The following is a 115,343-nucleotide window of genomic DNA, read 5'->3' as shown; positions in this document are numbered from 1 at the left end:
GAAAATTAATATGAGCAAAGCGCCAAATCAAAATTATAACGGTGTCGGCATCACAGCTTCACAGGATAACAATAACTATATCTGGGTGAAGTATGAATACAGTAGCGGAAAGATCATCGGTATGACCAAAGAGACCGGAGGTACGGAGCCTGTTACGATTGGGCAACTGTCTGCCGCTCAGCTCACGAGTATTTTTGGTGAAAAGAAAGAGTTGTATTTACGCCTGAAAAAAATAGGCAACAGCTATTCCGGTTATGTCAGTGCTGATGGCAAAGAGTATATTTCACTTGGCAGTACAACTGCCAACTATGCCAATCCGAAGTTCGGGTTACTTGCGTCCAACGGAAGTCAGAATCTCACAGATCCATTTATTGCCGATTTTGATTATGTCAGAATCAACAGTGATGTAGCTTTGGCAGTCAAGAAGATTGGGAAAAATACTAAATTGAAGGTAGCTGAGACGGAATTTGCCTCCATTACTCCGATAATCACGCCAGTAAGCAGTAATGATGTAGACGGCGGATTATGCTACACCAATACAAGCAAGGGTGAAGCCATCTCCTATAAGGTAAATGTGGAGAAAGAAGGCATGTACAAAGTTACATCACGAATTCGCTCTAGCCAATCGGATGTCGCCCAAATGTCCTTTGGTATCTATGATGGCGACAAGCTACTGGGGACCTTCGACCTTACCACAACTAAAGGGGTATGGAAAACCTTCAGAATTCCTGATGTTCAGCTGTCGGCAGGCGAGCATACCCTTAGAATTGTATTTGAGAGTGCTGGCATTGACCTGAACTGGTTAACCTTCCAGTTGAAGCAGGACAATGTTGACACTTCAGCGTTAGGTGCGGAAATTGAGGCTGCTCAAAACATCGATATGAATGCATATACTGCTTATAAAAAGCTCAAATTTAACGCTGTATTGGAAGAGGTTAAGGCAGTACTTGCCGAGCCGGTCAATGACGAGGTTGTAGCAGAAGCCATAGCTTCCTTGAAAGCGGCTATAACAGATTTGAGCATATCATCTATGCCAATCCATATTGCTCCGATAGAAACGCTGAAAGTAGAGAACGGTATTAGAATCTATCCTTATAATGCACCATGGATTTATGCAACGAATACCCAGTTCAGATTCGAAAGTGGTACGGACGCCATGAGTTATGTCAATTCTAATGACCTTGTTTATTTCGGTCAGGTTGACTTGACTAATCTTGTGGAAGTAAGAGTGCAGTATGCCCGTGAAGGCGGATCGTCTCCATCTTTTAAATTCTATACAGAGGCTGACAATACGGGTAAACCAGTTAAAAGAGCTACTACACAAGGAAGAGCATACGCTGATGCCTACAGCGGCGGAGGTTCTTTTGAACTTGGTAATGAATTTGCAAGCATTAGTTTTGCTCAGAAAGCAGGCGCTGCTTGGGGAAATTATGGAATAGCAAGCACCAAACAAACGCCTGGAAATTCTTACATTGATCATTATTTGACAGCGGAGACCTTCCTAGACAGAACTAAAGTGACTGGAAAACAAAATGTGTATATGATTTTTAACGGACTAAATGCGAATTTACAATATGTTGAACTCATTTATGCTGATCCGATTGAAGTCACCTTCGATCAGAATTATCTGGACTCACCGGCTCCTGCCAAAGTAACCGCATTTAAAGGTGAAGCATTAAGCACCTTACCTCGGGTACCGGAACGTGAAGGCTACATTTTTACTGGCTGGTTTGATAATAAAGAAGGGACCGGTAATGCATTAACCGTAGAAACGGTAATGAACATAAGCGCGGTGTATTATGCCAAATGGACAGAAGATACCCATGCTAAAGAAATTATATCGATTGCTCAGCCGCAACTGCTGAGTGTGCTGTTCGGAACTGCTGCAGGAGAATTAAATCTACCAGCTACAGTGGAAGCTACATTGGGCAACAAAAGGGTAATTCACTTGCCTGTACAATGGGATAGTAAAGATTTCAACGGTGGAAAAGCGGGGAGTTATACGCTGGCAGGTAGCTTTGAGCTTCCTGAGGGTGTGTTGAATAGTACCCATCAAACTGTTTCTATTACAGTGGTTGTACTGCCAGAAGGCGCTAAACCTATCCAGATTACTAAAGTTGAGAAGCTGGAGGGCAAGAATGTTGAATTTGGCACCGCTTTTGATAAGTTGGAATTGCCGTCTTCAGTTACAGTAACGCTTGATACGTATGAGCAGGAGGAACTTGTTGTTAAATGGAGCCCTGCTGGTTATAACGGCAATGTGGAAGGATCATACGTACTGAACGGTACTATGATATTAGAAGAAGGAATGATCAACCCTAATGATCTGAAAGCTTCCATCACCATTCAGGTAATGCCGGAAGTGATTCGTGTCGCTGAGATTGTCACAGTGCAGGATTTGGAAAGTAAGAGCGTTCCATTCGGCACTCCATTTAATGGATTGAAGCTGCCATCATCGGTCATAGCTACCTTGAACAACGGTGAGACAAAGGCGATATCCATCGATTGGAATAGTGAAGGTTATAATGGCGATAAGCAAGGAGCTTATATCCTGAAAGGAGCGCTAGTACCTGTGGAAGGTATCAGCAATCCAAAGGACCTGAAGGTATCGATTACGATCGAAGTACTGCCGGAGGTCATTACGATACCGGAAATCACGGCAGTGCAAGCACTAGCAAGTAAAAGTGTTGCTTATGGTACCAGCTTTGACGTGCTGGAGCTTCCAGCTTCAGTATCAGTAACCCTGAATACCGGGATGACTAAGGTCGTTTCTGTTCAGTGGAACAAGGAAGGCTATAACGGTAATACGGAAGGAATGTACACCATCAAGGGGGATCTGATCTTGCCGGAGGGTATAACTAATCCACTTGGCCTGAAGGTACAGTTCTCTGTGATCGTTAAGCCTTACAGCGGTGGAGGTGATGGTCAACCAAGTACACCAACACCGGCTACCCCAGCGGTACCTTCAGTACCATCGATTCCTGGAGAAGTCGTAAAACCTGGAGAACAGCCTCAGCCTCCAACAACAGATGGAAAAACGAAGACACCGGAGCTAATCAGACAAGAGCTTAAGAATAAGTTTAAAGATGCTACTCTAATTCCTAGCTGGGCAGAATCTGCGATTGCAGCGCTGGTGGAGAGAAATATTATCAGCGGACGAACAGACGGAAGCTTTGATCCAAGTGGGAAGGTAAACCGTGCAGAGTTTGTTGCCATGGTAGTAAAAAGCTTCAACTTCAGCATGGGCGAGAATCAAAAGCAGTTTACTGACGTTCTGAAAGATGCTTGGTATAAAAACTATGTTGAGATTGGGACTTCTAATCAACTGATCAATGGTATCGGTAATGGCATGTTTGCTCCTAACAGCAGCATTAGCCGTCAGGACCTGTGTGTAATTCTATTCAATGCACTGAAGAAATTGCCGCAAGTGACTAACCATGACTTCCCAGATGATGCTTCTATTGCGGGTTATGCTAAAGAAGCGGTGTATGCCTTCAAAGATCTTGCTATTGTAAATGGAGGCAGCAGTGGAGAAATGGATCCGACAGCTTCGGCCACAAGAGCTGAAGCAGCTGTGATCATTAACAATGTACTGGATTACTATGCTAGCGTAACAAGCTCTAAAGTGAAATAAACAAAACAAGGGTATCCCGGCGCCGATTTTCAATCGGTTAGGGATACCCTTATTTTGTTATATCGCAGCTTTACTAAAGCGGCCGATGCAGCGTCCCCAGCAATTCCCCCATCTTTACCTTCGTGTTGACCTCAAGCTTGGGTCTTGGGGTAAAAGTACCGCTCTCCATAAGCAGTACTACAGTGGAGCCGAACTCGAAATAGGCTAGATCATCGCCGATTTGCCACTCGGTAGCGTTAGCATCCGTATACCCGATGCTGCTGACGTTCATCGCGCCTACCTTTACTACTGCGGTTTCTCCGTAGTCTCCGGCGATATACGTAATAAGACGTTCATTGCGATTCAGTACGCCCTTCATATGTCGCATGCCGAAATCGTTGACAGGATAGGCTCGTCCACGAATATGATCACTCTCAACCTTATGTCCAGTAAGGGGAGAGTGAATCCGGTGATAATCCGTAGGACTTAGATAAAGGACGAAGAAAAAACCTCTCTTGTATAGTTCCAGATGCGGAGAATGATTAAGTAGATCCTCGATCTTATAATCCTGCCCTTTTACATTCATAATCGTACCAGAGGAAATGTCACCCATAGCAGTAATCATTGCATCTACGGGACTCACTAAAGCGTCAGCATCGGTTGCAATAGGCCGCATGCCAGGCTTCAGCCGGCGGCTGAAAAACTCATTAAGAGTGTGATATTCTCCAGGATTCTTCTCCGCTTGAGCGGAGGGGATTTGATAAGTCTTAATAAATACCGGGATTAGAAAACGGCTGAGTCTACTATGAGAAAAAGACCCCATTAACCGTGAAAGCCATCGGTGCGAGGATAGCTCGGTCATTAGCCGCAGCAATTGTTTTACCATGCCCATCTCCCTTCCATAATACAGCAGTACGGTCGTATGTGGCCGCCATCTGCTCTGCATTATATTGACATAGAATAGGAGACAAATCAATAACTGTTATATATGAGGCTGTTCTTTTCTAGTAAAAAACGTGCGTATCCCATAGGTCTTCGGTAACTCTCCTTCCAAATCTCCGTAAGGCCGGCTTTATGAAATCCATAGCGTTGATCGCGGCCATTGCACTCTATGAAGAAGATGCGACCATCCTTAGTAATGCCAATATCCAGTCCGATATCGGCCAGACCTGGAAGGTCTTGTTCGAGACAACGAGCTATAACAAGGCTAAGTGTTTCGACAGCCATACGGATATGGGCCGCTATTGCTCTAGAGAAGGCTTTTTCCAGCGCAAAGGAAGAGCTTAACGCTTCTCCTCCACGGGCTATATTAGAGACAAACCCCCCAGGGGGTGCAAGTTTAGCAAAGAGACCCGTGACCTGCCAATCGCCTCCCCAGCCACGTTGAACGGTGACACGTAAATCAAAGGGACGTCCTCCAATCTCAGCAAGGGGAATACGCTCCTGCACGAGATAAGGGACAGAGGCAAGGCGTGCTCGGAGCATTTTTGGCAGTGCCCCCTGATATACGGGAGTGCTTATCCAGCGATGCATTGAGGGTGATAGATAATTTAAGCTCCAGCGCTGAGACCCTTTACGAACCAGTCGCATGACACCATTCCCAATGCTTCCACGGCAAGGTTTAAGAATAAGATCGGGGTAACGATTCATCATTTGTTTGAGTCCAGATCCTCCAGTTGTTGCTGGTAAAACCTCGCGCAGCTCTTCATGCTGCTCAAGCAGTTCATGGATCTCATCCTTGCCGTATCGATTGCAAGTATTGTACACCAAAGGATGGTGCCGCAGCAGACGTTGCATTCCTGGGCTATTCTGACTGTATATGGCCCGGTTATGGATGACAGTGGGCGTAGGGACTACTACGCTTTTATATCCATGAGATCCCTTTATATAGGCGGCACTGAAGCCTGAGTCTGTATCGATGTCCGCGAGCTTCAGGAAGCAGGGGACCAAGCCGTATGCAGCGGCCGCCTCTTCATAGTTGGATAGAGACTCCTGTCCTGTTTTTAGCCGGGGAACGCCCCGGTGCATATCGGCATTTAGTAGTATTCCAACGAGCTTATGCCCCATGTTTGTTCCTCCTGTTTCTACGGTCACGTGATTCCCGCTTTTACTACTCTTGTCATTGTATGTTTGTACCCGCGTGTCAGGGTGGACGAATGCGCGGCGGCAGAAGCCTTTTTTTAATATAAGAAAATATAATTTTCAGCAGAATCTTATTATGGGCTTATCGCAAAAGGGTGTCATCAGCCCATACCGCTGCATATGATGCCTAGGAGAAACAACAGATGGAAGGAGGAGACTGCTTGTGAGGGGTTCCAAAAAAAAGCAGCCGCGCAGTCCACAAAAACGACTCTACTATGTAGATAATCCCAATATAAAGGAACTGAACATGCTGGAAGGCAAAAGCAGTTCTAAGGATTCGGGGAGCAGCAATGACGGAGTCAGTAAAGCAGAGCTCGCTGATGTTCAGGTAAGTGGAGGGGCAATAGCTGAATTCATTCAAGAGGAATCAATTTCCGTACCAGTTCTGCAACCAGAGCCTGAGCCTATAGTGGAAGAGCAGCTTCAGAAACAGGCGGATAATCTTCCTGAGACGATTTGGTTCGCTCCTGAAAAAGAGCGGTTCCAGCCCGTTTATACAGATGATCTATCGGATGCAGCAGTGACTGGGGTGAAAATCGCTCCACGCACTATTGATGGTTCAAAGCTGAAGTTTGGCATTATCGGTACACCATGGCTGCAAGATTACGCTGTTCAAAGTATCAATATCGCGGACAAGGCAGTTACTTCTTCGAAAATTGCGCCTGAATCCATTGTGGGTGAGCATTTAGCTGAAGGAAGCGTAAGTGGCGGTAAACTGCTGGATCATTCCATCAGTGGAGAGAAGCTGAAGAACGGCAGTATTAGTCCAGAGAAGCTGGCTGATCGGATTATCGGCGGCGGTCAAATTGCAGATAAATCCATTGAGAGCCGTCATTTAAGCGATCTGATTATTACGGCGGATCTACTGGAAGATGGCGCGGTTACTGGTGAAAAAATAGGAAGTAGCAGTATCACAGGCCGCCATGTGGCAAACGGGAGTGTTGACCGTTCTAAGCTGGCTGATGCAGCAGTATCTGGCGATAAAATAGCTGATGGCGAAATCAGCAGCTCCAAGCTGGCTGATGCTGTTATTGAGGGCCGCCATCTTAGCGATGCATTGATAACCGCCAGACATTTAGCTCCCGGAGCGATCGGACCAGAGCAGCTTGCCAACAAGCTTATTGGCAAGGAACAGCTCCAGTCGGGTGTTATCGAAGGTGCGCATGTAGCGGATGGTGCAATTGGTTCCAAGCAGCTAGGTACAGAAGTGGTGAGAAGCATCCACTTAAGTGCAGAAAGTGTACACGGCTCCCATATCGGGGATGGAGAAATATCGAGTCGCCATTTGGCTGACCGAAGCATTTCTTTCTTGAAACTGTCGGAGGGTGCGGTAGGTACTGCACAGCTGATTGAGCAAGCGGTCACCGCATCGAAGATTGCTGATCAAAGCATACTCGCACATAAGCTAGCAGATGAAGCTGTAACCACCAGACATATTGCCAAATCCGCTATACGCGGACCGCAAATTGCTATGCAAGCTGTTTCCTCTAATCATCTGGAACGTGAGGCTGTGAATCACTCCCATATAGCTTCGGAGGCGATAGGCTCGGAGCAGCTTATGGATGAAGCTATTCATACGGATCATTTATCCTCCGGTGCTGTTACTGGAGAGAAGCTAGCTTCAGAGTCTGTGGGTGCGGAGCATCTTCGTCCACAGAGCGTTACTTCTGCCAAGTTAGCGGATGGAGGAGTGAGCTCGGCTAAACTGGCAGCAGGATCGGTCATCGGCAGCACGATTGCTCGTGAAGTGGTGAGTGGGGAGCATATTGCTTTTTGTGCAGTGGAGGAGAAACATCTAGCAGATGCCAGCGTGAGCGGTCGTGCCTTGCAGGATGCTGTGGTGGATAAAGATCATCTTGCCACTGGAGCTGTGGAACGCAGACATCTCGGCGAAAATAGTGTGACTGCTGCTGCGATTCAGTCCGGTTCGGTTTCAGGAGATAAGCTGGCTTCTGCTGCGGTAAGAGAGGTTCATTTGGCAGCTGGAGCAGTGCAGCCACATCATCTGGCAGATCATGTGGTAACGTCGTTAAAGCTGTCTCCCGAAAGTGTATCGACGGATAAGATTAGTGATTTATCGGTCACATCGGCTAAGCTTGCCGATGGAAGTGTGGATTCCAGTAAATTAGCAGTCGCGGCAGTGCAGGCAGAGCATTTATCTGTGAATGCAGTTCATTCAAAATCCATCAGTGATAGTGCGGTTCAGAGCAGACATATGAATCCGGGAAGCATCGGCGGAGCACATATCCGGCCGTTGTCCATCGGAAATGGTCATATCATTCCTAATTCCATCTCTTCGATTCAAATGCAGGAGGGCAGCATTAGTGGCTCCAAGCTGGCCAAAGGGGCTGTGGATTCCCAGCATCTTTCACCGGGGAGTGTAGACGGCAGCCATCTATGCATGGATACGATTGAAGGACGTCATATCGGGCATGGTGAGATCAGGCTGGCTCATCTAGCCGAAGATGCACGCAGCTCTGACTTGTTGCCAGAGGGCAGTATTACCGGGGAGAAGCTGGCAGAAGAATCCGTAGATTCTATTCATCTTGTACGAGGAAGTGTAGACGGAAGTCATCTGAGTCAGGGTGCAGTAGAAGGTCGTCACATCCAGCATGGTGAGATCACACTGGCTCATTTGGCAGAAGAAACTTTTAGCTCTGAGCTACTGCCTGACGGTAGTATTACCGGCAAGAAGCTCGCTGAGGAATCCGTAGGTTCTATTCATCTCGTGGCTGGAAGCGTAAAGGGCAGTCATCTGAGCTCGGATATAGTGAAAGGACGTCATATTGGGCACAGTGAAATCACCTTAGCTCATCTAGCCAAAGATGCACGTAGTGCAGACTTGCTCCCAGATGGCAGTATTACTAGAGAAAAGCTGGCGGACGAATCTGTGAATTCAAGTCATTTAATACCTGGAAGTGTGAATGGCAGTCATCTGGGTCCAGATACAATAGAAGGACGTCATATCGGGTACAGTGAGATTACGCTGGCTCATCTAGCCAAAGATGCGCGTAGCGCAGACTTGCTTCCAGACGGTAGCATTACCAGAGAAAAACTGGCGGACGAATCTGTGAATTCAAATCACCTAATACCTGGAAGTGTGGATGGCAGTCATCTGAGTCCGGACGCAGTGGAAGGCCGTCATATCCGAAATGGTGAAATCACCTTAGCTCATTTGGCAAAAGAAACACGCAGCTCTGAATTATTACCAGACGGCAGTATCACCAGTGAGAAGCTGGCCGTAGAATCCGTAGATTCAAATCATCTAGTACCAAGAAGTGTAGATGGCAGTCATTTGAGTCCGGGTGCAGTAGAAGGCCGCCATATCCGAATTGGTGAGATTACGCTGGCTCATTTGGCAGAAGAAACGCGCAGCTCTGAATTTCTGCCGGACGGTAGCATTACCGGTGAGAAGCTGGCAGAAGGATCGGTAAGTTCTATTCATCTAGCACCAGAAAGTGTAGGGAGTAGTCATCTGAGTCCAGATTCAGTGGAAGGCCGCCATATCGGTTACGCTGAAATCACCTTAGCTCATTTGGCAGCAGAAACTCGAAGCGCGGACTTGTTACCAGAAGGCAGTATTACCGGTGAAAAGCTGGCTGAAGAATCTGTAGATTCTATTCATCTGGCACCAGAAAGTGTAGAGAGTAGTCATCTAAGTCCGGGAGCAGTAGAAGGTCATCATATTGGAAATGGTGAAATCACACTAGCTCATCTGGCAGCAGAAACCCGAAGCGCGGACTTGTTACCTACAGGTAGTATTACTGGCGAGAAGCTGGCAGAAGGATCGGTAAGTTCTATTCACCTAGTACCTGGAAGTGTAGGAAGTAGTCATCTAAGTCCGGGAGCAGTAGAAGGTCATCATATTGGAAATGGTGAAATCACACTAGCTCATCTGTCGGATGAGATTCGTGTTTCAGATCTGTTACCGGATGGTAGCCTTACTGGTGAGAAGCTGGCAATTCATTCTGTAGATTCTATTCATCTGGTACCTGGAAGTGTAGGAAGTGGCCAACTGAGTCCGGGAGCAGTAGAAGGTCATCATATTGGAAACGGTGAAATCACTCTAGCTCATCTAGCGTTAGAGACACGTAGCTCCGAGCTGCTGCCAGACGGCAGCATTACCGGGAAGAAGCTGGAGGGCGGAACGATCAATGCCTTTCATTTGGCTCCAGGCAGTGTGTATGGCGGGCATTTGGCGGGCGATACGATTGATAGCCGCCATATCCGCTCAGGAAGCATTACCCTGAATCATCTGGCAGAAGAAGTGTGTAGTGCGGATCTGTTACCGGATGGCAGTATTACAGGAGAGAAACTGGAAGGTGGATCTATCCATTCTTTCCATCTTGCCCCAGGTAGTGTCTATGGTGGTCATTTGGTTGGGGATTCGGTGGATAGTCGTCACATTCGATCTGACAGCATCACCCTGAAACATCTGACAGAAGAGGTGCGTAGCGCCGATCTGTTGCCGGAAGGTAGTATTACTGAAGAGAAACTGGCCGAAGGTTCTGTGAATTCTTTACATTTACAACCGTGGAGTGTGTACGGAGAGCATCTTGCTGACCAGATTGTGGCAGATCGACATTTGCAGCCGGGTATCATCAAATTAGAGCATCTTGCGGATGAAACACGCAGTGCAGCGCTGCTTCCTGATGCGAGCATCAACGGAGCTAAGCTGATGGCAGGCAGCATTGATTCCACTCATCTGGCTGATGGTGCGGTAGGGTCGGCAGAGCTTCAGGATGAAGCGGTTGTGGCTTCCAAAATTTCTTCTTTTGCCATTCAAGCTCGTCATCTGGAGGAAGAAAGCGTTCAGGATTATCATATTGCTCCCGGTGCAGTAAATGGTGCCCATTTGGCAGTGAATTCTGTAAATGCTGAACATCTATCCTTCAGCCCGATTCAGACTGCAGGGAAGCGGGAGGCGCTTCAGCAGTTTGGGATGACAGCCTTTATGTTCAATGGGGATGCTGAGACAGTGGAGGTGACCGTATCGTTCGATGAGAACTTTGGTCATACGGGTTATGTGCTTGTCGCTATGACCAATCAACCTTACTTCTATGCTTCTTTAAAGAGCAGAGCCAATGGAGATGCAGTTATTCAAGTGGTGCGCTTGCGCGAAACTCCGCATTTCTACGGGGTCATCTCTTGGATTGCTATCGGCGCTCCGTTAGCCAAACCGGCAGTGGATGATCGTGTGTTTGATTGAAATTCAAATAGCCTCTCTTAAAAAACAGAGCAGCAATTCTCCTTATTGGAGATCGCTGCTCTGTTTTTAGGTCGTTAGCTACATGTACGGCCAAGTCCTAGTACCCGCTACGCGGCGTTTAGAGTTAATTGTGTCCGATAGCATATTTTGTATAAGCAAATGTGTCTCAGCTGAAGTTTGGCGGTGAGTACATTTGTCCTGTTTTCCACACGACAGGAGACAAAGGCCGTTACTCTGTTCGGCAAAGTACATAAACTGTGATGTAACCCTCAGCCTGACGAATAGGCTCTGTAAGGAAGGTGGATGAGCATGAAGCCCAAACGTACTTCTGCCCGCCGCACGGGACGGCGGGTCTCTCGGATCAAGCGGCGGACTTCTCGCCCAGTGCGGCAAGTCGCTGCAGTCCCTACTGTTAACCATCCAAATCCCTATGTTTCGGTTATTATTCCGGCCATGAATGAAGCGAAGACCATCGCGGGAGCGATAGCCGGAGCTAGAGGAGTCCATCCGCGCTGCGAGGTTATTGTAGTCGTCAACGGATCAGCCGATCAAACGGCAGAAATTGCCCTTTCGCTTGGTGCGCATGTTATTTCCTATGAGTTACCGCTTGGACACGACGCTGGCCGCAGTGTCGGAGCAGAGGCAGCTAAGGGAGAGGTTCTCTTGTTTACAGATGGGGATTTAGTGATTCCTGTCTCGGGGCTACGTCCTTTCGTCACGGCTGTTAGCGGTGGCGCAGACATAGCGCTTAATGATTATTCCGGACCGGTACGGAGCCTTTCGCCCCATCCGGTGGTGCTATCCAAACATGCACTTAATATTTTGCTTGGCCGTCCGGATCTAAAAGGATGTTCGATGACGGCGGTTCCGCATGCAATCAGCCGAAGAGCGTTTGAAATCTTAGGGAGTCAGTTATTATCTCGTCCCCCTCTGGCACATGCTCAGGCAGTTCTGAGTGGTTTACGTGTGGTGGCTGCTCACAAAGTACATGTAGGCAAACTGAATGCGGTCAGACGTAAGGAGGATGGCACAGATCCTTTGCAGCAGTTGATTACAGCAGATCATATGGAGGCTGTATCCCTCTTGCTTGAACACCGGGGAAACAGGGCGGGGTTTAGCGACGGAACCCGGCGCAGAGAGATGGTGAGATGATGGTTGCTCTGTTACAAGTATCTGGTAGCTCTACCGTTCGACGAGGAACAGCAACTCGTACGGTAAAGAAACGTTCAGCATCTAGTCAGGCCAAAACAAAACTGGCACCCCGCCAAAGGGGAGCGAATCGTTCGGTAAAAAGAGGCACCTCTACCGCTCGGCCACCGATTCTGTCCCGGCAATCAAAGGTAGGTCGCGAGGTATTGAATTTACCGTGCTTACGTGGGACCTTGTCAGTTATTATCTCCGCGCGTAACGAGGAGCAGACCTTGGGACATCTGCTGCAACAGGTAACGCGGCTGGGACCTACTGAAATTATCGTCGTGCTTAACGGTTGCAGCGATAGCAGCTTTCCCATTTCCAGACAACATCGTCAAGCTATAGTTGTGCATTGCCCGGAGTCCGTTGGACATGATGTAGGGCGGGCTATTGGTGCGAAGCTGAGTCGAGGAGATATTCTACTCTTCCTGGACGGAGATATGGTTATTCCTGCAGCTCAGCTCGGATTATTCACAGCTGCTGTAGATGGTGGAATTGACGTGGCTCTTAATGATTTGGATCCACTGATGCCTTCTTTTGGATTATGCGATGATGTTACTCGCAGCAAGCTGTTTCTGAATTATGCTCTTGGACGGTACGATCTCGGAGTTAGCTCTATGACGGCTGTCCCGCACGCGCTTTCCCGGAGAGCATTTGAGACCATAGGCTACCGTGAATTAATAGTTCCTCCTAAAGCCCAAGCTCGTTCTGTATTAGAGAAGCTAAGGGTGGAGAAAGTTGGAACGGTGAATGTGATTAAGCATAACCGGCTGCGTCAAGCGAATATAGGTGCTGGAAATGCTGTGGAGAAACTGATCATAGGGGATCACGCAGAGGCTCTCCTTGAGGTGCTTTCCCGTCAAGATGATGGGGGCCTACTTAATAGCGAAACGCAGCGCGAATACCGCAGACAAGTAGCTGCTTGGAGGAACCGGATATGACGATGACTAGTATTATTATTCCGACCTACAACGCGTTGCCTCTGCTGCGGTCCTGTGTGGAATCGATACGTGCTTATACTCCACTGCCTTACGAGATCATCGTTGTAGATAATGCTTCATCAGATGGAACGGATGCCTATTGCCGTGCGAATCGTATAACGTTTATTTCATTGCCTGAGAATCGAGGTTTTCCATCCGCCTGCAATTTAGGTCTACTTCTAGCATCAGGGGATGAATTGTTACTGCTGAATAATGATGTGGTAGTTTCTCATGGATGGTTAACTAATCTGAAGAGATCGCTATATAGTGCTCCTGAAGTTGGTATTGTTGGGCCAGTGACAAACTATGCGAGTGGACGTCAACAGGTGAAGACTGATTATGAAAGTCTGTTAGATTTTCATAAGGCTGCAGAGATAACTAACCGTTCCAATCCTCAAAAATGGTTGGAGACTAAACGTTTGGTAGGATTATGTTTTTTATTCAAAAGAGAGCTACTTACTTCCGTAGGTCTGCTGGATGAGAGATATTCACCTGGACATTACGAGGATGATGACTTTTGCTATCGCGCCAGGCTAAAGGGGTACCGACTGCTTATCGCAGGAGATTGTCTGGTACACCATGAAGGAAGTGCGAGCTTCAAGCAGGTATACCACACCGGGCTACAGGAGCTGGTGGAACGAAATCGTAAGCTCTTTATGAACAAATGGAATGTGGATCCAACGAGTTTCATATAAAGTGCAGATCCGAAAGCAAAGGACTTAGATAAAGAGGAGGAAAGTAAGTGAAGGGAGTCATACTGGCGGGCGGAACAGGATCCAGACTGTGGCCGCTGACCCGGCTTATGAACAAACATTTGCTTCCGGTCGGCAAATATCCTATGGTCTGTTACGGCATAGATCGGCTTCGCCGGGGAGGGATTACCGACATTCTTCTGGTCATCAGCAAGCAATCTGCGGGTCTGTATACGGATTTTTTAGGCAGCGGTGCAGCATTTGGTGTATCTCTGACTTATAAGATTCAGGAAGCTGCTGGAGGCATTGCAGAGGCTCTCGATTTAGCAGAAGGATTCATTTTCCCTGGGGAACGGTTTGTCGTATTGCTTGGTGATAATCTATTTATGGATGATCTGACGCCTTACGTGGAGAGCTATCTCCGGCAGCCTGAAGGTACAGCCAAGGTATTGCTGAAGCCGGTGGACGACGCACGTAGATACGGTGTTCCCGTGTTCGATAGTCAAGATGCTGCATGGATCGCTTATATCGAAGAAAAACCCGAGCATCCCAAGAACAAATTTTGCGTAACAGGTATTTATATGTACGATGAAGCTGTATTTGACATCATCCGTCAAGTATCCCCTTCCAAGAGGGGGGAACTGGAGATTACCGATGTAAATAATATATATGCTGCTAACCGCAGGCTCAGCTATGATGTTCTCAAGGATTGGTGGAGCGATGCGGGGACGTTCCAGTCTCTGCGGGAGGCGGGAGAGAAGCTGAAGGATGCACTGCCATAAGTGGCAGCGGTAACGTGGAGTGGCCGGCCTTGGGTCGGGCACTCTTTTTTTTATAAAATACAAGAAAGTGTATCTTTCACCATACGAAGCACCCGATCTCATGCTTGCGTAGAGATATTATCTTCATCAACCCGGTTCTGTTTGCGGTATTTGAGCGGTGAGGTTCCGGTCATGGTTTTAAATACTCTTCCAAAATGGGTAAGGTTACCAAATCCTGCACGCTCAGCGATTTCCGAAACGGTTAATTTGGAGTCCTGCAGCAGAGAGCGGGCTTCTTTCAGGCGGGTATTATTTACATATTCGCTGAAAGTAAAACCGGTTGTATCCTTGAACGTTCGGCTTAAATGGGAGGTGCTTATGGAGAACCTGTCCGATATGTATTCCAGAGACAGAGGCTCAGCGAAGTTACCGTTGATGAAATGGATGATTTGGGAAATTTTCTTATGGGTCCGGTTCGTTACTACAAAATGCTCGTTTTGATCCGGAAGCTTTTTTCGTTGGATGAAGATCAGCAGCTCCATCAACAGGATTTTCCGATAGTAGTCGAAGCCTGGAGGTCTCTTGGTGTCTTCATGAATCAATTTGCTGAAAAGATTCTCGACAAAGTTCTGGTCGTAGCCGCTTAACTTGATCGCATTTGATCTGGAGTGAAAGCAGGAGAAGAGGTCGAATGGAAGAGGACTGTCCGCAAAAAAGTCGCGAAGGAACTCTCTTTTAAACAATAAAGTAACTCTTTCGTACATCATACCGTTTACATTAATCAGTCTGTGCAGGTCATTAGCGTTAATGAACACTAGAACCCCGCTGACGATTTGAAAGGTTCGGTCTTCTATAAAATAGTACAGTTCTCCAGACACTAAGTAGAGAATTTCATAAGCATCGTGATAATGATTTGAAGGCATACTTGAAACATTTTTTTTCTCTCGGCTAATGTGAAAGGGATCAGACTTGTAGAAGTTGATTTCCAGGGGTGTCATCTCCAATCCGGCGGGAATGATCCTCGCACTCGTAGAAACATGATCCAAATCTGAATCAATCGTATCACGTTCATTGACCTGTTGAACAGGCTAGAAATTAAATAGCGGTAAAAGTAGAAAATCATTAACAATAACAAAATATGCAGAGATTGAATAGAAATGAATGCGCTATATTTACATATAAATTGTATTTAAGGAGGGGAAAAGAAAATCAGGGTCCGCTGCAAGTGAAAGTTAAAGCGCTTAAACTATTATTTGCGAAAAGAGGGAACGAGAGTGCAAAAGAAGGGTCATTTGAAAAGAAGGCTGCACCAATCCATTTCTTTGTTGCTCGTGCTTTTACTGCTGCCATACCAGATTGCAAATGCTGCACCTGCACCAGATGCTGTCGGTTCAGATTCAATACCCGGTGTAAAGACGATTGCCGAATGGGTGTTTGATGAGGCCGCTGAAAATGTGGGGGTAATCTCGGCTACATACGGCATCTATGAGACAGCGTCTACTTTTCGCAATGTAGGCGGTGTGTTCGAGGATGTGGATGTAAGCAAGAAAGCGATCAGCTATCAGGGCTGGGACAATGGAAACGGGAAAAAGTATTGGCTTGCTGCCGTGTCTACAACCGGATTTGAGAATATTACCTTATCCTCTGAGCAAAATTCATCCGGGTCAGGTCCGCGTGATTTTAAAGTGCAGACAAGTGTAGACCGACAAACGTGGGAGGATGTGCCGAATACGAATCTTAAAATGGCTGTCTCCAGTTTTGATTGCCCGGGCGATATCTGCAGACTGGTGAATACTCCCCTTCCGAACAGCAATGATCGGGAAATATTATATATTCGCTGGATCGTCAGCTCCGATAGCAACACTAGAGGGAATGATGAGGGCATAGGGGGTTCAGGTTCCAGTAGAATCCGAAATATCAAGGTGTCCGGCGAGCCGATCCCGGGGAAAGAACCTGTCATTCCTACTGTAGATCTTGTCCAGCAACCTGCAGACGGTTCTGGAAATGTGTCTCCCGAAGCTCCCGTTGAAATCAAATTCAACAAGGCCATTGCCCTTGATCCGGGCTATGCAGTCCGATTTGCCGATGAGAACGATCAACCGGTTGATGGGGTTACACTTGAAGTCTTAAACAGAGATACTTTGCGGATAAACCATCCTCCGTTGACTTATGGGAAGTCTTACACGGTAACTGTACCCAAGGAGCTTATCAAGGGGGCAGATCTTGTGCCGCTGGTTCGGGAAGTTTCCTGGAATTTTGGCGTTCAGGATTCGCCTCTTGCTCCAAAATCCATCAATATGACGTTTAACGGAGATCCAAAGACGAGCATTGCTTTGGCCTGGTACACGGATGCAATGACGGATACCGTGGTACAGGTTATAGAAGCCTCAAAGGTTATGGGGAACATTTTCCCGGAGAACGGGGCTTTGACCTATCAGGGAGAGGCCGAAGAAATTGAGACCTTTATGAGTAAAAGCGATAGAAGCACGAACCATAAAACGAAATTTATTAGTCATAAAGTCATTGCAGACCAGCTTCAACCGGGAACAGCTTACAAGTTTCGGGCAGGTAACGGCAAATCAGGTGATTGGAGCTCTATCGGCTCGTTCACTACGGATGCTGCCGGCAACCAGCCTTTCCGTTTTATCGCCGGTTCCGATTCACAGGCTTCCAGCAAGTCTGACTTTGAGCCTTGGGGTGATACCTTCCGGAAAGCAGTTGATTATATAGGCGACCCTAAATTCCTGATCAGCGCCGGAGATCTGGTGGATAACGGTGATTTGGAGGAGCAGTGGCAATGGATGCTCGGAGCAGCCCAGAATCAATTACTGCAAGTGCCATATGTGCCTGTACTTGGCGGTCATGAGGTCATGGATTATGACGGAGACGAGACGACACCGAATAACAACTTCTACAACCATTTCAACTTGCCGAAACAGGTTGTTGCGGACACCCATGAAGGCTCTGTGTATTCTTTTGAATACGGTGATGCACTCTATCTTGTCTTCAATTCGCAGTACTCGGGGGCACTTGCAGAGAATGGGAAAGATGTGGAATGGGCGGATGACCAATTCTGGGACCAAGTGGCCTGGATGAAGAGTACGGTCGCCCGCAGCGACAAGAAGTGGAAGTTTGTTACTTTTCACAAAAGCCCCTATGCAGCAGGCGACAACTCTGCACAATGGGAAGACGATCGCGTCCAGTTTTACAAGAAATACCTGATTCCCGCCTTTGACGAGATGGGCATTGATATGGTGTTCGAGGCCCATGATCATATGTATATGAGATCCTTCCAAATGTACAATGATGAAGTTATTCCCAAGGAGAAGCTGACATTTGATGGAGAGGGCAATGCGCTCAACCCCAAAGGCACGGTCTATCTCATGTCTAATGCATTCGGAAATAAATTCTATTATAAGAACAATCAATATGAACTGGATGAGAATGGAGAACCCCGCGAGATTCGGGACGAAAACGGGAATCCGGTTCCTTATGATGATTACTTTGCAGCTATCGACGAACAGCCGGAGAAGAAGATGTTTACGGATGTTTCCATCACTGACCGGGTGCTTTCCTTTACAGCGTATACCGCAGCCGTAGCGGATGAGAATCAGCCGGACACCGTTGGCGACGGACTAAAAGCATATGACAAGTATGCGATCAAGCGAACGGACACCAAGCCGGACCCGGCGGAAGCAGTAAAGGTGAAATTGAACGGCAGCAAGGCGGTTCTGACCTGGAGTGCACCTTCCGCAAGTACAGAACCAGTAAGAGGATTCCGGATTTATGAGAAGAATGACAAGGTGAAGACACACTGGAGTATATATGTGCCGGTAGCGGAAGGTCAAACGGAATACACCTACACGGTAGATGATATCAATCCTGCAAAAAAATATGAATTTATCGTCAAAACGGTCGGCACAAGAATTAATTCAGATCCGGTTGAAGTCAGAACAATCGAAGGTCCAAGCGAGTCGGAGCCGCCTTCAGCACCTTCTGATTTAAAAGGAGCTGCGGTTTCTCCTTACCAAATCAACCTGAAATGGACGGCTTCGGCCGGTAACATTCAGGCAGCAGGCTACAACGTATACCGCAACGGCAGCAAAGTCGGCACGACGAAGGAAATCTCCTACGGCGATACCGGGTTAACTCCGGATACGGCCTATAGTTATACTGTGAAGGCCTATAATGCAGAAGAGATGGAATCGCTGGCGAGTAATACCGTTCAAGTAACGACCAAACCTTCATCCACTGGAGCGGGTGTCCATAAGGCATTTCCGCAGCATACGTCTTATGTGGCCGGCTCCATTAAGCCGAATCACTTGACTCAGGCCCAACTGGACGCTACGGTGGGCAGATTATATACCGAGTGGAAAACGAAATATCTGAAACAAAATCCATATCAGTCAGACCAATATTACGTATGGTATAGCGATGGTGACTGGTTTGAGAATAACGAGATTACAGTTTCGGAAGCACATGGCTACGGAATGCTGATTACCGCTTTGCTCGCGGGTCATGATCCGGAGGCTAAGAAGTATTTTGACGGGATGTATCGCTATTTCAGAGCACATCCAAGTGAAATCAATCCCGATTTAATGGCATGGCAGCAAGCGGATACCGGCACCGAAATTATTGATATCAATGGTGTGGATTCGGCAACCGACGGCGATATGGATATTGCTTACGCTCTTCTGCTTGCCGACAGCCAATGGGGCAGCAGCGGGGAAATTAACTACTTGTCCCAGGCCAAAAAGGTAATCAACGCCATTATGAAAAGCGATGTCAACCATTCCGAGTGGACATTGAAATTGGCGGATTGGGTCAGTGACAATGATTCCACGTTCGGCAATGCTACACGTCCTTCCGATTTTATGCTGCAGCATCTGAAAGATTTTAAAAATGTATCCGGAGACCCCAATTGGGATCGTGTTACCGATAAGACGTACAACATCATTAATAGTCTGTATGAAAATTACAGCCCCAAAGCCGGTTTGTTGCCGGATTTTGTATTCAAGGATGATACGGATGGGCAATACAAACCGGTAAGCCAGAAGATATGGGATACCCCGGATGGATACTTCCTGGAATCGGAAAATGACGGGGATTACAACTACAACTCTTCCCGTATTCCCTGGCGGATCAGTACGGATTATCTCCTGACAGGTGATAACCGGGCTAAAGAGCAGCTCAGCACGCTGAACCGCTGGATTCGGGCCAAGGCGGATAATGATCCGGCCAAGATCCTTGCGGGATATAAGCTGGACGGCACGGAAGCAATCAATGATTATGCAGACACATCCTTCTCCGCACCGATGATGGTCAGCGCCATGATTGATTCATCCAATCAGGAGTGGCTGAATAGATTATGGGATTATAATGCGGCTGTTTCCACCGAAGACGATTTATATTTTGGCAATAATTTGCGTCTGCTCAGCATGATTGTGGCATCCGGCAACTGGTGGACACCAACCATCGTTGATACTGAGGCTCCCATGGAACCAACAATAGAGAGAGCGGAAGCGGTATCCAGCTCTGCTATTGATTTAAAATGGACACCTTCCACGGATAATTTGGGAGTAACGGGATACAGGATTTACCGCAATGACGTTGAAATCAAGACACTGGAGGCAACAGAATACAGAGATAGCGGTTTATCTGCGGATACCCAGTACAAATACTATATTATAGCTGTTGATGCAGCAAGAAATACGTCCAAGATAAGCAATGTGAGAATCGTATCTACATTAAAGGCCAGCGGGGACGGTGGCTCGGGCAGCGGCGGAGGTGGTAACCCGACTCCAACGCCAACGCCGGCAGCTCTGAAGCCAAGTGAAGGTCCGTCGACAACACCGGCACCCACACCGGAACTGCAGCCCAAGAAACCTGTTTTCAGTGATATCGGCAGCCATTTGTGGGCCAAAGAGGCTATTGAAGCTCTGGCGGCTAAAGGAATCGTTCAGGGAACGTCGAGAACTTTCTTTGAACCGGGCGCCAAGATGAAAAGAGCGGACTTTATATTGCTTCTGGTCAGAGCGTTTGATTTAAAGGCTGGTTTTGAAGTGAGCTTCGCGGATGCCGATCAGGACGCATACTATTATGAAGCGCTGGGAATCGCCAAACAATTGGGCATTGCCAGCGGAGTCGGCGGCAACAGGTTCAATCCGGGAGCAGAGATTTCCCGGCAGGATATGATGGTATTTATCGTAAGAGCATTGCAGAAGTCAGGAAAATTAGCAGAAGCCGGTTCCATCTCCGACTTTGGCAAATTTGCGGATGCCTCTAAAGTGGCTGATTATGCCGTGAAGGCAGCAGCCGTACTGGTCAGGGAGGGCATTGTCCTTGGTGACGGGAAATTGCTCCATCCAACGGGAGCTGCAACCCGCGCCGAAACGGCGGTTCTTTTTTACAGAATCATTAATAAATATTATTAATCCAAAAGACCAACAGCCCGTTCCAATGGACCGGGCTGTTGGTCTTTTATTTTCCATATAGACGGCCTGTTTCAATCTTCTAAAGTATCCTGTGTCCGCCAATCCGCTTGTATAGAGCCCTAACTTGCCTTTATATCCTCGGCACCGTCCCGGCTTCTGCCGCATATGCTGTAGCAGGGCGTTTGAGCAAAGGAGACATGAAGGTGCAGAATAAAATAACCAAAGTCCTGCAGCACATGGCCCATACACACGAACAGATGGCGCGGATACTAGATGCTGAGCGCCACGTGGCTGTCCGTATGTCGCAAATTGTCCACGATCTGCCAGATGCAGATCCCGGTTTTGACGGTATCAGCGGGATGATCGAAAGCTCAACTCAAGTAAACAAGAATATTATTGCTTACTTGAACGCACTTGCAGATCTGGAAGAAGCGATGGCTGAAGGGGTAGGCAGAGTAATTAAGGAATTGAACGGCCAAGAAGAAGAGTAACGCTATAGGAGCAGGAGGCGGATGATGAGCAGAGAAAAGGCTTATCTGCAAATGCTGGAGTCGACCGCCACTATCCAGTGGAACATTGCAATGATTCTGGAAGCTAAGGCGGTTGAAGCTGAAAAGGTAAAACAGTGGGCACAACATCATATCCACGCTAGAGCTTTCGAATCTCATGAAGAGCAGCTAAAGGAATCTCTCTCCATTCACGAAGTTATCGTGGAGATGGTCGAAGGGCTGACTAAATTGGAGAATGGACTCTACAGCAATTTAAAAGCAGTGCTGGGCAGTGGGGAAGATGATGGTGGCGGGGAAGGTTTTGGAGACATGTCAGGTGATGGGTTCAGTTTTGGAGAAGACAGCAAATGAGCGGGGACCGTCTCTCTGAACATGCCGTCAAGCTGGAGATGATCCGCTCCATTTCGCGCAGTCAGGCTGCTTTGGCGGCCATCTTGGAGAGCATCGCCGAATTGACGGGGCAATCTGAGCTGACGGCCCGCAAATTGAGCGACAATATCAGAATCTTAAGTGGGTATCAGAGCGCGATGTGCCGGATGATGTCCGGGATTTCACTGCATCAACCGAAACGGGGAATTCCTGCTGCGCCATGGCTGAGCAAGGCATACGCCGTAGGAACCTCCAGAGATCATGGAGCACAGGAGGAATAGAGGCATGAAGAAAAAGAGCCTTAGAACATTACGTTCAGGCAGAACCCGCAGACGCACACTACTGCTCTCGCGGAAAACGAAAATGCGTAGAGGTCTAGCCCGCAAACCCCGCAGAGGACTTTCTCGGAAAATCGTTCGTTATGGAAAGACGAAGAAGGGTCTTTTGGTACGAAAGAAAAGAAGACTTCGCCGCAAGCTTGTTCGAAAGGTGAGGGTTATACAAGCACCAGTTCATGTAGTGCCGGTTATCGAGGCTCCACCTGCTCCACAGGTCATTCCGCTCCCCACGGATCTTGGCGTTTCGCCGGAAACGCCGCCGGCAGACGCCTTTCAGCAGGGCTACACCGAAGCATACAACGTGGGGTTCGATGCCGGTTTCGCCAAGGGCTTCGAGGACGGGCATAAGCTGGAGTTTAACTGAGCAGCGGCAGGTAAGTTAAGAGGAAGGGACCCGGAGATCTAATCTATGACGCGTTATTCTGATCTTTCGTGTCCCTCAGCTTAGAGGGATTGCATCCTCTCTGGAATCATCCTACTATCGGAATTTGTCTCCGAATATGATAGACTTCTAAAACGAGAATCTATTCAGAGGTTTTCAGATGTCGATAAGAAAGAGGGGATAGCAGGATGCAAGTAGGAAATGGAATTAGAAAAGCTAGACAGGATGAGATCGAAGAGATCATGGAATTGATCTCAAAATGTGTACAAGTTATGCAGGCCGCTGGAAGCGACCAGTGGGATGAGAGCTATCCGAATAAAGAGATTATCGAACTGGATATCGCACAGGGTACCTTATATGTATGTGAAGAAGATCAAACTATCGCGGGTATTCTTGTACTGGATGAGAATGCTTCTGAGGAATATAAGAAGATCGAGTGGAAGCAAAATCAAGGGCCACATCTGATTATGCATCGTTTAGCAGTTCATCCACATATTCAGGGAAAAGGGATTGCAACTAGACTAATTGCTTTTGCGGAGGATTACGCAGCGCGTAATGGTTACACAAGTATTCGGCTGGATACTTATGCGAAGAATACTAGAGCATTGGAAATCTATCCTCGCCTTGGTTATGACCATAGAGGTGAAGTGGGTTTTCCGAACCGTACGGCGAACTTTCCAGTATTCGAGAAGGTGCTGAGGGTTTGAGATGGTGAATTGATATAAAAGTGGTGTAAGGATACGAGATCACTCTACTGATCCTGCCACTGAAGTGTTAGCAGGAATGCAATCTAATGGATAACTAGGAAAATCAAATTATCTATGAACTGTTATTAATTTCGTGCTGAATATGTAAGAGATCATTACTTTCCAGAATAAAGATTGCGTGAGTGACATGTAAGAGGCCTCTGAAATAGAGGTTTTTTTGTGTTTTAATTTGAAAAATAAGCAATATATGATATTTCTAACTGGATTAATATGTAATTAATTGTAAGGTTGTATTTGATCGAATATACGAGTATTTTGATATGCAAGGTGAAATGTTAGACGATGTTGCATTCCCGCAAATCCTTGACGGAAAAAGTACGTTAGTTAAATTATTATTGGGTTTTTACAGACTTGAGAGATCATATTAGTTGTAATGAAATAAATATATTAGAAATAGACGTCGAAGCACTTCGTGGGAAAATTAGCTATGTCTCCCAAGATATAAATTTATTTAATATGAGATTATATCGCCATAGTTTGTTAAACAGCTGGAACCCTTGGATTTTAAAAGGAGTGATTTGTAATTGAACCGTTCGGTTAAGTTAATGGTTATTGCATGTGCGATTTTATGGTTGGGCGGTTGTGGAGGTTTTGCGAGTAAACAAGAGAATGTGTTTAATAATGAGAACAGATTATTGGAGGTTGGGGACAGTTTTACATTTTCAAATAAAAAGGGGGAAATCAACGAGGAACACGCTATTATTCAATACAGTGGATTTTCTGGGGTGTATACGGTCTGGCGAATGAATTCCCAAGAAGATATTTCATTGAAAATAAAAATACAGGGTAATAACAAACGCGGAAAATTTAAGTTAATTCAGACTACAGCAGATCAGCAATTAACCACTATTTGGAGTGGGGAAAAGGATGAAGAAGTTATTCTAAATATTCCTAAAGGTAGTAGTGCTATTAAATGGGTTGGACAAAAGGCAGCCGGAGAGTTAAATATACAATTGGATACCGAAGATGGACTGGAGGTTGAACCTCAAGCTGATTTGTTTAATGGGGAGCTATTTGAGGGTGGACTCTTTGGAGAAGAATAATTGTGTTATGAAAAGTGACGTATTAAGGTGAAGTATGATCATTTCACAAAAATAAATTTGTATTTATGTTATATATATTGACATTAGAGTTGTCTTTCAATTACTATTGGATTATTCAACGTACAAATGAATAGTCCTTTTTTTCGTATATCCTTAATAATTGGTTTAAGGGTCTCTACCGGAAACCGTAAATTTCTGGCTACGAAAATATGCTACGGCATATTTTTGTGGCCTTTTTGTGTTACACCGTGAAACGGCAAACGAATGAACAATGAGGGGGATAAGGACAATGGGGAACATTCTGATCAAAAATGCTGAGATCATTACAATGAACAGACAGGAGGAAATTATTGTCGGGGATGTTCGAATTAAGGATGATATCATCGTAGAAATCGGCATTGGTCTGATCCCGCAGGGAGACGAAAAGGTCATCGATGCCACGAACCGTACGTTAATTCCCGGTTTTGTTCAGACGCATATTCATTTATGCCAGACGTTATTCCGTGGGAAGGGAGATGATCTGGAGCTTATGGACTGGCTGCGTAAACGGATTTGGCCGTTAGAGGCAGCGCATGATGAGGAATCCCTTTATTATTCGGCGATGCTCGGTATAGGAGAACTGATTTCCAGCGGAACCACTACGATTGTTGATATGGAGACTGTTCACCATACGGACTATGCTTTTCAGGCCATTGCTAAAAGTGGAATACGTGCTTTGTCCGGTAAGGTAATGATGGATCAAAAAGGAGGAGATGTGCCTGAAGCACTGCAGGAGGATACCGCTTCTTCTTTACAGGAAAGTGTGGATTTGCTTGAAAAATGGAATGGCTATGGCCATGGACGGATTCAATATGCGTTCTCTCCGCGTTTTGTAATATCCTGCACCGAACCCTTGTTAACCGAGGTACGAGATCTCTCCGCAAGGTATGATGTGAAGGTGCACACCCATGCTTCTGAGAATTTAGGGGAGATTGAGATTGTGCAGGCGATGACTGGGATGCGTAACATCGTCTACCTGGATCATCTAGGATTAGCTAATGAGCGCTTAATACTGGCGCACTGTGTATGGCTGGATGCCGAGGAGCGGCGCATATTGCGGGATCGTGGAGTTCATGTAAGTCATTGCCCTGGCTCAAATCTGAAACTAGCCTCCGGAATTGCTGATACACCGGGGATGCTCCATGAGCAGGTGTCACTAAGTCTGGGTGCTGACGGTGCACCGTGCAATAATAATCTGGATATGTTTAATGAAATGCGGCTCGCGGCAATTATTCAGAAGCCTCAACATGGACCTACGACAATGGATGCCCGCAGTGTATTTCGTATGGCAACTATAGGTGGGGCAAAAGCGGTAGGGATGGAGGATAAGATCGGCAGTATCGAGGTGGGTAAAAAAGCAGACCTAGTGCTTCTGAATCTCTTCAATTTCCATACCTTCCCCTCCTACGACGTAGATCCCATCTCTAGAATTGTATATTCTGCTGCCCGGGCTGATGTGGAAACTACGATTATCGACGGGGAGATCGTGATGGAAAGAGGTCTGCTGAAGACTGTAGATAAGGAAGTTGTGTTAAATGAAGCGAACCGTTCTATTAAAAGATTGCTTAAGTCTACTTCAATCGTCTGAAGATTGATCAACTCATAGTTAACAGGGATATTCCAATGCCGAAAGGGCAGCGGGGCATCTCTTTTTTTTTGAGTGGAAGATAATTCTACCATTTTGATAAAAAAAGTAAGTATTGTTATACTAGAACAACCTGATATTTTACAAATTACTAGAATAGATTTGATATTTCGAACAAATGAACATGTAAGAGGGGATTATAAGTGAAAAAGCAAGGGCCGGATCGTGCCCATTTTTTTATCGTTGTTATATTGTTATGGTTAAAGCTGTTGCTTCTGAGAGTGTTGTTCTTTGATAGAATTGCTTGGGAATGGATTGCAGCGGATGTAGCGCCAGTCCTTTTGATTATGGGGATTTTAACGGTGATTACGCCTTCTAGGGTGAGAACAACCCTCTATTGGATATTTAACGGCTTTTTATCGCTGTTGCTGTTCGCAGCCGCTGTATATTTTAATCACTTTGGTTCTGTTCCAACCTATCTGGCCTTATCTGAAATCAATCAGGTATTTCAAGTGAAGGCAAGCGTAGAATCTACCATAAAGAGTATTGATTACTTATTCTTCGCGGATTTTGTCCTCTTCGCTATCTATGGTTTGATTCGCAGATGGAAACAAGGAAAGACCTACCCGCGTGAACGCTTTAGTTCCCGGAAGACAGGATTCGTGCATGTGGTGGTGATTCTGGTATCCATTATTGGAGGTTTTTCTTTATCGGCATATTCTGTCCACTCTGCACGGGGGATTACAAATGAGCTTGTGCAGGCAGAAACTGCCGGATTTCTAAATTATGAAGTCGTTGCAGCGATTAAGATTAATGAAGATAACAATCTCATTGGAACGGGTGATATTAAGGATACGATTGCGAAGGTTGACGCGCTGCAATCTTCCTATCCATATAGTGACAAGCCAGCGGGTACGACTCCTGATTATTTTGGCTCACAAAAGGGTAAAAATGTAATTGTGCTGCAATTGGAAGCTTTTCAGAATTTCCCGCTGCATCAATCCCTGGATGGTCAGGAACTGACGCCAGTCATGAATAAGCTAGCGGATGAGGGCTTTTATTTCCCGCATGTCTATCAGCAGATTGGACCAGGGAATACGTCTGACGCTGAATTCATGAGCAATACGTCTATTTATCCGATGGGTACTTTGGCCATGTCTACCGGATTCGGGGACAGAGAACTGCCAAGCTTACCGCGACTGCTAAGGGATAAAGGGTATGAGGCGTACACCTTTCATGTGAATAAAGTAGGCTTTTGGAATCGGAATGAGTTATACCCGGCGCTTGGGTTTAACGGCTATTATGACAAGGATTATTTTACGAATGATCATTTTAATGCGTTTGGTGCTTCCGATGAACAGCTGTATATGACGGGTGTCGAGAAATTGGCAGAGCTGAAGAAGAAAGGAACCCCTTTCTACGCACAGATGGTGACCGCATCCAGTCATCATCCGTTCAAAGTTCCAGATTCTTTTAAGAAAATCACTGTACCTGATGACATGAAAGACACGATGTTAGGTGACTATTTGACGGCTATTAACTATACTGATTATGCCATAGGTACTTTAATAGAAGGTTTGAAGGAAAATGGAATGTGGGATAACACGGTTCTGGTCATGTATGGCGACCACTTTGGCCTACAGCCTCAGGATGTTCCACCAGAGCAAGTGGAAAGTGCACTTGGTATTCCATACGATTCCCGGATCAGCCGCTTTAATATTCCACTCATTGTGCGTGTACCGGGAATGGAGCAAGGGAAGGTAGTAGAGCGTACGGGAGGACAACTGGATATCCTTCCTACGATAGCTAATTTAATGGGCGTTTCACTACAACAAGAAGGTTATACAGCCTTTGGTCATGACCTGCTCAACATTGATCGTAATGTGTTAGGGATGAGGTATTATTTGCCTTCCGGTTCCTTCTTTAATGATGACATTCTCTATGTCCCTGGAAAAGGATTTGCAGATGGTGAAGCTGTGTCGCTGGATACGCTCAAGCCGGTAACGGACTTCTCGAAATATCAGAGCGATTATGAGTATGTATTAAAGCTAATGAATTTGTCCGACGAATATGTGAAGCTGTTACCACAGAGATAGGGGGAATCATGAAAAAGTTCTGGAAACCGGAGTATCTCGTAAGCCTTGCCGGCTGCGGTGTCATTATTTATCTGCTATTCGTAGGACCTTTTATTGGGGTTGCTGATAATGGAGATTTCCTGCGTATGATGAATACCATCGGTCTGAACTACTATGATACTGCAGCATCGTATACCGACCAGTTTTTTAATTTTAGCCATTCTCGTTTTGCGTATGAGAATTTGTTTAGGGGCTTCTATCCTTCTTCACAGATTTTGATTGTGCTTGTACCGAGGTTGATCGGCGGGCTCATCCATGGCAGCTTTTTTGATGTTAGATTGCTTGGTGCAGTCTACGGTCTTCTTTTACTGGTGGCGACCTGGCTGCTGGTGAAGTACAATGCTCGCGGCTCTTATGTTACTGGCCTGCTGCTAGGTGCAGCTATATTATTTGTATTTTTTGATATTGGGTATTTGGCATACTTTAACTCCTTATTCGGAGAACCGGTGTCGATGGTGTTTATGCTGTTGACCTTTGCGCTGGGGTTAAGATTAACAAGCCAAGAAAAGCCTACGACTAAGGGGTTAACCTTATTTTTTATTGCGATTCTCTTTTTGGTCACCTCCAAAATTCAGAATGCGCCGATTGGAATTGCCTTTGCGCTGATCTTCCTGCGGTTTATGACACTTGATAGTGAGCGAAAATGGAGAAAGCTCGCCTTACGCTTTTCGATTGCCATATTTCTGGTATCCATCGTTATGTACGTGACGGCGCCGAAAGAGCTGAAGCATATTAACCTGTATCAGACCGTGTTTTTTGGGATATTAAATGAATCACCGGATGTGAAGGGAGATTTGCAGGATCTCGGATTGCCGGAGCGGTTGGAGGTTCTTGCGGGCACGAATTATTTTCAGACCGATACAGTAATCAAACAGGATGATCCTTCGCTGGTACCGGATTTCTACGACCGGGTATCCCATAAGGATGTATTGTTCTTCTACTTAAAACATCCAGGACGGTTAATAGATAATATGGAATATGCTGCGAGTAACAGTATGGCGATTCGTCCTTATTACCTAGGGAACTATGAGAAGAGTGAAAATAAGGCAGCAGGTGCATTATCGTACGCTTATAGCGGGTGGAGCGAATTCAAGAACAAGCATATTCCGCATACGCTCGGATTTCTCACTATATTCTATCTGGTGTATTTTGCCGGGGCGTTGTTCCAATATTTCCGTAGCCGGGATGTTCGGGGAAGAGTTGCTGGTGAACTGCTGATGTTATTGGGACTGATAGGGATTTTCTCTTTCTTGGTTCCGATTCTTGGGGACGGAAGGGCGGACATCGGTAAGCATTTATTCTTGTTTAATGTGTGCTTCGATATGATGGTTGTAGTCATGTTCGGATGGATTGTACACAAGGTAGTGGGAATGGTAAGACGTTAATAGAAGGAACAACTCAAACAGCAAGTTTCCGATTATGGAGACTTGCTGTTTTTATTCATCCTCCAATAGCTCGCGTAACATGCCCTGCCGGTCATTCATAAATGCTTTGGTCACGGTGTAGTGCTCTGTTTCTTCTAAGGCGACGGACCGAATGCCCTCACCTTCTAGGAGAAAAATCTCAGCTCCCGGATAGGACATCAGAATGGGAGAATGGGTCGCGATAATAAACTGTGAATCCTGCCCGACTAGCTCATGCATACGCACCAGCAGAGACATTTGCCGCAGAGGAGACAGAGCCGCTTCAGGTTCATCGAGGATATAAAGACCACGCCCTCCAAAACGATGAACGAACGCTGCGAAAAAAGACTCTCCGTGAGACTGCTCATGCAGAGACTTGCCTCCATAGGAGTTCTTGATTGGTGGACCAAAACTAGGCTGTTCATCTAATTCATCATTGTAGGAAGCCACATTATAATAGCTCTCCGCGCGTAGAAAAAAACCATCCTTTGGACGTCTAACCCCTCTAGCAATTCTAAAATACTCATAGAGACTCGAATGCGAGGAACGAGTGTTAAAAGAGAAGTTAAGTGTTCCGCCTTCAGGGTTAAAGCCCCACGCAGCAGCAATTCCCTCTAGCAAGGTAGATTTCCCTGTGCCATTCTCCCCGACAAGAAAGGTTACTGGCTTTTGAAAAATAAGCCGATCCAGTGTTCTTACGGCCGGCAGATGAAATGGATAGGTTTGGAATGATGGAACCTGATCACGAAGCAGTTCTGCATGGCGCAAGTACAACGTGGTGTTATTCATAGTCTCCCCCTTGTGAATGCCATAGATAATCATTTCCGCTCAGATCTGACGAGATGTAAGTCTCAAGCTAGACCTTTGTAGTACGTGTTCAAAAAGTACGGTCTTCAGCACCGAGAAGATTGAAAGAAGATAGAAACTGAGGAGTGGAGCGTAGTGGAAGCTACGTGAGCACCGGAAGTTTCGCCTGAATTCAATATTCGATGTCGAGTAATCTTCTTGGGATACTTTGTGATCAAAAGCGGACTTTTTAAACAGCCTCTTATAGTATACCAGCATCCTGTGAGTGGATGAAATCATCTAAGGTTCGGGCAAGCCGGGCAAAAGACAGGGGACATCTGCCAATTTAGTTCTAGTAAAGACAGATGTCCATGAGGCGGGTGCTGACTCCGCATATAGTTATACTGTCTTGAGAATACGACGGGGCAGGGTGAAGGCCGTGAAAGCGAGAAAGAGAAAAAAACACAAGCATCCGCGAGAATATCGCGACGGTTATCACGAAGGATATCGTCTTGGCATGTGTGAGGCTGTGCAGCGTCTGAATACTCCAGGGGTCGAAGCCTGCCGACCATTTAAGTTAATGTATGTTCCTCAGGGATTTCAGGCGATCGACACTGGCGTAACGGAGGCGCTGCAGCAGCTTGTAAGTGAGCTTGTAATAAGTACTCCTGAAACGATGCTGGAAACCGCGGCACGGGAAATGCCTGGGGCAGTGCTAGTGATGAATGGGCTTCATGTATTCCCGGAAAATCATTTAGAACAGATTTCGGAGATAAGAAAGCTAGGCATCAAAGCCGCCATTTGGTTTGTGGATGATCCTTATTTTACAGAGGACACTTCAGTCATTTGCAGGCATTATGATCACGTATTTACACATGAGCTGGGTTGTGTAGAGTTCTATCAATCCCTTGGGGTGTCATCGGTTCATTATTTGCCACTATGTGTCAATCCAAAGATGTTCTACCCACGGCGTACCGGCCCGCAATACCAGTATGACATTGTATTTATTGGTAATGCATTTCGTAATCGGACAGAGCTGTTCGACGAACTGGCACCTTATCTTAAGGGGAAGAAAGTGCTTATCGCTGGGGGATTCTGGGAACGCCTCGCAACCTATGATCAACTTACACCTTTTATCAGCAATGGCTTTATCCCGCCTGAGGAGACAGCGAATTACTACAGTGGTGCAAAAATAGTCATTAATATTCACCGCCCGTGGGAAGAGGGTCAGGATAACCGGAATAGCTACCGCCTTCCTTCTCGTTCTATTAATCCGCGCACCTATGAGATCAGCGCCTGCGGTACTATGCAGCTTACGGATGTTCGTGAGGATTTGGGCAATTATTATCGGCCTGGTTATGATCTGGATACTTTTGGCTCCGCTAAGGAACTGCAGCAGAAGATTGAGTACTATCTGAAGCATGAAAAAGAGCGGCGAATCTATGCTTTACGGGGATTACAGACTACCATGCGAAACCATACATTCACTGCTCGTTTGCCTCATTTGCTGAATGTGATTGCTTCACGTGTATGAAATCTATAAAGGGATAAAGGAGCGAGGATTATGAACAATAATGAATTTATTATGCCTACACCCCCATTACCTCTGACACCTCCGGAGGAAGAAAAGCTGCGTGGTCGTCTGAGTGGTTTCAAGGGTGGTTATGATGAAGGCTATTTACGGGGGCGCCTTGCGATCCTGAATGGTCGGCCAGAAGAAGTATTTCCTGTACGGAATATTCATGTCATGTATGTCGCTTCTGGCAAAGGCTACCCTTACTCTCCTTTAGATGATGCGGTTCTTTGCGCATTACAAAAATTAACAGCTCAAGTCACAATTACGGATGTGCGTCAAAATCTAGTAGAGCTGGCTGCAGCGCAAAGACCGGATCTGGTATTGGTGCTAGACGGTATGGATTTACCTCTTGAACAAATTGATGCTATTCGTGCAAGTGGCATCCGGACCGCTATTTGGCTTACAGATGATCCTTATTATACTGACTTTACGATCAAGATTGTGGCACACTACGATTTTGTATTCACCCTTGAACGTAATTGTATTGATTTCTATCGGGGACTTGGTTGCCCAGAGGTCCATTATCTCCCCTTTGCTGCTCACCTGGAGCATTACCGTCCTACTACAACACGTTCGCCAGTGAATCGGGAAGTTAGCTTTATTGGCTCCGCCTATTGGAACCGGGTAAACTTCTTCCGTGAGATTCTTCCTGATTTGATGAACTATAACACGGTGATTAACGGAATCTGGTGGGATCGTCTGCCTGAGGCTCCGCTCTACGGTGACCGTATTGAAATTGGTAAATGGATGTCCCCGCAAGAGACGTCAGTAGCTTACAGCGGCTCTAAAATCGTCATTAACCTCCACCGCTCACACATTGATGAAGTAGTTAATAACAATACGCTTTCGATTCCTGCTGTTTCTCCTAATCCGCGTACTTTTGAAATTGCAGCAACGGGCACGTTGCAATTAGTAGATGCCAGAGATGATATGGGATCTTTCTACAAGCCTGGTGAAGAAATTGAGACCTTTGCGAGCCCTCAGGAAATGATGGATAAGATCCGTTATTACTTAACCCATGAGGAGGAACGCCGGGCAATCGCGCTGCGGGCTTTTGAACGGACGCTCAAGGATCACACTTACGCAAAACGTATTCACCAGATGCTAACAGTAATCTACGGCTAGACTTAGGCCTAAACTGGATATAGAAATGTGCGCTTAGCAGGGGACAGGTGTCGTGCCGGCATCTGTTTTTCCTCGATATACTGTAGAACCGGACCTCAGCGTATGCCTGTAACCTGATGAAAAGAAGCTGATGCTTTCGAAGTGAGTTTTACTGCGAAGTAAGAAACGTGAGCAACGCTTCGTAAAACTTTTAGGGAGGTGAATGGCTGCTCCAGGCCCTCGTTAGGGAGCGCCGAAACGCCATGGCTGATAAAGCTACAATCGTCCTCTTTTCACATGTATCTAATACACGCAGTATTACCGGAGCGGAGAAGCTGTTGTTGTTCTTCGCTCAGGAGCTTTCTCCGTACTTTAATTGTATTCTCGTTGCACCACAGGACGGCAAGCTGACTGCTCAGGCTAGAAGCTTCGGGATAAGTGTACAGTTGCTCTCGATTCCACTTTTATATGGAATGTACACTCCTTATGCAGGGCTCGAGGCAGATGCTCGTAAATTCCAGGAAAGCAGGGAGTATCACGAGTTAACAGACTGGCTGACCTCTCTGCGCCCGGCGTTTATTATTACAAGTACCTGTGTCCATGCTTTGCCAGCAATGGCTGCCAAGTCACTGGGCATTCCGGTGGTATGGAAAATATCAGAGACGATAACAGACAATGAATATACACCCATTAGTGTAGGGCTGATTCATCGGAATAGTGATGAGATTCTGGCTATTTCACAGACGGCAGCAGCTTGCTTTCCAGAGGAAGTGAGAGCGGAGAAAGTAATTCAGCTTCCCCCTTCTTGGAATGACAAAGAGATGATGATTGAGGCTTGGAGCAAGCTTCGGGGCGAACGACGGCGAGAGCTAAAGATTAAACCGCAGGAGCAGCTGGTCGGTTATATTTCTTCCTTTATTAATAAGGAAAAAGGATTGGAACATTTTGTGAAAATGGCTGTGCTTGTGTACGCGGTCCATCCTAGTGCGAAATTTGTTGTCATAGGTTCAGCTGGTGACAAAAGCTACTATGATCGCTGTGTCCGTAAGGTAAAACTTGAGGGTCTGTATACCCGATTTAAATTTGTTGGTTATGCCGAATGCCTTCCATCTGCTTATTGCGCTATGGATGTGCTGGTTGTTCCCAGCTTGATCCGCGAAGGCTTCGGAATGACCGCTTTGGAAGGAATGGCGTTTGGAAAGCCCGTGGTTGCTTACGATTCCGGAGGCTTGCGGGAAATCCTGCACGCAGCAGGCTGCGGCGATAATCTCGTGCCCGCGTCGGACATTTCCGCGCTGGCCGAAAGAGTCAACGTCATGCTGGCGCAGCCGGGACTGGCGATAACCATAGGTGCCCAAGCGCGGGAGCGCGTCGACGCCGTTTATGGTCCGGCGGCTTATCGGAGCCGCCTGCAGGGTCTTGCGGAGATGTGGAGCCTCCGCTACTGCAGCGCACCACCGGTGCGCGAGGCCGACAGCGTGGTGGAACCACCCGCTGTCCTGCCTGAATTGCCCGCTGCGTCGCCGGCTTTGCCGCGAAGCAAGGCCCTGCCGAGCCGCGTCGCCCGCAAGCGACGCGGCAAAGCCCGGGCGCGCCGCCGAAGCGGGCGCCCGTTGGTTTTGCGCCGCGTTGCTCGCAAGCGGCGTAAGGGTTCTGCCCGGCGGCGGAGCACCGCCGGGGGCAAGCGCCGCCGGGCCCGCCGGGGTGGGCGGCGGCGCGCAGCGTAAATGCCTCGATTGCCGCGGAGGTGGCTGGCGGAGCGAAAAGCGGGGCATTTAAGCCATCGATTGCCGCGAATTCGGCCAGATGAGCGAAAAGCGGGGCATTTATACCCTCGAATGCCCGAATTCGGCCAGATGAGCGAAAAGCGGGGCATTTATACCCTCGAATGCCCGAATTCGGCCAGATGAGCGAAAGAGAGGCAAAAATGCCCTCGAATGCCGCGAATTCGGCCAGATGGGCGAAAAGAGAAGCAAAAATGCCCTCGAATGCCGCGAATTCGGCCAGATGAGCGAAAAGGAAGGCAAAAATGCCCTCGAATGCCGAGAATTCGGCCAGATGGGCGAAAAGGAAGGCAAAAATGCCCTCGAATGCCGCGAATCCAGCCAGATGAGCGAAAAGGAAGGCAAAAATGACCCATAATGCTGCGAATCCAGCCCGTTAATTGCCCCATCCCTTTAACCGCTCAGTCCACCCGACTGAGTCAAGTCAGACCATCATCAAACAGGCAGGGGAGTGAACTCATGAAGATCATGACGATTTTAGGCACGAGGCCTGAAATCATCCGCCTCAGTGTTATCATTCCGCTTCTCGACGAACATGCTGAGCGGCACATCCTGGTGCATACCGGCCAGAACTTCACCGCCAGTCTCAGCGGCATTTTCTTTGCAGAGCTGGGACTGCGGGCACCGGATTATGTGCTGCAGGATAAGCAAGCAGGACTCGGCGGCCAGCTTGCCGCCATGTTCGGAGGGCTAGAGAGCATTTTACAGAAAGAACAGCCAGACCGTGTCTTGCTTCTGGGGGATACGAATAGCGCGTTATGCGCGATTTTGGCGGAACGAATGGGTATTCCGGTGGTGCATATGGAGGCAGGCAACCGCTGCTATGACCTAAAAGTGCCCGAAGAGAAAAACCGCCGTGTCATAGATGCCGTTTCGACCATTAATATGCCATATACACAGCAGAGCAAAAGACATCTAATCAGCGAAGGCTTCCCAAGCAGACGTATTGTGTTAACAGGAAATCCGATTCATGAGGTCATGACTCATTTTGGAGCAAAAATCCAGGCCAGCAGCATTCTGGAGCAGCTGAATCTTACCTCAGGGCAGTATTTCCTAGTCACAGCACATCGTGCAGAGAATGTAGATGATCCAGAGTCCCTTGTACAAATTATGTCAGGTCTTAACGCAGTGGCTGAGCATTTTGGAATTCGTTTAATATGCAGCATTCATCCTCGCACTCGCTCCAAACTAACCGAGCAATTTTCTCTTCCAATGAATCCTCTCGTTGAATTTCATGAGCCCTTCGGATTTTTTGATTTTGTTTATTTGGAACAGCATGCCTTATGTGCCATTACCGATAGTGGGACTGTACAGGAGGAATGCTGCTTGATGAAAGTACCAACCGTTACGATTCGCAGAACAACGGAGCGTCCAGAAACGGTGGATTGCGGAAGTAATGTGGTATCAGGTGTAGACCAGAAAAGTATTCTACGTAGCGTCAAGCTGATGACGGCACTTCGTCGGGATTGGGAAGCTCCGGAAGGGTACTTGACTCCGGATGTTTCGGTAAAGGTAGTTAAATTTTTGCTTGGAGGGAACCTGCATGTTCAATAATAAACGGATTGTGGTCACAGGCGGCACCGGTTCCTGGGGGCATGAGCTGATTAGGCAACTTCTGCCGCAAAATCCTAAGGAAATCATCGTATTCTCCCGCAGTGAGTCCGCTCAGGTGGCGATGAGCCGGGAGTTCGAGGATCAACGTCTCAGCTTTATCATTGGCGATATCCGTGACAAGGATGCGCTGATCGCCGCCTGCCGCGGCGTTGATTATATCTTCCATTTGGCGGCGCTCAAACATGTTCCGGTCTGTGAAGATCAGCCCTATGAAGCGCTCAAAACCAATGTTGTAGGCACTCAGAATGTGATCGAAGCAGCCATTGTGAATGGTGTTGAGAAAGCCATCTACATTTCTACGGATAAGGCTGCAAACCCGTCGAACTTCTATGGAATGACCAAAGCGATTGGGGAAAAATTGTTCGTCTATGCCAATCTAATTGGCTCAAACACCCGCTTTGTAACCGTACGTGGAGGGAATGTGCTCGGAACGAACGGCAGCGTAGTACATTTGTTCATGAAGCAGATCAAGGACAAGGGACAGGTACGTATTACCGATATGAAAATGACCCGCTTCTTTTTTACCCTGCGCGATGCGATTACGTTGTTATTTAAAGCTTCTGAGGTTAGCTTAGGTGGAGAAATCTTTGTCATGACGATGCCTACCTGCCGGATTATCGACCTGGCTGAGGTATTAATCGAGGCCTCAGGAGAGCCGAATGTAAGTATTATTGAGACCGGAATTCGTCCGGGGGAGAAAATACACGAGATTCTAATGAGCGATTTCGAAAGCTTAACAACCGTTGTCTACGATGAACAGTATCTAGTGATCCTCCCTACACTGAACATGCCAGAGTTAAAGGCACATTATAGCGCTTATCCTCATGTCTCTTTTAATAGCTTCAGCTCCGAGACGAATCTAATGGATCAGGAAGAGATCAAAAGCATCTTGATTCGAGGAGGGTTCCTGCAATGAAGCTGCTTATCCTTGGTGGAAACGGTATGGCGGGGCATATGCTGGCGGATTATTTCCGCCGCCAGGGCAAGCATCACGTCTTCCATACAACCCGGGATAAGAGCGATCTTGGCGGGCTGTATGTAGATGCGAACGATATAGCCGGAGTAGAGAAGCTGGTCCATATCGTCTCCCCTCATTGCATCATTAATGCGATGGGGGTACTCAATCAATTCGCAGAACGTGACAAAATTGGCGCTTACCACGTGAATGGCTTTCTTCCTCATCACTTGTGGCGGATGGCGGAAGTTGTGCATGCAAGACTTATTCATATCAGTACCGACTGCGTGTTTGAAGGAACACGCGGGGGGTACACAGAAGAGGATGTTCCTGATGGAACTTCTGCTTATGCGATTTCGAAAAGTCTTGGTGAGGTGCGGCAACCTGGACATCTTACGATCCGCACTTCGATTATTGGTCCGGAAATCCGCCCGGACGGCATTGGTTTGATGGATTGGTTTCTGGCACAGCGTGGTCAAGTGTCAGGATACCGCAGGGTGATGTGGAACGGAGTCACTACACTCCAATTAGCTAAGACAATGGATAAGCTGCTGGACTCCACGGTATCGGGGCTGATCCATTTAGCGCATCCGAAGCCGGTGAGTAAGTATGAGCTGCTTCAGCATATTCAGGCTGCTTTTCATAAAGAGGATGTGGAAATCATCCCTGAGGATGAACATGTTCAAGATCGAACATTAGTGAATACAAGAACGGATGTTAATTTGCCGTTGCCTTCGTACCCATTGATGCTGCAAGAGCTGGCTGACTGGATGAAACAGTCAGAGATGTCCCCATGAAAGGTCAAAAACTACTGATTACGGGGGCTGCCGGATTCACCGGTCGACATGCCGTTCATTTGTTCTTGGCAGGAGGTGCTGAGGTTACCGCTGTGGTGCGTCCGCCATCGACAGCGGGTGCCCTGGCTTCCGCCTTGTTTCCAGAAGGAGTGAAGGTTTATTACTGTGATTTAAGCAATCGGAAGGCCGTAGCTGAGATGATCAAGGAAACTACGCCGGAGGCTGTTCTTCATTTGGCAGGAAACAACTCGGTGCCCGAGTCTTGGCGTAACCCTTTGCTCTTTATGGAGACGAATGTGATGGCTACGTTGTATTTGCTCGAAGCCATGCGAAGTCTACCTGCCAGTCGAATTCTTGTAGCAGGCTCACGGCTTAAATTCAAACCGGGTGTGGTGGCAGGACCCCCACACCCATATAGCCTTAGCAAAACAATAGAAGAGCTGGTGTCTCTGGCTTGGGGGACGCTGTTTAAACAGCCTGTTCTGCTGGCTGAGCCCTGTAACCTAATCGGTCCCGGTCCTTCTACTGGTTTCTGCTCTTTATTGGCACAGCATATTGTTCGTAGTGAAGTACATGCAGGCGAAGGAATACCTCCCTTTAAACTTTCATCTCGTTATGCATTACGTGATTTTTTGGATGTACGCGATGCTGTAAGAGCTTATGATTTTATATTGCGCGAAGGTACTAATGGAACCATATATCAAATTGACTCAGGGACACAGCGGCAACTTGGGGATATTGCGGAGCAGCTGATAAGCCGCTCCAGTGCTTCAATTCCGATGGACTGGGGACCAGCGCAAGCTGCGCTCTCTATTCCGGTTAACGGAGTGGCAGGGGATAAACTATTAACTTCAGATGCCTTTGCAACACCTGAAGAAAATGTATCTTCACTGGGCTGGAAGCCGGGAATTGAGTTTAGTCAGTCCTTAACAGATATTCTGGACTATTGCCGCGTGAACTGGGAAGGACGGATGTTATGAGACCGAAAGTATCGGTAGTGATTCCTTTTTATAACTGCCCTTATATAGAACATGCCTTGCAAAGTGTGCTTTCACAGTCTTGGGAGCCTTACGAGATCATCGTCGTCGATGACGGCTCGACAGTTCATGCAGATCTGATTAGACCGTATTTTCCGCGAATTCATTATTTGGGAAAAAGTAACGGAGGGACTGCCTCCGCACTGAATCACGGCATTTTGCATGCAACCGGAGACTATGTGGCCTGGCTCAGCTCAGATGACTTATTCTATCGAGATAAAATCAATAATCAGGTGCTGTTCATGGAGCAGAACAACCTGTTCATCTCCTATACCAACTTCAATTTTATTAATGCTCAATCTCAACTACTTCAGATGAACGCATCGCTATTGTTTCCTAGTCATCTCGATTATTTACGTTGTTTTTTACAGGGGAACCCTATTAATGGCTGCACGGTCATGTTCAAACGAGAGGTGTTTGGAGCAATTGGGTTTTTTAATGAATCACTTCCCTATACACATGACTATGATTTATGGTATCGCGCGATTCTGAACGGGTATGCACCTGTGATGCTGAATCAGTCACTCACCGCTTACCGTAATCATGAAGGGATGGGGACGCTTAAGTATTATGATGTCATTATGGCAGAAGCAGCTGCAACCAACGCTCGCTACAAGGGTCCGCTCCAACACTTGATCTCTTCTATGGGGGGGTAAGAAGGTTATGTACCGGGAAATTGAAGTGAATGACTTTCTACCAATCTTATTGGAGCAGTTGAAATTCTGTGAGAGTATACTGGATATCGGCAGCGGCACCGGTACCCTGCTTGAACGGTATGAAGCCGCAGTTGTCCTGGGACTAGAAATTCACAGACCTTACCTGCTGCATCGTGAATATAAATCACCTCACATCATTCCAGTGCATGGGGATGCTAGTCATATGGATAAATTATTTCTTCCTAAGACGTTCTCGGCAGTCACTTTTATCGATTCCATAGAACATTTTGAAAGGAAGGAAGGACAGAGATTACTCGGGATGGCCGAGAGAATCGCCTATAATCGTGTAGTCGTGTTTACACCTCGGGGTTTTTTTCCGCAGGAGGGAACGGACCATTATCACTTGCAAGGAGAACATTATCAAAAGCATCGGAGCGGATGGGAGCCGGAGGACTTTATGGAGCTGGGGTATGCTGTAACTGTACTTAAAGGCTTTCATCATGCTCAAAATCCATCGTTTCGTGAGGCGTATGGTGAAGGCCATGCTCCGGTAGATGCTTTATTAGCTTGTAAAACAGTATAAAGAGCGAGCTTCAGGTGAAGGAGGTGAGCGCATGAGTGAAGAACCTAAAGTGTCGGTGATCATTCCTTTTTATAACTGTCCATATGTGGATCTCGCCATCCAAAGCGTCTTGGAACAAAGTTATTCGAACATAGAGATCATTGTAATCGATGATGGATCTACGCTTTGGATGGAGAAGCTTGAGCCCTTCAGAGATAAGATTAGTTATATACGAAAAAGCAATGGAGGAACCGCCTCCGCACTAAACAAAGGGATAGAAGTGGCTACTGGAACTTATTTTGCTTGGCTAAGTGCTGACGATCTATTTCATCCGAATAAAATCAAACACCAGATGCAAATGCTCAAGAGCACAGGGACTTTGTTTAATTATACTGCCTATTATTATATAAACGAGCAGGGTGAGCGGATTTCCGAGACGATAAGTATGATTTTTAACAGCAGGGCCCATTTTATTGAGACTATGATGTTGGGCTGCCCGGTAAATGGAAGTACTGTTCTTCTCCATATGGGGATCTTCTGTGCAGTTGGGAAATTTAATGAGAAATTGTTGTATACACAAGATTATGATCTATGGTTGCGTATTTTGCCGTATTATTCATGGTCTTATATAGAGGAACCGCTGCTTGATTACCGAGTTCATAATGAAATGGGCTCAGTGATTCACAAAGAGGAGCAGAAAAAGGAGATTGAGCAGGTACAAGCAAGACATCGCCGGGTTCTATCACGCTTGTTGCAAAAGGAGAGAGGGAAATGAAATTAATATTTCCTGTTCTAACTCTAACTAGAGGCGGGGCGCAGCGTATGCTCACGGAGCTGGCTAATCGTCTGACAGAAATGGGTCATGAAGTGACGATCCTCTTACCCAGCGATGGTGTCGTAGAATACGAGATGAAATGTAAACTGATCTATGCAAAAGAAGGAGAACTGGCAGCAAGCGATTTTCCTGCAGGAGATGTGATTATCTCCAACTTCTATACCACAGTCGAGGTATCACAGCAGGCAAGTGAAGAGGGGAAAGGTATTCATGTTCGATTGGCGCTTTGTTATGAGCCTACCTTTTTACCTGACAATAGCCGTTCTTTTTCATCGTATAATATTGCACCTAACCTACTCGTTCTATCACACTGGCAACAAGGAATTGTCCAGATGAACCATGGGATTAAAGGGAGAATCGTGCCGATCGGAGTAGGTCCTGTTTTTAAAAATACGAAAATCCGTGATCGTAATAAAAGGCTGGTAATTTCCGCGATTATGCGAAAACCAGAGGGCGGATTCTCAGCTCACCGTGAGCAGGATTATTTACTTCAGCAATTAAACAAGGTTAAAGCCTACCATCCAGAGGTCGAAATATATTTAATTTCTCCTCCAGGAGAACAAGCGGAATCTACAACGCTACAAGCCCTAGTGAACGACGAACGTTACCAAATAAGAACTCCAGCGAATGATACAGAACTTTGTTTCCACTATAGTGAGAGCGATATTTTTGTAAGTTCGAGCACGTATGATACAGGTTCGTTACCAGGGATCGAGGCCATGCGTTGTGGTGCAGCACTCGTTACGGTTTACGCCGGCGGGAATAAGGAATATTGTACACATGGTCATAACTGCTTAATGTCCTACCGATTTGAGAATCGGCTTGCAGATGACATTATAACCTTAATCAGAGACCCGTCTTTACGGCAACGATTGGCTCGTAAGGGGGAAGAGGTTTCACAGGAGTTCACTTGGGAAAAAAGTACACGAATATTTCAAAATATGTTATTTGAGATTGTATCAAGAAATCCATCTTAGTATGTCCCAAAATTATAAAGAACCTTCAAATCCACATAAAGTGGTTTGAAGGTTCTTTTGCAGTTAAAAGATGGCAAAGGAGTTCATCATTTCACGAAAAGACTGCGCATATTTTTCCGTACCGTAACGTGAAACCATATAAATTCTTCCTTGCTGACGGAGTGCATTTCGCAGTGATATATTGTTCATTAGCTCTAGCCCTTCATTGACGGCCGTTTGTATGTTGCCAAGAGGATAAAATTTACCTGAAATATTATGCACAATAAAAGATCTAACGCCGTCGGAATCCGTGCTAAGCACGGGACAAGTACAGCAAATGGCTTCCGCAACGGCATATCCAAATCCCTCTGTAACAGAAGTGGATAACAGGAACCCTCCAGAATTAGCTATGGAGGAATAATAAATCGGCATCACATGGTTAGGGATGTTGGTAAAGGTACTTAGACGGTCGTTCAGACCTAACCTATGCAATTCTTCTTGGAAGAGCTGCTTTTGATCCTCTGTGGCTAATTCAGGATCATGAAACATCCATAGATGAAGGTTTGGTTTGTGAAGGCGAATTTGATGGGCAATTTTCAAATATTCCCGCCAATTTTTGTTGCTTTCCAGACGCCCGACCCAAGCGATGACCGGATCAGCCGGAGGATCGGCAGGGATATGCTGAAAGGACTGAACATCAACAATATTGGGAATGACATACCGATGTAGCCATGGACAGATTTCAATAAACAGCTCCAGTAAATGATCCGTTGGTGGGATTAAGACTGCGTTACAGTAGGAGCGGAAATAAGGGATAGCGTCTTTGATTAGATCTTCCGCATGACTCCGTTTTCCAAGTCCTTGAGATTCGTATATCAAAATACCGCCATAACCGAGCTCGCGCAGACGCTTAAGCAATAAATAATCGGATGTAACAATAATGGCATCATAGTTATGTGTCTCAAGAACTTCTTTAATCTCCTCATCTAAAGAGGAAATGAAGACCGGAAAGTTAGCCTTATTCTGGCTTCCTGAACCAGGCATTAGATATAAAACATGACATTCGATCCCATTCCGCTGGAGACTCTCGCACCGCAGCTTATTTAAAGTTTCCACCCCGCCACTCGGTATATAAAACGTGAATAAAACTTTCATGCACGTGCCTCCTGACTTTTGCGGAGCAATACCGACTTCGTTGAAATACGGCTTACTGTTTATAAGATACGCCGATGTGCTTTCGCAGGTGACGGTAAACAGACATAGTTCCAAATCCTTTCAGGATAGCTTGTTCTTCGGAAGGTCATGCTAACGACTGTTACGCTGCACACATACAACAATAGAGATGGAGGATGAATTCATGATGCGATCCAAGATCAGCATGTCAGTCTCAGCCGCATTACTTCTAGGCTTGGTGAGTATTACAGGGTGTGGGACGAACACGGCAGAAAAGACTAATGTGCAAACTAATAGTGTCCGTGGGGTAAATGACGGACGTATCGGTGTAAACTCCGTACGCGGAGGAACAATGGGTACGCATAATATTACTAAAATGGAGGTCAGTCAGGAGCTTGCTGATCGTATTGCTGCTATGCCTGAAGTTCGTACAGCGAACGTAATGCTTGCAGGTAAAAATGCGTATGTCGCCGTAACGTTACATGATACAACTACTGGTCTTCGGGCCAAAGGTACTACATCGTATCGAGCCAAATCATCTACAGTTCCACACAATTATGGACCGACTGGAGTAATGTCGGGAAGAGTGAAAATAGGGCGCGATGGAATGAATGATACAGGGGCCGTAACGAATGGAACGAACGGAGCTCTGAAAGGCACTGTGAATACCGTCCCTGGTACAACAAGCACTGGAACTGCAACACTTGGCATGGGTACTCACAGAAATGGAACAACCGGAATGGGAAGTCTGGGAACAGGTACAGGTACTGGGACAACGGGGACCAGAACCCATACTTATAATAATGGACCTCTGCTGAATAGCAACGGTTCGAAACGTGATGTCAATATGGGAATGGGCATTGGTAATGGAATGGGCATGGGAACTAGAAATTCTACCGGAACCGGAACCGGATCAGGGATGACAGATGGTTTGGGGACTGGAATGGGTATTCGCAGTATCACTCCAAACTACACCAATAGTACTCATGGTACGAATTATAGAAGTAATTCAACTCACATGAACGGTACTCATTCGACTCACATGAACAATACAAATAACACGATGAATATGAAAGAAACAGATACGGTTACTAAAGAAATTAAAGCGAAAATCGCTGCTGAAGTTAAAAAACATGATGCAACAATTAAGGATGTATATGTATCAGCAAACCCAGACTTTGTAGAGCGTGTTAACGTTTATGCAGAAGAGGCCCGTGCGGGTCATCCGATCAAGGGCTTTGTGGATGAATTCCGAACGATGGTTGAGCGAATTTTTCCAACGCGTAATTATTAATCAATAGTTCGATTTTATAAACAAAAAAAGCAACAGTCCTCTCCTTTGTGGCGAGAATTGTTGCTTTTTTATTATATAGCCACCTTATTAAATGGTAATTGGGCGACCGCCAATCCATACGCCTCGCAAATTCAATTCAGCGTCAAGACGCAGGATATCACCGCGTTTTCCGGCTTCCAAGGTACCGATGGAACGCTCCATTCCAATGGATATCGCCGGAGTAAGGCTTGCAGCATGGGAGGCCTCTTCTAGGGTGAGCCCTACTTCCTGTATGAGATAACGGAAGCCACGAATCATGGTAAGTGTACTACCCGCCAAAGCGGCAGGGTTATCTTTAAGTGTTGCGATGCCATCTTGAACTAGCACAGGTAAATCACCGATCGTATATTCACCATCACTTAGACCTGTTGCAGACATGGCGTCTGTAATCAATAACAAATTGTTATCTTTTTTTAGATTAGCCACTAGAGAAATCGCTGCAGGATGAACATGTATGCCATCGGCGATGATCTCCGCACGTATGCGTTTATCGAATAGTACAGAACCAGCAGCTCCAGGCTTGCGGTGATGTAGTGGTGTCATTGCATTAAACATATGCACGGCTTGATTTAATCCGGCATCTGCCGCAGCTATAACCTCTTCAAAGGAAGCATCGGTGTGACCAAGAGCCGCGGTAATACCATGCTTACGTAGCCAGAGGATAGCTTCTAGTGCACCTTCACGTTCCGGAGCCAATGTGACTTGCCGGATCAGGCCTGGATAATCATCCTCCCATTGTTCCAGCCACTCAATATTAGCCAGAACAATATGCTCAGGATTCTGAGCTCCAGACCATTTCGGGCTGATGAACGGTCCTTCCAAATGCATGCCCACGATTTGTGTGTATGGCATCTCAGTGGCGCGATATGCGTTTATTTCAGCAAAGACTTGGTCAATGGCTGGCTTAGAAGCAGTCATAGTTGTAGCCAGCATGGTAGTTGTTCCCTGGGAGCTGTGAAATTTAGTGATGGTATTTAAAGATTCAGCATCACTATACATAAAGTCGTGGCCAGCTCCACCATGTACATGCACATCCACAAATCCAGGGATAAGCAGGTCTTCCGAAGCTTGACCACTAGCAGGCCAGTGAGCGTAAATCTCTGGAAGCCATGCTGCCTCGCCGGCATAATGAATCTGCTCACCAGATACTGCAATTACGCCATGCTTAATTAATCCTTGGGGGGTTAGCACCTTACCAAACAGTAATTTTCCTAGCGCTTCGTTTATTTCAGCCATTTTCCTGCTCCTTCATCTACAAGGACAATTACATTCGGATGGCTTTGCAGTAAAGATGCAGGGCACTGGGTAGTAATCGGACCTTCAACGGCATTCCGGATGGCTTCAGCTTTGCCGGCACCACGTACTAACAATAGAATCTGGCGAGCTTTCAGAATGTCGCCGATGCCCATAGTGACTGCTTGCCGTGGTACATCGTCCAAAGAGTCGAAGAATCTGGCATTTGCTTCCAGTGTGTCTTCAAGCAAATCAACGACATGTGTTTTGCTGCTCAGATTAGCATCTGGTTCATTGAAACCAATATGCCCGTTGCTTCCAATCCCAAGGATCTGCAAGTCAACCGGTCCGTTCTCTTCCAGCATTTTGTCGTATGCGCGGCACTCCGCTTCCATATCTGCAGCATTGCCGTTAGGGATATGTGTCTGCCCTGGGTCAATATCAATATGATTGAATAATTGCTCGTTCATGAAACTGCGATAGCTTTGCGGATGATCAACAGGAAGTCCGACATACTCATCAAGATTGAAGGAAGAAGCTTTCGAGAAGCTTACAAGTCCTTTTTGGTGCATTTCAACCAATTTGGCATAAACACCAACTGGGGAACTCCCGGTCGCTAGACCGAGCACCGCTTTTGGATTGCTTTGAAGCAGGCTGGCAATTAGATTCGCACCCGTTTGTACAAAATCTTCATCACTGTTGAACTTAAGAATATTCATTAAGATTGACCTCCTCGTTTGTTTCGGTAATGTTGGACATTCAAATAAGATTGCTCCAGTCTAGGAATAAAATCCCCAAAACGGGTGCTGACCATTCCAGTAAACAAAATATCAATGATGTGTAGCTGGGCAATTCGTGAGGCCATATCTCCTCGGCGCATTCCTTTTTCCAGAGAAGAGGAGAACAGTGGAATATCAGCCAGAGTTGCCAAGGGGCTGCTGCCGTAAGAGGTTAAAGCGATTGTGCTTGCTCCGCTGGCTTTGGCACAAGTTAAAGCATCAATGGTCTCTGGGGTTTCCCCGGAATACGATACTGCGAATACGACATCGCCTTCAGAGAGCGAAGAGGCAGATGTAATCTGCATATGGGAATCGGCGAAAGCGGTGCAATTCACGCCAATGCGGATCAGCTTCTGATAGAAATCCTGTGCAACAATGGAGGAAGTTGCCATGCCGTAAAGATCCACTCGCCTTGCTTGGCACAATAAATTAACGGCTGCTTGTAATCGTTCCAGATCTAGGAGTGAAGTCGTATCCCGAATGGAGGTCAGGTGGTTCGTTTGCATCGCTTCCACAATAACGGAAAGCGGATTACCTGCAACGATATCTTGATAAGAAGAACCGCCATCCTGAGGCGCTGCATCGCTATGAGCAATTTCAGCTGCCAGCTTTACTTTGAAATCTGGGAAGCCTTTAAAATGCAGAACCTTACAAAAACGTGTGATAGTAGCAGGACTAATACCGCATTGCTCTGCGAGTTCTGTGATGCCCATATGAACGATTTCACCTGGCGAAGACAGGATCCGTTCCGCCAGCTTGCGCTCCATTTGGGATAGCTTGGACTTTTCATGCTCAAGTGCATATAAAATTGGGGACATCCATTCACCTCGACTTATAATGTAGCTTTTTAAAATTATTTTTAAAATTATTTATTAAAATAAGAAAATTATTTTCATATTCAGAATAAAACAAAATCTAACCGGATGCAAGGGGTAAAAATGAATACAATAAGGATAATATGCGAGAATTATTAGTCTCTCTTCTATTTAAATAAAAACGGCCCACTCACAGAAGACTGCGAGGTGGACCGTTTTTGAACAATAACTGAATCGAGCTATACCGTAGAACGTTCAATAATGCGATACTCAAGCTTACGGTGTACAGGATGACTATCATTATTTTGGATCTGATTATAGATGATCCGAAAAGCTGTAACACCCATTTCAGGTAACTGGTTATCTATGGTGGTGAGACCTAAAGTTCGTCCGATCGGCTGGTCGTCAAATCCGATGACCGCCAGATCTTCAGGAATACGGATTCCGTTCTTCCACGCTTCGATGATCAGACCGGCTGCCACATGATCGCCTGATATAATCAGGGCATTGGGTCGCTTCTTCATTTTCAGCAGTTGGTGCAATACACGACCGCCATCCTCTTCATTCATACAGTCATACATCATCCATTCTTCATGAAAAGGCTGTCCGGTAGCGGCTAGAAAGTCACTAAAGGCAATTTGCCGGATGGAACTACTGCTGCCGTGCTGCCTGCCTTCACAGTAACCGATCTGTTGGTACCCCTTGTCACTCAAGTACTGCAGGCCGGAACGAAAAGCAGAATAATGCTCAATATACACGGAAGAGAAGCGGCATTCGCCTCTATCTTGGCAGATGACTATCGGGCCATATGCTGTATATTCTTCAATGACTTCTGAGCTCATTCTCGTAGATACAATTACCACGCCGTCAATTTCTTTGTTGCGCAGCATCTCCAGTACCTTGAGCTCTTCTTCATGACGATAATTGGTCTGGCACAGAATGAGTCGGTAATGCGCTAGCAGCGCTTCTTGGGCTAAGCCTCCAATAATTACAGAGAAATAAAAAAGGTTGATGTTAGGGATAATAACCGCAATGGCTTGGGTACGGCCGGTAATTAGATGTACGGCGTTCATATTACGCGTGTAGTTTAATTTTTCAATGGTATTTAGGACAATGGTTCTTTTGGCTTCACTTACATAAGGATGATTATTGAGTACTCGCGAGACCGTTGTCACGGAAACACCAGCCATACGGGCGATTTCTTTTATATTAGCCATTCGAGAACAACAGCCTCCCTTTGATGCTTTTGTGTTGTATATAGTCTTTTTATTCTATTATATCGTCCGTAAATTACATCGCAAATAAAAAGCTTGCTATGGAATCCATTTCATAAATTAGACTGTAGTTGCAAGAGATTACCGGACTAAACCGGCGTAACCTAACGGGCGTGACGGACCGGTATCATCTAGTTTCATTTCTAATATAAAGGCCATAGGATCGGCTTCATTTAAAATCTACAAAAAACGGTTATCATCGTTAAAGATGACAACCGTTTTTCTTTGTAGCTATACAGTTTGTGACGCTTTTGGTGCTCTATTGCGCAGTATCTCCCACACAATAAATGCAAGGACAAGCAGCTGAGGCACTAAAGTTTCCCAAGTTGGATACATCCCCAGCCAGCTAATAGAAGGTAACCCATCCTGTACATGTGCGGGTAGTTTCCCTGCGACTTGAAGGGAGTGAATGCTCTCTCCAAGAAAGCGGAATACTAAATAGTAAATAAGAAGTGTAGCTGTACGGAAGAAGGCGGCAATCGGCAATTTCGCACTTAAGGCAATAATTGCGTAACCTACAATTCCTAGAATCACTAGAGCACTACCGATCCCTAGCAGCAATTGAGACAATTTAATGGAAGGGGCCATCCCTACATAAAAAATGGTGGTTTCTGCTCCTTCACGTAAAATCGCAAGCGCTGCTACGGAGGACAAAGACCAAAGATTGCCCTTTGCTAATGCTCCATCCACTTGCCGTCCAACATAGTTATTCCAATTTGCGGTATTTGATTTACTATGCAGCCAGCGTCCAATGGTAAGCATCATAATGACGGCTACAAGACCTGTGATGCCTTCAATCATCTCGCGTGCTCCACCAGAAGCTGCGCGGGAAATGGTATAGGTGAGTATAACGGCTAATGCGATACTTGCTACAAGTCCTACAGCTGCGCCAGACCAAATCCATTTCTGTGCTTTTGTGTTGCCATCACGCTTCAGGTAGGCAAGAAGGGCAGACAATACGAGGATCGCTTCCAGTCCTTCACGCAGAAGAATTAGCGCAGCATCCCAAGCGTTATAGGTTGTCTCACCAGCCAAAGGAGTCAGCTCAGTGACCATATTATCCATGATCTTTAAGGCTTGATCTAGCTTAGGTGGATTAGAGAGCAGGTAGCCAGTGACTGCTGCACTTTCGTTCTCAATATTGGTATAGACCGCTGGAGATGCAATCTGTACTTGTCCTTCAGCAGAAGGCCAATCTACGATGAATTGCTCCATGATATTAGCTGCTTCTGCGCTGTTTCCTGCTTTGGCAGTGGAAGAAGCTTTGTTGAGATGGCTGATCAATCCTTCAATAGATGCTGGTTTACCGGAAGTATCTCCAGCATCTATTGCTTTGCCTTCACTGTAATCGGCAAGCAGCTGATACAAGGCTTCGGCTTCTGATTTCGCCGACTCCTCGCGGAGCGGTTCTGCCTGCAGCGCGATGCGCAGCAGGCTAATCTTCGTCTCCAGCAAGCTGTAGACGGCGGAATTATCGGCCCGGATGTTGCGCTCTGCCGGCTTCCATCCGCTGACGATGTCGCGGTACGCTGCCGCTGCCGCGTTCCAGTCGGCGCTGCGCACCGCATCCCGCGTGCGCTCCGCTGCGGGCAACAGTTTCGCCGCCGTCTCTTGGCCGGCGGCTCCGGTGTCACCGCCGTCCGTGCCGGTGGCGGCGGTGACATACGCGTCCACGCTTCTTGCGAGCGTGGACAGTGCCGTTTTGGCGGGCGCACCATCGCCCGCCGCAAGGGCCGCCGCCGCGTCTGCAAGCGCGGCGTCAACGGCGGCAGCCGGACCGGCAAGTGCCGGGTCCGGCGTGTTCGCGTTCGCGGTGCGCCACAGCGCTGCGAACGCTTCTACATCGGCGGCGGCCGCGTCCCAGCGGCTCTGGCCGGCTTCGACGAGCGCGCTGCCGACAGGCGGCAGCAGCTCGTCGACCGGGCCATCACCCTCCGCCCCCGCCGGGTTAGATAGCATCAGTATACATATGATGCTAAACAGAATCAGTCCGGCTGCCTTCGATAGCAGCCGTTTATTAAGAGAGTACATCGGGATAATCCCCTTTCAATAATGGACAGGAAAATTTGATTGGAAAAAGGGCTGACTTAGCCTAAAAGTGCTTCCCCGATGTAGCCGCCTTTACGAATACCTGGGAAGCAGGCAAATACCGCACTGCCTGTATGAGTCATATATTCGTTTAGCCGATCACTCTTGGAGAGACGCTGCTGGATCGCAACAAATTGCTTCATTAAATCCCGTTGAAAACTAATGAATAATAATCCTGCATCGAGCTGACCCGTTGCGGCATCTAATCCGCTGGAAATGGAGTAGGAGCGGCGCAGCATTTTAACTGTGCCGTCACCATGTGCTAAGGCAGAGTGTGAATCCGGCGGGATAATAGGCTTCCCGGAAGCATCAGCGGCTTTAAGATTCAGATCATCGAATTCATCCTTTGCACCGATAGGCGCTCCGTTATGACGATAACGGCCGAAGGTGGCTTCTTGATCGCTTAGAGAGGAACGGTCCCAGACCTCAATTCGAAAACGTACACGGCGAACTGCCATATAAGTGCCGCCGCTCAACCATGAAGGACCGTCACTGCTATTGTTCCAGACCACTTCGTTCATTACTGCTTCATTCGTAGTATCAGGATTACCCGTACCATCTTTGAAACCCAGAAGATTACGAGGCGTCGTCCCTTTAGGATCAGCTGTACCTGTGCGCTGGAAGCCTTCCTGTGTCCAACGGAGTACGGCTGTGCCACGGGCAATACGTGCCAGATTTCGGATGGCATGGAAGGCCACCTGCAGATCATCAGCACATGCTTGGACACAAATATCTCCACCACACCACTTAGGATCCAGGCTGTCTCCCGTAAATGCTGGAAGGTCGGCTAATAGGGTTGGACGCTTGGAAGATAAACCGAATCTGTTGTCAAAAAAAGAAGGGCCGACACCAAAGGTAAGCGTACAGCGTGAAGGGTTTAAACCATCCACTTCACCTGTATCGGAGGGTGGGAGATTAGGGTTGTCATTGACGTCGCCAATGAGGCTGCCAGTAGTAAGAGAAGCTGCGGCAGTTGTCCATGCTTGCATTAGCTTTTTTACATCGGATAGCTTCGTTGTGGTCAGATCAAAGGCTGCGAAGTAAATGAAATTCTGCGCAGGGGTTAGAATGCCGGCCTGATGACTCCCGTAAAAAGGAATGGAATCAGCATCGGAGGCTACTGTTGGCTCAGCTACGGCATTGCGCGCAGCCATAATTCCACCAACACCTCCACCCCCTAATAATAGACCAAGGCTAGTGGCGCCAGTAAGCCGCAGCATATCGCGGCGGCTTAGTTTTTTATCTAATATAAGATTGCTCTTGGTTTCTTCATTTATAGGGGCACCCTCTGCATTTGCTGGTAAACCGGTAGATCTATTTTGCTTATTCATGATGATCACACTCCTAGAATAGTTCCCATGTTGGACAATGGCTCAGCCAAGGCATCCAAATTCTGACTCAACTTACGGACATCTTCTTCCTTCAGCTCTTCATAGGAAACATATCCATCTCCAGATTTGAAAGGAGCAAGCTCAGCTTGCAAAGCTGCAAACCGTTCACCAATCGTTTTTTCCAGCTCAGCATCTTTTTTCGCCAGTTCTGGCTTTAACAGCTCGTATATCTTTTGGGCACCTTCAACATTAGCGACGAAATCATACAGATCTGTGTGGGAGTAACGTTCTTCCTCACCTGTTACTTTAGAAGAAGAAACTTCATTTAGCAGTTCTACAGCACCAGTAACGAGCAGATTGGCGTCGATTTCTACGGTCTCTACTTTTGCACGTAGAAGCTGGGCATCTTTCAATAATTGGTCAGCAACTTCGGTCATATCTTTGGTTGTGTTATCCTGCCAGAGTGCCTTTTCAAGCTTATGGAAGCCGCGCCATTCAGCAGCATCTACGTCATTCTCGCGGGCATCAATATTCGGATCCAAATCACCAAGTGCTTCTGCAATCGGCTCAATTCGCTCATAATACATGCGGGCTGGCGCATAAAGTGCCTTTGCATCCTCAATTTTTGCTTCTTTAACTGCGTTCGTGAAATTTTCTGTTTGCTTTACAAATTCATCACATTGCTCGATGACGTATGTACGATATTGTTCAACCGCTGATGTAAAGTCGGCAGTAGTTGCTGTAGTGGTATCAGATGTATTTGTTACCTTGGTACTGTTAGCAGCATTTGCAGAGTTATTATTGCTAGTGTTGCTATTACTGTTATTGTTGTTACTGGCACACCCGGTAAATAGTATGGAGGCTGCAAGTAGACCTGCAGGCACGGCATATGTGAATTTCATTGAATGAAGCACCCCTTTTTTATATGTGAATGATAATCGTTATCATTTATGCTGGACTTATCATAAGTCCGTATACATTTACTGTCAATATAAAAATGTGATGTATTTCATAGTTATATTTTGCACGACAAAAAAAATCCCGGGACTGGGAGTTGAGTTTGTAGAAATATATCTAATTATATACGGGAATTAGCAAGTAACATTTCGTTTGATTTGATCATTTATTTGCACGTACGAAGTAGCTATCGGACACGTCATCTGGGTCTGCAAGCATCAGAAGGAAATGACGAATACACTGTAGGAGCGGCAGTTCACGACCAACAACACAAAACAGCGATTCTCCAATAATGGATGAATCGCTGCTCTGTGCTGCGAACAATTTTTATAATTAACCAGAACGTCTCATTTATAGGAAAAAGCTACTTATTCGACAGCGCCATTCTGTGTCGTCTTTATTTTATTGTTCATTATGGGATTCATGTTCCGTAGAGGGTTGATTTTTGAATACTTCTGCGGCTTCCTCAGCAGAAAATTCCGGTTCGAATTTACCGACTAGTGGCAATTTGTTTAATTTCGTAGTTTGTACCTCTGCCTTAGTAGGTTGATTATTTTTCGAGTTGCTCATACTTACACCTCCTTTTAATAAGAAACAACAAGTTGTAGTTTGCCCTGTAAGGAGATGATTCTATCCAAGAGAATTTCAAGTTTTGCGGCTGAATGTCCTACTAAAGCGGTGTAATAAGCTTCGGATGGTTAAGCCCATTTTGTAGTTATGACAGCACCATTAACTTCATCAATACATAATATGTTTTGACTGTATCCCTTTACCTTGTTATACCAAACAAACCCAGGGCAAGGAGGGGTGACACCATTGAAGGGGAACGAACACCACAGCAAATTTCTGTTGACTCATCGTGAGCGCGAAGTTTTTGAGCTTCTCGTGCAGGACAAAACGACTCGTGATATCGCTGGTTTATTATTTATCAGCGAAAAAACAGTTCGGAACCACATCTCCAATGTAATGCAAAAACTAAACGTTAAAGGCCGTTCACAAGCGGTTGTCGAGCTGATCAAGCTTGGGGAGCTGAAAATATAGCTGGCCATGTCTTCGGAAGTGACGCGTTTAAGCCTTCTCCACCTCTAGGGGTGAGGGAAGGTTTTTTGTTGTCGTTCTTGAATAATGATATTTCCTTAAGCCAATTATATCCTGCGGAAAGACTTTGCTATTTTGAAGATTTAGATTGCGGAATATTAAATTTGACTACAGTTTATGGATTGACGGATATTGGGAATGGTTGTAAAATCATCTTAAAGTTAAAACCTTTAAACTTTTGAAATCATTTTGATACTTTCGATAAAGGTGAAACTGACATTCAATGTTCGATTCTCAGTCAGGATGTAGTTTTGGCGAGAAGAGTTAGTCCTTTTTTATTTCCTTAAAAGTTATAACGTTTAAACTATTGAACTTGGAGGCATAGAAGCTTAGATGAACATTCATGATGTAGCCAAAAAGTCGGGGCTCTCTGTAGTGACCGTATCCAGAGTTATTAACAATTCACCTTCTGTGCGTGAAGGCAATAGGCGGAAAGTGCTGAGTGCTATGGAGGAGTTAAATTATCAGCCCAATTCAGCGGCGCGGAGTCTCGTGCGTGGTAAGACGGGAGTCATCGGTATGTCGATTACCAACTTTAACGACTCCTTCTATGACCGCGTGATTCGCGTGGTGAACCGGAAGCTGGCAGAACAAGGTTATTTCTTGGCCCTGTCGATAGCCGAGAATGAGGATGAAGGCGTTAACTTCCTGTTTCAGAAGGACCGCGTTGACGGGATTATCCTGTTATCTCCGCTTGAGGAAAAAGAATATGTGGAGGAGCTGAAAAGAAAAAATATTCCGTTTGTCTTGCTGGATAACCAGCTCCAGCATGAGGATGTTCCCAGTGTTGTCGTCGATAACTATCAAGGGGGGTATGAAGCTACCAAGCACTTGATTGGTCTTGGACACACCCAGATTGCCTACATCGGTGGCCCTTCGGTGTTCCTGAGTGTAGCGGAGCGCAAGCGGGGTTATGTACAGGCGCTGGATGAATCGGGGCTAACGCCCTTCGGCACGGAATATTGCGGATTTACAGTAAGTAGCGGTTATGAGGTGGCAAAGAGATGGATTCGTGAAGATAAGCTGCCGACAGCCATTTTTTCCGGAGACGATTTTATTGCACTCGGTGTTGTTCAAGCCCTGCGTGAGGAAGGAATTCTGGTACCTCAGGATATTTCAGTGGTTGGCTTTGATGATCAGCAGTTCGTAGGTGAATTTTATCCCCGATTGACGACAGTCAGACAACCTGAGGCGCAAATGGGCAGCATTGGTGTTGATTTGCTGATGAAATTAATCAATGGGGAGGTGATGCCTGCTGGTGTAACGAAGCTCGCTCCTCAGCTTCTCGTGCGTGAATCCACCGCATCTGTAAGGTTAACCTAAATATTAGGAGTGAAACGAACTGTGAAGTACTTTTTGGGAGTCGATGCAGGGGGCAGCAAAACTTATGCAATGATTGCAAATGAACAGGGATCGGTCATTGGTGCAGGCAGGGGAGGGAACGGGAATCATCAAAATAATCGTGAGCAGGCGGAGAACAGTTTGCAACAGGCTGTATCGGAAGCGATTCTGGCGTCAGGACTGACAAAGGATCAGTTGGAGTATTCCTGGTTTGGCCTGGCTGGAGCGGATAGAGAATCCGATTTTCAAATTTTACGACCCATCATCAGCAGACTTGGCCTTCCCCGAACTGAGATTTCCTGCGATACCTGGATTGCCCTGCGATCAGGTACAGAGAGTCATTATGGGATCGTGCTGATCTGCGGCTCGGGAGTGAACTGCGCCGGTAAAAATCCGCGAGGCGTTACATATCAATGTGGTGGATTTGGCTATCGGTTCGGTGATTACGGCGGCGGCTATGATCTAAGTATTGAGGTATTCCGTAGCGTTCTTCGGGCAGATGATGGAAGAGAGAAAGAGACTGTCTTAAGCGAACGCTTAATTCATTTGCTGGGCTATTCCAGTGTTTCGGAGTTAAGGGAGGATTACCTGGATCATTCGAGAGACTTGCCTCCCCAGATTGCTGAGCTGCTGTTTCAAGCGGCAGATGAAGGAGACCAGGTTGCCACCCTACTGCTGACCAAGCAAGGGGATGAGCTCGGTTTGGCAGCGGTCTCGACAATCCGCCATTTGGCTATGGAGGAGGATTCCTTTGACATCGTACTTGCAGGCAGCTTATTGACCAAGGGGGATCGCTCAGGCATCATCCGGCGGGCCATTGAACAGAGTGTGAAGCATTCGGCTCCAAATGGCACTTTAAAGATTCTAACCCGGGAACCGGTTGTAGGCGCGGTCGTTCTGGCAATGGAAAGCAGCGGTATGCGTGTGAATCAGGAGGTTCTTGATCGTCTATCACTGGGTAAGGAGGGGCTATTATTATGAAGGAGACTTTGAAGCTCGTTGTCATCGGAGCGGGTTCATCATATACGCCTGAGCTTATTGAAGGCATCATCATGCATCATAAAGAGCTTCCCATCCGCGAAGTATGGCTGGTGGATATTGAGGCGGGAAGGGAGAAGCTGCATACGATTGCGGAACTAAGCAAGCGTATGATTGCTGAGTCCGGACTGCCAATTACCGTGGACCAGACGCTTGAGCGGAGGGAGGCCATCGCCGGAGCAGACTTTATCTGCACTCAAATCCGGGTAGGTATGCTGGAAGCGCGAAAGTGGGATGAATTAATTCCGCTTCAATACGATGTCATCGGTCAGGAGACGACGGGTCCTGGAGGGATGATGAAAGGTCTACGGACCATTCCGGTCATTCTGGATATTTGCAAGGACATTGAGGAGCTAGCTCCGGATGCCTGGTTGCTGAATTTTACGAATCCGGCTGGTATGGTGACTGAAGCTGTTCACAAATATTCATCGGTAAAAAGCGTAGGCCTGTGCAACTCGCCGATCGGTTTTCAAAAGTGGCTCTCTGAGTTTTTCGGACTTCCTATGGAGAAGATCTACGCTGAGTTTGTCGGCATCAACCATCTGCACTGGGTATCCGATATCGTAATTGACGGTAAAAGCAAGCTACAGGAGCTCATTGATTACCCCCAGAACTACAAGGCGAGCAATGTGCCGTTTGATTCCTGGGACCACCGGTTTCTGAATGCTTTGAAAGCCATCCCTTCTTATTACCTTAGCTATTACTACATGACGGACGCGATGCTTGCGGAACAGAAGGAAGCAGCAGCAACGACCGGATCGCGCGCTGAGGTAGTGAAGAAGGTGGAGGAAGAGCTGTTTGAGCTGTACCGGAACGTAGAGCTTAAGGAGAAGCCAAAGCAACTGGAGCAGCGTGGTGGAGCCTATTACTCGGAGGCGGCAGTGCTGCTGATGCGCTCCATTTATAATGATTCCCGCGATATCCAGACGTTGAATGTGAGGAATAACGGAATGATTGACTTCTTGCCGGACGATGCCTCCATTGAGGTGAACTGTGTGGTAACCAAACAAGGTCCGCTGCCGATTCCGCTGCGCAAAATTCCGCAGCCCGTCAAAGGCCTGCTGGCCGCGGTCAAGCAATACGAGAGCCTCACCATCGAGGCGGCTGTGCACGGAGACCGGGATATGGCCCTGCAGGCTACGGTTCATCATCCGCTCGTGCCCTCGGTCACTGTAGCTGAACAGCTGCTGGATGAAATGCTGGAGAAGAACAAAGCGTTTTTGCCGTTGTTTCACTAGAATCGTCCAGAGGAGGAAAAGCGGATGAACACGGCCGAGAAACCAAGTAGATGGAAGAAATTCACCAGCCAATTGGATTTGCAGTCCATGGTTTGGCCGGGAATTATCTTTGTATTCATTTTTAGCTACATTCCGATGTATGGCGTGGTCATGGCGTTCCAGCAATACGATATTTTTGGCGGCATGATGAAGAGCCCCTGGGTTGGATTTATGCATTTCAGAATGTTCTTCGAGGCACCGGAGTTCTGGAATGTGATGCGAAATACCATTGTGATTAGCTTGCTTAAATTGATTATCTCTTTTCCGGCACCGATTCTTCTTGCACTGATGCTGAATGAGATCGGTAATATGGGCTTTAAACGCGTTATCCAGACCGTCAGCTATTTACCTTATTTCCTGTCTTGGGTTATTGTATCCGGTTTTGTATTTTCGCTATTATCTGTTGATAACGGAACGGTGAACTATGTGCTGGAGCGATTCAATCTGGTAGGGGAGCCAGTTAACTTTCTGGCATTACCCAAATACTTCTGGTCTATTCTAGTAAGTGTAAATGTGTGGAAGGAGGTCGGATTTGGGAGCATTGTCTATCTGGCCGCGATTGCAGGCATTGATCCGACTTTATATGAAGCCGCTTCCATAGACGGAGCAAGCCGATTTAAGCAAATTCACTTGATTACACTCCCCAGCATTACCCCCATTATCATCATCTTTATGATTCTTGCCATCGGCAGTCTGCTTAGTGCAGGCTTCGAGGACATTTTGCTGCTGGCAACCAATCCAATCCTGCGACCCTACTCCGATGTTATCGACACCTATGTGTACCGTGTTGGGATATTAAATGCCAGATTCTCTTATGCGACAGCGGTAGGGCTTTTCAAAGCGGTGATCAGTGTCATTCTGCTGGTGATGGCCAACAAAATAGCCCGCCGGGCAGATGTTAGTCTCTGGTAGGTACTACTACTCATAGCGAATGCTTCCGATGCAAGTTTTATTGGAATGTATCGACTGTAAGTAATGCTCCATAAACCTTTTAGGAGAGGTGAACAATGAGACTAAGCCTAGGCGACAAAATCATGCAGCGGAGTATTTATATCCTTTTGACGCTGCTGGCGCTACTTATGCTGTACCCATTTTGGAACGCGCTGGTCATTTCCTTTAATCTAGGGAGCGATACGGCGCTCGGCGGTGTAACCTTGTTGCCGAGAGCATTTACCCTGGAAAATTATTATATTGTGTTTCAGGATCATCGCCTGCTGAATTCTTTTCTGATCACCATTCTTAGAACGCTCTGCGGCACGGCGTTGTCCGTCTTCTTCACGGCCCTGTTAGCTTACGGAATGTCCAAGAAAACATTGCTTTTTCGAAAACAATATATGGTGTTCTTCATGATTACGATGTTCTTCAGTGGAGGGCTCATTCCTAGTTATTTACTGGTTCGCTCTTTGGGTATGCTGGACACCTTTTGGGTTCTGATAATCCCCGGTATCATCAGCGTCTGGAACATGATTGTCATCCGCACCTTCTTCAACGCTTTGCCGGAGGGGCTTGAGGAATCGGCCAAAATCGACGGTTGCAGTAACTACGGCATTTTCTTCCGAATCGTTATTCCCGTCTCCGGTCCGGTGCTGGCCACGATTGCTTTATTTACTGCGGTCGGTTACTGGAACGACTGGTTTACGGGAGCGATCTATATTACGAAGGACGAACTGCTTCCTATACAGACCCTGCTGCGGCAGGTTATGAACTCCAACATTATGACCCAAATTGGCTCATCGAATGCCATCGCGCTGGATCATATGAACCGAAATCGGACGATTACTACGAAGTCACTGACCATGGCTACGATGATGATCGCTACTATTCCGATTATCCTGACGTACCCTTTTCTCCAAAAGTACTTTGTGAAGGGCGTAATGATCGGTTCATTGAAAGAATAGCAGTGTCCATATTATGTAGAAAGAAGGGAAAAGAATGGGCAATCGTATGAAATGGGTATCGCTTCTGCTGACTTCGCTGGTGCTTCTTCTCGCTGCCTGTAGCGGAGGGGGGAATTCTAACACTTCACCAAACACAAGCGAGAAAAATTTGAATACCGAGGTCGCCACTGATGACGGCAGCGGGATCAAGCCTGTCACCTTCAGCTTCTATGGAAACTATGACTGGCTTACGACATCACCATGGGGGGATAATGAGGCGACAAAATGGATTCAGGAGAACCGTAAGGTTACAGTTGAACCGATTCAATCGGGAGGTGCGGCCGGAGAAAAACTCAACACGATGATCGTCGGCGGAGATTTACCGGATGTCATTTTTACTGACCGGGGATCCTCAGTGGAACGGCTGGTGCAGGCAGGGCAACTTGTTGCGCTGGATGATTACTATGACAAGTATCCGAACTTCAAGAAATATGTGAAGGAATCCACCCTGAATTTGCTCCGTTCAGATGACGGGAAAATCTATCAAATCCCGAACTGGTATACCTCCGGGCAATTCGGCAACGGCGGATGGATGGTGAATAAAGATATTTATAATGAGCTCGGCAGACCGGTGCTGGAGACCTTTGATGATTTGTATCAATATTTACGCTTGGTGCAAGAGAAGTATCCCGATGTTGTACCTCTGGAGGTTGGCGAGAAGGGGGCAGGTCTGGAGATTATGTATGGCGGTTTTAAGAAGCATTCTACCAGTAAGTTCATTTCACTCATGGGATACCCGGAAGGCGACAAGCTGTCATCTATCTTGGATGATCCCGCTTACGAGGAGATGGTGCTGTATATCAATAAGCTGTATCGTGAACGGCTGATTACGCAGGATGCACTGCAGCAAACCCAGGATGCGGTCAAAGAAAAGGTAAATACCAGCCGGGTAGCGGTCATGGTCGAATCCAATATCACTACGTATGGAGCCGAGGGACATCGTGCACTGACTGCGAACAATCCGGACAGCGGTTATGAAATTATTTGGCCGATTCATAAAGCCGGACTAGACAAAACGCAAGTGTTTGTAAGCGGTTTCGAGACGCTGGGTTGGAACGTCAGTGTCATTACGAAAAAGGCCAAGGATCCGGAGGCCATCTTCGCTTATTTTGACTGGATTACGGGTCCGGAGGGACAGAAGGTGCTTTTCTTCGGTCCTAAAGGCTTGTACTGGGATGAGGAGGACGCAGACGGAGCACCAATTCCGAACGAGAAATACAAGACGACTCCTGCTAACGAGCGTACCGAAACAATGAGAAAATTCGAGGACTTTAACTGGGCGGGAAATACGACCTTTATTGATACGGCGAAAATGAGCTTAGAGGCACTGCTTTCCGCGAACCAGAAATCATGGGAGACAGTGGCGCAGTCCACGGTGACCTGGAAAACCGCGCTGGACATTACGGAATTTGTGAATACCGATCCGCTTCCGGATACGGAGATTGGCATCATCGCACAGAATATCGGGGATATTTATACCCTTGCTTACGCACAAATGGTTCAGGCGAAGTCGGATGAAGAGGTATTGTCGGCACTGGAGACAGCCAGAAAGAACACTCAAAAAGCGGGGCTGGATAAGCTGCTTGAGTTCAGAACCGAAAAATGGCAGGAGAATGTCAAGAAAATCAACGCGACGAAATAAGACTTTTATGAAATCTTATACTTGTGGAGGCGATATTATGGCATTTGCGCTGAGATCGAGATGCATAGCAATGTTAAGCTTCGTATTGGTTTCTTCGATAGCAGGTGGTTCCGTGCCGGCTAAGGCCGATGAGGAGAGTAATCCCCCTTTTGAAACGGAAGTTATTGTACGGACCGTAAACCAGTTTAAGAACACTGCGGATGTCCATAATTTCATCCAGCTGTCCACAAGCTACGGTGTCGATGTCATCAGCATGAACGTGAAGCAGGATGAAGATGATGAGGTTCCGTCTGGAAGTGTATTTTATCAGAGTGATATCGCTCCGATCGCGCAAGGCTACGAGAATTTCGATGCTCTGCAGGCTGTCATTACAGCAGCCCATGCTGCAGGAATCAAGGTTCATGCCTGGATTCCCCAGTTCCATGATCAGCAAGCCTTCCTTGCTCACGATGAATGGCAGATGCAAGCGCTGGTTAACGGGGTTCAGATTCCATTCACAGGTTCTAACGGCAACGAATACTTCGTCAATCCGATTCACCACGAAGTGCAGCTGTATGAGCGTTCCATCATTCAGGAAGTGATCGAGAATTATGCTGTTGACGGTGTTGTGCTAGACTGGATCCGCTTCGACAATTACAACATGGACGTCAGTGATTACACGGTTGCGAAGTATCAGGCACAGTTCGGGTATTCCCCGCTCAGCATTGACTTCGATACGGATTCGCCTCAGCGGGAACAGTGGAATGAATGGAGAACAGAACAAATTGGACAGTATGTAGGCGATATCCGTGAGGATATTTCTGAATCCACAAATCCGGATGTGCAGTTCGGTGTGTATATTTTGCCGCCGGAATTTACAGAGGTTGGACAGAATGTAGCCAAATTCAAGGATGATATCGACTTTGTCGCACCGATGGCGTACTTTGATGACTGGGAGTTCAATAGTGATTGGGTATACAGCACTTCCTACGGCATCCTGAAGGATACGAGCGACCGGATCAGTGGCAGTGATGTGGAGATTGTAGCCACACTGGATAATGACTGGACTGATGATCAATATCAGGAGATTTACAAGGGAATCCGCGAGAATTATCCGGACGTGAAGCGCCTGTCGTTCTTTGCCTACGGGGCCTGGCCAGAAGATGAATTGGCCAATATCAAGGAACGTGAAACCTGGCCGACGCCAGGCTGGACGCCTCCGGCAGAACAAGACTATCCGGCTCAATTACCAGCTGGATGGAAGGCTCGAAATATCGGTTCCATGCCGGGGAACGTTACCTACAATTCATCCAATAAGCAATTTACACTCAATAGCAGCTCTACGGATATTTGGGGAAATGGAGATCAACTGAATTATATATACCAATCCGCGAGCGGCAATGCGGAGATTATTGTTAAAGTGCAGTCCACTAGCCGATTGGACGGCTGGGCCAAGGCCGGCATTATGATTCGGGAGTCGTTGGGTCATAATTCGAAGCACGCAGATATGATGCTTACCCCCGAGAATGGGGCAACCTTCCAGTATCGTGCAGAGACCGCGGGCAATATGGTCGACCATACTGCGGCTGCCTCGGCTCCAAGATGGCTAAAGCTGACCAGAAGCGGAAATACCTTCAAAGGGGCTATTTCGGCGAACGGGAATAACTGGCAAACAGTTGGAACTGTTCAAATCCCGATGAATGACAAGGTGTATATTGGCATAGCGCTCAGCAATCCGGGGGATGATTCGAGGAATAAGGCCGTATTTGGAAATGTGAAAATTACGGATTAAGTCTAATGCAATAGCTTGGGGAGCTGAAAATATAGCTGGCCATGTCTTCAGAAGTGACGCGTTTAAGCCTTCTTCACCTTTAGGGGTGTGAAGGTTTTTTGTTGTTTATGCATATTTGCTAAAAGAACATTCAATTGATAATCATTCTCAATAGATATATAATTAATCCAAAGTAAGGGGAAGTAGGGATGAGCATGAAGCGTAGCGATGGTCTGATTGAAGCAGAAACGATTGATGCCCATAAGACGCTTAGATGCGAAGGGTTTAATATTACTTACCAGTTGGACGGAAGCCACTTTGAGATAAAACCACCGGTCGAGCTAGGGGAGGGCAGCTGCCGGAGCCTGCTTACTCAGCGTTATCTTCAGATGACGGATTTTGATCTCCAATTTAATCGGGATATCGAAGCGAAGGGCGAGTTTAGAACACCTCGTACGGAGCTGATATTCTGTATGGGACATGGAATTGAATGGGGGACCTCGCTGAAGCAGGACTACTTTGCCATAGATACAGGAGAAAGTGTGCTGCTTCACGGCGGAGTAAGAAGTGAAAATTGTATATACCTTAGCGGAGCGGGCTACAGATTCCTCAGCATAGATATGAGTCCGGCACAATTTGAGCGGATGACCAGCGGACTGACCGAGGATACACGGCTCCAAGCCGGAGGAGGAGCTGGGTTGTTTTTTGGCAAAAACGCTATCACACCATCTATCCGACTCATTCTGTCTCAAATTGCGGATTGTTCCTATAGTCAGGGTATGCGGGAACTCTATCTGGAGGGGAAAATGCTGGAGCTAATGGCTGTCTATCTCAATGAATCTTTATTTGAAGCTGATCGGATTTCCCACACAGTCAAGCTATCTAGAGATGATATGGAGAGCCTGCGGCTAGCCAAGGAAATTCTGCAGCGTGATTATTTACATCCACCGACATTAGCAGGGCTCTCTCGCATTATTTGCCTCAATGAGTTCAAATTGAAGAAGGGCTTTAAGGAAATGTTCGGTTATACTGTCCATGCCTATGTGATCGAACAACGGATGCAAAGGGCACAGCAGCTGCTAGAACATGGAAATATGACGGTAAGTGAAGCAGCATCCAGAGTCGGATACGTGAATGTCAGCCATTTCTCAGCAGCCTTTCGTAAAAAATTCGGTGTGCGTCCTGGAGCATATCTGATCAGTGGTAGACAGCGTTCTTTAGGAACAAGGATGTAAGCTCGCATCGAAAACAGATGCTCCTGATTTGGTTGATTATAATCCCGGAAACGGTAGCAACCATGAAGAGCGTTCCTTTACACTAGTGCACAGAGAATCATTCTCAGTGCACTTTTTTGTGCGTAATTATAAAGAGTGGGGGAACAGCTGTGAGTAAAACCAAAACTGGCATGTCGAGACTGCTAGAGATTGCCGGAGAGAAGCGGGGCTTGCTGATCCTATCTGGCATATTGTCATCTGTCAGCGCCGTGTTAATGCTGGTACCATTTTTGTCTGTTTATTTCATCTTGGCTGAGCTACTGCGGCATGCCGCGTCTCCTGGACAGGTTGACGGTGATGCAATGATCCGCTGGGGATGGATTGCACTTGGCGGATTGATCGGAGGGTTGGTGACTTCATATTGCGGTATTATGTGTTCGCATATTGCGGCTTTTCGTATTCAGTATAATCTGCGTGTGCGAATGACTGAACATCTAGGCAGACTGCCGCTCGGCTTCCTGAATGGAACTTCGACCGGCGCAGTGAAGAAGACGCTGGAACAGAATGTCGACAAGGTGGAAAATTTCGTAGCGCATCAGCTCCCTGATCTGGTCAGCGCGCTGGCGTCCACGGTGCTTATGATTGTGGCGATGTTCTGGCTGAGTCCGCCGTTAGCTGTTGCCTGTCTTCTACCGATCCTAATAGGAATGGTTGTGCAGTCAGCACTTATGATGAGTAGTAAGGGGAAAACTAGTGTGAAGCAGTATCATGATTCTTTGGAGCAGATCAATGCTTCAGCAGTGCAGTATGTGCGGGGGATGCCAGCGGTGAAGGTGTTCGGGCAGACGGTGCATTCCTTCCGAAGGTTCTACAGTGATATGACCAGATACCGTGATTTTTGTCTGGAGTTTACGGACCGTTATCAGTCAGGCTATATTCTGTTCAAAACATTGCTGACCTCCTCATTTACCTTTATTTTACCGGTGGGTGTCTTTATGCTAAGCGGCCAGCCGAATTCCATGTCCTTTGCGCTTGTGTTGCTGTTCTTTCTAATTATGGCACCAGGCGTATCTTCTCCGCTCTATAAGCTACTTATGCTGGCTTCGAGCACTCGGGATATCGGCGAAGGTGTAGAGCGGATGGATCGTCTTTTGGCACAGCAGCCTGTACCAGAAATAGCAAAGCCGTTGTCACCGCAAGCTTTCGACGTTGAATTTATGGATGTAACCTTCTCCTACAGTGAAGAAGAGGGGGCTGCGGCTGCGCTCAGCGAGGTCTCCTTCCGGGCAGAACAAGGGAAGGTTACAGCGCTGGTTGGACCGTCAGGTTCAGGTAAATCGACGGTGGCCAGCTTGGTGCCGCGGTTCTGGGACCCGCAAGAGGGTGCGATCCGTATCGGTGGAGTGGATATCCGCCATATGGCGATTCATGAACTGATGAATACAGTTGCCTTTGTATTTCAGGAGACCTTCCTGTTCTATGACACTTTGTATGAGAATATTGCCGTCGGTAAACCGGGAGCAACGCTGGAGGAAGTTCAGGCTGCAGCCAGAGCGGCACAATGCGACGAGTTCATCTCTCGGCTTCCGCAGGGGTACGATACGTTAATCGGTGAAGGTGGTGTCTATCTCTCCGGCGGTGAAGAGCAGCGTATTGCGGTAGCCCGGGCTATCCTTAAAAATGCTCCGGTACTTGTGCTCGATGAAGCAACTGCTTTTGCCGACCCGGAAAATGAGCATCACATGCAGCTGGCACTAACGGAGCTTATGCGCGGGAAGACGGTTATTGTCATTGCTCACAGACTCTCCTCTATTCGTGAAGCCGCACAAATTCTGGTACTGCGAGATGGGCAAATCGTGGAGCGTGGAGATCACGATAGTTTGATTGATCGCGATGGACTTTACACTCAAATGTGGCATGTCTACAGTGACGCCGGAGAATGGCATTTGGAAAAAAGGGGGGAACAGCTATGAAGGTATTGCACAATATTACTGCTGGCAAACCACAGCAGCTGCTGAAGCCTGTATTTTTTTCCTTACTGGCTAACTTAGTCAGTGTGCTTCCGTATGCGCTAGTGATTGAGGCGGTGCGGTTGATTTTTGCTCCTTATATTACGGTGGGTGCAGAGCTTCAGATAGAACGGCTTTGGTGGATTTGCGCGGGACTAGCTGCTGTCATGGTACTGATGTTCCTGAGCGAGATTCCCGCTTACCGCACTGCATACCGCGGGGCTTACAATGTTGCGGCACAGGGACGGGCGGAATTAGCAGAACATCTGCGTAAGCTTCCGCTAGGCTACCTGACTCGCCGGGATCCCGGTGATTTGGCGAATATGATGATGGGCGATTTCACGCTGGTTGAGACAGGCATTTCACATCTGCTGCCACAGCTTGCAGGGGCTTTTGTACTGCCGATATTTGCACTTGCAGGTTTACTATTCCTCGACTGGCGGATGGCGCTTTCCATGTTCGTGGCGCTGCCGGTTGCCCTTCTAATTATGTACCTGTCAGGTAGACTGCGGCGGAGATTAGGGACGAATCATATGAGAGCCAAATTGAACGCCGCGAATCGGCTACAGGAGTATTTGAATGGTATTCGGGTGATGAAAGCCTACAACCTGACGGGAGAACGATTTGTCCGTCTGGATAGCTCTTTTAGAACTTTGATGAAGGAAAGTGTGAAGCTTGAAGGAATATTCGGACCGGTCATTCTAACGGCTATGGCTCTTCTTCGTGCGGGTCTGACCTTAATGGTATACGTAGGTGTACATCTATTGTTAGGAGGGGAGCTCGGTATTTTGCAGCTGGCTGTATTCCTTATTGTCGGTACACGCATCTATGATCCATTGACGACGGCGCTCGCCAACTATGCCGAATTCCGGTACAACGAACAAGCGGGTGAACGCATCGTAGACCTGCTTCGCCAGCCGGTCATGACGGGGACTACAGCTCCGCTTCCCGAGAGCAGTACCATTCGCTTTGACAATGTTACCTTCGGTTATGGAGGTGAGCCTGTTCTCAAACAATTAAGCATAGAGATGCCGCAAGGCTCATTAACTGCAATTGTGGGTCCCTCCGGCAGCGGAAAGAGTACAGTGCTGCGCCTGATCTCGCGTTTCTATGATCCTGACGAAGGAAGTGTTCTGCTAGGCGGACGCAATATTAAAGATATTGATCCAGAACATTTGCTAGGGTCTGTGTCGGTTGTGTTTCAGGATGTGTACCTGTTCCAAGACACCATTGGAAACAACATTGCTTTTGGGCGGCCGGGCGCGTCGCAGCAGGATATTCAACAAGCAGCAGAAATGGCCCATTGCCATCATTTCATCATGAAATTACCGCTTGGTTATGACACGCCGGTAGGCGAGGGTGGCAGTACGCTTTCCGGAGGGGAGAAGCAGCGGATCTCCATTGCTCGCGCGATTCTTAAGAATGCTCCAATTGTATTACTAGATGAAGCTACTGCATCGCTTGACCCGCAGAATGAAGCCGAGATACAGAAGGGAATTGATACGCTGATTACGGGCAGAACTGTTATTGTTATCGCGCATCGGCTGAAAACTATACGAGGTGCAGACAACATTATTGTGCTGGAAGATGGCCGGCTGGTCGAGCAGGGACAACATGAAGCCCTACTGTTGCGCGGCGGACTGTACGACCGGCTTTGGAAGCTACAACAGCAATCCGTCGGATTCCGCATCACATCTTAGGCAATACTCGGCACATTTTAGGAGGAAAACGTATGGCTATAACAAAGGATGAATCCGCTTGGCCGATTATAAGCCTTAGTTTGGGGGAGGCGTTTGATCAGGTGACCGTAGAAGAATATATCGCTTATTGGGAAGAGCTGCTCGCGCGCCGATCTGCCTTCGGTCTGCTGATGGTGCATTCTGCTGAGAAAAACACACGTCCAGAGCGTGCGGTCACACAGCTGTATATGAACTGGTGCAACATGAACAAGCGGGAAATCGCCCAATATTGTTCAGGCATCGCGGTCGTAATGCAGAATGCTAAGTTGCTTGCTGTCTACAAGCCAGTTACAGCGTTGTCCACTAAAAGAACCTACGGCTGCTCCGGAGGCGCTTTCTCCGGAGAGGCTGAGCATAAGGTGGCTGGAGGAGCAATTGGCTAAGGCACCTTCGGGTACGAAAAGCTAATATAGCTGCCCATAATTTTGGGGTACACATTTAAGCTTTCTTCACCCTTTTGGGTGGGGAAGGCTTTTTTTATCTAGAAAGATAAGAATCCGCCAACCCCTCACAACCAACGTGTCAGAGTAAGCTTTTATATAGACCATTCTCTAGTCCTATGGAATATCCTGCCCTTCAATTCCCTAATCCTAGTTTAGATTGGAATAAGTGGTTTAATAAACCTGTAGATGAACACTGCCAATGGTTATTTCAAGTGGTCGAAGAGATGATGGAATTCTTTATTATTGACTTGCTGAAGTTACCTGATGTCAAACCAATCCTAATAGATTTAGGAATAATGCCTGAATTTATATTACCGTTTATCCCGGAAGAGAGAATGATATGTTTTTATACATCCGATGCGGAGATTGAGAAACACAGTAATAAATCTATGATTAAGTTCTCCAACGAAATAAAGAACGCTTGCACTAAGCTGGGCATCAAAACCATAGAAAGAACACCAAACATGAGCGTAGAAGAACAATTTAGGTTAGTTTGTGAACATTTTAAAATGTAAGGATGACCGAAAGGTATACCTACTCAAAGAAACCATTCCTTTGTCAGGGATGGTTTCTTCATAACTAGAAAAGTACACAGGTGTGCCCGTATAATAAATAGGAGCAAGTAATTGGCAGTAGACTGATGATGAGGGGAGAGAAGACATGTTTTTCTTTAAGAAAAATAAAGGCATCACAAAAGAGGAGCTGCATGCCCTGGTTGAAGGCTTGGAGCAGGCTTATATGGATAAGGATGAAGAAGGTTTGAGCAAAAGATTTCATCCAGATAAGAGGGGAATGTCCTTTTTAAATCACTTTCAATTAATGATGACATTTCAAATCTATAATATAAAATCTGAAATTCTTGAATTTGAATTGCTGTCAATGGATGCCACTAAAGCAGTCTTTACATACACTCGGAAGCACATTCATACCTGTATCAACCCCGCCGATGAACGTGAGGAAAAAAGAAATCAAATTATCAGTTATTTCGTTGAGGCTGTGAAGGAGAATGGTTCAATTTGGATTACGAGGTACAGCCCTTATAGCACGATTTTTGTAGATAAGAAGGGTGATTTCCTTAGTGGTGTGGATGCTGTCATTCCTCCTGGAGAAGAGATCAATTCAGGCATTGCGCGATTCATCCCTTATTTTCAGCTTGACAGCTATGTACCTGCAACATTCCATGTCTACAGTAACAGTCAATTTATCGGATATTATCCGCTAGGAGAATACCATCGGTACGAACCTTCGCATACGTTCACGATTAATTATTTTGATGAAATAGCAGCGTCTTCTGTAGAGAAGCATACAGCGGACTATATCTCCCAAGAAACCTTGTTGACTGCTCAAGTACTGCATCAGACTGTTAATAGCTCTATAGTGGAGACGCAGTTGATGAACAATAATGTATTAGAGCATGAACTTGTTACCAGCCTGCTTACGAAGGATGGGTTCTATATGATTAGATTTCTGTATGACAAAGGGAAGCCGATCCCGCCAGAGGAGCGAGAAAAGTGGAAGCGCGAGATGGTCACTTTAATAGAAAAAGAGCACAGCAGTTAACACAGAAACTTGCCGTTACAGACAGCACGCGAACCGTATCCTAAGTAACGATAAGTTTTTTTGGTAATAATGAGAGAAAAGGAGAGATGAAAATGTCCTATATCGTTGAATTCAAAAATGTGTCTACGGTTGGGTTAGAATCTTCACCTGTAGTAGATGCACTTGCTGGTCTGCGTGCTAATGAGGCCCGTTACTTTATGAACAAATACAAACATGAGTTTACGGTTGTACAAGCCAGTGAAAGTCAGGAGACCCTTGATTATGTGAACCGAATTTTAAAAGAAGAACGTGATATTGAGTTTGCGGCCAAACCTTTAGAAACGTCGCGTTTTCAAGTGGGAAATATTAAATTTGCTTATGTCTTTTATGAGGATGGTCTTGCAGTCAACGTTATGTATACGGTGGATGACCCTAAGAAGCGGGCTGTTGGTTTTAAGCTTTCTGAGGGGATGGAGATCCCAAAGGAGCTAGAAGAGAAGTTTAAGTTTGCTAGGCAGAAGTCCAAGCTAGCCGGAACAATTCGGGGTTCGTTTTTTGTAATTAAAGGACAGTATTAAGGTTAGCAAAATTGCAACTTAATCAATGAGAGGGCCATCCTGTAAAAGGATGGCCCTAAATCTTGCCGGTATAAATAATTTGCTTAGGTTATCTATGGGATTGGACTCTCATTTAAGAGGCCGAATTTATTATATAGAGCAACGAAAACTGGAGTAGCGTGCCTACTTAACAATTACTTTGCATGAGTAGCTGAGATGCTGGAATGTACGGTATAAATCCCGTAGAAAAGAGCTGAGGTGGCTATGGCTATATCGACTTGGTTGGAGACTCTCCGGGGGCGTCAGATTTGATCTATTAAAATTGGTTTGACTAGTCACCAATCATTTGACAATGATAATGGTTATCGTTTACGATTTTGGCTTGTATAGGGATTTGCAGCTGCAAAGGATTAGCAAGCTATTGGACTTGGGAGGATTAACAGTGAATTGGGAAGAATACATCCAGATATGGGACACTTCATGGATTCAACTGGTGGATATTCGCCAACATGTGATACGCAGAGAGAGTAAGCAGCAACATGTACTCCCAGCTAGTAGTTTTATATTTGTCGTGCGTGGACAAGGTACGATCTGGTTGGATGGTAATCGACATCCATTAGAACGATTCTTTGTTTTACATGCGGGAAAAGGAAGTAACATCAAGTTCGAGGTTGGACATGAGGATGTAACCTACTATTACATTTTATATAGAGGTACTATTTCTACTAAAGCTAGTAAAACATTATTGAAATCCTATCATATAAGTAACCCTTTTCATCTGCAATACACATGTAAACCTATTTCTCCGGTTGTTTTATATCGTCATGCGGAATCGATGTATGAGGAATGGAATCGCAGACCGGCTATGGAACGGTTCCAAGCGAAAATCCATTTCTATCAGTTCGTATATACTCTTGCACAGCAGTTACAGCTTCAGGGAGTTGCCCTCAAAGAAACAGATTTAGTTGAACAGATCATTCAATACATTCACAAACATTATAATGAGCCTATTTCACTTGAATCTATGGCCGAAGAATGGAATTATAGCATTCAGTATTTATCGAGGCAGTTCAAACGCCGGACAGGGAGAAGTCCCATTGAATATGTAATTCAGACGAGGATGGCTAAAGCGAAAGAGATATTGATTCAGACCGATGCTACCGTACAGGAGATTGCTGTAAGCGTAGGTTATAGTGATGTCTTTTATTTTACACGTCTGTTTAAAAAGCAGGTCGGGGCGACGCCCGTTCAATACAAAAATAAGGTGAAGACAGGTTTGATCGTTTCAGATAGTCCATGGCAAGAGTTCTTATCCTCCATGGGCAAAGATTCCTCTTCTTGTTATATTGATTATGATAATCATTATCAATATAAACTTGAAGGAGATAAACAGATGTTTAAGGGGACCGAAACGAAAATAGGATTAACGCTAATGCTTGTGTTTACACTGTTACTTTCAGCTTGTGGAAATGGGAGCACTAGCCGTAATAGCAATCAGATAGTAGAACAGACACAGAGTACGCCTTCCAATCAAGCCATTGAAAATACGGGTTTACGGAAAATAACAACAGTCATGGGGGATGTTAATGTTCCAGCCAATCCCCAACGTGTTGTAGTTGATTGGGATTTGGGGCCAGTCTTAGCAGTTGGGGTAATACCGGTTGGAGCATCAAATACACAATTGGAGTATTCTCAGTTTCTCAAACCTTTCTTAGATGAGACAGTACAGGATATAGGGGCAGAAGGAAGTATTTCTTTTGAGAAAGTATTAGAGCTAGCGCCAGACATCATCATAACCTGGAATAAAGTTGCTTATAGTAACTATTCTAAGATCGCACCGACCGTATTATTTGATACAAGTAAATACGCAACGATTCAAGAAGAGATTACAGCTATGGGAGAAATCCTTGATCGAGAAGAAGAGGCTAAACAGTTTGTGGCAGGTTTCGAAAAACGTAAAATAGCTGCCCGCGAAAAAATTAAAAATGCCATTGCAAAAGATGCAACTATTTCTATCGTAGATTATATCACGGTAGAGAAATTTTTAATGGTCATTGGTAATCAGGGGGAGAGAGGCGGTAGAGCTACTTACGATATTTTGGGTATGAAACCTACTCCAAAAGTTCAAAGTGAAATCATTGATAAGGAAATGAGCCGTGTTGAAGTTTCTTGGGAAACCGTAAATGATTATGTAGGCGACTATGTCATTGTCCTTACTGTGAAAGACAAACAGCCGCCTAAGTTACCAGCAACATGGAAAATGTTAGATGCAGTTAAAAATAATCGAGTGATTGAGATTGATATGGAGAAATATTTTGCAGCAGATTCCTACTCCTCCTTGTTACAAGCGGAAGATATTGCCGACAAAATATCGAAGCTGGCTTCATCTAAATAACCTTATTGGAATTGAATCTATCTGAATTCATTTAAATATCAAGACAAAAGACGAAGCCAATTATGGCTTCGTCTTTTGTAGGTTTACACATCCTTTTATTCCTGGAGTATTAGGTCTTTTTTACAAATGCTATTGCACCGAAAGTACAGTCTCCAGCTCAGGAATATATTCCTTGACCATATTGTTGTCTTCCCACAGTCCTGTATTCCCAGCTGGGGCTTGACCTTCGGAAACGACTAAGTACGGTTTGATGGTTATGGTACTTGGTATAGTCTTGAAGGGCTCAAAACGAACATTATAAGATTCGCTTAAGGGGTGAGCACCGATGGGCTTCAGTTGAACACCACGTTCATCCACAATGTCAAACTGAAGAGCGATGACGCTTCCGTTAGCACCCTTATATTTCGAAGGGATAGAAGCAAGCATTTCTTCTTTGCTCTGGCCCGGTTTGGTTGTGTACTCAATGGATAACTGCGTTGTGATTGGGGTGATTTCCACCTTACTAATCTGCAAGTTAATGTTATCGTGATGCTTGGTTTCCTCTGAAGTTAGTGCGGTAACGGGCGTTGATTTTGTGACAGGCAGAACGAATTCGAACGGGGCATCGTAGCCTTTTAACGTTACATTTACAGTCAAGTCAAACTGATCAGGGAACTGGACAGTCTGTGTTGTCGTGCTCGGCTCATAATAAGTGTCCAAAACCTGAACCATTATGCTGGAAGCAGTCTCACCGTCCATGTGTTCGTAACTCCAGAGCAGAGGTTGGCCTTTATAGAGAACCTCAAACTTATCCACCGCTCCTTTATTGGCATCTGAAGGCGGCGAATTGGGCTCCGAAGCCAGACGGTTTCCAGGAGTGGTTATGTTCATAAGAATCCGGGTCCCGTCAAATAACAACGTTGGAATATTCATAGTAACATTGCCATGGGTCACGCTTTGGTTTACGTTTGTGATGAAATCCTCGGCTTGTTGAACACCGGGATCTCCGTTGTTTTCGCCCCATAATGAATAGATTTGTCCCAGAACCGGAATTTGCTTGAGTGCATCAGCCATTGCGGGCGATACAAAGCCGGAAGCAAGGACTGTAACTCCAAGAATTGCAGCGGCTGCAGTGGAAATCCACCATCTATTAAAAGATTTTGATACATTTTTCTTTTTCTGAACGTGGGAATTGGAATTATCGGTTTCCCTGATGATTTGGTAAGTCTCATTCAGCTTGGAGCGGGCAATATCCGATAACTGATCGGGAAGTAGGCTTTGGCAGCTCTTTAATTGTTCTTCTAACTTAGTGTTTACCATGTCGCAACTCCATTTCTTGAATGAATTGAGATGAATGCTTTAGCTTTTTGCGGGCGCGATGCAGCCGGGTCTTCACGGCTACCGTAGAAATTTCGAGAATGTCGGAAATTTGACTGATCGGCATGTCTTGTAGGTAATGAAGGTGAATGACAATCCGTAGATTCTCCTCAAGATGTTGAACGGCATCCCATATTTCGATTTTCTCATAATCCTTTGAAATGGAAGGGACTTCGGGAAGCTCTCCATAAGGGAGGGCTCTTGAATTGTTTTTGAGCATTTTATTGCATTCATTAATCAGAATCCGGAAGATCCACGTTTTGAAAAAAGCGGGCTCTCTGAGTGTATGGATGGACTTAAAGGCTTTAAGCATCGTCTCTTGCAGGGCATCTGCACAATCTTCTTCTTTGTTGACGATGGACCTTGCAGTTCTATATAAAGGTAACTCTATCTCCTGCATCAACTGCACGAATGCTTCTGGGTCCCCAGCTTTGGCTTTGACGACAATAGGATTAATATGCAAAGATTTACCTGCTTTCTTGACTAAAAGTCTTAGGATGTTCGTAACGTTACTTAAATATTAGATCGGGTAGGTAGCTAGAAGGTTACAACGAAAATTAAACCTAAGATATCCGGGGACTGCACCGCTTGGGCAAATCAGCCCACACGGGATTCTCCAAGCATTCTGGGTTCACAAAATAATGTAGTATCTGGTGTGACGGTTTTGCTTACTGAAAGCAAAAGCCCCCTCCGCCGTTTTAGCGGAAAGGGCCAGTCGTCCATGTTATTTGGTATTTTTCAGGCCTTCATATTTTTGATATAAATGACCAGAATAGATTTAGCAATAGCTATTAGTTCGATATGAATATGGAGTCCTAAAGCAATTTGGGGATTTTTTGATAGATATGAATTGGAATAAATTAAAATTAAGTTTCATCAGCCTACTAACGTGAGGCCATCGCGATATTCTGCTCCAGTAATTCACCCACTTGTTTTGCTGTATCTTCTGTGCTGGCTTTTAATTGATTCAGAACAAAGGATTCTACAATGCCTAGAACAGCCATGCTTAAAAACTTTAAAAGGATTTCTGCCTCTTTTTCAGGGTTGATTTTAATTATTTTTAGATTGAGTTGATGCATGATGAATTGCAGAAGCTGTTTTCGAAATGAGACGGTACTTTCACTTGCAAACAAAGCTGCAAAGAAAGCTTTATGTTCCTCAAAATAATTGAACCAAATCACGGTACCCTCGATAAAACCCTTCTCTTTTTTTTGCTCACAAATGACTCCTAATTCCTCTAATTGCTTATTCACGATAGTATCCAGCAAATCATATTTATCGACATAATGCAGATAAAACGTCTTTCTGCTAATGTCGGCTTTTTCAGTAATCGCTTTAACTGTAATTTTATCAAATCCATCTTCAAGCAACATGGTTAAAAAAGTCGATTGAATTACTTTTTGCGATTTTATGATTCTTCGATCTATTGGATTATTCATGAGAAAACTCCTTTTTAATATACACATTTGAAAGAATGTGTATTACTACATGAAAACAAAGATGTGGTCATTGAAAGCATTATAGTCCTAATGTATTTTAAATATACACGGGTGTAATAAGACACTCAAGTGTATTATATTAAATCATCCATTAGGAGGCCACATATGTTAGTTATTAAAAAGAAAGTTAAATTTATGGCGCATGGATTAAAAGTTGCAGGTATTCTAAATGTGCCAGAAAATGCTGAAAATAAGAAACATAACCCCGCAATCGTTTGTGTTCATCCAGGAAGTAGCTGTAAAGACCAAACTGCAGGTATCTATGCGGAGAAGCTTGCTGAACTTGGATATGTGACGATTGTATTTGATGCATCATATCAAGGTGAAAGCGAAGGTGACCCTCGATATATTGAAGTTCCGGCTGCGCGTGTTGAAGATATTCGTTGTGCCGTAGATTACCTGACTACACTTGATTTTGTTGATGAGAACCGTATTGGTGTATTAGGTGTTTGTGCCGGAGGGGGTTATGCTGTAAATGCTGCAATGACAGAGCGTCGTATACAAGCAGTTGGCACTGTCGTTGGAGCTAATATCGGGCGTGTACAACGTGAAAGCGGAGATCCAATTAAAGCTTTGGAGGCCATTAGTCAACAACGTACTGCGGAAGCTCGTGGAGCTGAGCCAATGATAGTGAATTGGATTCCTAGCAATCAAGCGGAAAGAGAGAAGGCAGGTATAACAGATATAGATATTGTGGAAGCTGTCGATTATTATACAACGCCTAGAGGGCAAAGCTCTAACTCTCCAAATAAATTGAAATATACCAGTTTAGCTTCAGTCTTAGGTTTTGATGCTTTCCATTTCGTTGAAGAGTTGCTAACACAACCTTTGCAAATTATTGTAGGTGATAAACAAGGTGCATTTGGTTCATACAAAGATGGTCATGAACTGTACAATAGAGCCGCGTCAACGAAAAAGGACTTGTTCATTCTTGAAAATGTAAGTCATTATGACTTATACGATCAACCAGAACCAGTTAGACTAGCTGTTGAAAAACTGAATGCCTTTTATAAAGAAAACCTTTAAAAATACAGCTGCATCCGAAAATTGAAGTACGAATTGATATAGCGTCAAGATTACACTGGAGGAACTTCCCTAATCGATTTGTGGAGCAGATCGGCTTAACTTTGAACTGCCGTTTATAGAATAACTCAAAAATTATCGCCGTTCATGTTCCCTATTGGGAGTCGGACGGCGATTTTTCATAAGCCAATCAATCCATGCGATAAGCTTATTTACCAGTACTTTAAGTGCAGGCAGCTCACTCAACGTCAATTGTTCTTGATACGATTTTAGATGTTTCGACAATTCTGCTTTGAGGGTTGGGAATAAGAAAATGTGAAAAATTTACTTGTGATCTCGATTTTCTTTCCCAAGGTTGCAGAGCATATCTTGTTATGACATACTCGTCAGCAAATGGTTCACTAAGTTAAACGATTGAACAAGACGAAAGCGGTGAGAATCATTAATAAGCAGCAACAAGTCGAAGTCATCAAAGATGATTTCAAGATGTGCCAGAAGGTCTTTTTAGCTATTGGTAATGAGACAAGACAATCCATTATTACAGTACTTATGGAGACTACCTGTACGAACGGATTACGCGTAGGTGAGATTACTGAAAAAACACATCTTTCACGGCCAGCGGTCTCCCATCATCTAAGAATCTTAAGAGAAGCCGGAATTATAATGGTGAGGAAAGAAGGCTCTAAAAATTATTATTTTATGGACGTTAGAACAAAATTAGGCGTGTTAAAAAATCTTATAAACCATCTCGATGAATTTATGGAACAATATTACTAGAAATGGAGGTTTCTTGATGAAAGCGATGATCATTGAAAAATACGGGAAAAGTCCTCTTCTGATGGTAGACATTCCAATACCTTCAGTGGGTGATTATGATGTATTGGCAGAAATCCATGCGGCGAGTATTAATCCTATCGATTTCAAGGTGCGGGATGGCAAAACTCGTATGCTGTTGAAATACGATATGCCGCTTGTATTAGGAAATGATTTTGCAGGGATAGTCACCAAAGTAGGAAAAAAAGTAACTAACTTCAAAATAGGCGATGCAATATACGGACGGCCAAGAAAAAATAGAATTGGAACCTTCGCAGAATATATTTCCATATATGAGGACGATATAGCCTTAAAGCCTCAAAACCTTTCCTTTGAGGAGGCGGCGTCAATCCCATTAGTCGGGCTTACATCCTATCAAGCATTACATGATATATTACAGCTATCGGCAGGGCAAAAGGTATTGATTCAAGCTGGTTCGGGCGGCGTTGGGACCTTTGCTATCCAGCTTGCCAAAGCGATGGGAGTTTATGTGGCTACAACTACTAGCAATGCTGGAGCTAATCTGGTCAAATCTCTTGGGGCAGATCAAATAATTAATTATAAAACAGAACAATTTGATAAAGTCTTACAAAATTATGATGGAGTATTCGATACGATTGGCGGCGAGACCTTAGAAAAGGCTTTTAAAATAGTCAAACCAGGCGGACAAATTGTATCGGTTTCTGGGCTGCCCAATGCACGCTTCGGAATTGAATATGGGTCTGGATTTATAAAAACGAGTCTTTTTCGATTGGTTACCCGTAAGCTAACAAAATTAGAAAAGCAATATAATGTAAAATACAGATTTTTGTTCATGAAACCTAGCGGCAGACAACTGGAGATCATTTCGGAGCTTATAGAGGCAGGGAAAATAAAGCCTGTAATTGATCAAATATTTTCTTTTGAAGAAGCTCAAAAGGCGATGGAGTATTCCGAATCGGGCCGGGCAAAAGGAAAGATCGTATTAAAGATAAAGTGATAGGAGAAAGATTGATAATCAGAGCTTTTTAGGCTCAGAATGTGATGATAGTAACTAGGAATCAGGGGAATATGAATATTTAATGGAATAGTGTGATTAAATCAGAATTTATTTTTTTGTTGGGATGGATAAAAGATGAGTGAACTCGCTTATGGAGGAATTGTTATCAATAATGCTGGTGAGGTATTGATGAGAAGCCCTAGCGGATTTTGGGGAGGCTACGCTTGGACTTTTGCTAAAGGTGGAAGCGAACCTCAAGATCAATCTCCTGAAAATACAGCATTGAGAGAAGTGAGAGAAGAGACTGGGTATGATTGTGAAGTTGTCGCACCGATCCCAGGGGCATTTGAATCAGAGACATGTATAACTAAGTATTTTTTATTAAGACCTATAGGAGAAGTACATAGTTTTGATCATGAAACACAAGAAATTCGATGGGTAAGCAAGGAAGAGGCATTTAAGTTAATAAATTTGACAGTACCAGAAAAAGGACGATTAAGGGACAGCAACGCTCTTAAAAGTGCTATAGAAGTTATGCAATCCTTGTAAAGGATTCATTAAAGACTCTTCCCTTAGAAGCATTAAATGGTACAATATCCCATATAGAAATTAATGACTATGGGATGTGATTATTCTGGAAAAGATAAGACTGCGCGCTGGTGCATTAATAATTGAGAAGGGTTCCATTTTACTAGTGGAGTTTGAGAATGACAATCTTGATGGCGTGCACTACAATCTTCCAGCAGGTGGCCTTGAGCCAGGAGAAACACTGATTGAAGCTGTAAAACGGGAAGCGAAAGAAGAGGCTTGTGTTGAGATAGAGGTCGGTCCCGTTGCATTTGTTTACGAATATCAACCTACAAAAAGTAATTACATATACGGGGATACTCATTCAGTAGGAGTTACATTTAGTTGTAAATTGAAAGCGGGATCAAATCCAAGACTTCCCGAATCACCAGATTCTAAGCAAACTGGTGTAACGTGGATTCCTATTTCGGAGCTACACTCTATTCAACTGTATCCGGAGATTAATCAGGACATTCTTAATTACTACAATGGTAATAAGTATAGAAATTATGTTGAGGAACATGAAATTCAACAGAGTAAGTCGTTACGCTAACAGAACTCCCCACTCGTAGAATATAACTACTTGTGTCAAGAAAGGAGAATTTCTATGTGTTTTCACTGTTATAGGAAGATAAGAATCCGCCATCTCCCCGAAACCAACGTGCTAGAGTAAAGTTCTTTATAAATCAAATGGGGTGTACCGGATGAAGATAAATAATAATTATTTGAAGGAACGATTAAAACATGTTTACTGGCTTAATGGGGGGCCTTGTGCTGGGAAGACGACCATGACCAAGAAATTTGTAGAGGTACTTGGATTTCAAACATTGGGGGATGATGTCTTAAAATACAGACCATTCACTAGTCCTGTTGAATACCCTGCCCTTCAATTTCCTAATCCTGATTTGGATTGGAATAAGTGGTTCAATAAACCGGTAGATGAGCACTGCCAGTGGTTATTTCAAATTGTCGAAGAGATGATGGACTTCTTTATCATTGATTTGTTAACAATGTCTAATGACAAACCAATAATAATTGATCTGGGAATAATGCCTGAGCGTATACTACCGTTTATCCCGGAAGAGAGAATGATTTGTTTTTATACGTCCGACGATGAGATAGAGAAATTATATTACTTCAGAGAAGATCATAAGATGATTTTAGATTGTATTAACGCCTACACGATAAATCCAGAAGAAACGATTAAACACGGGAACAAATCTATGGTTAAGTTCTCCAATGAGATTAAGAATGCTTGTACTAAAATGGGGATCAAGACCGTTGAAAGAATACCAAGTATGAGCGTGGAAGAACAATTTAGGTTAGTTAGAGAACATTTTGGATTGTAGAGATGACCCAAAGGCAGACCCCTTCCTTGTTTAGGAGGGGGTTGTCTTTATATATTGGTGTAAATTTTTAATATAAGTGCAACGTATTCTAGGAATTTTCTACTATATAGATAAGAGTGTTTAAAAGGAGAATAACGGATGGAAGACCAAGGAATAATCCACCTATACATACAGCGTTCACAGCAAGCTATTTTAGAGACTAAAAATAAATATGGGGCTTACTGCAGGGTGATTGCAAGAAACATTATTTCAAATTTCTCGGATATTGAAGAATGTGAGAACGATACATACTTAGCAGCATGGAATGCGATACCGCCTAATCTGCCTAGGAATTTTTCGGTATTTTTAGGGAGGATCACCCGTAATATTGCGCTTGATAAGTATGGTTATAATACAGCGAAAAAGCGTAGTCGTGAGTTTGAAGTCATTCTAACGGAACTAGAAGAATGTCTAGCTTCGCCTGATACTGTAGAAACAGAGTATGAAGAAGGTGAGATCGCAAACTTAATAAATCAATTTTTATATGGCATAGATGAGCAAGCAAGAAACATATTTATTGGAAGGTACTGGTATTCCTATTCAATAGATGAGCTTTCTATAAGATTTAATATGGGTAGTAGTAAAGTGAAATCTATATTATTTAGGACAAGAAATAAACTTCGAGTTCATCTCGACAAAGAGGGGGTTAACCTATGAAAAAAGAAGATTTATTTAAGGAGATCGGACTCATTGATGAGAACTTAATTGAAGCGGCTGGGCACAATGGAACAGAGAAAAGGAAAAAAGGAATTTCAAAAAAGTGGGTTGTTTTGGTTGCCTGTCTTGTCCTATATAGTTCAACTGCGTCAGCTTTATTAGCGACAGAATATTATAAAAATCAAAATTCAGAGCCTTATATACGTTATTTAAAAGCTGAAGATATGGAGTTACAGCCTGCTACTAAATATGATGCGGAAAAATTTCTACATGCTTTAAAAAGTGATAATAATGAATATGTATATATTGCTATTAATAGGCTGGTAGAAACCTTTAATAATTCCACGTTGAGAGTAAAAGCGTTGAAAGAACTTCAGCCATTTTTAAAAAATGAGAATCAAAAAATCGCCGATGCAGCTGCTTTTGCTGTAGATATTTTATCGAAAAGTTATAAAAGCCCTTATATTGTTAAGTTAGCAGACGGAAGTATGATATTTACGTTGTTTAATAACTATTCGGACTATGGAAGTCAAAATGTCATTTGGAGAATAAAAGATAATAAGCTTAATGCGTATTTTAGTTTTTCAACACCCTCTATGTATATTAAAAAAATGATTCCTTCACCCAATCATAAGTTAGTTGCGATCGTAACATGCTCTAATAAAAGTGATTTCATTCAAATTAGCAATATTGAAGAGGGAATGATAAGTCCCGAATTAATAGAATCTGCAAGAGTCAAATATGGTGCACAAAAAGAAATAGATACATGGATTCGCACAGATCACGAGAATTATAGCAATGCAGATAACCTAGTGTGGAAAGATAATGATACTCTAGAATTCGAGGGTTCTCTTGCCTACCAGAATACTAAGATTATTGAAAATGTTACTGTAAAGTATCAGTTTAGTAAAAAGATAATAGAAGTAAAAGAACTTAATAAGGCTAGATGAGAACATGCTCCGGCAATAAAAGAATTGACATGCATCATCATTGGCAGATGATCTAAATATGATTTCTGACACTTCTCATTGAGAAGTGTTTTTTTTCGTCGTTCTTTATACTTGTATTGTTAACAGTAAGTATTTTCAGTAGAAACTGACAAAAAAGTATCCAAACATTATAATTGTTATAAATATCCTATAGTAGCTCTGACCAGGGGGACGGCATGCAATTTCAACCAATATATTTTGATGGGGAATTACTTCTACCGAAGATCGAATTAAACATGACAGAGAACCAATCGATTGGCATTATAACAGATTTGAAGCGAAAGCAGCTATTAATGAATCAATTATTGAATCATTCCCACTATTATTTATTTCAAGCCGGGCAAAACGAGTATATGCATTTAACGGTGGAAGAGCTGATTCATTTTCTAATCAAAGTAACGGAGAGGAATGAGCGTGTCGCTCTGTTACTAGATTATTTTGCTTTAAAAGAAGAACGGAAGGTAAGGATCAAGGACCTAAGCTCTTCGAAAAGGACATATGTGACATTGCTGCGTGTCTTTTTTGCGCATCAGCCTACACTTGTACTGGAGGAACCCTATTTTTACTTAGAGGAGCAAGATCGTCGTCAATTTAAACGGATACTAGATGACCTTTCGAAAGAAAAGGAGATTTTAATTTTAACTTCGAATTTAGAGGATGCCATTATTTCGTGTGACGCCATTTATCGATTGAACGAACTTGGATGTCATCCATTGGATATTCGGGACTCAGAAGAGGATAAGCAGGAAGTACAGAAACAAGATGAAGCCAATATAACCTTGCAGAAGATATCTACCAAAAGAAATGACAAAGTGATTTTATTTAATCCGCCTGAAATTGATTTTATAGAAAGTATAGAGGGATCGATCCTTGTTCATGTGGGTGGGGAAAATTACGACTGTGCTTTGACTCTAACCGAGCTGGAGCGGAGATTGTTAAATTTCGGTTTTTTCAGGTGTCATCGATCCTACATCGTTAATCTGCAAAAAGTTAGAGAGATTATTACATGGACGAAGAATAGTTACAGCTTGCGTTTGAATACAGGTAAAGATGCCGTGGTGCCGTTATCTCGTTCAAAATTACAGGAGCTAAAAGCACTTCTTAACATTTAAAGGGTACCATTCAAGCGGTAATAGCTACATTTCGGCGGGTTTTGATGGCTGCAAGTATGTAATCTCTATATATTTAGGTCATCAATGCTAAGGAAGTGGTATTTGTGAATGTTATCCAGGTAGAACATATTCGAAAGAGATTTGGAAATAAGGATGCGTTAGCAGATGTGTCATTTTCCATTCCGAAAGGGGAGATTTTTGGTTTCCTCGGTCCGAGTGGTTCAGGAAAAACGACCTTAATTAAAATTTTAACGGCGCAATTAAATCCGACAAGTGGACAGGCAAATATATTTAACCAGCCAGCGGAGAGGATGCAGCAGTCTGCACAGAAGATGCGCTTTGGAATTCTGACGGATAACAGTGGTCTATATGAGAGATTATCCATTGAGGAAAATCTAGAGCTGTATTGTCAGTTGTATGATCTTCCCAGATCTGCGGTCGATAAGGTGCTGCAGTTTGTGAACTTAAGCGGAGAGCGCAAAAAGAAGGTTAAACTCCTATCGAAAGGGATGCGACAGCGCGTTCTGCTGGCCTGCGCAATTATCCATGAGCCAGAATTATTATTCTTAGATGAACCTACTTCGGCTTTAGACCCGGTAAACTCAGCGCATATTTATAAAGGCTTACGCTACTTAAATAAGAAGGGAACAACGATTTTTCTGACTACGCATGATATGGCTGAAGCAGAATTGATGTGCAACCGCGTAGCGATTCTGTATCAAGGGCAAATCCAAACGATCGGCTCACCGAAGGAGCTTAAACGACAGCATCGAGAAAACATAATTTCTGTGGACTTAATCAATGGGGAAACGTACGAGCTCCCGATCGATGAAGGAACGGCTGATCAAATAACGGATTGGATGAGACGGGGGCTAATTGACCGGTTAGAAACGAAAGAGCCAAGTCTGGGTGATATTTTTATTAAAATGACAGGAAGTGAGCTATTATGAGTATCTCATTAAAACGTGCCCAGGCGATTTTTATGAAGGATTACAAAGAGTTTTCACGCAATTATGGGATCTCCATTATGTTAATTTTGCCTATTATGTTTGCCGTTCTTTTTCGAAGCGCAGGCGCGTCTTTGCTTGGAGCCAGCGGTTTCCTTTATAATACCTCGTTTGTATTACTAACATGTTTCGCACAAGCCTGCTTGATTGCGGAAGAAAAGGAGCGTAACACCTTACGGTCATTAATGATGACTCCGGCCACGACCCTTGATGTTCTAATCGGTAAAAGCTCTTTAGTCTTTGTTATGTCTGTAGTTGTTCTGGCTATAGCTACGTTTATATTTGGCTATAAGCCAGCCAGCATATGGGCATTTGTGGCAACAATCTTTCTTTCGATTATTCTATATACAGCAGCCGGGACGATATGTGGTTTATTCTCCAAGACGCTGCTTGATGCTTCTTTATCCATACTTCCTGTAGCGTTCATATTCACTGGGGCACCATGGGGGGCATTTCTAGAGAATGATTATCCGATCCTCAAAGTGCTGGATTACATGCCAAGCAGTCAGCTTGTGCATTTGCTAGGGATAAGCAATACAGGCTATACGACGGGAGATTTATTAAAACCCCTGCTTATTACTTTGGCATGGACGGTTGTATTAACAGTAGTATCTGTCATTTTGTATCAACGGCGGTTGAAGGACGAGTAAGGGAGCTGTGTAGGGACTTTAGCCAGCCTTCGGTGGGTCTTTGGTAGGGTCGAAACCAATGGCCGACTGTGACTATACGACGATTATTTTCCAATTGAGGCTGTGATGTTGTCATGATGAGGCCTGGTGGGTAATAAAGATGATTAGATCTTTCAAAATTGGCTGAATTTGGAATGGGAGCCAAGGAAACGGAGGGGAAGATCATGGCGGCACAGACAGTAGCAGGCATCAGTCCGATACAGGCCATTGCGGCCTACGGCGGTACACAGAGTGATGTCAGTTCCCTGGAGAAACAGCGGAACCGGCTGATGATGGAACTGGATAAAGTGAATGCAGTACAAGGAAGTGAGATGCAGACTCCTTATCGCCGGGAGCAGCTGCAGCGGCAAATCCGGCTGCTGGAGTCCCAACTCGTACAGAAAAGCGGGAGTAGCACCTCCGTAAATTTTGTACCGGCTTCTCCGCTTCAAGATCACCTCCCCCTCTGGCGGAATGAGTGGAAGGGAGGCCTCAAGGGCATCGGTCTGACCGATCCCAGGACAGCGACGGTGAACTCGGAGGGCCATTTCGACGTGTTAATTTAGGCAAGCCAGCGAAGGTGCGAAAAGTGTCCGGTGATGAACCGGCTTTTTCGCACGTGGCTACAACCAAGGAATACCCCGGAAATTTAACGAAACTAGATGTTCCTGCAGCAACATGGGCTGTATTCGAAGCCGTTGGACCTGTTGACCTGTATTAATATGGCTGAGCTATATTTACGAAACATTGAGGTCCAGTATGTGCAAGACATTCTGCAACACGCTGTAATTCAGAAATTATATTTGGAAGAGGAGGAGAATGACGGGCTCTGGGACGGATCCAAATGTTACAGCTTCCGTCAAGCGCATACGGACGAGGTCGGAGACCTTCTACCTGGTCAGATTGAAATTAAGACTCCGGATGGAGTGTATTATTTTTATACACTGGGCAATGGAACTTATGTTTCCCGGTATTATCAGCCGCCCGATCAATATGGCAAGCAGGACCTATCCTTTTTGAATCTTAGGCGTTGGGAGGCATCAGAGCGGTATTTTACACGATTCAAACCATTTATTGATCAGAAGATAGAGGCTGGTGTCAATAGTTAGTTTGATGACGTTCTAAGAGGTGAGCTTTGTCGTCAAGGAGGTCGAGCATCACGCATGGCAACTGATCTTCCACCGAGGAGACCAGCACATGGCAGAAACAACAAAATAGGCGAGAGGGAGGCTTTAACACTTCCTCCTCGCCTATTCGTGTTCATGCATTTTGCTTAGGGTTCAACTACTTATTCTGGTGTTCCTTGGGTTACCCCATGGATATACGTGAACGTCGGGGAATCGACGGCCCCTTGCCCTGGATTATAGGTGAAAAAGTACTCGATGGTATCGCCATTTTGCAGATTATTTACAGGGTAGGTATAGTTGCCGTTCCCTGCCGGAGTCATGGCTACGTTCAGCTGACCGCCGTTATTGAGCTTATAGTGTAAGTCGGCAAAGGTTGCGCCGTTCACATAGAACAGCAGGTCATTGCCTGTTTTCTTCAGACCCCGGACCTCATCGCCGATGATGATAGTACCGGATGGTGCTGGCACAACCGTGATGGTGGAGACGGCTGTCTTATTGCCGTCGGCTGTTGTAGCTGTAACAGTTGCCGTGCCCGGAGAAATTCCTGTCACGAGACCATTTGGACTCACAGAAGCTACGCTGTTCCCTGAAATGCTCCAAGTGACCTGCTTATTCGTTGCATTAGACGGAGCTACACTTGCGTTCAGTTGTACACTTTTTCCGACTTCGACCTGTGCAGTGTTCAGATTCAGCGTTACTCCGGTAACCGGCACGTTATTACCCGGATTCTGGCCGTTGCCTTCTTTATAGACACGCACATAATCCACCTGCATTGTTGCAGGGATATCGGATGGGTCCGGGGTATGGCCGCTGTCAAAAAATCCGCCGATCGCCAGATTCATAATGAGATAGAAGGGCTGATCGAAAGGAGCATTGGGATTGTTCGGTGCAGCTACAGAATACCATTGATCTCTGCTCACTTTAAAGAAGAAATTGCCGTCCACATACCATTTCATATTATCTTCTTCCCAGACCATGGAGTACACATGATAATCATTGGCGAAGGTCTGGCCTTCAGAGAAGTGATATTCACCCGCAATATATCTATTCACCGGCCATTGTCCGCCAAAATGTATGGCGCCGCTGGTCGTGCCAGGCAAGCGTCCTTTGGCTTCCATAATATCAATTTCGCCGGATGCGGCCCATGCACCATAGGCTGAATCTTTCGGAAGCATCCATAGTGCTGGCCAGACACCATTGCCTGTAGGCAGCTTGGCACGGATGTCTACTCTGCCGTACTGGAAGGACAAATGATCCTTGGTGTTAATCTTACCAGAGGAATATTGTGCATACCGGTTTGGGTCCTGCGGAAAGGATTTGGAATCGTGTAGCGCCCTGATATTCAGCTTTCCGTCCTGCACAAATATATTTTGTGCATTGTCTGTATAGTGTTGAAGTTCGGCGTTACCCCAGCCCCAGCTGTTGGGATCATCAGTGATATAATACCCTTGCTCATAGCTCCATTTGCTCGTATCGAGCGTGGTTCCGTTAAATTCGTCCTGCCAAATGAGATTCATACCCTCAATGGTCGGGTCGGTTGGCGTTCCAATGGCAATGTCATCATGATCAGAGACATCCGGACGCGGGGCATCTGGATTGCCAATAAAGGTGTAGTTGACGTAATTGTTGCCCACATTACCGCCCGGCTGTCCATTTAATGGATAGCCTATACGGATTTGTATATCCTCTTGGACGGGCTGGAACCAAAGGCCATAAATATAGTCAGCCCAGTATCCCCACTGGTTAGCATCGGACATGTTGTTATAGCCGTTACCAGCATATACAAATCCACTCTGACTGGAATCACTCATAGCCACCCATTGTCCGTTAATATTGATCTGGTATACGTATTTTCCAAGCTCGGTACCGATTGGCGCGCCTCCATCAATCTTAGGCAGCGGTACACCTATGACACCTTTCGCATCTGCAGTAAAGGTCGTTCCATCATAGGGAGTAAGAACATAAGAATTTCTTACAGGTTGATTAAAGGTGAGGGTATAGACGACGTTAGCCGAAGAGGTTTTGGATTGTAACTTTACATTGATCGACTCCGTTATGGTGAACCAATAGCCACCGCCTCCTTCGGTGAATTGTCCGAAGTTGTTATCATAGATCCAGCCGCTGGCTGCGTTATTGTCAATATCAATCCAGGTACTGCTGTTTACAGGTTTTACATATACCTTCAAATCGTCAGCCACTGCTTCATACGTTACAGAGGAATCATTGTTGAAGGCAGGATAAGTAAAGCCTGCACTGCCGGTAAAACCTGCCGTAATCTGCGGTCCTTGTGTAGGTGCCATAGCCGTGATGGTTGTTTTGTTTATGTTCTGAAATACTAGGGTGTAGTCTAGCGTTACCCCATTAGCTTTGGAGTACAGCTGAATCTCAGTGGTCGCGGAGAGCGTGAACCAGTAGCCATTCAAGCCGCCGTCGCTCCAGTGTCCCCAGTTTTGGTTATAGGTATAGCCGCCAGCACTGTCAATATCAACCCAGTTGCCAGCTACTTTTACTTTTACACCCACATCATCGGAAACTTCATTCCAGGTGGCGGAGCCTGCATTGAATGTAGGCATGACAAATCCGTAGCTGGCTTGCCCAACCCCGGATTTTGAGATGACAGGCCCGTCTGCTGCTGAAAAATAAGCCATAGAAGTAACGGTCTTCCCTGCTGCCAGAACCTTCGATGTTGGCAACAGGCCCATACCAGCCAATAGTACTATTGCTAAGAATAAACTCAGTGCCCTCTGCTTAAAACCACTCTTCGTTTTATAAAGTCGCTTCATACTTGCCCTCCTGTAATAAAGTATTAGTTATAGAAACCGCTTACATGTAGGAACACCTTTATTCTATCGAATATAATAATCCGCTAAAAGGTACAATTATTTTTGTTATAACCCAATTTTTTGGCTTTTGATAATATTCGTGTATTTAAGCAGTGGCCCCCTGATTTATAGCGCGGTGTCCTGATACTTCTCTTCTCTGTCGTGCTTCCGGCGAATCATTTGGCGGTACTCTGTAGGTTGCATGTCCATGACATCCCGGAAGGCCCGTGTGAAACTTTTGTAGCTTTCATACCCTACCATAGTGGCTACCTCGACGATTTTATGATCGGTCTCAGCCAGTAGCCGACGAGCTTTATCCAAACGCACATCGCGCAGGTATTCTGCAAAACCTTTGCCGATATTCTTCTTGAACAGGTTAGAAAAATAAGCATAATTAAGTGACACATGGTTGGATACCATCGCCAGATCCAGTGGTTTATGATAACTTATGTGTATAAAACGAATGGCCTCATTCAAATCCTGCGAGTTACGATAGCTGCATTTATATTCATAATAGAATTGGTTCAGCCGAAGCAGCTGTTGTTGCAGCGCCTGAATATAATCACGAATGCCTGGATAGTCGAACAGATTACGCAAACATTCGATGTCCAGCGCTTCTTCCCCCATATATGGGCGGATCACACGCACGTATTCCTCCAGCATCTGCACGATGGCACGGCATAGCTGCTGGGTGTATTGGATGTGATAGCGTTGCAGCGTATCTTTGTGAAATATCTTAGAAATGCCTTGGGTGATGGTGCCGCTGTTCTTGCTGCCAACTAACTGGAACAGGGCATACAGCTCCTCATAGGGAAGCTCCCACTGCTGCTCCAGCCGCTGAATATGCGTGGGTAGAATATAGCTCTTCTCTGGAAAAAGGTAACTGTGGCGATACAGCTCCAGCGCTTGTATATAGCTGCAGGGCAGTTCCTTCAACCCTTGCTGCGGGCTGGTCATAGCGGTGATGGCATCGATCTGGCTTGCTTTGAGAGCGGCCGGAAAGGCGCCCGTATCTACGGAAGCATCCACAGCGAGGACGAGATATGGGCGGTGCTGCAAGCATATGCATCCTTGTTTGCCATATACCCGATAGGCAATAGATTCCATGCTGTGACTGCTATGGGCTCCCGGTTGGTTAATCCATAGTTCCTCCCGTAGCAGGCACAGACGGTAATTACTCCACAACTTTGGATTCTGCTGCTGGGTCTGGAGGAGCCATGCCTCATCGCTCACCGCCCCCTGCATATACATACTCAGTTCTTTGCGGTCTGTCTCTTGAGCACGACGGGAGATATGCTCCATATTGCGCGAGAGCGCCTGCCGTGTTTTGATTTCATGCGCTACATGTTCTACCGCGGTTTGGAGATCTTCACGTTTCACAGGTTTAAGCAGGTAGCCCTTTGCCCCAAGCTCGATGGCTTTTTGAGCATACGCAAAATCACTGAAGCCGCTAATAATCAGGTATTCCACCTCGAAGCGTTCCTCTTTGCTCTGCGCCATCAGCATTAATCCATCCATATCAGGCATCCTGATATCTGTAATCACTAGTTGAATGCTATGCTGACGCAATACTCCCAAGGCCTCGATGCCGTTTACGGCACAGTAAATGTTGTCCAGCTGCAGGGGGAATTGGCGCAGCATGGCCTGGAGCCCATCACGAATATGCTTTTGATCATCAACAATCAGAATATTGATCATACTCTACCATCCTCCAAGATTCACATTTTCCCAAGGCAAACGTATGGTTACACAGGTGTAGGCACCTTGCACACTGTCAATCCAAAGACCGCAGCCCTTGCCATAATGAAGCTGTATGCGTTTATGCACGTTCTCCAGGCCCAGTCCGTTTTTGCTGGTAACAATCGGTAAATCCGTGTCGCCCAGCAGCACAGCTTGCAAACTGTACAGCATTTCCGGGTCAACACCTGCACCATCATCTCGTATCTTTATTAGCAAAAGGCGGTCATTCTCTACAGATACGGTAATTTCGATGTTTACACTGTCTCCTGAAGGGGCTGCGTGATGAACGGCATTTTCGACGATGGGCTGCATGCACATTTTCGGAATTGTGTAACGCAGCACCTCTAGGGGGAGATCCGCCATCAATACAATATTGCCGCCCTCCATAAAGTTTATGAAGCGGATATAGCTGTGGATGTTGGCAAGTTCATCGCTAAGGGAAACCGTATCGCTGCGCCACTGCATGCTGTAACGCAGTTGTGAACCGAGAGACACTAACGCATCGGCGATTGCCGGCTGTCGTTGAACCTCTGCGAGCATACGAATAGATTCCAGCGCGTTATATAAAAAATGTGAATTGATCTGTGAATGCAGGGAGTGCAGTTGTGCATTTTTGGCAACCAGTTGCTTATCTACCACCTGGTTCATCAGATGTTTGATCTCGTCTAACATGTTATTGTAGCTGACGGCCACTTCGTCAATTTCGTCACCGGTTTCGTTCGCCCCGAGACCGGTATCGATTTTTGCATCCAGTTGGCCTTGCCGCACCTTGCGCATAGAAATCAGAACCCTGTCCAGCCGCCTAAATATCCGCCGGGTAGTATGTGAAACGAGCAGTAACATCAGTAGCAGAACACATAATGTGATCGCTACAACAAGTAGATACCAGCTCCGCGGGCCTTTCATCAGTGCCTGATGAGAGGCAATATCCACGACATAAGCGTTCAAAGGGGCAATGTAGCGATACAAAGCGTAGTAAGTCTGGTCGCCGACCTCGACCTTAATAGGGCTACTCTGCTGAATGACATCCAGCCGCTGATGAATACTGCCCAGAATTTTATCCAACTCCTCACCGGCAGTTTGAGCAAAGACATGCTCAGGATTGTATACAGATCGGGAAGGGGTGGTTCCGTCCATCACTACAGAAAAGAAATCTCCCCCGCTATCCTCAAGCAGGTCACTGAAAAAGACGTTATGCTGGGCGCGAATTTCCATAATGGTAGGGCGTTTCTGCTGCTGTCCCTGAAGGCGTACCAGCCGGTAATAGGATAATGTATGGTCGCCATCCTTGAAAGCAAATAAGCGATATGCCGCACCGCCTTCCTCCCGAAGGGTCACCCAGTAGTCCTGCGGCTGAAACTTGTCATAATGGTAGATTTCAGGCCAAATCTCAAATAGGTTTGGATTATCGACATAGAAACTGAGCTCACTGATCATCTCGTGGCTTTGAATGATATTATGCATTTGCTCAAATTGATTTTGTCTAAATTTCACAAGACGCAGGCCATCCCCACGCATATTGGAGTGAATAAAATCTACAAATGCCTTTTGATTCAGCGCAGTAGAGGAAGCGTTCTCAATAATACCCATTCTGCTGCGTAGCTGTTCATTAAGTCGTGAAACATGACTGCTGCCGGTGGCCATAGCGTCCTTGTATAGCTGGCTTTCCTGCGTGCGGATAAATAAAAAGGATACCACAATCGCAGGAATGGCAATCATCATACTGAAGGCCAAAAATAATTTTTTGGATATGCGGGAATTGCGGTAAATCTTTTTCATTTTAGTCAGCAAATATTTCATTTAATAGCCTCCTACCCTTGTAATATACCATATATTACAAATCGTCTGGTAGGGAACCAGGCTGACTCGCCAATGGGGAGAATCCGCTAAAAAGGGAATACCGACCACCCTTTCGGTGGCCGGCAGTAATCTTAATATGGGCATTATTACTCTGCCATTTTGGACTTTCGCACATCCAGTTCAGCTTGGCGGAATTCCATCACCTTGTCAAAGCTATAACTCTCGCGGCGGTCAAGGAAATTCTCGAAGATTTTATCGAATTCTGCCTCATTTTTAGCTGTAATCAGCTCAGGCAGCACTTCCTCCCAGTTTTGAGAAATACGCGACCAGGCTACCGATACATCAGAATCGCCTTGTGGATCTAAGCCCTTGTAGATACCACTGTCAATATCAGCCCGTTGGTTGGCGAAGTCCTCCATTTGCTTAAGAACAGGGGCTTTCTCGGGTCTCCACTGGTTGATGATTACAGGGTTTCGCATCATCCAATAGGTATCCATGATGCCATATTCTTTCTCCATTTTCTCAATATCATTTTCGAGTAATTGTACCATTTCAGGCTTCAGCTGTGGTTTGCCGTCTACCGTATCCCATGTTTCGCCTTCCTTGCCAAGGAATACATCGCGCTGGCCTTCTTCGCTGGCCAGATAGGTCAAAAAGCGGATGGCCCGTTCAGGATTTTCGGTGGATTTGCTAATCATCGTTACCATCCAGCCGTCCATGTTACCAGGGAATAGCTTAGGGTCATCCCCTTTGCTGTTCTTTGGGCCATCCACTGCGATGTAGTAAGAATCCGGATTTCCACTTGCAGCCAGCATAGGATTGACAGCCGCCATCCCAGTCCACTCGCGAACCATCATGAAATAACGTGCATTGTTCGTTTTTTCCTCGACCTGAGTGTCGGAATCTACCAGAAAGTCTACATTAATCAGCCCGCGCTCGTATGCCGTGCGAAAGGTTTTTAACCAGGTAATATAATCGGGATCAGTCATGCGGTCGTATACTTTTCCGTCTTTCTCCTGCGGGACGGCCAGTAAATTCTGCAGATATTCGGTCATCCCGTAAGGGACATTCCCTTGCGCAAAGAAGGGGCTGATAGGTTGGCCTTTATACTGTGAATACTTATCCTTCACTAATTGCAATGCACCTAGAAAGCCCTCTGGCGTGCTAAGATCCGGGCTGCCCATCTCTTCATACAGATCCTTCCGCACCAGGAAAGTCTGGTTGGCGGCTGTCATTCCGGTTTCATGCATCAGGTTGGGGCTGTAGGAATCATTCGGAACACCATAGGTATTTCCATTTTCCTGACGATACCATTTCAGTGTGCCATCGCCGGCGACCTTGAAGAAGTAAGGATCATACTTGTCAGCCAATTCATTCAAGGCATAGACATGATCGCCTTCCCATAGCTTTTTGACAGCCGTTTCCCATGAACCCATCGAGATCAAGTCTGGCAGCTTGCCGGAGGTCATCATCAGGGTAATATGCTCGTTCGCTTCGCCGGAGGGTACTTCTAACTTGATGTTGACACCTGTTTTTTCCGTTACATACTTGGAGACCAAGCTGTCTCCCCAAGTGTGGGCGTACCAGTTAGCGCCTACAAACCAAGTTAGATCTACAGGGCTGGTGTCGAGCTTCCATGCCGGTTCATCGGGATTGAGCGTTGCTTCGCTTGGCGGCGGGGATGTACTGTCCGTGGGTTGTGGTGATGGTTTGTTATTGGCTGAATTGTTGCTACAAGCGGCCGTGCCTAGTGTCAGAATTACGGCCAGAACGAGGGTCAAGCCTGGCTTGATCAGATTGCGTTTCATCACATAATCATCCTTTCTCTGCTGCTTCTGAATTTTTTAAAATATCCGTTTCGAGACCTATGCACTTATCCCTTAATGGCGCCAATCATCACCCCTTTGACCAGATAGCGTTGGATAAAGGGGTAGACTACGAGAATTGGTAATGTGGCTACCATCATGGATGCAAATTTGATAGAGTTGCCGGGCAGCCTAGCGCCGAATTGTGCCATCGCTTGCTGCTGCATGAAAGACATGGAATTCTCTGCAATAATTTTGTACAACATGGTCTGCAGTGGAAGTAACTCTTGCGAGCGAATATAGATGACGCCCTGGTAATAATCATTCCAATGATAGACCGCTGAAAAAAGCGATATGGTCGCAATAACCGCCATGCTGTTGGGCAATACAATTCTGAACAGAACGCCATAGTCTGAAGCACCGTCTACCTTCGCAGATTCCTCCAGGCTATCGGGAATGGTGCGGAAGAAGCTCATAAAAATGACCATATTAAAAAAAGTGTACATGGAAGGAATTATAAATACCCAAAAATTATCATATAAACCCAGCTTTGTCATCAGAATAAACGTAGGGATCAGACCACCTGAGAACAGCATTGTAACCAGTGCGATTTTGAGATACACTTTGCGGCCGATTAGATTAGACTTGCTCATTCCGTAAGCTATAACAGCGGTAAAGAATACATGCATCGCTGTTCCGAGTACCGTGCGCAGCGTGGTGATGTAAAAACCGTTCATCATCGTCTTATCATTGAATACAACACTATAGCTGGCCAGTGATAATTCTTTGGGAAACCAGTTGACGGTGCCCAGTGATGCCTGCTGCGGCGCATTAAGTGAGTTAATGAATACAAACCACATCGGGTAGAGCGTTAAAAAACAAACCGCCAGCATCAGCAGGGTATTGCAGACTTCAAATACTCCAATTTGCCGAAACCTTTTGCGTCTTTCCATACCTCTGTTCTCCCCCTTTAAAAAATGCTGTCGCCGGTTAGTTTTTTGGATGAGTGATTAGCCAAAAATAACAAACCTAGCGCTACAATAGAGCGGGCGAACAGGACGGCTGTTGAGAAAGAATGGCGCCCGGAGACCAACCCCATATTATAGATATACAAGTCCAGGCTTTCCGCCATCTTCATGTTCATGTTGTTCTTCAACATAAAAATCTGCTCAAAGTTACTGCCGAGTATCCCGCTGACCGCGAGGATGAACAAAATAGCGATGGTGGGGCGTATGCTCTGAATGGTGATATGCCACATACGCTGCCGTCGATTTGCGCCATCCAGCTCGGCCGCTTCGTACAGTCCCGGATCAATCCCGGATATTGCTGCTATGTAGATAATGGCGCTCCAACCCGTTTCTTTTAACGTGTCGGTGAAATAGGTAATCCACCAAAAGTACTTAGGGTCGCTGTTAAACAGGATTTGACGATCCTGGAATCCGATTGCCATCATCAACTGATTGATCACACCGCCCTCACCCAGCCAATTGAGTGCAATGCCACCAAAAATCGTCCAGGCAATAAAGTGCGGCAGGTACGAAATGGTTTGTACCGTTCGCTTAAATCGAAGACCCCGTATTTCATTGAGCATTAAAGCAAACAAGATGGGAATGGGAAAACCCAAGATCAGCTTGATGCTGCTCATCCCCAGGGTATTGCGGATCGAACGCCAAAATCGATCATCCGTCAAAAAATCGTGAAAATGCTTCAGCCCCGCAAACGGTGATTCTAGTAAGGGTTTGGCGATGCTGTAGTCCATAAATGCAATAATGAGCCAAAACATGGGGAGATAACAAAAGATAAACATCCAGAGGATTCCCGGGACAACCATACTTTGCAACTGCCACTGTTTAACAAGCGCTTTCATTTGTTCCGTTCTGTATTGGAACATGTACCGTACCCCCTTTCTATTTCATCGTATGAAAAAGCGTATAGGAAAAAAAGCCCAGGATTATCGACCCTATCCCATTTTTTTAGATTTGTTTGACCAGGCGCAAAATTTAAGTATGCTGTGATTAAATGAAGGGAGTGTGTAAAGAATGAACAAGCTTGTGTGGGAACAGAATTACTTAGATAGAAATGCCGATTTGAAGCTATGGAATATCCGCCTTGGCAACGATTTGTTAGATAATGATGGAAATCCCATAGACCCAGGTTGGGGCAACGGTGAGCAGCAGTATTACACGGATCATGCAAGCAATCTATATATCGATGAATTTGGCTTAAACTTGTGTGCGCGTAACGAATCCATCGATAAGGATGGACGGCATTTTGCATATACCTCGGCCCGTTTGGATACAAAGGACCATTTTTCCTTTTGCTATGGGAAGTTAGTCGTGCGTGCAAAGCTGCCGGTAGGGCAGGGGATATGGCCTGCCATCTGGCTGCTTCCGCAGGAACAAGCTTACGGTTCTTGGCCGGCTTCTGGTGAGATAGATATTATGGAGGCCAAAGGCCGCTTGCCTAAGCAAATATCCGGAACGCTGCACTACGGGAAGGATTGGGAACATCAAATCGTGGAGGAGTTCACACACCAGTTCGAGAGCGGAACCATTAATGAATTTCGTGAGTATGCACTGGAATGGGATGCAGGTTCAATTCGATGGCTGGTAGATGGACATTGCTTTGCAGAACGTCGCCAGGAGCCGGGCGTAATGCCCTTTGATGAACCCTTTTATCTGGTGCTTAACCTTGCGGTGGGCGGCTGGTATGACAATGTGGCGGTGGACGAGGCTGCACTGCCAGCGGTGATGACGATTTCAGGGATATGGCTTTACCAGTAATTAAGACAAATAGATATTTGGCAATCCATAACGATTCCAAAGAAAGGTCCATCCCACAAGGGATGGACCTAGAGCTTGCTGTTACAGACAGCGCGGTGAACCGTATCGCGCATGCTGGTACCGCAGAAAGTTGATCTGAATGTAATAACTGGTGAAAAAAGATTAATTCCCGTTCTGTGTATTCTTGTTGTCTTTAATCAAAATTAGACTCACGAATGTACCCATTAATAAGAAGATACCAATTAATAGTGTTACATTTTGCATACCTGAATTAAAAGCATTAAAAACGATCTTCTTCATTTCATCAAAAGCCGGCATAGCTTTAAATGCTTCAGCTTGCTTGCTATCAAAAATTTGTGAACCTGCAAAAGCTCCAGCTTTATGGAAAACAGCCAGCATTTGATTTCTAAACTCGCTAGGAATATTGGCTAAATTCATGATGTTATTATTCAACGAATCGTTATAACCTTCTGTTAACTTAATTCCTAGCATTACAACACCAAAGGAGATACCCACTTGTCTAAAGACATTTAAGATACCAGAAGCCATACCTACATACTCTTTATCAACTGAACTCATAGCAGCATTTGTAATAGGTGGATTGACTAGAGCATTGCTTATACCTAAAAGAATAAAACCAGGCATTAGATAGCTCCATTCAAACGGAGCTTTGATCATATAACGCATAACAAATATTCCGATTGCACCGATAAATAGTGCTCCACTGACTAACCAACGATTACCAATTTTTCCTGAGATAATTCCCGCAATAGGACCAAGAACGATCGTAAAACCAGTAATGAGCAGCATTTTTACACCTGTATCAAAAGCTGAATAACCCATGTAGTTTTGCATAAGAATGGTTAAGTAAGTAAAACCTCCGTATAGTCCAGCACCTAATACAAAAGCCGCGATATTAGCACCATTAAATGACCAATTTCTAAAAATGGATAATTCAATCATTGGTTGTTTCACTTTTCTTTCGGTAACGATAAATGCTATAAGCAAAATGAGTGAAAATCCAAGTAGACTTAAAATGTGCCAATCAGTCCATGCGTAATCTCCATGCACCGACTTTTGAATTAAGGCCAAAATCATCGTAAAAATCATAGCTGTGCTGAAAATCAGTCCAAGGATATCAATTCTTTCATTCTTGTTGGTTTCACTTTCTTTAATAACAAACATTCCTAATAAAATGGCTGCAATCCCAACAGGAATATTAACTAGAAAAATAGATCGCCAACCAAAACTATCAACCAATGCCCCACCGATCAAAGGACCACCGGCAATAGCAAGTCCTACGGCACTACTCCAAATACCTAGTGCAAGTCCTCTTTGTTTTTCGGGAAATGAAGAAGTAACTATCGTTAATGATAATGACATCATAGCTGCTCCACCAATTCCTTGAAATCCTCGAAAGATATTTAACCAAATATCACTGTTTGCTAATCCACTGGCTAAAGAGCCAATTACAAAAATACCCAATCCTAATAAAAATACTTTTTTACGTCCAATAATGTCCCCTAATTTTGAAACTGGCAACAACATTGCAGCATAAACTAAAGTATAGGCATTCAACACCCATTGCAGATTTGAAAAATTCGCTGAAAAAGCTTGTTGTATTTCTGGTAATGCAACATTAACAATTGTAATATCTAACATAGCCATAAATACGGCTAAACTAACCGTGGCTAAAACTAACCATTTCCTTTTTGATTGTATCAAAATAAAACCTCCTTTGATGTATATGTGCGCACAAATGCATATAAATATTAAAATAAAAAGCACTACATTATTTCAAATTCAGGAGTGCTTTCATATTGTTGGCTGTTTGTTCAAATTTATCTACAATGAAATTATTATTAGTTTTGTAATAAACTTCTCGCCCTTCTTTTCTCCTTTGAACTATTCCGAAACGACTCATGAAGTCAAGATGCCGAGAAATAACTGAACGATTCTGTGGAAAATATTCTGCAATACCACCGATTGTCATTTCACCATTTACAGAAAGGAAAACCAATAACTCACTCCGCACGGGATCAAATACTGCTCGGAAAAACTCAATGTCAATATTGTCTTCTATCAGCTTTTTACATTTATTTGAATCAAGATTTAATCCCATAGCTCTGCCCCCTAAAGTTATTATATGCATACATGTGCACATGTCAATGTTTTTTTAAGATGAAGTTTGAAATACCGATAAATATGATTATGCACTATTTTAGGATAATAATAAAAGTCAATGATCCAATCAAGCCCTCATGGATTGTGAACCGTATCATAAGTTGGGCAAGTTTTTTACTGACTTTTTCGTGCAGCAAATGCACGGCATTTATTTCTTATCTGCACTAAACTTTATCTCTGCGCGCGATAAAGGTGTTTCTCTAAAAGCCTATCCTCGGATGTCCTTTCATATTTCTATAAAAGGAGATGTCGAGATGAATTACCGAATTGAACAAAGAGGGCCTTTTGAGCTGTTCGGAGTGTATGGTCTAATTAATTCGGACATGAAAACAGCGTTCTCAGAAGTTCCTCAATTTCGTGGAAAATGTGATGATGATGGCAGTGTTGATCTTATGAACGAAATATTAGGACGTTTTGGTGACACCGTATTGCATGCTGCCTTATATGATCATACAGGAGAATCTTTCAAGTATATGATTTGTTACAATTTACCTAAGGGGCTTGAAATTCCAGAGAGATTTACAAAGCTTTCTGTCCCGGCATTAACATGGGCCATTTTCCCGGAGCCTCAATGTGATCTACAAAAACTGTGGGAACGAATATACTCCGAGTGGTTTCCAACATCTGAATATGAGCAGGTTGATGGTCCTAGTTTCGAAATGTATTATGGCATGGCAGTGAATGTTACAGGGGAAATCTGGATACCCGTAAAGAAAAAATAACTTTTTTACTGAAGAGAAATGTAGATATGTGTTAACGAAGATGATAATTGAACAACGCTAGCTCAATGAAAGGACCATCCTGCAAAGGATGGTCCTGAACCTTCCATTACAGGTATTGTGGGGAGCTTATCACAAGTAACGGCAATTTTTTTTGACTGTGTAAAGTTTGTTTAAGATATTCATTGCCTATATGCCGCGTAATTCCAATGATATCCTTATCCTATATCAGATGCGCACCTGATGAATTCTAGATTAAAATGGAAAGGAAGATAAAAGGATGGGTAAGGATATTATCATAAGATCGATGCTATCTGAAAAGGTTAGTATGACCCCGAGTGGATTCGTCGCAGATCAATTAAACCCAGAACAGTTCGTAGATCGCCATGAATTGTTTTTTGACAAGATACTTGATATTCATTCCTCCGATATAACGGGAGTAGAGGGCTATGGCGAGTTTGACGAGGAATGTAAACCGGAATATGGGACCTGTAGGGAATTTCTGATCGATACATTCGCAGAAAATAAAGAGGGCTATTGGTATAATTGGGAGGAGATGTTCGAGACAACGGTTCTTGAACGTGAATTCTTCGAAAAATACTTACAGGAAATGAAAGACAGAATTCCGTATTGTGAAGGAAAACGTTATTTGGTGTATAACAATACGTTCTTCATCAATATGATCACAGATGGTAAAACAACAGTCGGGTTCCCTGACTGGAGTAGATCCGGCATCTGCGATTTCCTTCTTGATTTTGCCATTATGGACTTGAATAAACCGTATTTGCACATCCTGGAATTGTTGTTTGAGCATTGCAAAAAAAGGGGTATCATCATACCGGATTTTAAAGAAAGATTCTTATGTATGGCTTATTATAAAGGGATTGATACCTTGCGTTGGCATGCGTCAATTGATGACACGGAGTCCTGCACGTCCATCATGAAATCTATTAGTGAACTGAAAAATCGAATATACGCCTTATAGATGGTGAAGCTATGAAATACGAAAATGCGAACGATATATTACCTGAGGAACTACTGAAAGAAATCCAGAAATACGCAGGAGGGAAACTTCTTTATATTCCTGCCGGGGTGGAGAAAAGGGCCTGGGGCGAAACGTCCGGCTACCGAGAACATCTACAGAAGCGCAATCGAATGATTCGCAATAAGTATGCGCATGGACTCACGGTTTCGGAACTTGCGGACGAATACTTCTTATCTTTGGATTCTATTAAGAAAATTATATATTCAAAAAATGATGGTGAGTATTTAATTTATTCTCCGACATTAGAATCTGCTGTACACTATGCGAATGCCGGGATGATCGAAGAGTGGATCCAATGCTATTTGCTGTTTACCCGAAAAGCTGCTCTCACTGTACAGGATCTCATGAATGAAGACTTTCTCTATTTGGGAATCGTTAAGTTTCCATTGCGTCTCATCCAGCTCGAAGAATACGATATCAGGGAGAATATTGCAGACGAGAGTGAAGATGTTGTATCCGCATTGCCACCGCTTCTTATTGAATATGGGGAAGGAAAGTTTTATTGCACAGCGCAACAGGAGTTATTAGCTTCCTTAAAACGACGCAAAATAAACGCTTATCCCACCGCCATCGTTTTGAAAGGAAATGCCGAGTATAAAAGGTTCATGAAATACTACGGAAACAAATTTATATATGTGGATAAAGTATGAGTTGGTTAATGGGCCATCCTGTAAAGGATGGTCTAAAAACTTGCCGTTACAGATAGCGCGGGGAACCGTATCACAAGTATGGGAGAGTTTTTTGGAAAGCCTCGTAACGGTCTTGAAAGTAGTGTTTCGGCTGTAATGAACTTCGGCCTTTTGCTTTTACCAGTGCTTAGTTAATGCTGTTTTTTTGCACAAAGCTCCTGCCACTTCATAAGCCAAAAATACTGTTCATCACAAAATTCTTTAGATACAGATTGCATCCCTTGACACCGCACTATTCTTGATATAATTAGAAAATGTCTTATCGCAATAAAATCCAAAATAGCATGAATTTCATTGTTACTTAGCACGCTTACTTTACTGTAGCCTGAATAAAAACGTTCGCACAAACGTATGGTTTGATCATACATGGATTCATGAAAGTGATTAAAGTTGGTATCGTCAGACATGTATGCAACATCCATACTCGGATAATCGCCTGAAGCGTCGTCAAAATCTAAGAGAACGTACTCTCCGCTTTGATTTCTTATCATATTTCCCGTGTGAAGGTCACCGTGACAAAATTTTTTTTGGAGTTTCGTTATGCGCCCCCATAATAGATTTCCATACTGTTCGAGTTCAAGGGTTTTTTCTGAATGAAAATCTAATTCTCGCATAATAGAGATATAGTCGTCGACATACTCGGTTTTTGGTCTGTTTTTAAGCTTATCGGGATATTTATCCATCAGATTATGGAGTTGCCCGATCTGTATTCCGATGCTTTCCGCCTCGATCTTACCATCGGGCATGGCTCCCTCAACATAATCGTATAATATTCCTACACAGCAACCATCCTGACTACTGAGAATAATATGGCTTTCATTTTGCTCAGTTCGAATAATAGAAACCGCCGGATATGAATTTTCTTTCAAATAATCAAGAATACAAATCGTCTGCAACGCGTCATCTGTTTTGAAGCTGCGATATATTTTAAGCGTATACCTTCTATCCTGACTCTGTAAAAAATATACCTTACCGATCATCTCCCGATGAAGTTCGATATGCTTAATATTTATAGGATATGAACGGTTGATTTGGATGATAAGGTTACCATAATCCATATAATACATTCTCCTTTTCGGCATCCGCACACTAATGTTTAAATTATGGCATAGTCATCATCCAACTTGATGATAATTGTTGTATTTAAAAAAAGTTTCCTGGTTGAGGAAGTGATACATAAAATTGCCGCTTGCGACCGTGTGGGGAGCTTTATCATAAGAGACGCCAATTTTTAATCCTTACATCCCATCTGGTAGAATAGGTGAAAATATATTTTTATATTCTATTAATTTGATAATAGGCTTGGGGAGGTAGACATGGATAAAGAGCTAATCGCACAGCTGGCACAGTGGCATGAAGATGATGAACACCAGAAGATAGTTGATACCCTGATGGAGATTACTCCAGAGGACAGAGATTACGAGGGGGTCAGCAGTCTGGCAAGAGCGTATAACAATCTGGGACGTTATGAAGAAGCGCTTGAACAGTTTGCGATGATTGCGGAACGGGGGCAGGATGACCCGTTGTGGCATTTTCGTGTGGGATATTCCTACTATTATCTGAATCGGTATGAGGAAGCAGTAAGAGTGCTAGGTATCGCTCATGCCCTCGATCCTGACGATGAGAAAACGGCCATGTTACTGAACTTCAGCCAGCGCAAGCTGCGCAAAGAACAACACGCCGCATCCAGACGGGCAATTAAAGATTCGCATAATGATTCGAGGTCGGCGGCAACTCCCTTTGAAGGGATGGATTTCTCCGACTTCTGGGACGATAGCGATTATGCGCTAAGAGAATATGTCTCTGACCCGCCTACGGACGAGCTGATTGCTTCTGTAGAAGAAGAACTCGGTTACAAGCTTCCTACTTCCTATATCCGTCTGATGAAGCAGCATAATGGGGGAGTTCCTTACAATACTTGTTACCCAACAGAGGATGCGACCTCATGGGCTGAGGATCATATTGCGATTACAGGCATTATGGGCATCGGGCGCGAGAAAAGTTATTCACTCTGCGGAGATCTCGGCAGTACGTTCATGATTGAGGAGTGGGGGTATCCTGACATCGGCGTTGTAATTTGTGACTGCCCTTCGGCAGGTCATGATGTCGTAATGCTGGATTACCGGAACTGCGGGAGGGACGGGGAACCCGAGGTGATTCATGTGGATCAGGAAGATAATTATGAGATTACATTCCTGGCCCAAGACTTCGAGACATTTATCCGCGGGTTGGTGAGTGAGGAGGATTACGACACCTCTCAAGAAGATAAAGAAGAGGATCTGCGAAAAGTAGCCGTAGGCAAATTCTCACCTTTGCTGGCGCAGCTGTGCAGTCGTGTGCCTGAGGTGGAACAGCTTGACCAGAAGATCCGTAGAATCTGTACCCGGATCGTAGAAGAGAAGGGACACTTTTCCTTTCATGCGGATGAGCTTTCTACTCTGATGTATGATGTGCAGTTCTGGCTGTACACAAGCTCTTATCCGAATACGAGCCGTCAACAATATCTGGATGTGTATGAGAAGATAATCGCTTTTGGCGGCGAGTTCGGTCAAGGCGGGTATGCGCCCGGCTGGATCAGCGACTGGCTGGATGGGCGGATTCGGGAAGGGCTGATCGTTCAGGAGAACGGGATGCTTCGCTTCTCGGATCAAGCCCGATCTGAGGTCATTGCAAGGCTCGAGGCGGAATGCGCAGACGCGAAGCTTGATTGATCACAAAAATAATCACAAGCTGGACCGTAGCACATTTAGGTAAGATATCTCTTTTCATAAAAGTAAGAGCAACCCATACTTCATGTAAGGGTTGCTCTTTTTGATGAATCAAGCCTAAAGTTAAGATTGACCCTAATTTTTACATATGAGAAAATAATGGAAATTTTAAAGATGAAGGGAAAATAATGTTATGAGCAATCTTTTCCGATTCATTCCTATTAGTCAACTAGCAGATAAATTTCCGGAAGGCTCTTGGTGGGCGAAGTTTTACCAGGATTTCAGTGACGAGCAGCTTGCTGCTTATTATGAAGGGGATTTAACACTGCCTTCTCTTAATCTGGATTGGGAGCAGGCTTTTCCGCAACAAAAAGAGGTAATTATCATTTTTATAGACGGGAATTTTACTATAGACAATCTCTATAACAAAGAAACAGACGGTGCTATAGGACTTATGGTGACCGGTAATATGAGTGCGAAAAATATAGCTGTAGGCGGTCAGGAAATTTATGTTTCGGGCAATCTGATGATTGAGGAAATATTGTGCGGCTCCTACAATCATGGGGAAACGATTGTGAAAGGTGATCTCAGCGCTGCAGTTTTAGTTCAGGATGATGAGTACAGCATCAAAGTTGACGGACAGAAATCGATTCCCTGCTTAGTAAATGTGTGGGAAGGGGACGGCGTATTTCAGGAGCTTCCGGTGGATATTCATGAGGTGTTAATCGATGAAGTTTTTCTGGATGTGGAAGAGGGGGAAGAGGAAGCCGACTTTTCCTTTGGCACACTAGTGAACATAATTAAAGAAGGGCGTTCCGTACTGAAAAAAATAAATGAATCCCCGACTAACAAGAAAGCTGTTCATTTATTTTTCACCCACAACACGATCAATGAGGAAAATATATTGAAGTTGACGCAGTGTATTTTAATGCCGAGTGACAAGCCGTCTTTTAGATTTTGGGAGCAAGACGTTTTTTTCAAAGTTCAACTGGAGCATATAGATGCTGACGGAGAAGAGCGGGATCTTAGCATTTATATGAATGATAACCGGCATCACTATTATATTTGGCTGGAGCAAGATCATTCTGTAGGTTTGTTGAGGAGAACCATAGATGAAGGATCTGAGTGGGAGGACATTTCAGAAGAGTCTCAGGAACAACTAGCAGAGATTAGCGATTGCTGGACGATGTTGCTGACCTGCGCGAATATGGCTGAGCTTTATTTGCGAAACATTGAGGTACAGTATGTGGAAGACATTTTGCAACACCCCGTAATTCAGAAATTAGTTTCGGAAGAGGAAGAAGAGGTGGATGACGGGTTCTGGGACGGCTCCAAATGTTACAGCTTCCGTCAAGCGCATACGGACGAGGACGGAGACCTCCTGCATGGTCGGATTGAAATCAAGACACCGGAGGGAGCATATTATTTTTATACACTGGATAATGGAACTTATGTTTCCCGGTATTATCAGCCGCCCGATCAATATGGCAAGCAGGACATGCCCTATTTGGATCTTAGGCGCTGGGAAGCATCAGAGCGGTATTTTACAAGATTCAAACAATTTATTGCTCAGAAGATAGAGTCAGGCGTGAATAGTTAGATCTGGATATGCTTCAGAGGAAAGGATGATAGAAATGCCAAATGATAGCCAAGCTAGTCCTTCAGCTGGTTCAGTTAGAGAAGTTGGTGGTTATCCTATCGACCTGACAGGTCCTCTCAGTCACACTCTTGTCATTAAGCCCGGTGTGGGCAGTCTATCCATTGGACCGTCGCAATTGGGGAAGAAGGCAGACCTTCATGTCTCACCTGATACGCATATTGATTGGACCGTATTTGATGTCTTTGCCACCCCGGCGGGCTCTCCTTGGCCGCGATTTCTGCATTATACAGGCAGTGACCAAAGCTTCTTTGACTGGGCACAGAAACGTCCCATTGAAGAGATGACGTGGACTCCGATTCTGTCTGCAGACACGGTGGCGGATGCCACTCAGTCCAATTTGTATGGCTTGCATATCGAGTTGGATCAGTCCGGGAGGTCTCTGAGCTTGAGACTTCCGAAGCGGCATTTCCGCCTGAGTGTATCCGGCGATCTATCACGCTTCTCGGCCACAGGAGATATGCCATCTTCTCTGACACTAGCGCCGCGCACCGGCCGACGCAGGAATGATACTCCTTTCTTGCTGCCTGACATGGGTGAGCTGCACAAGGTAACGAGCCTGACGCTACAGAATACGCCGTTAGGTCAGCCGATTTCGCTGGAGTGTCTGAACCGGTTCCCAAACCTAACCTCACTGAGTTTGTGGGGAAACTTTTGCGACCTGGACTTAATGGCTTATCATACCCAGTTAACGAATTTGGAGCTGCGCTTCATGCCTGATCTGGGTGGCTTGCCGACCTTGAACGTGTGGCCGTTGCTTAATAGATTTATCGCCTATAATGTGGAAGAGATTGCTGGCAAGCATCTAAAACAGCAAATGAAAACTCGCGCTGTAACCCGCCCTTGGACCGACCATGCTTCAGTGAGCCAATTACGAAAGGCTGAGTGGTGGACGACTGAGTTCAGCCGCCCGTTTTCGTCCTGGCCTAAACGTCTGGCCAAGCTGGCTAATGAAGCTTACAACGTTGCACAGGCAACTTTGTCCAAGGCTTGTAGTTTTGCTGAAGCCGAGGCAGCTATTACAGCTTTCACGGTGCGCTTCAACAACCTCAAAGGCATTGAAACCACCGAACGTGAAGACCTTGGTGAAGCGGTGTGGCAACTCAGTCAGTCTGATCACCTGATTGGTCAGCCAATAGCAGAGGAGATGGCTCAACAGTGGTTCGATGCAGCGCGCGAGTACTGAATGAAATAAAAGTTCAGTCCAACAGAGCTTGCGAGCTGTTCGCTATTGCAAGGGCAACATCATACGCTACGTTGCAGCACAATATTTAAAATCTATTTTTTGATAGGAAGGAAGCCAATTGTGCTGTTTCGAAAAGCTATTACAACGGATATACCGCAGTTAATTGAATTTCGCAAGATACTGCTATCTCATGAGGACAATAGTAGCATGGATGAAACTTTTAGAAACTACTTTGATTCCTCATTATCGGATAAGTCACTCGTTGTATGGGTTGCTGATGATGACGGAGTAGTTGTATCAACTGTATGTTTTTGCTTATGTCGATTTGCACCACGGTTTGACAATCCTTCTGGATGGGTTGCATATATGACTAATGTTTTCACAATCCCTAATTATCATCGCCAGGGTATTGTATCCAAACTTGTTAGTGAAGCAATAGACGATTTGAAGGTACAAGGAATTAGAAAAATTCTGCTACATTCGTCTGATATGGCTAAACCGATGTATGAAAGTCTAGGTTTTGTTGAAGGAAAGAATTTTATGTCAATTAATATTTGATACTAGAACGTCCTCTAATAAGCATTCTCTACCAAAAAACTGGTACCCGGATAACGGGTCCCAGTTTTTATTTGCGTGGAGGTAAGAACCCATTATGGAAATTTCGCTAGAAAAAATACTCGACTCCATTCGTTTGTAAAATGTAGTCCGGGTTACAGACTGATCACCTTATAGGATGTAACAATAGTACAAGATAACATCGAGATAGGATAACGGCATGATTAAGCATGGATAAGTTGGGGGAGGCGACAGTAATTAGTGAAGGTGGCAGTTCAAGTAATACAGGTAATGATGGCGGAAAAGTGACCTCAACGAATGGCATATTAGTATTGACCGATACGAAAGATCTCCTATCTGATCGACAAGTTCTAATCAGTCCAGTTTCCGAAGTATTGAAAAATGCTACGAATAATTTTACCAAATCAGTAACACTGACCTTTGTTTTCGATGAGGCAGGATTAAAGAAGGCGCAGCGACCGGTTGAATTCTACTATGACGAAATGAAGAAAGAGTGGTTGCAAATTGACGGCGGCGAGGTTGATGGCAATAAGATCACTGTCGGAGTCGATTACTTTACAAAGTTTGCTGTGATCGCTGTAAGCAAAGAGAAGGAACAGTCCGGATAGTATCAACCGACATTTAGCGATATAACGGGTCACTGGGCCGCGTCTGAAATTATTGAAGCTGCACAGAGTGAAATCGTGAATGGTTATGTTAATGAAGGCGTTGAAGCCGCAAATAGATGCTGAGAAGTTGATGTTTACCGATTCGGTGAAGATTGGCATATGGGCGCAGCAAGCGGTAGAGCAATCTGTACAATTAGGTATTGTTAAAGGCTATTCGGACGGCAGTTTCCATCCAGACGCAGAAATTCAACGTCCTTGTAAATTGTGCGCTTTGGAGTAATACATCCACAAATTCATTGCTGTATGCCCACGGTTCTGTGGGAAGCGCACGCTATGTCGCTTACTTTGAGTGGTTATCCTTTCTTATTACATAAAAATCCATATTGTCATATGACAAGGTGATGACAGCACTCACTATTCGACAATTTATTTATTCTCTATGATTGAAAGAATTGAGGCTTAAAGTGGCAGCTTGCCCCTTTAGTTCACTTTATAAATGATTAACCCAAGGAGTGAGCGTGTGTGGAACAAACGGTAACTAATCGAGTTACGGGTGAACAAATTACGTTTATAGAAACGGCAAAGGATACGAAGGGTGAATACTTATTAATTGAAGTTGCACTCCCCCCACATGGCAAAGGTCCCCCACTACATATTCATGACCGTTTTGAAGAAGAATTTGAAGTGATTTCTGGCAAGCTCACGGTAACATTAGGTAAAATAAACCACATCCTGGTAGCGGGAGAACATCGTGTTGCCCCGATGAAGACACCACATACTTTTACCAATAATGACGATGATCCGGTTGTATTCCGTGTACGATTAACACCACCAAGTCAGTTCGAGCAGTCTGTTCGTATTCATTACGGGCTAATGGAGGATGGTTTAACTGATGCAAAAGGCAATCCTAAATTGCTCGCACACACCGCTTTAGTGTTATCACTACAAAATACACTCATCGCTGGCATTCCACTCTGGATACAGCGTAGTATTTTTGGTCTAATCGTTAAACGCGCACATAAAAGGGGGTTATATGAAGCGTTAGAAAAGTATACAGGGGAGACCGTATAATCTCTATGATCTGTCACCAAAAATTATGGTGATTATGATTTTCGGCAAGCCGATTTGATGTCACATGGGCAGATCAGCACTTTGCTGGAGTAGAATAATCTATTTTACAATTTGAAAGAGGTGGGATTCCCCTATATGAAACGTTCTTTATCTTTATTAATGGCATTGATCATTCTATTTGTAAGCCTTCCCGCAGCCAAGGCTTCGGAGGTTCCCTATTCCCTGTCTCCAAGCGATTTTATCAACGCTTCGGTTCCAGGTGCAAGAGCACTCGCTTACCATGAAGGCTATATTTATGCAGCTCAGCGAGATCCGGGCGGCATCTATCGCATTTCGGTCGAGACGGGAGAGGTCACGAAAGTGCTGGACAGAGAGTATGTTATGACCGTCGCCTTGAACCAAGCCGGAGATCTGTTCTTCACGACTGATAACTATGATAGAAATATTTATAAAATCAACAAAAGCGCACTCGTCAATTTTCCCCTCCCGTCGAATAGTGGCACCGCATATTACAATACGGGTTTTAATTTCGTATACGGTATGGCCTTCGATGCCACTGATAACCTTTATTTCACGGACTACACAAGTAAAGGCATTTACAAGCTCGCGCCGGGAGCAACATCTGCAACGTCGGTCATTAAAGGACTCCCAACAGCCGTGCAAGGAATAACGATAAGTTCCGCTGGTCATCTATACGCTATTGAAGACTACAATAATAATATCTATCGCATTAACAGCGATCATTTATTGAACAGTACTGTAGCTGAGTCCGAATTCGAGCTATTGTTGAATATGCGAACCATTCCCAATGGTATCGCTTATTTGCCGAATGGCAAAGCGTACATATCCTACGGGTCACAAGTTTTCCAAAGTCCTGAACTTGGCGAAAATGATACGGAAAAACCAGTTATTACGCTTAACGGTGCTTCAACACTGCTGGTTAGGAACGGAACGTCCTTCTCTGATCCTGGTGTATCGGTATCTGATAATGTCGATATCGATTTGACAGCCAAAGTAACTTACAGCTTGAACAATGTCGAGCTTCCGGCTATCGATACGACTGTTGCGGGCCGGTATACCATTCGATATGATGCCACTGATACCGCAGGCAACGAAGCTGTCGCGGTAAAGAGAACCATCATCGTTAATGAAGACAGCACTAACTTGGCATATGGCGTACCGGTTACAGTCGACAAAGGAACCGCCAGCGGTCAGACTGGCCATTTGACTGACGATTTATTGGAGACTGGCTGGATTGGCAGTCAATCCGATGCGCCTTGGACAATCACACTCGATATGAGTGCAGGCGCGGCTTATAATGAAATCCGTGTTGTCGATACCGTCTATCTGCAATCCTACGAAGTGAAGGTCAGCGACAGCGTGACCGGTCCGTTTGAAACAGTCACAGGCACGACTTACGCTAGCCTCGTTCATACGGATGGACAATATAATGGTTTTACGACAGATTCGGTCTTTTTTCCTGAAGAAATCTCTAAGCGCTACATTCAGATTGTGATCTATGTAGTAGGGGAAGATGGAAGCACGGGTCCTGATCTTCAAGAAATTAAAGTGTTCAATCAACCGATAATACCAACGCCAACAGCGACGCCAACGCCAACAGTGACGCCAACGCCAACAGCGACGCCAACACCAACACCAACACCAACACCGGCAGCGACGCCAACACCGACACCAACGTCGACACCGACAGCGACACCAACGTCGACACCGACAGCGACGCCAACACCGACACCAACACCAACACCGGCAGCGACGCCAACACCGACACCAACGTCGACACCGACAGCGACGCCAACACCAACACCGACACCGACACCAACACCGACACCAACGTCGACACCGACAGCGACGCCAACACCGACACCAACGTCGACGCCAACACCGACACCAACACCGACACCAACGTCGACACCGACAGCGACGCCAACACCGACACCAACGTCGACACCGACAGCGACGCCAACACCGACACCAACGTCGACACCGACACCAATACCGACACCAACACCAACAACAGAACCGCCGCCAACAACAGCGCCAACAACAGAACCACCAACAACAGCACCAACGACAGCGCCAACAACAGCGCCAACGACAGCGTCAACAACAACACCGACACCGACACCAGCGCTATTCTTCAACGAAAAGGTTGATCTTGATGTTGTTAAGGCTATTGTAGAAAAGGCAAAATCTACACCTGCGCTAGCATTCAAGGATGTATCTAAGGACTCACCAAACGCTAAAGCAATCGAAGTAGCAACTAGACTTGGAATTATTACGGGGTACAGCGACGGCTCATTCCATGCGGATGCTACGGTAACAAGAGCAGAATTTGCGACCATGCTATTAAAAGCGCTTGGTTTAGAAGCTAAAGACCCATCCAATTTCAAAGATGTTAAGGATCACTGGGCATCAGATGCAATATCGGGATTAAAGGCTAGTAGCATTACCAACGGTTACTCGGATGGAACATTTAAACCGAATAATTCTATTAGCAGAGCAGAAATAGCGGCTATGCTTGCTGCAGTCATTAACCCCAATTTAGCAAAAGAGACTAAGTTCAAGGATATTCTCGGTAATTGGGCAGAGGCTGAGATAAATATGTTATCTGATATGGGGATCGTAAAGGGAACTGTTGACGGTTTGTTTAAACCAAATGCTAATGCTACGAGATCTGAGGCATTACTCATGATCTTGCGCATGCTAAACATCAGTCTTGATTTTTCCTTAGACATAGAGTAACGAGTATTTATACTGTAGGAAAAAATCACTCCCATAAACAAAAGGCACCCAAACGGGTGCTTTTTGTTTTGCTCTTTAGATGATAAAGTGAACCTTATCATAGATAACAGGAATTTTTTGGACAAATCAAAGCATTCCGGGTCAGGAACAGATTTATCGGTTTCTCTACAATGAAATGGAAAGGAGATGAGGTCTTGGAGACGATTAGGCTGCTACAGCAAGCGATAGATTACGTGGAACACAATCTGAACTCCGCCATTGAGATCGAAGACATTGCTACGGCTGCAATGACATCGAAATTTCATTTTCAACGTATGTTTCATGCTTTAACCGGATTTACGGTTACTGAATATGTACGAAACAGGCGTCTTACGCTAGCAGCCGAGGAGTTAGCAGGAACAGAGAATAAGGTCATCGATATTGCGCTAAATTATGGTTATGAGACCCCAGAAGCATTCGCTAAAGCTTTTCAACGAATGCATGGGGTGACGCCGCACATGGCGAAGAAAAAGAATGTGAAGCTTAAATCTTTTCCTCGAATCTCCTTTCAAATTCAGATTAAAGGAGAAACTGAAATGAACTATCGAATTGTGGAAGAACAGGCTTCAACGGTTATCGGAAAGGACATTATCATCCAAAAGGATGCCTATACAGAAATACCTATTTTTGTAGAGGGGATTTGGAAAGATGGGACACATGATCGGATTAATGATTTGGTTGGGAAACCCTCAGGCTCACTACTGTATGGCTATTATTTCGACTTTAGGGAAGATGGAACCCGACGTTATTTAATGGGGATTGATCTGCCAGAAGGTAAAGAAGTAACGGAGGGGCTTGTTACTCTTTATGTCCCTGGTCAAACCTATGCGGTATTTGATAGCCGTGAATCAATTCCAGATGACTCGGAAATTGGACTAGAAATCCAAAATGTTTGGAGACGAATTTACTCAGAATGGTTCCCCTCGGTAGGATTTGAACAAGTAGAAGGTCCATGTATGGAAAAATACTTCTGGATGGATGATACACTGGAAGAATCGATATGTGAGGTTTGGATTCCTGTTAGAAGAAAGATTTAGATCGTCTGGTGAACTGTATCATAAAGCTATTAAGGGAAACGATAGCTCAATAAGAGTTCTAGACAAGAAAGCTACCTGCACACTGGGTAGCTTCTTTATGTTGATAAAGCCCTCATTAATGGGAATCCTACATGGATAAACGCGTGGGAGGTACTGATGATGGTTATGAAAAAACGGATTTTAATTTTGTTCTTAACAATAATATCGTTGTTAATTCCTAAAATAGCTTTCGCGCATATTGGATTAGATCAATTAAAAGGTTAGACTCCATTACTTTGATAAATCAGGAAGTACGTATCTGTTTGGGATTGAACAGCATAAAGCGGTAGGGTACCGAAGTAAGCGATCTGAAACAATAATTGATATTCTTAGGAAAACAAGCACGACCACAGTTATAGAAGAGGACTTTAAATTCGACAAGAGAGGTGAGGTTGTTCATTTGAACGGAATTGAAGCAAGGTATGATTATGGAACACAAGGGGGATGTTTGCGTTGGGTGCAAGAGGGTACTTATATTGAGGTGGATAGCTTTCGATTGTCTAGGAAGCAGATGGTTTTATTAGCAAAATCAATGGTTGAATAGGTGATTTTTTCATCAAAAAAAAGCCTTTTGGATTAAAATCCAAAGGCTTTTTGTAATGCTTATTTTTTTCAAGACCTTATTCAACATCATAATTGATCATAAAGAAAAAGTCTATACTTTTGGCTGGATTTTATTTACTATTGTGAAGCCGGCAAAACCTAATAAATGGAGTGTTGTAAATGGACGTTTCTTGTCATCTCGATCAGGCTGATTTGAAGGATTATATTGGACGGGTTTTTGGCAGCAGTTATTTAGTTACCTCTGTTTCGCGAATGCATGGTGGCGCACAAAAGGTGGTCTACAAGATGGAGTGCAGTAATGGATTTTCCTGCGTTTTGTATGTGTGGGATCTTTCCAAGAATTATTTTGAAGAAGAAAAGGCCAATGAAGATATAAATGAACGATCCTATGGAAGTGACTTATTTGAATTAAACAATAAGTTCTTAATACAACATGGAATTCAGACCCCTGCACTTTATGATCTAAATAAGGAAAAAGATCGTTACCCATTTGATTATGCGCTCGTTGAATATATAGATGGACGTAAGGCAGAAGACTATTTTCATCATGCTGATTTACGTGTTCAAGATAAAGTGTTTCAGCGGCTAGGGGACATGCTTACTACTATGCATACCAACGAAAGGCGTATCTTTGGGAAAGCGAATGCTAACGAGATCATCTCAGAACAATGTCATTTCTTACAAATGGAAAATGCGAAAGTACAGCTAGCTTATGCCTCTCAACATATGGAGAAGATCAGGGCTAATCAAAGTAAACTACTCGATAAGCTGTACGCGTTAGAAGCAAGAATGAAGCCTAGAAAGCAGTATGGATTTATTCATGGCGAAATGGGCCCTGACCATGTATTAGTAAATGATAAACTGGAGCCTTTTCTAATCGATATTGAAGGGGCTATGTTTTATGATATTGAGGATGAGCATAGTTTTTTGGAGATGCGATTTGGGGATTTCTACCGGTACCTTAAGAACGATAGGCTTGACCCTGATAGACTGCTATTTTATCAACTTCACCACCATATATCATTAACCTCAGCGGGTTTAAAGCTACTGCATAGAGGATTCCCTGATCAACAATTCGCTAAAGGTTTAGCTGATTATCAATCTGAA

General features: G+C 45.1%; 99 protein-coding genes, 1 pseudogene and 1 riboswitch (2 of these 101 running past the window's edge). Of the genes and pseudogenes, 75 read left to right on the top strand and 25 right to left on the bottom strand.

The features are described from left to right. Window positions 1-3,634: the 3' portion of a glycoside hydrolase family 3 N-terminal domain-containing protein gene (locus MHB64_RS25675; RefSeq protein ID WP_341135671.1), read on the top strand. It extends 3,218 nt beyond the left edge of the window; the window shows 3,634 of its 6,852 coding nt (coding positions 3,219-6,852); its start codon lies beyond the left edge, outside the window; its stop codon occupies window positions 3,632-3,634. A gap of 73 nt (window positions 3,635-3,707) precedes the next feature. On the opposite strand, the gene asd is transcribed toward MHB64_RS25675, so the two are convergent. Together asd and MHB64_RS25665 are read right to left on the bottom strand one after the other, a co-directional pair. Next, complete coding sequence (gene asd / locus MHB64_RS25670; RefSeq protein ID WP_094871683.1) at window positions 3,708-4,499, bottom strand: archaetidylserine decarboxylase; 792 nt, start codon at window positions 4,497-4,499, stop codon at window positions 3,708-3,710. Between the two features lie 86 nt (window positions 4,500-4,585). Beyond that, the gene (locus tag MHB64_RS25665; RefSeq protein WP_341135670.1) at window positions 4,586-5,680 is read right to left on the bottom strand and encodes a YheC/YheD family endospore coat-associated protein; all 1,095 of its coding nucleotides are present in this window, start codon (window positions 5,678-5,680) and stop codon (window positions 4,586-4,588) included. 238 nt (window positions 5,681-5,918) lie between these two features. On the opposite strand from MHB64_RS25665, the gene MHB64_RS25660 reads away from it, so the two are divergent. From MHB64_RS25660 to MHB64_RS25640, 5 genes are all read left to right on the top strand, one after another. Beyond that, window positions 5,919-10,964, top strand: coding sequence for a WIAG-tail domain (locus tag MHB64_RS25660; protein WP_341135669.1), 5,046 nt, complete (start codon window positions 5,919-5,921; stop codon window positions 10,962-10,964). Window positions 10,965-11,273: 309 nt separating this feature from the next. Then, complete coding sequence (locus MHB64_RS25655; protein ID WP_341135668.1) at window positions 11,274-12,116, top strand: glycosyltransferase family 2 protein; 843 nt, start codon at window positions 11,274-11,276, stop codon at window positions 12,114-12,116. Beyond that, the gene (locus MHB64_RS25650) at window positions 12,113-13,096 is read left to right on the top strand and encodes a glycosyltransferase family 2 protein (protein ID WP_341135667.1); all 984 of its coding nucleotides are present in this window, start codon (window positions 12,113-12,115) and stop codon (window positions 13,094-13,096) included. Before MHB64_RS25655 ends, MHB64_RS25650 begins: the two co-directional genes overlap by 4 nt. Further along, window positions 13,093-13,830 carry a glycosyltransferase family 2 protein gene (locus MHB64_RS25645; RefSeq protein ID WP_094871692.1) on the top strand — a complete coding sequence of 246 codons (738 nt, stop codon included), beginning with the start codon at window positions 13,093-13,095 and terminating at the stop codon, window positions 13,828-13,830. The genes MHB64_RS25650 and MHB64_RS25645 overlap by 4 nt, the downstream gene beginning before the upstream one ends. Window positions 13,831-13,877: 47 nt before the next feature. Then, window positions 13,878-14,609: a sugar phosphate nucleotidyltransferase gene (locus MHB64_RS25640; RefSeq protein ID WP_094871694.1), complete on the top strand. Its 732-nt coding sequence runs from the start codon at window positions 13,878-13,880 to the stop codon at window positions 14,607-14,609. Window positions 14,610-14,707: 98 nt separating this feature from the next. Here MHB64_RS25640 and MHB64_RS25635 read toward each other — a convergent pair whose 3' ends face one another. Then, window positions 14,708-15,511, bottom strand: a complete 804-nt coding sequence (locus MHB64_RS25635; RefSeq protein ID WP_341135666.1) for an AraC family transcriptional regulator — start codon at window positions 15,509-15,511, stop codon at window positions 14,708-14,710. Between the two features lie 351 nt (window positions 15,512-15,862). Here MHB64_RS25635 and MHB64_RS25630 point away from each other — a divergent pair, with 351 nt between their 5' ends. The 10 genes from MHB64_RS25630 (at window position 15,863) to wsfD (ending at window position 29,574) form a co-directional block, all read left to right on the top strand. Next, on the top strand, window positions 15,863-21,022 hold the full coding sequence (locus MHB64_RS25630; RefSeq protein WP_341135665.1) for a glycosyl hydrolase family 8: 5,160 nt from the start codon (window positions 15,863-15,865) through the stop codon (window positions 21,020-21,022). A gap of 203 nt (window positions 21,023-21,225) precedes the next feature. Then, complete coding sequence (locus MHB64_RS25625; RefSeq protein WP_042191504.1) at window positions 21,226-21,513, top strand: hypothetical protein; 288 nt, start codon at window positions 21,226-21,228, stop codon at window positions 21,511-21,513. A 24-nt stretch (window positions 21,514-21,537) separates the two neighbouring features. After that, a complete protein-coding gene (locus tag MHB64_RS25620) occupies window positions 21,538-21,882 on the top strand; it encodes a hypothetical protein (protein ID WP_042191502.1) in 345 nt (114 codons plus the stop codon). Then, a complete protein-coding gene (locus tag MHB64_RS25615) occupies window positions 21,879-22,181 on the top strand; it encodes a hypothetical protein (RefSeq protein ID WP_042130853.1) in 303 nt (100 codons plus the stop codon). Before MHB64_RS25620 ends, MHB64_RS25615 begins: the two co-directional genes overlap by 4 nt. Before the next feature lie 4 nt (window positions 22,182-22,185). Next, complete coding sequence (locus MHB64_RS25610) at window positions 22,186-22,602, top strand: hypothetical protein (RefSeq protein WP_341135664.1); 417 nt, start codon at window positions 22,186-22,188, stop codon at window positions 22,600-22,602. Window positions 22,603-22,808: 206 nt separating this feature from the next. Then, window positions 22,809-23,327, top strand: coding sequence for a GNAT family N-acetyltransferase (locus MHB64_RS25605; RefSeq protein ID WP_341135663.1), 519 nt, complete (start codon window positions 22,809-22,811; stop codon window positions 23,325-23,327). A gap of 584 nt (window positions 23,328-23,911) precedes the next feature. After that, entirely contained in the window at window positions 23,912-24,430 is a 519-nt protein-coding gene (locus MHB64_RS25600; protein ID WP_094876888.1) for a hypothetical protein, read from the top strand. A gap of 123 nt (window positions 24,431-24,553) precedes the next feature. After that, window positions 24,554-24,652, top strand: a riboswitch (purine riboswitch). 67 nt (window positions 24,653-24,719) lie between these two features. Continuing rightward, complete coding sequence (locus tag MHB64_RS25595) at window positions 24,720-26,057, top strand: 5'-deoxyadenosine deaminase (RefSeq protein ID WP_341135662.1); 1,338 nt, start codon at window positions 24,720-24,722, stop codon at window positions 26,055-26,057. Window positions 26,058-26,257: 200 nt separating this feature from the next. Beyond that, entirely contained in the window at window positions 26,258-28,150 is a 1,893-nt protein-coding gene (locus MHB64_RS25590; RefSeq protein ID WP_341135661.1) for an LTA synthase family protein, read from the top strand. 8 nt (window positions 28,151-28,158) lie between these two features. Then, window positions 28,159-29,574, top strand: coding sequence for a glycan biosynthesis hexose transferase WsfD (gene wsfD / locus MHB64_RS25585; RefSeq protein WP_094871708.1), 1,416 nt, complete (start codon window positions 28,159-28,161; stop codon window positions 29,572-29,574). 51 nt (window positions 29,575-29,625) lie between these two features. Here the strand turns inward: wsfD and MHB64_RS25580 are convergent, their stop codons facing one another. After that, on the bottom strand, window positions 29,626-30,381 hold the full coding sequence (locus MHB64_RS25580) for an AAA family ATPase (protein ID WP_341135660.1): 756 nt from the start codon (window positions 30,379-30,381) through the stop codon (window positions 29,626-29,628). 514 nt (window positions 30,382-30,895) lie between these two features. Between MHB64_RS25580 and MHB64_RS25575 the strand changes: the two genes are divergently transcribed. From MHB64_RS25575 to MHB64_RS25520, 12 genes are all read left to right on the top strand, one after another. Then, window positions 30,896-31,912: a CgeB family protein gene (locus MHB64_RS25575; RefSeq protein WP_094874807.1), complete on the top strand. Its 1,017-nt coding sequence runs from the start codon at window positions 30,896-30,898 to the stop codon at window positions 31,910-31,912. A 51-nt stretch (window positions 31,913-31,963) separates the two neighbouring features. Next, window positions 31,964-33,079 carry a CgeB family protein gene (locus MHB64_RS25570; RefSeq protein ID WP_094874808.1) on the top strand — a complete coding sequence of 372 codons (1,116 nt, stop codon included), beginning with the start codon at window positions 31,964-31,966 and terminating at the stop codon, window positions 33,077-33,079. A gap of 242 nt (window positions 33,080-33,321) precedes the next feature. Then, window positions 33,322-34,785 (top strand): glycosyltransferase family 4 protein, encoded by a 1,464-nt coding sequence (locus tag MHB64_RS25565; RefSeq protein WP_341135659.1) that lies wholly within the window; start codon window positions 33,322-33,324, stop codon window positions 34,783-34,785. A 229-nt stretch (window positions 34,786-35,014) separates the two neighbouring features. After that, complete coding sequence (locus MHB64_RS25560) at window positions 35,015-35,200, top strand: hypothetical protein (protein WP_341135658.1); 186 nt, start codon at window positions 35,015-35,017, stop codon at window positions 35,198-35,200. 101 nt (window positions 35,201-35,301) lie between these two features. Next, window positions 35,302-36,396: a non-hydrolyzing UDP-N-acetylglucosamine 2-epimerase gene (gene wecB / locus MHB64_RS25555; protein ID WP_094872670.1), complete on the top strand. Its 1,095-nt coding sequence runs from the start codon at window positions 35,302-35,304 to the stop codon at window positions 36,394-36,396. Then, on the top strand, window positions 36,386-37,372 hold the full coding sequence (locus tag MHB64_RS25550) for a polysaccharide biosynthesis protein (protein WP_042191479.1): 987 nt from the start codon (window positions 36,386-36,388) through the stop codon (window positions 37,370-37,372). Before wecB ends, MHB64_RS25550 begins: the two co-directional genes overlap by 11 nt. Beyond that, the gene (locus MHB64_RS25545; protein WP_094872669.1) at window positions 37,369-38,208 is read left to right on the top strand and encodes a dTDP-4-dehydrorhamnose reductase family protein; all 840 of its coding nucleotides are present in this window, start codon (window positions 37,369-37,371) and stop codon (window positions 38,206-38,208) included. The genes MHB64_RS25550 and MHB64_RS25545 overlap by 4 nt, the downstream gene beginning before the upstream one ends. Continuing rightward, a complete protein-coding gene (locus tag MHB64_RS25540) occupies window positions 38,205-39,188 on the top strand; it encodes an NAD-dependent epimerase/dehydratase family protein (RefSeq protein WP_341135657.1) in 984 nt (327 codons plus the stop codon). The genes MHB64_RS25545 and MHB64_RS25540 overlap by 4 nt, the downstream gene beginning before the upstream one ends. Then, window positions 39,185-39,901, top strand: coding sequence for a glycosyltransferase (locus tag MHB64_RS25535; protein WP_341135656.1), 717 nt, complete (start codon window positions 39,185-39,187; stop codon window positions 39,899-39,901). Before MHB64_RS25540 ends, MHB64_RS25535 begins: the two co-directional genes overlap by 4 nt. A gap of 7 nt (window positions 39,902-39,908) precedes the next feature. Continuing rightward, a complete protein-coding gene (locus tag MHB64_RS25530; protein WP_076285980.1) occupies window positions 39,909-40,484 on the top strand; it encodes a class I SAM-dependent methyltransferase in 576 nt (191 codons plus the stop codon). Window positions 40,485-40,515: 31 nt separating this feature from the next. Next, a complete protein-coding gene (locus tag MHB64_RS25525) occupies window positions 40,516-41,238 on the top strand; it encodes a glycosyltransferase (protein WP_094872664.1) in 723 nt (240 codons plus the stop codon). Further along, window positions 41,235-42,275: a glycosyltransferase family 4 protein gene (locus tag MHB64_RS25520; RefSeq protein WP_094872662.1), complete on the top strand. Its 1,041-nt coding sequence runs from the start codon at window positions 41,235-41,237 to the stop codon at window positions 42,273-42,275. The genes MHB64_RS25525 and MHB64_RS25520 overlap by 4 nt, the downstream gene beginning before the upstream one ends. A gap of 63 nt (window positions 42,276-42,338) precedes the next feature. On the opposite strand, the gene MHB64_RS25515 is transcribed toward MHB64_RS25520, so the two are convergent. Next, window positions 42,339-43,409 (bottom strand): glycosyltransferase family 4 protein, encoded by a 1,071-nt coding sequence (locus MHB64_RS25515; RefSeq protein WP_341135655.1) that lies wholly within the window; start codon window positions 43,407-43,409, stop codon window positions 42,339-42,341. Window positions 43,410-43,611: 202 nt separating this feature from the next. On the opposite strand from MHB64_RS25515, the gene MHB64_RS25510 reads away from it, so the two are divergent. Further along, a complete protein-coding gene (locus tag MHB64_RS25510) occupies window positions 43,612-44,721 on the top strand; it encodes a YhcN/YlaJ family sporulation lipoprotein (protein WP_341135654.1) in 1,110 nt (369 codons plus the stop codon). 87 nt (window positions 44,722-44,808) lie between these two features. Here MHB64_RS25510 and nagA read toward each other — a convergent pair whose 3' ends face one another. From nagA to MHB64_RS25470, 8 genes are all read right to left on the bottom strand, one after another. Further along, on the bottom strand, window positions 44,809-45,996 hold the full coding sequence (nagA, locus tag MHB64_RS25505) for an N-acetylglucosamine-6-phosphate deacetylase (protein WP_341135653.1): 1,188 nt from the start codon (window positions 45,994-45,996) through the stop codon (window positions 44,809-44,811). Further along, complete coding sequence (gene nagB, locus MHB64_RS25500; RefSeq protein WP_094872656.1) at window positions 45,984-46,712, bottom strand: glucosamine-6-phosphate deaminase; 729 nt, start codon at window positions 46,710-46,712, stop codon at window positions 45,984-45,986. Before nagB ends, nagA begins: the two co-directional genes overlap by 13 nt. Continuing rightward, on the bottom strand, window positions 46,712-47,590 hold the full coding sequence (locus MHB64_RS25495) for a MurR/RpiR family transcriptional regulator (RefSeq protein ID WP_094872654.1): 879 nt from the start codon (window positions 47,588-47,590) through the stop codon (window positions 46,712-46,714). Before MHB64_RS25495 ends, nagB begins: the two co-directional genes overlap by 1 nt. A gap of 236 nt (window positions 47,591-47,826) precedes the next feature. Continuing rightward, window positions 47,827-48,804: a LacI family DNA-binding transcriptional regulator gene (locus MHB64_RS25490; protein WP_341135652.1), complete on the bottom strand. Its 978-nt coding sequence runs from the start codon at window positions 48,802-48,804 to the stop codon at window positions 47,827-47,829. Between the two features lie 288 nt (window positions 48,805-49,092). Further along, complete coding sequence (locus tag MHB64_RS25485; RefSeq protein WP_341135651.1) at window positions 49,093-50,892, bottom strand: FTR1 family iron permease; 1,800 nt, start codon at window positions 50,890-50,892, stop codon at window positions 49,093-49,095. 56 nt (window positions 50,893-50,948) lie between these two features. Beyond that, window positions 50,949-52,280, bottom strand: a complete 1,332-nt coding sequence (gene efeB / locus MHB64_RS25480) for an iron uptake transporter deferrochelatase/peroxidase subunit (protein ID WP_341135650.1) — start codon at window positions 52,278-52,280, stop codon at window positions 50,949-50,951. Window positions 52,281-52,285: 5 nt separating this feature from the next. Beyond that, a complete protein-coding gene (gene efeO, locus MHB64_RS25475; protein WP_341135649.1) occupies window positions 52,286-53,182 on the bottom strand; it encodes an iron uptake system protein EfeO in 897 nt (298 codons plus the stop codon). 457 nt (window positions 53,183-53,639) lie between these two features. Then, window positions 53,640-53,807 (bottom strand): hypothetical protein, encoded by a 168-nt coding sequence (locus MHB64_RS25470; protein ID WP_179281690.1) that lies wholly within the window; start codon window positions 53,805-53,807, stop codon window positions 53,640-53,642. A gap of 246 nt (window positions 53,808-54,053) precedes the next feature. On the opposite strand from MHB64_RS25470, the gene MHB64_RS25465 reads away from it, so the two are divergent. The 16 genes from MHB64_RS25465 (at window position 54,054) to MHB64_RS25390 (ending at window position 73,216) form a co-directional block, all read left to right on the top strand. Continuing rightward, window positions 54,054-54,278: a helix-turn-helix domain-containing protein gene (locus tag MHB64_RS25465; protein WP_019908812.1), complete on the top strand. Its 225-nt coding sequence runs from the start codon at window positions 54,054-54,056 to the stop codon at window positions 54,276-54,278. A gap of 390 nt (window positions 54,279-54,668) precedes the next feature. Continuing rightward, the gene (locus MHB64_RS25460) at window positions 54,669-55,658 is read left to right on the top strand and encodes a LacI family DNA-binding transcriptional regulator (protein WP_341135648.1); all 990 of its coding nucleotides are present in this window, start codon (window positions 54,669-54,671) and stop codon (window positions 55,656-55,658) included. A 21-nt stretch (window positions 55,659-55,679) separates the two neighbouring features. Beyond that, window positions 55,680-56,657, top strand: coding sequence for an N-acetylglucosamine kinase (locus tag MHB64_RS25455; RefSeq protein WP_341135647.1), 978 nt, complete (start codon window positions 55,680-55,682; stop codon window positions 56,655-56,657). Continuing rightward, window positions 56,654-57,952 (top strand): 6-phospho-beta-glucosidase, encoded by a 1,299-nt coding sequence (locus MHB64_RS25450; RefSeq protein ID WP_341135646.1) that lies wholly within the window; start codon window positions 56,654-56,656, stop codon window positions 57,950-57,952. Before MHB64_RS25455 ends, MHB64_RS25450 begins: the two co-directional genes overlap by 4 nt. Window positions 57,953-57,976: 24 nt before the next feature. Further along, complete coding sequence (locus tag MHB64_RS25445; RefSeq protein ID WP_283908901.1) at window positions 57,977-58,903, top strand: ABC transporter permease; 927 nt, start codon at window positions 57,977-57,979, stop codon at window positions 58,901-58,903. 95 nt (window positions 58,904-58,998) lie between these two features. Then, a complete protein-coding gene (locus MHB64_RS25440; protein WP_341135645.1) occupies window positions 58,999-59,889 on the top strand; it encodes a carbohydrate ABC transporter permease in 891 nt (296 codons plus the stop codon). Window positions 59,890-59,923: 34 nt separating this feature from the next. Then, window positions 59,924-61,570: an extracellular solute-binding protein gene (locus MHB64_RS25435; RefSeq protein WP_341135644.1), complete on the top strand. Its 1,647-nt coding sequence runs from the start codon at window positions 59,924-59,926 to the stop codon at window positions 61,568-61,570. A gap of 37 nt (window positions 61,571-61,607) precedes the next feature. Further along, the gene (locus MHB64_RS25430) at window positions 61,608-63,341 is read left to right on the top strand and encodes a family 10 glycosylhydrolase (RefSeq protein ID WP_341135643.1); all 1,734 of its coding nucleotides are present in this window, start codon (window positions 61,608-61,610) and stop codon (window positions 63,339-63,341) included. 188 nt (window positions 63,342-63,529) lie between these two features. Beyond that, the gene (locus tag MHB64_RS25425; RefSeq protein WP_341135642.1) at window positions 63,530-64,555 is read left to right on the top strand and encodes a helix-turn-helix transcriptional regulator; all 1,026 of its coding nucleotides are present in this window, start codon (window positions 63,530-63,532) and stop codon (window positions 64,553-64,555) included. 170 nt (window positions 64,556-64,725) lie between these two features. Beyond that, window positions 64,726-66,507, top strand: a complete 1,782-nt coding sequence (locus tag MHB64_RS25420) for an ABC transporter ATP-binding protein (RefSeq protein ID WP_341136124.1) — start codon at window positions 64,726-64,728, stop codon at window positions 66,505-66,507. Continuing rightward, window positions 66,504-68,243 carry an ABC transporter ATP-binding protein gene (locus MHB64_RS25415; RefSeq protein WP_341135641.1) on the top strand — a complete coding sequence of 580 codons (1,740 nt, stop codon included), beginning with the start codon at window positions 66,504-66,506 and terminating at the stop codon, window positions 68,241-68,243. Before MHB64_RS25420 ends, MHB64_RS25415 begins: the two co-directional genes overlap by 4 nt. 32 nt (window positions 68,244-68,275) lie before the next feature. Further along, complete coding sequence (locus tag MHB64_RS25410; RefSeq protein WP_094872609.1) at window positions 68,276-68,665, top strand: hypothetical protein; 390 nt, start codon at window positions 68,276-68,278, stop codon at window positions 68,663-68,665. 176 nt (window positions 68,666-68,841) lie between these two features. Then, window positions 68,842-69,240 carry a hypothetical protein gene (locus tag MHB64_RS25405; protein WP_341135640.1) on the top strand — a complete coding sequence of 133 codons (399 nt, stop codon included), beginning with the start codon at window positions 68,842-68,844 and terminating at the stop codon, window positions 69,238-69,240. A 145-nt stretch (window positions 69,241-69,385) separates the two neighbouring features. Continuing rightward, window positions 69,386-70,285, top strand: a complete 900-nt coding sequence (locus MHB64_RS25400; protein ID WP_094872606.1) for a hypothetical protein — start codon at window positions 69,386-69,388, stop codon at window positions 70,283-70,285. A gap of 92 nt (window positions 70,286-70,377) precedes the next feature. Then, entirely contained in the window at window positions 70,378-70,842 is a 465-nt protein-coding gene (locus MHB64_RS25395; RefSeq protein WP_094877982.1) for a phage tail protein, read from the top strand. 421 nt (window positions 70,843-71,263) lie between these two features. Continuing rightward, a complete protein-coding gene (locus MHB64_RS25390; protein ID WP_341135639.1) occupies window positions 71,264-73,216 on the top strand; it encodes an AraC family transcriptional regulator in 1,953 nt (650 codons plus the stop codon). A 129-nt stretch (window positions 73,217-73,345) separates the two neighbouring features. On the opposite strand, the gene MHB64_RS25385 is transcribed toward MHB64_RS25390, so the two are convergent. From MHB64_RS25385 to MHB64_RS25375, 3 genes are all read right to left on the bottom strand, one after another. Then, window positions 73,346-74,515, bottom strand: a complete 1,170-nt coding sequence (locus tag MHB64_RS25385; RefSeq protein WP_341135638.1) for a DUF4179 domain-containing protein — start codon at window positions 74,513-74,515, stop codon at window positions 73,346-73,348. Further along, window positions 74,502-75,035 (bottom strand): RNA polymerase sigma factor, encoded by a 534-nt coding sequence (locus MHB64_RS25380; protein WP_094878715.1) that lies wholly within the window; start codon window positions 75,033-75,035, stop codon window positions 74,502-74,504. The genes MHB64_RS25385 and MHB64_RS25380 overlap by 14 nt, the downstream gene beginning before the upstream one ends. Before the next feature lie 421 nt (window positions 75,036-75,456). Then, window positions 75,457-76,011, bottom strand: a complete 555-nt coding sequence (locus MHB64_RS25375; RefSeq protein WP_280787855.1) for a TetR/AcrR family transcriptional regulator C-terminal domain-containing protein — start codon at window positions 76,009-76,011, stop codon at window positions 75,457-75,459. A 165-nt stretch (window positions 76,012-76,176) separates the two neighbouring features. Between MHB64_RS25375 and MHB64_RS25370 the strand changes: the two genes are divergently transcribed. The 14 genes and pseudogenes from MHB64_RS25370 to MHB64_RS25305 all read left to right on the top strand — a co-directional run bounded on the left by MHB64_RS25370 (window position 76,177) and on the right by MHB64_RS25305 (window position 86,383). After that, window positions 76,177-77,097 (top strand): alpha/beta hydrolase, encoded by a 921-nt coding sequence (locus tag MHB64_RS25370; RefSeq protein ID WP_094872804.1) that lies wholly within the window; start codon window positions 76,177-76,179, stop codon window positions 77,095-77,097. 483 nt (window positions 77,098-77,580) lie between these two features. Continuing rightward, window positions 77,581-77,871 (top strand): ArsR/SmtB family transcription factor, encoded by a 291-nt coding sequence (locus tag MHB64_RS25365; protein ID WP_405176794.1) that lies wholly within the window; start codon window positions 77,581-77,583, stop codon window positions 77,869-77,871. Between the two features lie 16 nt (window positions 77,872-77,887). Next, window positions 77,888-78,886, top strand: coding sequence for an NADP-dependent oxidoreductase (locus MHB64_RS25360; protein WP_341135637.1), 999 nt, complete (start codon window positions 77,888-77,890; stop codon window positions 78,884-78,886). A gap of 135 nt (window positions 78,887-79,021) precedes the next feature. Beyond that, window positions 79,022-79,435 carry an NUDIX hydrolase gene (locus MHB64_RS25355; RefSeq protein WP_094872801.1) on the top strand — a complete coding sequence of 138 codons (414 nt, stop codon included), beginning with the start codon at window positions 79,022-79,024 and terminating at the stop codon, window positions 79,433-79,435. A gap of 76 nt (window positions 79,436-79,511) precedes the next feature. Beyond that, window positions 79,512-80,006, top strand: coding sequence for an NUDIX domain-containing protein (locus MHB64_RS25350; protein ID WP_306440407.1), 495 nt, complete (start codon window positions 79,512-79,514; stop codon window positions 80,004-80,006). A 151-nt stretch (window positions 80,007-80,157) separates the two neighbouring features. Next, entirely contained in the window at window positions 80,158-80,802 is a 645-nt protein-coding gene (locus MHB64_RS25345) for a hypothetical protein (RefSeq protein WP_094872799.1), read from the top strand. Between the two features lie 138 nt (window positions 80,803-80,940). Then, complete coding sequence (locus MHB64_RS25340) at window positions 80,941-81,498, top strand: RNA polymerase sigma factor (RefSeq protein WP_094872798.1); 558 nt, start codon at window positions 80,941-80,943, stop codon at window positions 81,496-81,498. After that, complete coding sequence (locus MHB64_RS25335; protein WP_341135636.1) at window positions 81,495-82,448, top strand: hypothetical protein; 954 nt, start codon at window positions 81,495-81,497, stop codon at window positions 82,446-82,448. The genes MHB64_RS25340 and MHB64_RS25335 overlap by 4 nt, the downstream gene beginning before the upstream one ends. A gap of 215 nt (window positions 82,449-82,663) precedes the next feature. Continuing rightward, window positions 82,664-83,599, top strand: a complete 936-nt coding sequence (locus MHB64_RS25330) for a LytTR family transcriptional regulator DNA-binding domain-containing protein (RefSeq protein WP_094872795.1) — start codon at window positions 82,664-82,666, stop codon at window positions 83,597-83,599. A 104-nt stretch (window positions 83,600-83,703) separates the two neighbouring features. Next, window positions 83,704-84,549: an ABC transporter ATP-binding protein gene (locus MHB64_RS25325; RefSeq protein WP_341135635.1), complete on the top strand. Its 846-nt coding sequence runs from the start codon at window positions 83,704-83,706 to the stop codon at window positions 84,547-84,549. Continuing rightward, window positions 84,546-85,256, top strand: coding sequence for an ABC transporter permease (locus tag MHB64_RS25320; RefSeq protein ID WP_341135634.1), 711 nt, complete (start codon window positions 84,546-84,548; stop codon window positions 85,254-85,256). Before MHB64_RS25325 ends, MHB64_RS25320 begins: the two co-directional genes overlap by 4 nt. A gap of 203 nt (window positions 85,257-85,459) precedes the next feature. After that, window positions 85,460-85,840, top strand: a complete 381-nt coding sequence (locus tag MHB64_RS25315) for a hypothetical protein (RefSeq protein ID WP_341135633.1) — start codon at window positions 85,460-85,462, stop codon at window positions 85,838-85,840. Between the two features lie 53 nt (window positions 85,841-85,893). Then, window positions 85,894-85,980, top strand: a pseudogene (locus MHB64_RS25310) (AraC family transcriptional regulator); the annotation flags it as partial. A gap of 16 nt (window positions 85,981-85,996) precedes the next feature. Beyond that, window positions 85,997-86,383 carry a hypothetical protein gene (locus MHB64_RS25305; RefSeq protein ID WP_341135632.1) on the top strand — a complete coding sequence of 129 codons (387 nt, stop codon included), beginning with the start codon at window positions 85,997-85,999 and terminating at the stop codon, window positions 86,381-86,383. 179 nt (window positions 86,384-86,562) lie between these two features. Here MHB64_RS25305 and MHB64_RS25300 read toward each other — a convergent pair whose 3' ends face one another. The 6 genes from MHB64_RS25300 to MHB64_RS25275 form a co-directional block, all read right to left on the bottom strand. Further along, window positions 86,563-89,184 (bottom strand): family 16 glycosylhydrolase, encoded by a 2,622-nt coding sequence (locus MHB64_RS25300; RefSeq protein ID WP_341135631.1) that lies wholly within the window; start codon window positions 89,182-89,184, stop codon window positions 86,563-86,565. A gap of 165 nt (window positions 89,185-89,349) precedes the next feature. Further along, window positions 89,350-90,921 (bottom strand): response regulator, encoded by a 1,572-nt coding sequence (locus MHB64_RS25295; RefSeq protein WP_341135630.1) that lies wholly within the window; start codon window positions 90,919-90,921, stop codon window positions 89,350-89,352. Between the two features lie 3 nt (window positions 90,922-90,924). Then, complete coding sequence (locus tag MHB64_RS25290; protein ID WP_341135629.1) at window positions 90,925-92,763, bottom strand: sensor histidine kinase; 1,839 nt, start codon at window positions 92,761-92,763, stop codon at window positions 90,925-90,927. Window positions 92,764-92,909: 146 nt separating this feature from the next. Next, window positions 92,910-94,571, bottom strand: coding sequence for an extracellular solute-binding protein (locus MHB64_RS25285; RefSeq protein WP_341135628.1), 1,662 nt, complete (start codon window positions 94,569-94,571; stop codon window positions 92,910-92,912). 65 nt (window positions 94,572-94,636) lie between these two features. Then, window positions 94,637-95,521: a carbohydrate ABC transporter permease gene (locus MHB64_RS25280; RefSeq protein ID WP_341135627.1), complete on the bottom strand. Its 885-nt coding sequence runs from the start codon at window positions 95,519-95,521 to the stop codon at window positions 94,637-94,639. 17 nt (window positions 95,522-95,538) lie between these two features. Then, window positions 95,539-96,459 carry an ABC transporter permease gene (locus MHB64_RS25275; protein ID WP_094872777.1) on the bottom strand — a complete coding sequence of 307 codons (921 nt, stop codon included), beginning with the start codon at window positions 96,457-96,459 and terminating at the stop codon, window positions 95,539-95,541. A gap of 148 nt (window positions 96,460-96,607) precedes the next feature. On the opposite strand from MHB64_RS25275, the gene MHB64_RS25270 reads away from it, so the two are divergent. Both MHB64_RS25270 and MHB64_RS25265 read left to right on the top strand, forming a co-directional pair. Further along, window positions 96,608-97,351: a glycoside hydrolase family 16 protein gene (locus MHB64_RS25270; RefSeq protein ID WP_341135626.1), complete on the top strand. Its 744-nt coding sequence runs from the start codon at window positions 96,608-96,610 to the stop codon at window positions 97,349-97,351. Continuing rightward, complete coding sequence (locus MHB64_RS25265) at window positions 97,336-97,485, top strand: hypothetical protein (protein WP_341135625.1); 150 nt, start codon at window positions 97,336-97,338, stop codon at window positions 97,483-97,485. Before MHB64_RS25270 ends, MHB64_RS25265 begins: the two co-directional genes overlap by 16 nt. A 28-nt stretch (window positions 97,486-97,513) precedes the next feature. Here the strand turns inward: MHB64_RS25265 and MHB64_RS25260 are convergent, their stop codons facing one another. Both MHB64_RS25260 and MHB64_RS25255 read right to left on the bottom strand, forming a co-directional pair. Beyond that, window positions 97,514-99,076, bottom strand: a complete 1,563-nt coding sequence (locus MHB64_RS25260; RefSeq protein ID WP_341135624.1) for an MFS transporter — start codon at window positions 99,074-99,076, stop codon at window positions 97,514-97,516. A 67-nt stretch (window positions 99,077-99,143) separates the two neighbouring features. Continuing rightward, on the bottom strand, window positions 99,144-99,473 hold the full coding sequence (locus MHB64_RS25255) for an ArsR/SmtB family transcription factor (protein WP_094872771.1): 330 nt from the start codon (window positions 99,471-99,473) through the stop codon (window positions 99,144-99,146). A 316-nt stretch (window positions 99,474-99,789) separates the two neighbouring features. Here MHB64_RS25255 and MHB64_RS25250 point away from each other — a divergent pair, with 316 nt between their 5' ends. The 3 genes from MHB64_RS25250 to MHB64_RS25240 all read left to right on the top strand — a co-directional run bounded on the left by MHB64_RS25250 (window position 99,790) and on the right by MHB64_RS25240 (window position 101,949). Continuing rightward, window positions 99,790-100,257, top strand: a complete 468-nt coding sequence (locus tag MHB64_RS25250) for a GyrI-like domain-containing protein (RefSeq protein WP_341135623.1) — start codon at window positions 99,790-99,792, stop codon at window positions 100,255-100,257. Window positions 100,258-100,534: 277 nt separating this feature from the next. After that, the gene (locus MHB64_RS25245) at window positions 100,535-101,239 is read left to right on the top strand and encodes a hypothetical protein (RefSeq protein WP_341135622.1); all 705 of its coding nucleotides are present in this window, start codon (window positions 100,535-100,537) and stop codon (window positions 101,237-101,239) included. An 11-nt stretch (window positions 101,240-101,250) separates the two neighbouring features. Then, window positions 101,251-101,949, top strand: a complete 699-nt coding sequence (locus tag MHB64_RS25240) for a CD3324 family protein (RefSeq protein ID WP_341135621.1) — start codon at window positions 101,251-101,253, stop codon at window positions 101,947-101,949. A 170-nt stretch (window positions 101,950-102,119) separates the two neighbouring features. On the opposite strand, the gene MHB64_RS25235 is transcribed toward MHB64_RS25240, so the two are convergent. Next, window positions 102,120-103,046 carry a phosphotransferase enzyme family protein gene (locus MHB64_RS25235; protein ID WP_341135620.1) on the bottom strand — a complete coding sequence of 309 codons (927 nt, stop codon included), beginning with the start codon at window positions 103,044-103,046 and terminating at the stop codon, window positions 102,120-102,122. A gap of 258 nt (window positions 103,047-103,304) precedes the next feature. Here MHB64_RS25235 and MHB64_RS25230 point away from each other — a divergent pair, with 258 nt between their 5' ends. From MHB64_RS25230 to MHB64_RS25185, 11 genes are all read left to right on the top strand, one after another. After that, window positions 103,305-104,699 carry an SMI1/KNR4 family protein gene (locus MHB64_RS25230; RefSeq protein ID WP_341135619.1) on the top strand — a complete coding sequence of 465 codons (1,395 nt, stop codon included), beginning with the start codon at window positions 103,305-103,307 and terminating at the stop codon, window positions 104,697-104,699. Between the two features lie 190 nt (window positions 104,700-104,889). Next, the gene (locus MHB64_RS25225; protein ID WP_341135618.1) at window positions 104,890-106,296 is read left to right on the top strand and encodes a hypothetical protein; all 1,407 of its coding nucleotides are present in this window, start codon (window positions 104,890-104,892) and stop codon (window positions 106,294-106,296) included. Window positions 106,297-106,330: 34 nt separating this feature from the next. Beyond that, entirely contained in the window at window positions 106,331-107,539 is a 1,209-nt protein-coding gene (locus MHB64_RS25220) for a hypothetical protein (protein WP_341135617.1), read from the top strand. Window positions 107,540-107,659: 120 nt separating this feature from the next. After that, window positions 107,660-108,097 carry a GNAT family N-acetyltransferase gene (locus MHB64_RS25215; protein WP_280787833.1) on the top strand — a complete coding sequence of 146 codons (438 nt, stop codon included), beginning with the start codon at window positions 107,660-107,662 and terminating at the stop codon, window positions 108,095-108,097. A gap of 227 nt (window positions 108,098-108,324) precedes the next feature. After that, a complete protein-coding gene (locus MHB64_RS25210) occupies window positions 108,325-108,723 on the top strand; it encodes a hypothetical protein (protein WP_341135616.1) in 399 nt (132 codons plus the stop codon). 21 nt (window positions 108,724-108,744) lie between these two features. Continuing rightward, window positions 108,745-108,846, top strand: a complete 102-nt coding sequence (locus MHB64_RS33940; protein WP_445671646.1) for a hypothetical protein — start codon at window positions 108,745-108,747, stop codon at window positions 108,844-108,846. Continuing rightward, complete coding sequence (locus MHB64_RS25205; RefSeq protein ID WP_341135615.1) at window positions 108,809-109,003, top strand: S-layer homology domain-containing protein; 195 nt, start codon at window positions 108,809-108,811, stop codon at window positions 109,001-109,003. The genes MHB64_RS33940 and MHB64_RS25205 overlap by 38 nt, the downstream gene beginning before the upstream one ends. Window positions 109,004-109,245: 242 nt before the next feature. Beyond that, entirely contained in the window at window positions 109,246-109,794 is a 549-nt protein-coding gene (locus MHB64_RS25200; protein WP_341135614.1) for a cupin domain-containing protein, read from the top strand. Between the two features lie 135 nt (window positions 109,795-109,929). Further along, window positions 109,930-112,557 (top strand): S-layer homology domain-containing protein, encoded by a 2,628-nt coding sequence (locus MHB64_RS25195; protein WP_341135613.1) that lies wholly within the window; start codon window positions 109,930-109,932, stop codon window positions 112,555-112,557. A 170-nt stretch (window positions 112,558-112,727) separates the two neighbouring features. Continuing rightward, window positions 112,728-113,633: an AraC family transcriptional regulator gene (locus MHB64_RS25190; protein WP_341135612.1), complete on the top strand. Its 906-nt coding sequence runs from the start codon at window positions 112,728-112,730 to the stop codon at window positions 113,631-113,633. Window positions 113,634-114,440: 807 nt separating this feature from the next. Then, window positions 114,441-115,343: the 5' portion of a phosphotransferase gene (locus MHB64_RS25185; RefSeq protein WP_341136123.1), read on the top strand. Its footprint extends 27 nt past the window's final position; 903 of the gene's 930 nt are visible here — the first part of the coding sequence; it begins with the start codon at window positions 114,441-114,443; its stop codon lies off the right edge, out of view.

Source organism: Paenibacillus sp. FSL K6-2859, assembly GCF_038008265.1.
GTDB classification, from domain to species: Bacteria; Bacillota; Bacilli; order Paenibacillales; family Paenibacillaceae; genus Paenibacillus_AQ; species Paenibacillus_AQ nitricinens.
The sequence above is the reverse complement of the archived record's forward strand: the minus strand, read 5'-3'. Positions and strand labels throughout refer to the sequence as shown.

What these genes read in the sequence shown, in the direction of transcription:
- asd (WP_094871683.1), bottom strand. Translation starts at nt 4,499, where the DNA reads ATGGTAAAACAATTGCTGCGGCTAATGACCGAGCTATCCTCGCACCGA.
- MHB64_RS25665 (WP_341135670.1), bottom strand. Translation starts at nt 5,680, where the DNA reads ATGGGGCATAAGCTCGTTGGAATACTACTAAATGCCGATATGCACCGG.
- MHB64_RS25655 (WP_341135668.1), top strand. Translation starts at nt 11,274, where the DNA reads ATGAAGCCCAAACGTACTTCTGCCCGCCGCACGGGACGGCGGGTCTCT.
- MHB64_RS25650 (WP_341135667.1), top strand. Translation starts at nt 12,113, where the DNA reads ATGATGGTTGCTCTGTTACAAGTATCTGGTAGCTCTACCGTTCGACGA.
- MHB64_RS25645 (WP_094871692.1), top strand. Translation starts at nt 13,093, where the DNA reads ATGACGATGACTAGTATTATTATTCCGACCTACAACGCGTTGCCTCTG.
- MHB64_RS25635 (WP_341135666.1), bottom strand. Translation starts at nt 15,511, where the DNA reads ATGCCTTCAAATCATTATCACGATGCTTATGAAATTCTCTACTTAGTG.
- MHB64_RS25620 (WP_042191502.1), top strand. Translation starts at nt 21,538, where the DNA reads ATGAGCAGAGAAAAGGCTTATCTGCAAATGCTGGAGTCGACCGCCACT.
- MHB64_RS25615 (WP_042130853.1), top strand. Translation starts at nt 21,879, where the DNA reads ATGAGCGGGGACCGTCTCTCTGAACATGCCGTCAAGCTGGAGATGATC.
- MHB64_RS25610 (WP_341135664.1), top strand. Translation starts at nt 22,186, where the DNA reads ATGAAGAAAAAGAGCCTTAGAACATTACGTTCAGGCAGAACCCGCAGA.
- MHB64_RS25605 (WP_341135663.1), top strand. Translation starts at nt 22,809, where the DNA reads ATGCAAGTAGGAAATGGAATTAGAAAAGCTAGACAGGATGAGATCGAA.
- MHB64_RS25595 (WP_341135662.1), top strand. Translation starts at nt 24,720, where the DNA reads ATGGGGAACATTCTGATCAAAAATGCTGAGATCATTACAATGAACAGA.
- wsfD (WP_094871708.1), top strand. Translation starts at nt 28,159, where the DNA reads ATGAAAAAGTTCTGGAAACCGGAGTATCTCGTAAGCCTTGCCGGCTGC.
- MHB64_RS25580 (WP_341135660.1), bottom strand. Translation starts at nt 30,381, where the DNA reads ATGAATAACACCACGTTGTACTTGCGCCATGCAGAACTGCTTCGTGAT.
- MHB64_RS25575 (WP_094874807.1), top strand. Translation starts at nt 30,896, where the DNA reads ATGTGTGAGGCTGTGCAGCGTCTGAATACTCCAGGGGTCGAAGCCTGC.
- MHB64_RS25570 (WP_094874808.1), top strand. Translation starts at nt 31,964, where the DNA reads ATGCCTACACCCCCATTACCTCTGACACCTCCGGAGGAAGAAAAGCTG.
- MHB64_RS25565 (WP_341135659.1), top strand. Translation starts at nt 33,322, where the DNA reads ATGGCTGATAAAGCTACAATCGTCCTCTTTTCACATGTATCTAATACA.
- MHB64_RS25560 (WP_341135658.1), top strand. Translation starts at nt 35,015, where the DNA reads ATGGGCGAAAAGAGAAGCAAAAATGCCCTCGAATGCCGCGAATTCGGC.
- wecB (WP_094872670.1), top strand. Translation starts at nt 35,302, where the DNA reads ATGAAGATCATGACGATTTTAGGCACGAGGCCTGAAATCATCCGCCTC.
- MHB64_RS25550 (WP_042191479.1), top strand. Translation starts at nt 36,386, where the DNA reads ATGTTCAATAATAAACGGATTGTGGTCACAGGCGGCACCGGTTCCTGG.
- MHB64_RS25545 (WP_094872669.1), top strand. Translation starts at nt 37,369, where the DNA reads ATGAAGCTGCTTATCCTTGGTGGAAACGGTATGGCGGGGCATATGCTG.
- MHB64_RS25540 (WP_341135657.1), top strand. Translation starts at nt 38,205, where the DNA reads ATGAAAGGTCAAAAACTACTGATTACGGGGGCTGCCGGATTCACCGGT.
- MHB64_RS25535 (WP_341135656.1), top strand. Translation starts at nt 39,185, where the DNA reads ATGAGACCGAAAGTATCGGTAGTGATTCCTTTTTATAACTGCCCTTAT.
- MHB64_RS25530 (WP_076285980.1), top strand. Translation starts at nt 39,909, where the DNA reads ATGTACCGGGAAATTGAAGTGAATGACTTTCTACCAATCTTATTGGAG.
- MHB64_RS25525 (WP_094872664.1), top strand. Translation starts at nt 40,516, where the DNA reads ATGAGTGAAGAACCTAAAGTGTCGGTGATCATTCCTTTTTATAACTGT.
- MHB64_RS25520 (WP_094872662.1), top strand. Translation starts at nt 41,235, where the DNA reads ATGAAATTAATATTTCCTGTTCTAACTCTAACTAGAGGCGGGGCGCAG.
- MHB64_RS25515 (WP_341135655.1), bottom strand. Translation starts at nt 43,409, where the DNA reads ATGAAAGTTTTATTCACGTTTTATATACCGAGTGGCGGGGTGGAAACT.
- MHB64_RS25510 (WP_341135654.1), top strand. Translation starts at nt 43,612, where the DNA reads ATGATGCGATCCAAGATCAGCATGTCAGTCTCAGCCGCATTACTTCTA.
- nagA (WP_341135653.1), bottom strand. Translation starts at nt 45,996, where the DNA reads ATGGCTGAAATAAACGAAGCGCTAGGAAAATTACTGTTTGGTAAGGTG.
- nagB (WP_094872656.1), bottom strand. Translation starts at nt 46,712, where the DNA reads ATGAATATTCTTAAGTTCAACAGTGATGAAGATTTTGTACAAACGGGT.
- MHB64_RS25495 (WP_094872654.1), bottom strand. Translation starts at nt 47,590, where the DNA reads ATGTCCCCAATTTTATATGCACTTGAGCATGAAAAGTCCAAGCTATCC.
- MHB64_RS25490 (WP_341135652.1), bottom strand. Translation starts at nt 48,804, where the DNA reads ATGGCTAATATAAAAGAAATCGCCCGTATGGCTGGTGTTTCCGTGACA.
- MHB64_RS25485 (WP_341135651.1), bottom strand. Translation starts at nt 50,892, where the DNA reads ATGTACTCTCTTAATAAACGGCTGCTATCGAAGGCAGCCGGACTGATT.
- efeB (WP_341135650.1), bottom strand. Translation starts at nt 52,280, where the DNA reads ATGAATAAGCAAAATAGATCTACCGGTTTACCAGCAAATGCAGAGGGT.
- efeO (WP_341135649.1), bottom strand. Translation starts at nt 53,182, where the DNA reads ATGAAATTCACATATGCCGTGCCTGCAGGTCTACTTGCAGCCTCCATA.
- MHB64_RS25470 (WP_179281690.1), bottom strand. Translation starts at nt 53,807, where the DNA reads ATGAGCAACTCGAAAAATAATCAACCTACTAAGGCAGAGGTACAAACT.
- MHB64_RS25460 (WP_341135648.1), top strand. Translation starts at nt 54,669, where the DNA reads ATGAACATTCATGATGTAGCCAAAAAGTCGGGGCTCTCTGTAGTGACC.
- MHB64_RS25450 (WP_341135646.1), top strand. Translation starts at nt 56,654, where the DNA reads ATGAAGGAGACTTTGAAGCTCGTTGTCATCGGAGCGGGTTCATCATAT.
- MHB64_RS25445 (WP_283908901.1), top strand. Translation starts at nt 57,977, where the DNA reads ATGAACACGGCCGAGAAACCAAGTAGATGGAAGAAATTCACCAGCCAA.
- MHB64_RS25440 (WP_341135645.1), top strand. Translation starts at nt 58,999, where the DNA reads ATGAGACTAAGCCTAGGCGACAAAATCATGCAGCGGAGTATTTATATC.
- MHB64_RS25435 (WP_341135644.1), top strand. Translation starts at nt 59,924, where the DNA reads ATGGGCAATCGTATGAAATGGGTATCGCTTCTGCTGACTTCGCTGGTG.
- MHB64_RS25430 (WP_341135643.1), top strand. Translation starts at nt 61,608, where the DNA reads ATGGCATTTGCGCTGAGATCGAGATGCATAGCAATGTTAAGCTTCGTA.
- MHB64_RS25425 (WP_341135642.1), top strand. Translation starts at nt 63,530, where the DNA reads ATGAGCATGAAGCGTAGCGATGGTCTGATTGAAGCAGAAACGATTGAT.
- MHB64_RS25420 (WP_341136124.1), top strand. Translation starts at nt 64,726, where the DNA reads ATGTCGAGACTGCTAGAGATTGCCGGAGAGAAGCGGGGCTTGCTGATC.
- MHB64_RS25415 (WP_341135641.1), top strand. Translation starts at nt 66,504, where the DNA reads ATGAAGGTATTGCACAATATTACTGCTGGCAAACCACAGCAGCTGCTG.
- MHB64_RS25410 (WP_094872609.1), top strand. Translation starts at nt 68,276, where the DNA reads ATGGCTATAACAAAGGATGAATCCGCTTGGCCGATTATAAGCCTTAGT.
- MHB64_RS25405 (WP_341135640.1), top strand. Translation starts at nt 68,842, where the DNA reads ATGGAATATCCTGCCCTTCAATTCCCTAATCCTAGTTTAGATTGGAAT.
- MHB64_RS25400 (WP_094872606.1), top strand. Translation starts at nt 69,386, where the DNA reads ATGTTTTTCTTTAAGAAAAATAAAGGCATCACAAAAGAGGAGCTGCAT.
- MHB64_RS25395 (WP_094877982.1), top strand. Translation starts at nt 70,378, where the DNA reads ATGTCCTATATCGTTGAATTCAAAAATGTGTCTACGGTTGGGTTAGAA.
- MHB64_RS25385 (WP_341135638.1), bottom strand. Translation starts at nt 74,515, where the DNA reads ATGGTAAACACTAAGTTAGAAGAACAATTAAAGAGCTGCCAAAGCCTA.
- MHB64_RS25375 (WP_280787855.1), bottom strand. Translation starts at nt 76,011, where the DNA reads ATGAATAATCCAATAGATCGAAGAATCATAAAATCGCAAAAAGTAATT.
- MHB64_RS25370 (WP_094872804.1), top strand. Translation starts at nt 76,177, where the DNA reads ATGTTAGTTATTAAAAAGAAAGTTAAATTTATGGCGCATGGATTAAAA.
- MHB64_RS25365 (WP_405176794.1), top strand. Translation starts at nt 77,581, where the DNA reads ATGTGCCAGAAGGTCTTTTTAGCTATTGGTAATGAGACAAGACAATCC.
- MHB64_RS25360 (WP_341135637.1), top strand. Translation starts at nt 77,888, where the DNA reads ATGAAAGCGATGATCATTGAAAAATACGGGAAAAGTCCTCTTCTGATG.
- MHB64_RS25355 (WP_094872801.1), top strand. Translation starts at nt 79,022, where the DNA reads ATGAGTGAACTCGCTTATGGAGGAATTGTTATCAATAATGCTGGTGAG.
- MHB64_RS25345 (WP_094872799.1), top strand. Translation starts at nt 80,158, where the DNA reads ATGAAGATAAATAATAATTATTTGAAGGAACGATTAAAACATGTTTAC.
- MHB64_RS25340 (WP_094872798.1), top strand. Translation starts at nt 80,941, where the DNA reads ATGGAAGACCAAGGAATAATCCACCTATACATACAGCGTTCACAGCAA.
- MHB64_RS25335 (WP_341135636.1), top strand. Translation starts at nt 81,495, where the DNA reads ATGAAAAAAGAAGATTTATTTAAGGAGATCGGACTCATTGATGAGAAC.
- MHB64_RS25330 (WP_094872795.1), top strand. Translation starts at nt 82,664, where the DNA reads ATGCAATTTCAACCAATATATTTTGATGGGGAATTACTTCTACCGAAG.
- MHB64_RS25320 (WP_341135634.1), top strand. Translation starts at nt 84,546, where the DNA reads ATGAGTATCTCATTAAAACGTGCCCAGGCGATTTTTATGAAGGATTAC.
- MHB64_RS25315 (WP_341135633.1), top strand. Translation starts at nt 85,460, where the DNA reads ATGGCGGCACAGACAGTAGCAGGCATCAGTCCGATACAGGCCATTGCG.
- MHB64_RS25305 (WP_341135632.1), top strand. Translation starts at nt 85,997, where the DNA reads ATGGCTGAGCTATATTTACGAAACATTGAGGTCCAGTATGTGCAAGAC.
- MHB64_RS25300 (WP_341135631.1), bottom strand. Translation starts at nt 89,184, where the DNA reads ATGAAGCGACTTTATAAAACGAAGAGTGGTTTTAAGCAGAGGGCACTG.
- MHB64_RS25295 (WP_341135630.1), bottom strand. Translation starts at nt 90,921, where the DNA reads ATGATCAATATTCTGATTGTTGATGATCAAAAGCATATTCGTGATGGG.
- MHB64_RS25290 (WP_341135629.1), bottom strand. Translation starts at nt 92,763, where the DNA reads ATGAAATATTTGCTGACTAAAATGAAAAAGATTTACCGCAATTCCCGC.
- MHB64_RS25285 (WP_341135628.1), bottom strand. Translation starts at nt 94,571, where the DNA reads ATGAAACGCAATCTGATCAAGCCAGGCTTGACCCTCGTTCTGGCCGTA.
- MHB64_RS25280 (WP_341135627.1), bottom strand. Translation starts at nt 95,521, where the DNA reads ATGGAAAGACGCAAAAGGTTTCGGCAAATTGGAGTATTTGAAGTCTGC.
- MHB64_RS25275 (WP_094872777.1), bottom strand. Translation starts at nt 96,459, where the DNA reads ATGTTCCAATACAGAACGGAACAAATGAAAGCGCTTGTTAAACAGTGG.
- MHB64_RS25270 (WP_341135626.1), top strand. Translation starts at nt 96,608, where the DNA reads ATGAACAAGCTTGTGTGGGAACAGAATTACTTAGATAGAAATGCCGAT.
- MHB64_RS25265 (WP_341135625.1), top strand. Translation starts at nt 97,336, where the DNA reads ATGGCTTTACCAGTAATTAAGACAAATAGATATTTGGCAATCCATAAC.
- MHB64_RS25255 (WP_094872771.1), bottom strand. Translation starts at nt 99,473, where the DNA reads ATGGGATTAAATCTTGATTCAAATAAATGTAAAAAGCTGATAGAAGAC.
- MHB64_RS25250 (WP_341135623.1), top strand. Translation starts at nt 99,790, where the DNA reads ATGAATTACCGAATTGAACAAAGAGGGCCTTTTGAGCTGTTCGGAGTG.
- MHB64_RS25245 (WP_341135622.1), top strand. Translation starts at nt 100,535, where the DNA reads ATGGGTAAGGATATTATCATAAGATCGATGCTATCTGAAAAGGTTAGT.
- MHB64_RS25240 (WP_341135621.1), top strand. Translation starts at nt 101,251, where the DNA reads ATGAAATACGAAAATGCGAACGATATATTACCTGAGGAACTACTGAAA.
- MHB64_RS25235 (WP_341135620.1), bottom strand. Translation starts at nt 103,046, where the DNA reads ATGGATTATGGTAACCTTATCATCCAAATCAACCGTTCATATCCTATA.
- MHB64_RS25230 (WP_341135619.1), top strand. Translation starts at nt 103,305, where the DNA reads ATGGATAAAGAGCTAATCGCACAGCTGGCACAGTGGCATGAAGATGAT.
- MHB64_RS25225 (WP_341135618.1), top strand. Translation starts at nt 104,890, where the DNA reads ATGAGCAATCTTTTCCGATTCATTCCTATTAGTCAACTAGCAGATAAA.
- MHB64_RS25220 (WP_341135617.1), top strand. Translation starts at nt 106,331, where the DNA reads ATGCCAAATGATAGCCAAGCTAGTCCTTCAGCTGGTTCAGTTAGAGAA.
- MHB64_RS25210 (WP_341135616.1), top strand. Translation starts at nt 108,325, where the DNA reads ATGGATAAGTTGGGGGAGGCGACAGTAATTAGTGAAGGTGGCAGTTCA.
- MHB64_RS25205 (WP_341135615.1), top strand. Translation starts at nt 108,809, where the DNA reads ATGTTAATGAAGGCGTTGAAGCCGCAAATAGATGCTGAGAAGTTGATG.
- MHB64_RS25195 (WP_341135613.1), top strand. Translation starts at nt 109,930, where the DNA reads ATGAAACGTTCTTTATCTTTATTAATGGCATTGATCATTCTATTTGTA.
- MHB64_RS25190 (WP_341135612.1), top strand. Translation starts at nt 112,728, where the DNA reads ATGAAATGGAAAGGAGATGAGGTCTTGGAGACGATTAGGCTGCTACAG.